The sequence below is a fragment of the Streptomyces sp. NPDC015661 genome, assembly GCF_043077765.1.
In the GTDB taxonomy this organism is placed as follows: Bacteria; Actinomycetota; Actinomycetes; order Streptomycetales; family Streptomycetaceae; genus Streptomyces.
In genome coordinates, this window is sequence record NZ_JBIBST010000016.1 from 57,672 (window position 1) to 169,151 (window position 111,480).

The window sequence follows — 111,480 nt, forward strand, 5'->3', positions numbered from 1 at the left end:
CCGTAGCCGCCGATGCCGGCGACGACACCGGGCAGCACGCGCTTGGTGTCGGGGTGGTCGGCCGCGCCGAAGCGCAGCGGGTCGACGACCGCGACCGGGCGGGCACCCATGGCGAGGATGTCGCGGACGATGCCGCCGACGCCGGTGGCCGCGCCCTGGTAGGGCTCGATGTACGAGGGGTGGTTGTGCGACTCGACCTTGAAGGTGACCGCGTACCCCTGGCCGACGTCGACGACGCCCGCGTTCTCGCCGATGCCGACGAGCATGGCGTCGTTCTCGGGGGTCTTCTCGCCGAACTGCTTCAGGTGGACCTTGCTGCTCTTGTAGGAGCAGTGCTCGGACCACATGACGGAGTACATGGCGAGCTCGGCGCCGGTGGGACGGCGGCCGAGGATCTCGCGGATGCGCGCGTACTCGTCCTCCTTGAGGCCGAGCTCCTTCCAGGGCTGCTCGCTGTCCGGCGTCTCGCTCGCGTGCTTGACGGTGTCGAGGCTCATCAGGCGTTGACCAGCTTCTTGAGGATCGAGGTGAAGAAACCGAGGCCGTCCGTCTTGCCGGTGCCGACCAGCGGCTCGACGGCGTGCTCCGGGTGCGGCATGAGGCCGACCACGTTGCCCGCGGCGTTGGTGATGCCCGCGATGTCGCGCAGCGAGCCGTTGGGGTTCATGTCCAGGTAGCGGAAGGCGACCCGCCCCTCGGCCTCCAGCTCGTCGAGCGTGCGCTCGTCGGCGACGTACCGGCCGTCCATGTTCTTGAGCGGGACCTCGATCTCCTGGCCCTCGGTGTAGTCCGAGGTCCAGGCGGTCTCCGCGTTCTCCACCCGCAGCTTCTGGTCGCGGCAGATGAAGTGGAGGTGGTTGTTGCGGAGCATCGCGCCCGGCAGCAGATGGGCCTCGGTGAGGATCTGGAAGCCGTTGCAGATGCCGAGGACGGGCATGCCCGCCTTCGCCTGCTCGATGATCGTCTCCATCACCGGCGAGAAGCGGGAGATGGCTCCGGCCCGCAGGTAGTCGCCGTAGGAGAAGCCACCGGCCAGGACCACGGCGTCGACCTGCTTGAGGTCCTTGTCGCGGTGCCAGAGCGAGACGGGCTCGGCGCCCGCGAGGCGGGCGGCGCGCAGCGCGTCCTGGTCGTCGAGCGTTCCGGGGAACGTGACGACGCCGATGCGTGCGGTCACGACTCCACCTTCACGACGAAGTCTTCGATCACGGTGTTGGCAAGGAAGGTTTCGGCCATCTCATGGATGCGGGCGAGGGCGGCGTCGTCGACCGGTCCCTCCACCTCCAGCTCGAAGCGCTTCCCCTGACGGACGTCGGCGATTCCGGCGAATCCCAGGCGAGGCAGTGCACGCTGCACCGCCTGCCCCTGAGGGTCGAGGATCTCCGGCTTGAGCATGACGTCGACTACGACGCGTGCCACTGGCACTCCCGGTGGTGTGTTGCGTGGGCGGTTCCCTCAGCGTACCTGCCTCCAAATTCTACGCGGGTAGAGATCTGAAGGATCCTACAAAAGCCCGGTTCAGGACGGCGTGTGCCGCACGAACACCATCCGCGCGCCGGGCACACACTCCGCACAAAATTCGAGTGAAATATTGCGGACCGCATTGCACCGGGACACGCTGAAACAATTGGCAGGGCTTCACAATGCGACGCCTGCCGCTGTACAAAGGAATCCAGAAGAAAGCAGCATTGTCCCGGCACAGCCGTACGGTCGGCATCGTCGCACGTCAGGGGCGCCACAAGCGCTCCGTCGGCCTCGGCGGCCGCAGGAAAGGACCGATATCCGTGGCTCAGCGTGTGGTGGTCACTCTCTCCGACGACATCGACGGCGGAGAAGCGGCTGAAACGGTCGCGTTCGGCCTCGACGGGAAGATGTACGAGATCGACCTGAATGCTGCCAATGCAAAGAAACTCCGCAAGGCCCTCGCGCCCTACCTCGCCGCCGGCCGCAAGCTGCCGGCCAGGGCGGCGGCCCGCCGGAGCGCCCCGGCCGACTCGTACGTCCACACCGCCCTCGCCCCCGATCCGGCGGCGGTCCGCGCCTGGGCCCAGTCCAACAAGATGGACGTCCCGGCCCGCGGCCGGATCCCGAAGCGCGTCTACGAGGCCTTCCGCGCGGCGAGCTGAGCGGGGCCCGAGCGGGGGGGCGAGCCCGGCCGGGGAGGCCCGGCCGGAGCCGATTTGCATTGCACCCCCTGTGATCGGCTAGAGTCTGGATCACGCCGAGGGGCGAGGCCGAAAAAGCCAAGTCCCCAGCAGCGTGCGGGTGTAGTTCAGTAGCAGAACAGCCCCCTTCCAGGGGGAAGGCGCAGTGTGCAATCCCTGTCACCCGCTCTGCGAGAAACGCGTTACCGACCACTCCGGTGGATCAGGTAGAGTGGTGCTCGCACCGAGCAGCGAAAGCTGACCGGTAGCAATGCGGACGTGGCTCAGTTGGTAGAGCATCACCTTGCCAAGGTGAGGGTCGCGAGTTCGAATCTCGTCGTCCGCTCAGGGAGCAAAGGCCCCGGTTCTCAGGAACCGGGGCCTTTGTCGTGTTCCCGGAGAATGTGAAGGGCCCCACACGGCGGTGTGTCACGAGCACCGTCCGGGTTGGGTATAGTTAGCAGCGCGCTACGGCGCATGCGGACGTGGCTCAGTTGGTAGAGCATCACCTTGCCAAGGTGAGGGTCGCGAGTTCGAATCTCGTCGTCCGCTCCATGAAGAAGCCCCCGGTCGAATCGACCGGGGGCTTTCTCGTTGTCTACCAGGCCGTCCCGGTCAGCAGCTCGTACGCCTCGATGTACTTGGCGCGGGTCGCGTCCACGACCTCCTGCGGCAGCGCCGGCGGCGGCTGCTCGCTCTTGCGGTCCCAGCCGGAGGCCGGGGACGTCAGCCAGTCCCGCACGAACTGCTTGTCGTACGAGGGCTGGGCGCGGCCCGGCTGCCACTGGTCGGCCGGCCAGAAGCGGGACGAGTCCGGGGTGAGGACCTCGTCGGCGAGGACCAGGTCGGAGCCCTCGAAACCGAACTCGAACTTGGTGTCGGCGAGGATGATGCCGCGCTCGCGGGCGATGTCCCGGGCCCGGCCGTACACGGCGAGGGTCGTCTGGCGCAGCTGGGCGGCGGTCTCGGAGCCGACCTGGCGGGCGACCTCCTCGTACGACACGTTCTCGTCGTGGTCGCCGACCGCGGCCTTGGTGGCCGGGGTGAAGATCGGGGCGGGCAGCTCGGAGCCGTCGCTCAGGCCCTCGGGGAGCGCGAGGCCGCAGACCGTGCGGGACTCGTTGTACTCGACGAGGCCGGAGCCGGTGAGGTAGCCGCGGGCGACGCACTCGACCGGGACCATGTCCAGCCGCTTGCAGACGGTCGTCCGGCCCTCCCAGTCGGCGGGGGCGCCGGCCGGCAGCTCGGTGGACAGCACGTGGTTCGGGACGATGTCGGCGAGCTGGTCGAACCACCACAGGGAGAGCCGGGTGAGGACGCGGCCCTTGTCGGGGATCTCGGTGGGCAGCACCCAGTCGTACGCGGACATGCGGTCGCTCGCCACCATGACGAGGTCACCGGCCTCGTTCTGGTACAGCTCGCGCACTTTGCCCGTGTGGAGATGGGTCAGGCCCGGGACCTGGACGGGCTCGGGCTTTTCTACGAATCCGGACACGGTTCCTCCGCGTAGGTTGATCCAGGAGCGAGTCCGATTCTCTCGCACATCCGGCCGGATCCCGCCGCCAGGCCCTGTGAGCCCCCGCTCAGTCCCTCCGCACGGTCAGGCCTGCCTCGGTCCCGCCCGCCTCGGTCCGGCCTGCCTCGGTCCCGCCCGCCTCGGTCCCGCCCGCCTCGGTCCCGCCCGCCACGGTCCCGCCCGCCACGGTCCCGCCCGCCACGGTCCCGCCCGCCACGGTCCCGCCCGCCACGGTCCCGCCTGCCTCGGTCCCGCCCGCCTCGGTCCCTTCTGCCTCAGTCCCTTTTGCAGATGCGGTCGAGGAGGTTCGCGGTCGCGCGCTGGATCCGGGCGTCGACGTGGCCGGGCCGGTCGAGCGCCGGCGACCAGGCGAAGGTGCCCGACGCGAAGACCCACGCCCCGGAAGGGGCCCGGTAGAGACTCGTCTCCTGGTGGCGCAGGGCACCTTCGCTGTCCCGGTACGGCGAGTGGGAGAGCAGGATCCGGCCCTGGTGCTCCGGGAGCGCGGTGCGCGGGAAGTAGCGGTCGGCCTCGCCCGCGACCAGGCCCGGGAGCTCGTCGCCGTCTCCCGCTCCGGTGGCCTCCCAGATCCAGTGGTCGGCGTTCCGGACGACCAGCGGGTGCGGTTCGGGCACCCGGCCCGCGTACTGGATGCCGAGGAGCTGCTGCTCGGGCCGGTCGACCTCGCGCCAGAGCGCCGGGCGGCCGGGGCCGCGCCGCTTGCGGCAGGTGAGGAGGCGGTCCGGCACCCCGGACGGCGAAGGGCCCAGCTCCACCTGCCAGTACATGGTGTTGGCGGAGAGGAAGACGAGCGAGGTGCCCTGGTCGCGGGCGAGTTCGACGGTCCGGCGCATCGGCGCCGACCAGTACTCGTCGTGGCCCGGGAAGACCAGACCCCGGTAGCGGCCCGGGTCGACCCGGCCGGCGTGCAGGTCGCGGGTCTCCGCGTACGCCAGGTCGTAGCCGTAGCGCTCGGCCCACCGGATGAAGTCGTAGGCGTGGCCGACGTGCAGGGGCAGCCCCGCGCCCGCGTACGGGCGGTCGAAGGAGACGGTGACGGCCGCCTCCTCCTCGCCGAGCAGCCGGCCCTCCTCGTCCCAGGCGTGGTAGAGGCTGGCGCCGGTGTGGCCGTCCTCCGGGTAGAGGTTGTACGCCTGCCAGGTCACGTCCGGGAGGACGAGGAGCAGATCCGCCGGGTGGTTGTCGCGGACCGTGAAGGGGATGTGCGAGCGGTAGCCGTCGGCGGTGGTGAGGACGGCGACGTACGCGCCGATCGACCAGTACGTGGGGACCTGGAGCCGCCAGGACTGCCACCAGTGGTGGCAGGAGACCGTGCGGTCGGCGGTGAGCGGGGCCGGCTGGACGATCCCGGAGAGGCGCGGACTGGTGGTGATCTTCGCGGCGCCGTCGCCGCCGTAGTGCCCGATCCGGTAGACGTCGACCGAGAACTGCTGCGGCGGGTCCACGGTGATGTGGAAGTCGATCGACTCGCCCGGCGCCACGGCCCCGTCGGACGCGAAGCCCTTGATCTGGCGCCGGACGTCGTCGGCCGTGCGCGGGCCGCCGGTGCCGCCCCGGGCCAGGATCTCGTCCGCGTACCAGGGGACCATCTGACCGGTGTCGTCGAAGTAGTTCTCCGAGCCGCGCAGCCAGGGCAGCGGGCCCTGGCCGAAGGGATCGGAGACGGCGTGCGCCAGCGCACCCGACTCCCACCGTCTGATCTGCTCCGCCCCCATGTGCGCCCCTCCCTCGACTCCCCCGGTCGGCCGGTCAGTGCCTGTGGCTCGTGCCTCTGTCTTCGTGCCCGTGCTGTGTGCCTCTGTCAGTGACGGTCTCCAGCACATCACATAACGCACGCACTCCGTCACCGTTCGTCGTGAATTGGCGAGAGTGGAAGCCCGAGCTCCGGCTTCTGGTGGGTCCGGTGGCTCTCAGACCAGGCGTACGGGCTTCTCCGGGCGCACTCCGGTGAGGGTGAGCCAGGCCCGGAGGGGCTCGGGGTCGCCGTCCTCGACGAGGGCGAGGACCCGGGGACCGAGGTCCGCCGCGCGCTCGCCGCCGACGAGCAGGGCCGGCCCGTCGAGCCAGTCGAGGCCCGCGGCGGCCTCGGCGGTGTCGACGGCCGCGCAGCAGACCATCGCGGTCACGTGGTCGGCGAGCAGGTCGCGGCCGGTGCGGGGCGGCTGGAGCGGGAAAAGCGGCAGGGGCCCGTCGGGGCCGCTGACGGCCACGTGCGGGGCGGCCTTCCGGCCCTTCTCGGCCGTGCGCCCCTTCTCGCCCGTCCGGCCCTTCTCCGCCTTCCGGCTCCGCTCCGCCGTGCGGGCGGTCTCGGCCGCCGCGGCGACGCGGGCCTCGCGGGCCGCCTCCTCCCGCGCGAGCAGCGCGCTGAGCGCTCCGGCGAGCGCCTCGGCGGCGGGATTGACCGGCTCGTCGTCGTCCTCGTCGGGCCCCGCGGTGGCGGTGGGCGCGGGCCGGGAGGTCGTCAGATGGGCCATCACGCGGGTCAGGGTCGGACCGGCCGCGCCGGAGCCCCGGCCGCCGGAGGCCTCCGCCACGCCCAGGCCGTCGAGAACCTGGTGCAGACGGGCCGCGTCGGTGCGCCACTTCCGGTCGACGACCTCCTCCGGGTACTGGCTCCACTCCACCGGGGCCCAGTCGGGACCGGGCTCGGCCGGACCGCCGTGGAAGAGGCGGGCGGCGAGCAGCGAGGTGGCCTCGTCGACGGCGCCGGGCTCCTCCAGGAGATCGCAGGCGGGGCGCTCGCCGAGCCGGGAGGAGAAGCCCTCCGCGAGCCGGTCGCGGCGGGAGAGCTCGGTCAGCGCGGAGACCACGCCCGCGTCGAGCTTGGCGGGCCAGCGGCCCATGCGCCAGGCGGGCAGCGCGACCCGGGTCAGGAGCCGGTCCCAGCCCGCGTAGGCCAGGCCGACCTGCTCCTGGGCGACGATCCGTACGCCGTAGTCCACCGCCTGGGCGCGCTCCGAACCGGCGGCGGCGACCCCGCGCTCCATCTCGGCGGCGTGCCCGCGACACGCGCGCAGCAGCACGCGCGCGACCTGCCCGACACCGTGGGCGCCGAGCCTGCGGAGCGGATCGAGGCCGGGGTCCCGGGGAACGGCGACGGCGGCGTCCAGCCCGCGGACGAAGCGGCGGGCCGCGGCTATGTCGGGATGGGCGGCCGGCCCCGTACCGGCGACGACGGGGGCGAGGACCGCCCGCAGCTCGCCGACGCGCATCCACCACAGGAACGGCGAGCCTATGACCAGGACAGGAGCGCCGTCGCCGCCGGACGTGCGGTGCAGGCGGTGGGCCCGGTGGGTGCGGTCCTCCAGCCAGCTGTCGCAGTCCGGCGTCAGGGCTATCGCGGCGGGCGGCGGGACGTCGAGCCGGTCCGCCAGGTCACGGACGAGGCGGTACAGATCGGGGGCGGCGGTCTCGGCGAGCTCCACCGTCGGCGTGGCCGCGGGACGCGCCCGGGCGACGACGAGGGCGACGGCCGTGGCGGCGAGGAGGACGAGCACGGCGAGGACGGTCACGATCCAGCGGGCCGTGTCCCAGCCCGCTCCCGTGAAGTGGCCGGTGACCCCGCCCGCGTACAGGACGACGGCCACCGCGGCGGGGAGCACCGCGAGGCCCAGCGCCCTGCCGCGGACGCGGAGGACGGCGAGGGCCCGGGAGCGCGCGGCGCGCGCACCCCACTCCTCGCCGACAACGGAACCGGTACCGGACACGCCGTTCATCACCCCCTCCTGTCCTCGACGGGACTGCCTGTGGCGGTGTTGCTCACTCCCCCACTGTGGCACCCGCCACTGACATCGCAATGCCGGTGGGCCAAGTGCCGGAATGCCTTCGCCGCACCCTAGTTGGGGCTGTGGCGGGCGTCATCCGTATGGCCGAGCCGTCACTCGATGGAATGGCTTTGGGTAAAGGTGATGGCGCAGGTGTGGCCGTGTGGTGCACAGGTTCCGCACCGCACGGCCACAAGTGGAATCGCGAGGATTCCGGCGAAATCGAGTGGAATCAGGCCTCGGCGGCCTTCCGCGCGATGTCCGTGCGGTGCTGCGAACCGTCAAGGCGGATGCGGCCGACCGCCGCGTACGCGCGCTCACGGGCCTGCGCCAGGTCCGAACCGGTGGCGGTGACCGAGAGGACGCGCCCGCCGGCGCTCAGGACCGCGCCGTCCTCGCCCCGCTTCGTACCGGCGTGGAGCACGTACGCGTGGGGGGCGTCCTTCTCCGCGACCTCGTCCAGGCCCTCGATCGGGTCGCCCGTGCGCGGGGTGTCCGGGTAGTTGTGCGAGGCGACGACCACGGTGACGGCGGCCTCGTCGCTCCAGCTCAGCGGGGCCTGGTCGTCCAGGGTGCCGTTGGCGGAGTGCAGCAGGACGCCCGCGAGCGGGGTCTTGAGACGGGCCAGGACGACCTGGGTCTCGGGGTCGCCGAAGCGCGCGTTGAACTCGATGACCCGCACCCCGCGGCTGGTGATCGCCAGACCCGCGTAGAGAAGGCCGGAGAACGGGGTGCCGCGGCGGCGCAGCTCGTCGACCGTCGGCTGCAGGACGGTCTCCAGGACCTCCTCGACCAGCTTCGGGTCGGCCCAGGGCAGCGGCGAGTAGGCGCCCATGCCACCGGTGTTCGGGCCCTCGTCGCCGTCGAGCGCGCGCTTGAAGTCCTGCGCGGGCTTCAGCGGGAGGACGGTCGTGCCGTCGGTGATCGCGAAGAGGGAGACCTCGGGACCGTCGAGGTACTCCTCGATGACCACCCGGTCGCAGGCGAGCGCGTGCGCCCGGGCCTTGTCCACGTCCTCGGTGACGACGACGCCCTTGCCGGCCGCGAGGCCGTCGTCCTTCACCACGTACGGAGCGCCGAAGGCGTCGAGCGCCTCGTCGATCTCGGCCGGGGTGGTGCAGACGTAGCTGCGGGCGGTGGGGACCCCGGCGCCGGCCATGACGTCCTTGGCGAACGCCTTGGAGCCCTCCAGCTGCGCCGCCTCCTGGGACGGGCCGAAGACCGGGATGCCGGCCGCGCGGACGGCGTCGGCGACGCCGGCGACGAGCGGGGCCTCCGGGCCGACGACGACCAGCTCGGCGCCGAGCTCGGTGGCGAGCGCGGCTACGGCCGCGCCGTCCAGCTGGTCGACGGGGTGCAGCTCGGCGACCTCCGCGATTCCGGCGTTGCCGGGCGCGCAGTGCAGAGCGGTGACGTCGGGATCGAGGGAGAGAGAGCGGCACAGGGCGTGTTCGCGGGCGCCGCCGCCGATGACGAGGACCTTCACGCCTGCCAGGGTAGCCCGCGGGGCGGCATGCCCCTTGTGCGGGCCACCGAGCGAGACGCCCCTACTCGTTCGTGTATTCCTCCACAACCGTGGCTCCCAGCTCGCGCACGATCAGGTCGTGCCCCGAGAGCGCGGAGTCGACGAGGTCCGGGTCGTCCTCCTCCGGGACGTCGTCCTCGGGCGCCACTGGCTGCGGCGCGGGCGGCGTGTACGCGGGCGCGGGGGCCGACGGCGGGGCCTGCTGGAAAGCGGGCGCCGGGGCGGCCTGAGCCTGTACGGGAGCGGGCGGCGGCGCCTGCTGGAAGGCGGGCGAGGGAGCGGGAGCGGCGGGCCGGCCGCCACCTCCACCGCCGAAGCCGCCGCCCCCGAAGCCGCCGCCGGACCCGCCGCCGAAGCCGGTGGCGGCGGGCGGGGGCGCGGAGCCGCCCGAGGGGTCGATGATCGCCTCGATCTTCCAGTTCACGTTGAACTGCTCGGCGAGGGCCTGCTTGAGGACCTCCTCGCTGCCACTGCTCGCGAAGTTGTCGCGGGCGCCGGCGTTGAGGAAGCCGAGCTGGAGCGTCGTGCCGTCGAACCCGGCCACCTGGGCGTTCTGGCTGAGCAGGATCCAGGTGAAGCGGCGCCGGTTCTTCACGGCGTCGAGGATCTGCGGCCACAGGTTCCGCACCTGGGCCGTGTCCCCGCCGGCGGAAGCCGGAGCGGGAGCCTGCGGCGCGGGCTGCGCCTGTACGGGCGCGGGGGCCGGGGCGGCGGGCGCCGGGGGTGCGGACGCGCCGGGCCAGGCACCGGGGGCACCGCCGCCGGGGGTGGCGGCGCCGGGCCAGGCACCGGGCCGCGCGGCGGCGGGCTGCTCGTGCACGGGAGCCTGTACGGGAGCGGCGGCCTGCACGGGCGCGGGGGCCGGCTGCGGGACGGGCGCGGGGGCGGGCGGCGGCGGGGCCATCGGCGTGTGGGCCTCGGGCCCGGGGACGTACCCCATGGCGGGCGCCGGGGGTCCGGGCGTGAAGACCGGCGCGGGCGCGGCGGCGGCCCCGCGCTCCAGCCGGTCGAGCCGCGCCTGGAGGGAACGCTCGTCGTCGAAGGCGGCGGGCAGCAGCACGCGCGCGCAGATCAGCTCCAGCTGGAGCCGGGGCGAGGTGGCGCCGCGCATCTCGGTCAGTCCGGCGTTCACGAGATCGGCGGCGCGGCTGAGCTCGGCGGCCCCGAACACGGACGCCTGCGCCTGCATGCGCTCGATGACGTCGACGGGGGCGTCGATGAGCCCCTTCTCGGCGGCGTCGGGCACCGCGGCGAGGATCACGAGGTCCCGCAGCCGCTCCAGGAGGTCGGCGACGAACCGCCGGGGGTCGTTGCCGCCCTCGATGACCCGGTCGACGACCTCGAACGCGGCGGCACCGTCCCCGGCCGCGAAGGCGTCGACGACAGCGTCGAGCAGCGACCCGTCGGTGTACCCGAGGAGAGAGGTCGCCATGGCATACGTCACACCGTCGTCGGCGGCACCGGCGAGCAGCTGGTCCATGACGGACATCGAGTCACGCACGGACCCGGCGCCGGCGCGGACGACCAGCGGCAGCACGCCGTCCTCGACGGGAATCCCTTCGCGCCCGCACACCTCGCCGAGGTACTCCCGAAGCGTCCCCGGCGGCACGAGCCGGAAGGGGTAGTGATGGGTCCGGGAACGAATGGTCCCGATGACCTTCTCGGGCTCGGTGGTGGCGAAGATGAACTTGAGGTGCTCCGGCGGCTCCTCGACCACCTTCAGGAGGGCGTTGAAGCCCGCCGAGGTGACCATGTGGGCCTCGTCGATGATGTAGATCTTGTACCGGCTGGAGGCGGGCCCGAAGAAGGCCTTCTCCCGCAGGTCACGGGCGTCGTCCACACCACCGTGCGAGGCGGCGTCGATCTCGATGACGTCGATGGACCCGGGGCCGTTCCGCGCGAGGTCGCGACAGCTCTGACACTCGCCGCACGGAGTGGGCGTGGGCCCCTGCTCACAGTTCAGACAGCGCGCGAGGATCCGCGCACTGGTCGTCTTTCCGCACCCTCGCGGCCCGCTGAACAGGTACGCGTGATTGACCCGGTTGTTCCGCAGGGCCTGCTGCAACGGGTCGGTGACATGCTCCTGCCCGATGACCTCGGCGAAGGACTCGGGGCGATAGCGGCGGTACAGCGCGAGAGACGACACGTATACGAGGTTATAGGCGCCCACCGACAACCCGGGAAAACCGATCGATGCCAGGGGGAACCGATCGATGCCCGGGGGAACCGATCCGCGCCCGGGGGGCCGATCCGCGCCCGGGGGGAGGGGAACCGATCCGCGCCCGGGGGAACTGATCACCATCCCGGGGAACCGATCACCATCCCGGGGAACTGATCACTATCCCGGGGAACCGATCCGCGTCCGTGGGGAACGCAAGCGCCCCCCACGCACCTGCCAGAGCCGACCTACCCTTGCTGCCTTCCGGCCCTGGGGGAGTTCAGTCAGATAGCACCGCGTGAGGGGCTGCGCCCAGCGTACCCGATCCGAGCCCCGCCCCGGCCATCCCCACCGACCTGCACCCTTCTCCGGACCCCCGCCCGGAATCGTGTGCGCGAGCACCCTCTCCGGTCATGTAATGTTCTCCACGGAGGATTCGCCTAGAGGCCTAGGGCGCACGCTTGGAAAGCGTGTTGGGGGCAACCCCTCACGAGTTCGAATCTCGTATCCTCCGCCAGTGCCTCACCGGGCACGTTGTCGAAGGGCCCCACCGTTCGCGGTGGGGCCCTTCGACTTTGCCGCGCGCGCCGTCCGACTACACGGGGCAGGGGCGGCACTCACTCCCACGGGGACGATCCTGCGACGACCACCCCCTCGCTGACCGTTTCATCGAAAGATGCCCAAAGATGCACCTTTCATCCGAACCGCTTTTACTGGGCCATACCTGTTGCCGATCGCCGTAGGGCGAGCTTCTGGAGGCTGGACGTGGCCACGTTGACCGTGTGGAAATTCGATGCGCCCGAGGGCGCGGCAGCCGTGGAGGACACCCTGCTCCAGCTGCAGAAGCAGGAACTGATCAAGGTCCTCGACGCGGCGACGGTCAGCTGGCCGGCGGACGCGGCCAAGCCGAAGACGAAGCAGCTCCACAATCTCACCGGCGCGGGCGCCCTCTCCGGCACCTTCTGGGGCATGCTCTTCGGCATCCTCTTCTTCATGCCGCTGCTGGGCGCGGCGGTCGGAGCGGCGGCGGGCGCGCTGGGCGGAAAGATGGCGGACGTCGGCATCGACGACGACTTCATCGACTCGGTCAAGGCGAAGGTGACACCGGGGACTTCGGCGCTGTTCCTGCTGTCGCAGGACGCGGTGGTGGAACGCGTACGGGAGGCCTTCCCGGGCGGCCACACGGAGCTGATCCACTCGAACCTGGACAGCGAGAAGGAGTCGAAGCTCCGCGAGGTCTTCGCGGGCTGAGCTGCGGGGCGGGGCGACACGGGCGGACGGGTCTGGTGACCGGTCCGCCCGTTGTGCTGCTGGGGGCACGGCAACGTCGCCACCTTCCCGAACTCCCTTACCTGTAAGCACTGTTACCGCACGCGTACGCAATCCCGGGACATGCCCCGCCCCTGAGCAGACATAGCCCGCAGGGCTGAACGCGAGCCCCAGAGGGCCTCGTTCACTGGATCGGGGGGTGATTGGCGGGAGGTACGTTCCTTCGCCATCCGGTCTGTAGTGATGCCGATACTTTCTGTGATGACCAGTCGGCACACTCGACTCGACCAGGGGCGATCAATGAGGAAGTTGGCAACGGCGGCCGCGGCTGCGGGACTTTTCTTCGGGGGGATGGGGGTGGCGGCGGCCGATTCTTGGCACGGAGTAGCGCTCTTCAAGACGACCGGAGCGCGGTTCACGGAAGGAAAGTACAAGTGGGAGCCCGCTGAGGTGCAGCAGGGCGCCTTCCACATCAAGGGCCGGCTGCGTGACGTCGGCGTGGATGACAACCACAACGTGTACTTGCAGGTGAAGGTGCACGGCTACGGGTGGAATCGCTTCGACGGTGTGCAGAAGAAGGACGTCTGGCTCGACAAGCTCGTCCACGACGGCGCCAGCCGGTACACGAACACGGCGGAGGTACGCGTGTGCCAGAACCGCGGTTCCCTGCACCCCGACAACTGCTCTCCGACGAGGTCCTACAAGCGCAAGTAGGGCAGTCGACCTTCGCGGGGGCCACTCACCGGTGGCTCCCGCACCAAAGGAGTGCGCAGCACGATGGACGTCATCCTCCGCGCCGAGGGCGTGGATCTCTTCTACGGCACCCAGCAGGCGGTAACTGGTGCCGATTTCACGCTCAAGCGCGGCGAAGTGGCCGCCATCATGGGCAGCAGCGGGTCGGGGAAGTCGTCCCTGCTGTACTGCCTCGCCGGGGTTCTACCGCCCTCCAACGGCACGGTGACCTTCGACGGAGAACAGCTCTCATCTCTCCCCGACGGGGAGCTCAGCGCCCTGCGTCGCACGCGTCTGGGGTTCGTGTTCCAGTACGGGGAACTACTGCCGGAACTGACCGTCGAGGAGAACGCGGCGCTTCCTCTCCGGCTCGCCGGCATCAGTAAGTCCCATGCCCACGCCATGGCCGGCCAGGTGCTGGGACGGCTTGGGATGGGCGATCTGTTGCGGCGCAGGACGTCAAAACTGTCGGGGGGCCAGAGCCAGCGCGTGGCAGTTGCGCGGGCTCTGGTCCATCGGCCGGACGTGGTGTTCGCGGACGAGCCCACCGGAGCGCTCGACAGCGCCAACGCGGCTGCCGTGCTCGATGAATTCCTTCAGCTGGCGAGAAGGCAGAAGACCGCCGTCGTCATCGTCACGCACGACGCCGATGTCGCTGCGAAGGCCGACACCCAGTACACGATGTCGGATGGTGTGCTGGCCCAACGGGTGGCCGTGTGAACGCGTTCGTCCTCGGGATGCGTCTGCTGTGGGGAAGTGGGCGCAGGTCTCGGGTCCGCTTCCTCCTGATGGCGCTCGGATCTGCGCTCGGGGTTTCCTGCTTGGCCGCCGCACTCACCATTCCGACGATCATCGCCGCCAACGACGCCCGGGTGACGAGTCGCGCCGTTTCCTCGGGTCCGAACAAGAATGCCGTTTACCAGGAATTCCTGGATCCCTACGGCTCGCAACCACTGCGGCGTGTCTTCATCGGCCACAGAGGTGTCGGCCCACTGCCGGTTCCTCCGGGAATCAAGGCACTCCCTCGCACGGGCGAAGCGATCGTGTCGCCGAAGCTGGACGAGATCCTGGCAGCCAATCCCCGCGCCGCAGGACTTGTGCCCGGTCGTGTGATCGGCACCATTGGCCCGGAGGGATTGGGCGGGCCGGACGAGTTGTACGCCTATATCGGCACCGACGCCGATGAACTGAGCGGGGCGGAACCACTCGGCCACTTCGGCACCACGTACACGAAGCATGAGGTCATTGACCCCTCCACCCTGGACATCCTGCGGTTCACTCTCGGCTGCATCGTGTTGCTCCCGCTCGTCATCTTCCTCTCCGTCTGCGCTCGGCTCTCCGGGGAATCCCGTGCGCGCCGGCTCGCCGCACTCCGGCTCGTCGGCCTCAGCATGCGGGACACCCTGCGGGTCAATGCCGCAGAGAGCGTGGTCGCCGCCTTCGTGGGGGCTGTCGTCGGGCTCATCGGCTATCTCGGGATCAATGAAGTCATGGCGTGGATCGGGTTGCCCGGCCTGCGCTGGTACCCGGCCGATGGGCGGCCGGAGGGGACGACCATCGCCGCCTGTCTGCTGGGATGCCCTGTCCTCGCCTGGGTCGTGGGGCAGTCCAGTGCGCGGCGGGCCGCCCAGTCGCCCATCAGCGTGCGCCGGACCGGCGAGCGTAAGCCTCCGAAGAAGTACGGGACGCTGTTGCTGATCCCCGGGTTCGGAATCATCAGCGGATACTGCCTGCTCAGCGCGATGGGACGGGATCCGTCAGGAGGATCGGCCAGCGCCGTACTGGTTCCCGGCGCTGTGCTGATGACCGGGGCAGGGCTGGTGTTCGGTCTGGCGCCGATCACCGCATGGCTCTCGCGACGCCTGGCGAGCATGTCCCGATCGCTGCCCCTGTCGCTGGCCATGCGTCGCACGGAGGTCGATCCGGGGAGCGCCCTGAGGGTGGTCACCGGGCTCGTGCTGCTGGTGTTCGGCGCCTCGCTCACCCAGGGGGTGCTCATCGAATTGGATCAGGTCAGTCGGCGGACGGCCCCGGTCCAGGAGTACAGCCTTCTGGCAGATGAGCTGAGCGACCACCAGCGCACAGAGATGGCGGCGTTGAGTGGAGTACAGGGCCATGGTCTGGTGGTTACGTCATGGGTGGCAACGTTGGAGGAGGACCTACCCAGCATCCAAGGCGTCGTTGCGACGTGCGCTCAACTCGCTTCCTTCACGAAAACAACGCACGGATGCATCGACGACAAGGTCCTGCGGATTGATGATCCGACCTTCTTGTCTGATCGGAATGCCCGCGTCGGCCGCAGCTTCCCGTTCCTCCTCACTGACGGACACAAGCTGAATGTCTCCGTCCCCCGGGACACTGTGACCATTCAGGCCTACGATCCCTCCGAGTTCGCCGGGCCAAGCCTGCTCATCCCTCCCTCCTTCCTCCCCCCAGGCACCCAGCTCGCCGACGCCCACTTCGTTCTCGTCAGTCCTTCCGACCCCGACACCGTCCGCTCCGTTCTCGACGGTATCGGCGCCGTCGCGCCCACCGCCTCCGTCGAGCCCGTCGGGATTGTCATCGACTCGCTCGCTCAGTTGACCGTGATTCGGAGTCTGCTCGTCGTCGGGATGGTGCTCGGGCTGGTGATCGGGGTTGCCGCGTTTGTCGTGTCCGTGGCCGATCGGGCCATGGAGCGGCGGGGGCAGGTGACCGCGCTTGCCTTGTTGGGGGCTCGGGCCGGGACGTTGCGGGTGGTGCAGGTGGTGCAGGTGTTGTTGCCGTTGGTGGTGGGGTTGGGGGCCGCCATCGTCACCGGGTGGCTTGCCGAGTCCAGTTATCTGATCACCGGGGGTGGTGAGGTGCACTGGGACTGGGAGGGGTTGCCCTTGTTGTTCGCCTCCGCCCTGGGCGTCATGCTCGCCGCCGCGGTCGCCTCCGTTCCCATGGTGCGGCGCCACATCGATCCCGAGCACATCCGGCGCGATTAGTTTTCGACGGGCCGGCGGTCTTCTCCTCCGTAGTCCACCAGCTGAGGAGAGCACCGTGTCCGAGAACGCCGTCAAGGGTCCCGCCAGCTACTTCCCCTCCATCGAGAAGAAGTACGGGCGGCCCGTCTCCGAGTGGTTCGAGGTCATCCAGGCCTCGCCGCTCAGCAAGCACATGGAGCTCGTCTCCTGGCTCAAGGCCGAGTACGGGCTGGGCCACGGGCACGCGAACGCGCTCGTGGCCCATGTCCTGGCCGGCGGGAAGTAACCCTCAGCCCTCAGGCCGCCAGGGCGTGGCTGGTGCGGCGTTCGATGCGGGTCTTCAGGGTCAGCGTCGCCGCCGCCGTCGCCGTGCCCGCCACCAGCGCCGTCCACCACAGCGTCGCCGGGCTCAGGCTCGTGTAGGTCGTCACTCCCAGCGTCAGCGCCCCGAAGCGGGCGACGCCCCACGTCCAGCTGAACGCTCCCTGGTAGCGGCCCCGGGCGTGTGCCGGGGCCAGGTTCGCGAAGAGGCCCGCCGCGATGCCCGCGACGACCACCTCGCCCAGCGACCAGACCACCACCGACATTGTGTAGCCGGCGACGCTGTCCGCCAGGCCGGTCAGTGCGACGCCCACCGCGATCAGCGCGCTGCCCGCGCTCTGCACCACGAGCTGCGGCAGTCGGGACAGCCAGGCCGTCGCGAAGGGCTGCAGCGCGACCACCATGATTGCGTTGACCGCCGCCATCGCCCCGTACACCGCCGGCGAGAGCCCGCTGTCGCGGACGGCCAGCGGGAGTGCGACCTCCGTCAGCGAGTACACGAAGAGCTGGACCCCGAAGAGGGGGAGCAGGAGCATCGCCAGGCGGTCGCGGATCACCACGCCGTAGCCGATTCCGTCCTTCGCCTGCCTCTGCGTCCCCTCGCGCTTCGGTTCCTCGATGCGTGCCACCACGACCAGCGCGTAGAGCAGCATCGAGCCCGCGTCGACCGCGAACAGCAGCCAGTACCCCTGCGCCGCCAGATAGCCGCCCAGGACGCCCGCCACCGCGGTGCCGATGTTCACGCCCCAGCCGAAGAGGGCGTACGCGCGCCGGCGCCGTTCGCTGTCGACGGCGTCGGCCAGCAGCGCGTACGCCGCCGGGGAGACCAGGCTGCCCGCCGCGCTGATCAGCAGCGCCGCCGCCGCCATCGTCCACACCCCCGGCGCCAGGAAGAGGGCCCCCTGCGCCGCCGCCGCGCCGACCAGGCCGATCAGCATCGTGGGACGGCGGCCGATCCGGTCCGCGAGGATGCCGCCCACGGCCGGGCCGATCAGGTTGCCCGCGCCGAGCGCGCCGAGCACGTACGTGGATTCCCCGCCGGTCACTCCCCGCGAGGCCAGGAAGAACACCAGGAACGGGGTGACCAGGTAGCCGAGGCGGTTGACGATCGTTCCCGCGAAGATCGTCCAGACCACGGACGGGAGGTCGCGGAAGGCGGAGGGCGACAGGGAGGCAGGGTTTCTGGGCATGCGGGGAGTCTGTTTTCCCGCCCCCCTCCCCCTCCAATGATTAAGGTCAGAGCGAATCCATTCGCCTACTCCAGGACGTGGCACGCATGGAAGCCGGGCTCAGTTTCTCCGCCGCCGACCTCGCCCAGACCCGTTTCGCCGTCTCCCCCATGTGGGAAGTCGTCACCAGCTACCGCATCGTCGCCCACCACCGCGACTCCGCCGCCCACAGCCGCTGGGCCGCCCAGGTCCGGCCCCGGATCGTCCGCGCCGGCCTCGATCGCGGCTGGCTCGCCGCCCTCGTCCCCGCCCACGGCTACCTCGCCGACTTCCTCAACCCCACCCCCGCCGGCCCCTTCCCCACCCTCGACGCCGAGCTCGACGCCCTGCGCCGCTCCCCCGCCGCCGACGTGATCGACGACCTCGACACCCTGGAGCGGAAGGGCGTCGACCCGGCCCGGCTCCGCTCGCTGCGCGAGGACCCCTCGGCCGTCCTCCCCAAGGTCGCCGACGAGATCGAGACGTACTGGGAAATCGCCCTCGCCCCCTACTGGGCCCGCATCCAGAAGGTCCTGGAGGCCGATGTCTTCCACCGGGCGCGGCAGGTCGCCGAGCACGGTTCGGCGCGGGTCCTGAGCGAACTCCACGAGACCGTGCGGTGGGACGACGGCACCCTGCGGCTCGTACGGCGGCACTGCGCGCTCACCCGCGACCAGGCCGGCTCCGGGCTGCTGCTCATCCCCTCGGTCTTCGCCTGGCCGCAGGTCCTCACCCGTTCCGTTCATCCCGATCCGCCGCAACTCGCCTATCCGGCACGGGGTTTCGGGGGCGTCTGGGAGCCTCGCACCAGCGCCGCCACCGATGCCGTCGCCGCCGTCCTCGGCCGCTCCCGCACCCTGCTCCTCACCGAGCTCGACACCCCCGCCTCCACCACCCAGCTCGCCACCCACTGCGGCATGTCCGCCGCCGGCGTCTCCCAGCACCTCGTCGCCCTCCGCAACGCCGGACTCGTCACCGCCCACCGCAGCGGCCGCTCCGTCCTCTACGCCCGCACCGCCGTCGCCGATCAACTCCTCCAGCCTCCGGGGATCATGGCGGGATGAGCTCTTCTTCCTGGACCGAGCGTGTCGTTCTCGTACGTGACGGTGTACGGCTCTCCTGCCGCGACTGGGGCCGGTCGGGCGGCTCCGGGCCCGACACCCTCCTCCTCCACGGACTCGCCGGGCACTGCGGGGAGTGGGACGCCCTCGCGCGGCTGCTCCGGGACGCCGGCCACCGGGTCGTCGCCCTCGACCAGCGCGGGCACGGGAGCAGCGAGCGGCTCCCGGCGGACGTCTCCCGTGCCGCGTACGTCGCCGACGTCCTCGCCGTCGTCGAGGAACTCGGGCTCGTACGGCCCCTGTTGATCGGTCAGTCGCTCGGCGGGCACACCGCGCTCCTCACCGCCGCCGCCCGCCCCGACCTGCCGCGCGCGCTCGTCCTCGTCGAGGCCGGACCCGGCGAGCCCGAGCCCGGCCTGCCGGAGCAGATCGGGGGCTGGCTGCGGGCCTGGCCGGTGCCGTTCCCCTCGCGGGAGGCGGCCGTCGCGTACCTGGGGGACGGCAAGCGGGCCGTCGGCGAAGGGTGGGCCGACGGGCTCGAGGAGCGCGACGGCGGGCTCTGGCCGCGCTTCGACCCCGAGGTCATGGAACGGTCCCTCCACGAGAACGCCCGGCGGGACTTCCGGGAGGAGTGGGCCGCCGTCACCTGCCCCGGTCTCGTCGTGCTCGGGGAGGGCGGGATCATCGGTCGTGACCAGTACGCGGACATGGCCCGGGCACGGCCCGGGCTGCGGGGCGTCAGCCTCCCCGGCGCCGGGCACGATGTGCATCTCGAGCGGCCGGAGCTGCTGGGCGGGCTGATTCTCGATTTCGTACGCCGGCAAGGACTTTGAAGCCCTTGCCTTGGAGTGCACTTCACTCCCTAGAGTGCGCGCATGCGCTATCGGGTACTCGGCGGGACCGGGATCGACGTCAGCACCTACTGCCTCGGCACCATGATGTTCGGGGCGGTCGGCAATCCGGACCATCAGGAGTCCGTACGGATCATTCATGCCGCCCTCGACCAGGGCATCAACTTCGTCGACACGGCCGACATGTACTCGGCCGGCGAGTCCGAGGAGATCGTCGGCAAGGCGCTGCGCGACTCCCGGCGCCGCGAGGCCACCGTCCTCGCCACCAAGGTGTACTTCCCGATGGGCGGCGAAGGACCCAACAAGGGCGGCTCATCCCGGCGTTGGATCACCCTCGCCGTCGAGAACAGCCTCAAGCGGCTCGGTACGGAATGGATCGATCTCTATCAGGTGCACCGGCCCGATCACCGGACCGACATCGAGGAGACCCTCGACGTCCTCGGTGACCTCGTCGGTCAGGGGAAGATCCGGGCCTTCGGCTGCTCCACCTTCCCCGCCGAGGAGATCGTCGAGGCCCACGCCGTCGCCGAGCGGCGCGGGCTGCGCCGGTTCCGCTCCGAGCAGCCGCCGTACTCGCTGCTCGCGCGGGGCGTGGAGGCCTCCGTGCTGCCCACCGCCCAGAAGTACGGGATGGGCGTGCTGACCTGGAGCCCGCTCGCCTCCGGCTTCCTCACCGGCAAGTACCGCAAGGGGCAGCCCATCGACCTCAGCAGCGGGCGGGCCGCGCTCACCCCGCACCGCTTCGACCCCGCACTGCCCGTGAACGCCGCCAAGCTCGACGCCGTCGAGGCCCTCGTCGACGTCGCCGAGTCCATCGGGTGCTCCCTGCCCGAGCTGGCGATCGCCTTCGCCGCCGCGCACCCGGCCGTGACCTCCGTGATCCTGGGGCCCCGGACGATGGAGCAGCTGGAGGGGCTGCTGAAGGGCTCGACCGTCGTCCTCACCGACGAGACCCTCGACCGGATCGACGCGATCGTGCCGCCCGGGACCAACCTCTACCAGCCGGACGGCGCCTGGAAGCCGCCCTTCCTCACCGATCCGGCCCTGCGGCGACGGCCGTTGGGCGAGCGGGCGGCCGGGTGAGTCGGACCGGCTCTAGGAGCTGGGCGTGAACTGTTCCGTGCCCACCACCCGGAGCAGTGCCAGGCGCTCCCCCGCGTCCGTGCCCGGCGGCGGGGTGTGGAGGACGAGGCGCTGTTCGCCCTCCGGGGCGAGCAGCACCTGGCAGTCCAGGTCGACCGTGCCGATCAACGGGTGCGCGACCCGCATCCGGCTGTGCCGGCGGACCGCCACCTCGTGCCGTTCCCACAGCTCCGTGAACTCCTCGCTCGCCCCGTGCAGGCGCTCCACGAGCCGGGTGGCCGCCGGGTCGCCGGAGCGGCGGGCGACGGCCGCGCGCAGGTCGGCGACGTGGAGGCGGCTGTAGTACGCGTGCTCCTCGGCCGGGTACGCCGTACGGGCGGCCGGGTCGGCGAACCAGCGCCACGCCACGTTCCGCCCGTGCTCCGACACCGTGCACACCCCGCCGAGCAGGGACTGGGCCATCGCGTTCTGCGCGAGGACGTCCCCGAGGTCGCTCAGGACCTGCGCGGGGGTCGTGTCCAGCTGGTCGAGCAGGTGCAGCAGGCCGGGGGCGACGTGGTCGCCGGCCGTGGCGCCGGCGGGCGGGCGGTGGCCGGCGAGGAGGTGGAGGTGGTCGCGCTCGTCGGTGTCGAGGCGCAGCGCGCGGGCGAGCGCGGCGAGCATCTGCGGCGAGGGCTGCGGGCCGCGGGCCTGCTCCAGGCGGATGTAGTAGTCGGCGGACATGCCCGCGAGCTGGGCGACCTCCTCGCGGCGCAGTCCGGGGGTACGGCGCCGGGGTCCGGCCGGGAGGCCCGCGTCCTGGGGGCGGACCCGCTCGCGGGAGCGGCGCAGGAAGTCGGCGAGTTCACGGCGGTCGATCGTCATGCGGATCATGGTGCCGGGTGCGGGCGACCGTATCCAGGGACTGACGGTCCCTGGGTCGTGCGACGCCGACGGTGGGGCGGGGCCGTGTCCGGGGACGGGCGGTCCACGGGACGCGACGGTGGGGCGGGGCCGTGTCCGGGGACGGGCGGTCCACGGGACGCGACCGTGGGGCGGGGCCGTGTCCGGGGACGGGCGGGGCGCGCGATCCCGGCAGTGGGGCGGTCCGCGGGGCGCGCGGCCCCGGCAGTGGGGCGGGGCCGTATCCAGGGACTGCCGGTCCCAGGGTCGGGAAGGCTCTCCCGTCGGTTTTCGGGGGTCGGCAGAGTCCTCGGTGTCAGGCAGCGACCGCCTCCGCCGGGGGTGGTCGGGGCACACACCGGGTTTCACCACCCCCTCCACCGGGAGCAGCCATCATGGCCACCGTCACCGTCGGCACCGCCCGCGTCCACTACGACATCGAGGGTTCGGGCGCCGGGCCCGCCCTTCTCCTCGTCCACGGCACCGGTTCCGGTGGTGCCGTCATCAACTGGGGCCAAACCGCGCCCCGTTTCACCGCCGACCGCCGGGTGATCACCCTGGACCTGTCCGGTGCCGACCGGACCGTCGACGACGGGGGCCCGCTGACCGTCGAGACGCTCGCCGCGCAGATCGTCGCGGTCATCGAGGACGCGGGGACCGGCCCGGTCGACCTGCTCGGGTTCTCGATGGGGGCCCCGCTGTCCGCGGCCGTCGCCGCCCTCCGCCCGGACCTGGTCGCACGCCTTGTGCTGGTGGCGGGGTGGGCGTACACCGACGGCGACGAGTACCTGCGGAACCTGTTCACGCTGTGGCAGCGGCTCGGCGCGTACGACCCGGCGGGCTTCGGGCGGAGCGTGACGATGACCGGATTCAGCCGCGGCTTCCTCAACTCGATCGGACGTGAGGGCGTCGAGGCCCTCATCCCGAACATGCCGCCCACCCCGGGCACCCTGCGGCACGTGGCGCTCGACCTCGGGGTCGACATCCGCGGGCTGCTGCCCCGGATCACGGCGGAGACGCTGGTCATCGGGGGTGCGCAGGACGCCACGGTGCCGGTGGAGAACAGCAGGGAGCTGCACGCGGCGATCGCCCGCAGCACGTACGCGGAGATCGACGCCGGCCACGTCATGTTCTTCGAGAAGGAGGACGAGTTCGTGAAGACGGTGGCGGAGTTCCTCCGCCCGGCCGCCTCCTGAAGCCATCCTTGACCGCATGGCTGAGACCAGAATCATCGACGCCGCCGAGCGGCGGGCCCGGCTCGGGGTACGGCACCGGTTGGCCGGGGGCGCGCGGGCGAAGTCCGCGGCGGAGGTCGGGGGCGCGCTCGTGGCGCTGCACGCGACGGATCCGGCGAGCGTGTTCCTCGCGGTGGGGGCGCGGCTGGCGGAGGGCGTCGAGCCGGTGGGGACGGTGGAGAGGGCGCTGTACGAGGACGGGTCCCTGGTCCGTATGCACGGCATGCGGCACACGGTCTTCGTCTTCCCGTCCTCCCTGGCCGCCGACGTCCAGGCCTCGACGACCGAGCCGGCCGCGGTCCGCGAACGGACCACGCTCCTCAAGCACTTGGCGGCCGGCAGCGACTACGGCGGGGACTGGCTCGCGGAGACCGAGCGGCTCGTCCTCGCCGAGCTGGGCGCGCGGGGCGAGGCGACCGGGGCCGAACTCGGCGAGGCCGTACCGAGGTTGAGGTCGACGTACGTGTACGGGCCGGGGACCCGCCAGGAGGGGGTCCAGTCCGTGGCGAGCCGGGTGCTGCGGGTGCTGGGCATGGAGGGCCGGATCGTACGGGGCCGGCCGCAGGGTTCGTGGACGTCGAGCCGCTTCCGCTGGGCGCTGGGCGACGCCCGTCCCGTACAGGATCCGGCCCGGGCGCGGGCCGAGCTGCTGGGGCGGTGGCTCGGGGCGTGCGGGCCCGCGACCGAGGCGGACCTGACGTGGTGGACGGGGTGGAGGGTCACGGACGTCCGCAAGGCGCTTGCGGCGGTGGGGGCGGTGCCGGTGACGGTGGACGAGGGGACGGGTTTCGTCCTGCCGGACGATCTGGGGCCCCTACCGGAGCCGGAGCCGTGGGCGGCGCTGCTGCCCGCGCTGGACCCGACGACGATGGGGTGGCGGGGTCGTGACTGGTACCTGGACCCGGACCACCGGGCGGCGCTGTACGACCGCAGCGGGAACATCGGGCCGACGGTGTGGTGGAACGGCCGGATCGTCGGCGGCTGGGCGCAGCGCCCGGACGGCTCCCTCGCCCGCCGGCTCCTCGCCGACGTGGGCGCGGAGGCGGAGCGGGCGATCGGGGCGGAGGCGGAGCGGCTGGCGCGGTGGCTGGGGGACGTGCGGGTGACGCCCCGCTTCCGGACACCGCTGGAGCGGGAGCTGAGCAGCCCTCAGTGACGTCCTTCCAGGCCCGGGACTCCCAGGTCATAGAGGCCGTCGAGGATGAGGTCGACGCCGACGGCGGCGAGGAGCAGGCCGAGCAGGCGGCCGAGGAGCTCGATCGTGGCGTGGTGGGTGCGGCGCAGGATCCGGGTGAGGAGAAGGACGCAGACGAGGTCGAGGGCGATGACGGACACGTACGCGCCGACGACCGTCGAGCGCCAGGTGAAGGAGTCGCGGGCGGCCGCCTCGATGAGGACGGCGGTCATGGCGAGCGGGCTCACGACGTACGGCATGAGCAGCTCGCGCACCCCGCTGACCAGGTCGGGGGAGTCCTGGTGGGTGCCGTCGGAGCCGAGGTGGAGGCCGAGGACGAGGCCGACGGCGTAGATGAAGAAGATGACGCCGCCGGCGAGCTGGAGGGCGGGCGGGCTGATGTGGAAGAGGTCGAGCAGCCATGGTGCCGTGATGCCGGTGACGAGCCCGACGAGGACGGCCGCGCCGGAGGAGATGAGCGCGATGAGCCGCAGCTGCCGGACCTCGTGGACCTGGGCGAGCCCGGCGAAGGCGAGGAGCACCTTCGGGGGCCCGACGACGGAGAAGAAGGCGATGAAGGCGGCGGAGTAGGTGAGTGCGTTCACACCGGAATCATGGTGCGGTCGAGTGATTTCTCCTCTTTTCCCGGTTTCCGTCCGCGCGGTGTCGAGAACGGCGGACCGGCTCCGACTGTGCTGCGAGAGGCAGTAATCGCAGAGATCGACGAGGAGGACGTCATGAAGTACCTGGTGATGGTCCAGGGAGCGCAGGCCGACTACGAGGCGATGACGGGCCACGGCTCCGCGCGGTACCCCGCCTGGGACAAGACGCAGCTCAAGGCCATGTTCGCCCACATGAACGCGATCAGCGAGGAGGTGTCCGCGCGCGGCGAGATGGTCGACGCCCAGGGCCTCGCCGCCCCGTCCACGACCCGCTTCGTCACGGTGGACGCCCAGGGCGAGCCGGTCGTCACCGACGGCCCGTACGCCGAGACCAAGGAGGTCCTCGCCGGCTACTGGCTCGTCGACTGCGACTCCCTGGACCGGGTCACGGAGATCGCCGCCCAGGTGGCCCGCTGCCCGGTCCCGCCCGGCTCCCCGGACTACCCGGTGGTCATCCGCCCGATCGACGAGACGGGCCCGAGCCAGGACTGATCCGTATCCGGGAGCGAAACCCCGAGCACGCCTTCCGGGGACGTTCGGGGCTTCGGCCCCCGGGTTCGTCCGGCTTTCACATTTCCTCCCCGACCTCCCGTTGCGGACGCTACGGTTCCCTTCTGGGGCGTACATCACATCGCGAGGGTCCGGGGGGACACATGCACGAGATGTCCAAGGGGGCCAACATCGGGCTGGCCACCCTCAGCGAAGACACGGGCGGGGTCGTCGTCGGTCTGAGCTGGAGCAGTGCGACGGGTGACGGCGACGCGGACGTCTCGGTGCTGCTCGTCGACGCCGGCGGCAAGGTGCGCGGCGACACCGACTTCTACTTCTACAACCACCCGGCCGCCGAGGACGGCAGCGTGCAGCTGCTCGGCAAGGTCCCGACGGAGAACGGCAGTGAGGACCGGATCAGCCTGGACCTCACGGCGATCCCCGAGGACGTGGCCACGATCGTGGTGGCGGCGAGCCAGTACGGCGGCGCTCGCTTCGGCGATCTGGACGACCTGCGCATGACGGTCACCGACCGTTCGGGCGAGGCGTTGCTCGGCTTCTCCATCGAGGACGCCACGGTCGAGACGGCCTTCATCTTCGGTGAGCTCTACCGGCGGAACGACGAGTGGAAGTTCCGTGCCGTCGGCCAGGGATACGAGACCGGACTCGCCGGACTCGCCACCGACTTCGGCATCGCCGTCGACGAGGGGGACGAACCCTCCACGGACGACCTCCCCGCAGACGGCCTCTCCGCCGCCGAACCCACCACGGCCGCTCCCTCCTCTGCCGCCCCCTCGCCGGGCGTCGCCGAGGCGGACGGTTCTCCCGCGTCCGGCGCCACCCCCGGTCCGCAGGCCGCCGGCACCGTCCCGATCCCCGCACAGGCCGGCGCGGGAGGCAGCACGCCCGAGCCCGCCCGGCGCCGCGCCACCCGTACGGCCAAGAAGAAGGTCACCCTCCCGAAGGCCGCGAAGAAGTCCCTGGCGGAGAACGACACCTGGAAGCCCGCACGCCTCTTCCCCGTCCCCTCGTACAAGAGCGACCGGGAGCGCGAGGTGCGCGCGACCTCGGTCCTGCTCTCGGTGATGGCGGAGGTCCCCGAGTTCGGCAGGCGCCTCACCGCCGGTTTCGGGGCGCCCGCGGGACGGATGCAGACCTTCACCGAGGTGTCCCTCCCTCACGGAGACAGCCCGAAGCGCCCTGACGGCGTCATCCGGACGGAGCGCGCCGGAAAGCTGTGGACGGCGCTCGTCGAGACGAAGACCAACGGCAACCCGTTGAAGTCGGAGCAGGTCCAGAACTACATGGACATCGCCGCCCGGCGCGGATACGAGGCCGTCATCACCCTGTCCAACGACGTGGCCCTGGAGGGCAGTCCGCTCGTCGAGGTCAAGACGGACGGCAGGCGCAAGCACAAGGTCTCGCTCTGGCACCTCTCGTGGGCCGAGGTGGCCCACCAGGCCCAGATGCTGATCCGGCACGAGGGCGTGGGCAACGCCGCCCACGCCTGGCTCCTCCAGGAGCTGCTCCACTACCTCCAGCACGAGAACTCCGGCTGTCACGGCTTCCAGAACATGGGGCCGTCCTGGGTGCCCGTACGCAACGGGATCGACGCCGAAACCCTGTGCCAGGGCGATCCCCGCGCGGTGGAGGTCGTGGAGAGCTGGGAGCGGCTGATCCGTCAGGTCTGTCTGCGGCTGGGCGGCGAGCTCGGGCAGAAGACGCTGCCCGTGCAGCGGGCCGGGCGCGGCACCGACCCCAAGTCCCGGCGTACGGCACTCGCCGACCGGCTCTGCGAGGAGGGGAAGCTCTCCGCGGAGCTGCGCGTCGACGGAGCACAGAGCATCCTGTCCATCACCGCGGACCTCCGCACCGGGAAGATCCGCACGTCCATCGATGTACCGGCCCCTGACGGTGCCTACCCCCTCTCGGTCGCGAAGCGGCTCCTGCGAGTCCTGGACGAGGCTCCCGCCGACCTGCACGTGGAGACGCTCATCGAGGGCCGGAGCGGTCCTCGGGGGACGCTGGAGCGCCTGCGCCCCGAGCCGGGTGACCTGCTACCCAAGGACAGTGCCGTCATCACCGGCTTCCGGCTGTCGCTCTTCAAGGGCATGGGCAACAGCCGGGGCACCACGGAGTCGGGCTTCATCCGCAGCATCGACGAGGCGGTCGACCGTTTCTACGGCTCGGTGGTCACGCACGTGGGCCAGTTCGAGCAGCGGCGGGCGCCGCGGGCACGGGCCGCCGAGCCGTCCGGGACGGAGTGAGTCCCTCCGCCCTCAGTGCACCCCGTGGGCCCCGCCCGTCGTGCGGGGTCTGCCCGGGGGGATGAGGAGGGGGGCCGTCAGGGCTGCCGTCGTGGCCGTGACGGTGAGGAGGGTGAAGGTGGTCGTGAAGCCTGCCGTGCCCAGGGCGAGGGTGGAGGTCACGGCCACGCCGATGGTGCCGCCGACCTCGTGGAAGGTGTTGACGATGCCCGAGGCGAGGCCGGCCTCGTGCGGGGGGATCAGGCCGAGGGCCGTCGTGGTGGCCGTGACGAAGACCGCGCCCAGGCCGAGGGCCGCCGTCGCCAGGGACGGCAGGAGGGTCGTCCAGGGGTCGGCGGTCGGGGTCAGGAAGGCGAGCGGCAGGCAGCCCGCCGCCGCGAGGGCCATGCCGCCGGTGGCGCAGGCGCGCGGGCCGGCCGTCGTGACCAGGCGGGAGCCGAGGTGTGCGCCGATGGCCGTGGTGAGCGCGACCGGGAGGAAGAGGAGTCCGGTGCGGAAGGCGTCCAGGCCGTGGACGCGCTGGAGCAGCATCGAGCCCAGGAAGAAGAACGAGATCAGGAGCGCCGTCGCGACCAGCATGAGGAGGGAGCCGGCGACGACCGGGCGTCGGGTCAGCATCCGCAGGTCCATGAGCGGGGTGCGGGTCCTTCGTTCCGCTGCCGCGAACGCCGCGTAGAGGGCGGCCGCGCCCAGGAACGGCAGCAGGGTCGCCGGGCTCGTCCAGCCGGAGTCGCCCGCCCTGATCAGGCCGTACACGAGCGCGCCCGTGGCGGTGGTGACCAGGATCGCGCCCGGGATGTCCAGGGGGCCGGTCCCTGCCGTGGGCTTGTCCTTCGGGAGGGCTTTCGGGAGTGCGGCCAGGAGCGCCAGGCCCGTCGGGACGTTCACGTAGAAGATCCAGGGCCAGCCCGGGCCTGCCGTGAGGGCGCCGCCGAGGAGGACTCCGACGGCCGAGCCGGTGCCGCCGATCGCCGCCCAGACGCCGAGGGCCTTGGCCCGTTCCGGGCCGTGGAAGGTGGTGGTGACGAGGGCCAGCGCCGCCGGGGAGAGCAGGGCGGCGCCGATGCCCTGGGCGACGCGGCCGGAGAGGAGGACGGCGGCGTTCGGCGCGAGGCCGCAGGCCAGGGACGCGGCGGTGAAGAGGGCGAGGCCGGTGAGGAGGACGCGGCGGGCGCCCAGGGCGTCGGCGAGCCGGCCGCCGAGGAGCATCAGGCCGCCGAAGCAGAGGGTGTACGCGGTGACCACCCAGGTCAGGGCCGTACGCCCGAGGTCCAGGTCGGCGGCGACGGCGGGCAGGGCGACGTTCACGACGGTGACGTCCAGGATCAGCATGAACTGGGCCGCGCAGATCAGCGCGAGCGCCGTCCAGCGGCGTGCGCGGACGTCGGCGGGGGCGAGGTCGGTCGACATAACTGAACTGTACGGCACAGTACAGTTGAACTCAACAGTACAGTTCGCTTGGTACGCTCCCGGCATGGATCCGAAGCCCGCCCCCACCGGCCCCCGCGCCGCCCGCAAGCGGCAGGCCGTCGTACGGGCCGCCCGCGACCTCTTCCTCCGCGAGGGCTTCGGCGTCGGCATGGACGCCATCGCCGCCGAGGCGGGCGTCTCCAAGGTGACCGTCTACAACCACTTCGGCAGCAAGGAAGCCCTCTTCACCGCCGTCGTCGCCGGCGCCCTCGACGAACCCCTGCACGGGGACACCGACGGCCCCGACCTCTCCCGGCTCGCCGACGCCGACGACCTGCGCGCCGCCCTCACCGAGGCCGGGCGCGCCTGGGCCCTGGCCGTACGCTCCGACGCCGAGGGCCGCGCCCTGCGCACCCTCGTCGCCACCGAGCTCCACCGCTTCCCCGAGCTCGGCCGCGCCTGGGGCGCGCACGGCCCGGCCGGCCACCACCCCGCCGTCGCGGACGCCCTGCGCACCCTCGCCGACCGGGGCCGGCTCGCGATCCCGGACCTGGAGGTAGCGGTCCTCCAGCTGTACTCGCTGCTGGTCTTCCCGCAGATGGTGTTCGAGCAGTACGGGACCGAGCTCACCGAGGAGCTGAGCGAGCGGCTCGTGGTCGACGGGGTGGAGATGTTCCTCCGCCGCTACACGCCCTGACAGGTGTCATCCTTGGACTTCGACGGAACCCCGCGCCGGGGAGTAAATTACCCCCTGGGGTATCTGTTTAGGAGTGGCAGTGGAACTCGATCTCGCGGGCGCCGAACTCAAGGCCGTCCTGAACCGGCTGCGCCGGGCCCAGGGCCAGATCTCCGGCGTGATCCGGATGATCGAGGAGGGGCGTGACTGCGAGGAGGTCGTCACCCAGCTCGCCGCCGCCTCCCGCGCCCTCGACCGGGCCGGGTTCGCGATCATCGCGACCGGCCTCCAGCAGTGCCTGACCGACATCGAGGGCGGCCGCAAGAACGGCGAGGACCCCGAGGCGATGCGGGCCCGACTGGAGAAGCTCTTCCTCTCCCTCGCCTGAGAACGCAAACGGAAGCACCCCCGGGGGGCCTTTTCCCCGGGGGTGCTTCCGTGTCGGACGTCAGTCGTCCGCCAGACCCTTCAGCCGCTTCGCGATGCGCGTCAGGCGCGCGCCCTGGTAGCGGGCGGCCTGGAGGACCTCCTCGCCGGGGGCGCCGTTGGCACCCGGGTGCGCGGTGCCGTACGGGTTGCCGCCGGCCGCGTACACCGCCGGGTCCGTGAAGCCGGGCGAGACGATGACCGAGCCCCAGTGGTGGAAGGTGTTGTAGAGCGCGAGCAGCGTCGACTCGTTGCCGCCGTGGACGTTGTGCGCGCTGGTGAAGGCGGTCGCGGGCTTGTCCGCCATGACGCCGCGCTGCCAGAGCCCGCCCGTCGTGTCCACGTACTGCTTCAGCTGCGCGGCCACGTTGCCGAAGCGGGTCGGCGAGCCGAGCGCGTACGCGTCCGCCCACTCCAGGTCGTCGAGCGTGGCGACCTCCACGTCACCGGTGGCGTCCACGTGGGCGCGCCAGGCCGGGTTCGCGTCGATGGCGGCGTCGGGGGCGAGCTCGGGCACCCGGCGCAGGCGGACCTCGGCGCCGGCCTTCTCGGCGCCCTCGGCGACGGCCTGGGCGAGCTGGTGCACGGATCCCGTGGCCGAGTAGTAGATGACGGCGACCTTGACGGACATGGTGGACTCTCCTCAGCCGAACTCGACGAGCGAAGCGGATTGCTTTCCGGTTCCTGTGGCAGAGGTTAAGCGGATTGTTATCCGCTTTGCAAGGGGAACAGGTATGCTCACCTCAGAACAGCGACCGAGGGGGACGGGGCTCAGCGAACAGGAGTCGGCAGATGAGCACGGAGAACCCCCAGTCCGGAGACCGGTCCGGAGCCAGGGCGGCGGTGCCGGTGCTCAGCCTGCTCCCGACCGTCGACTCCCCCGCCCCCGAGCGCGCCGACGCGGCCCGCAACCGGCGCCGGATCCTCGACGCGGCCGCCCGGATCGTCGCCGAGGAAGGCCCCGACGCCGTCACGATGAACCAGGTCGCCCACGCCAGCGGCATCGGCGTCGGCACCGTCTACCGCCGCTTCGGCGACGTCTCCCAGCTCCTGTGGGCGCTCCTCGACGAGCGCGAGCGCCGCTTCCAGGAGGCGTACATGAGCGGCCCTCCCCCGCTGGGCCCCGGCGCCCCCGCCGCCGAACGGCTCGACGCCTTCCTCGACGCGTTGGTCGACCGCGTCGCCGCACAGCGCGCCCTGCTGCTCGCGGCGCACTCCGCCGCACCCCGCGCCCGCTACCACAGCGGGGCCTACCGGGTGATGCACACGCACATGGCCCTGCTCATCGGGCAGCTCAGGCCGGGCAGCGACAGCACGCTCCTCGCGCACCTGGCGCTCGCGCCGTTCTCGCCCGACGTCATGCACCACCTGACGGTCGAGCAGGCCCTGTCGGCCGACCGGCTCAAGGCCGGGGTGCGGGAGCTGCTCTCCCTCCGGTCCTGAACACCGTCCGACCCGTGGCCGGTGGTGGACCGGCAGGCCCCCGCCGTCGCAAGATCACGCCATGACCACGTACCTGATCCTGCACGGCTTCCAGAACCGCCGCCCGCCCGCGCACTGGCAGCACTGGCTCGCCGGGGAGCTGCGCGAGCGCGGCCACGAGGTCCGCTACCCCCAGCTGCCCGAGCCGGACGCGCCCGGGCTCGACGCGTGGCTCGACGCGCTGGAGAAGCACGGGCAGCGCCCGGCCGAGGGCGAGTTCGTGGTCCTCGCGCACAGCCTCTCGGTGCTGCTGTGGCTGCGCGCCGGGGAGCGCCGCCCGGACGCCGACCGGGTCCTCCTGGTCGCCCCGCCGTCCCCGCAGGTCACCGCCTCGATCCCGGAGATCGCCGCCTTCGCCGACGGCCTCGACCTGACGGAGGCGGGACTCAAGGCGCGGCTCGTGTACGGGGACGGGGACCCGTACTGCCCCGAGGGCGCCGACCTGCACTACGGCATCCCGCTCGGCCTCGACCTGGACCTCGTACCGGACGGCGAGCACCTCAACCCCGACTCGGGGTACGGGGAGTGGCCCTCGCTCCTGGAGTGGTGCGAGGACCCGGCCGTACGGGTGCGGGAAAACGGCGCGCCGTAGCCCGGCCCGGCCGGTAGCGTCGGCCGGATGCATACCGGGACCGCACCGTACGACCAGGGCCTGCTCGACGTGGGCGACGGCAACCGCATCCACTGGGAGGTCTCCGGGAACCCGGACGGCAAGCCCGCGCTCGTCGTGCACGGCGGGCCGGGCTCCGGCTCCTCCCCGCGCAGCCGGCGCTGGTTCGACCCGGAGGCGTACCGGGTCGTCCTCTTCGACCAGAGGGGCTGCGGGCGCTCCACCCCGCACGCGAGCGACCCGGCCGCCGACATGTCCGTGAACACCACCGCGCACCTGGTGGCCGACATGGAGCGGCTGCGCGAGCACCTCGGGATCGACAAGTGGCTGCTGTACGGCGGGTCCTGGGGCTCCACGCTGATCCTGGCCTACGCGGAGGCGTACCCCGAGCGCGTCTCGGAGATCGTGATCGCGGCCGTCACGACCACCCGCCGCTCCGAGACCGCCTGGCTGTACGAGGGCGTCGGCCGCTTCTTCCCCGAGGCCCACGAGCGCTTCCGCGCGGGGGCGAACCACGCGGCGGAGCCCGTCGCCGAGTACGCCGCCCGGATGAACCACCCCGACCGGGCCGTACGGGAGAAGGCGGCGGCCGACTGGTGCGCCTGGGAGGACGCCGTCCTCTCGATGGAGGGCATGGGGACCCCGTACACCGACCGGGTCGACGACACCCGGCTCGGTTTCGTCCGGATCTGCTCGCACTACTTCGCGCACGGCGCCTTCCTGGAGGAGGGCGCCCTGATCCGCGACGCGCACCGGCTCGCCGGCATCCCCGGGGTCCTGATCCACGGCCGGCTCGACATGGGCGGACCGCTCACCACCGCCTGGGAGCTGACCCGCGCCTGGCCGGACGCCGAGCTGCACGTGGTGGAGAAGGCGGGGCACCTCGGCGGCGAGGAGACGGGCGAGCTGATCCGGGCGGCCATCGACCGCTTCGCGAAGGGGTGACCCCCGCGGGGAGCGCCGCTCCGGGGCCGTGACCCGCCGGGAGCGCCGCTTCGCGAAGGGGTGAATCCACCGGGCGGGCGCCACGCGCGCGCGTGATGATCGGTCCATGAGTCCCAAGGCCCCCGAGATCCACCTCGCCCAGCAGCCGGAGGCCGACGCGCTGCTCGGCCGGTCACCGCTCGCCGCGCTCGTCGGCATGCTCCTCGACCAGCAGGTCCCGATGGAGTGGGCGTTCTCCGGCCCGTACACGATCGCGACCCGCATGGGCCACGACGACCTCGACGCGCACGAGATCGCCGCCCGGGACCCGGAGGAGTTCGCCGCGCTGCTCTCCGAGAAGCCGGCCGTGCACCGCTATCCGGGCTCGATGGCCCACCGGATCCAGCAGCTGTGCCAGTTCCTCGTCGAGGAGTACGGGGGCGACGCCGAGGCCGTCTGGGCGGACGCGGCGAGCGGGAAGGAGCTGCTCGCGCGGCTCCAGGCGCTGCCCGGCTTCGGGAAGCAGAAGGCGCAGATCTTCCTGGCCCTGCTCGGCAAGCAGTACGGGGTGCGGCCCGAGGGCTGGCGCGCGGCGGCCGGACTGTACGGCGAGGAGAACTGCCACCGCTCGGCGGCCGACATCACGGGGCCGGAGTCGCTCGCGAAGGTGCGGGCGCACAAGCAGGAGATGAAGGCGGCGGCCAAAGCAGCGAAGGCCGCGAAAATCGCGAACGGCGCCTGAACGGGCGGGAATTGATAATTCCACATTTCATTCCTGCGTGACCTGACAGGAATTGTGACGGATCTGTTCACAGAAGCCCCCGAGATCGCTAGCTTCCCCTCAACCTCGTCCGCACCGGGAAGGACTTCTGTGAACGCATCCCAGCGCCGAGCCGCGGCCATCCTCGCCGCCGCCGCCCTCGCCACCCCGCTGGTCCTCGCCTCCCCCGCCACCGCGGGACAGGACCCGGCGGCCGCGCCCGCCCGCGACGCCGCCCGGCTGGCGAAGAAGCTGGTCCGCGAAACCACCGCCCAGGACGCCTACAAGCACCTGCAGAAGTTCCAGGCGATAGCCGACTCCGCCGGCGGCAACCGCGCGGCCGGCACCCTCGGCCACGACGCCTCGGCCGCCTATGTGTACACACAGCTCAAGAAGGCCGGATACGACGTCCGCTACCAGCAGTTCGACTTCATCTACACCCAGACGCTCGCCGAGAAGGCCTCCGTCGTCGCGCCCGCGCCCCGGGCGCTCGACATCAAGGCCATGACGTACACGAAGTCCACCCCGGTCGGCGGCATCACCGCCGAGCTCGCCGCCGTGCCCGTCGACGCCGACGGCTCCACCGGCTGCGAGCCGGGCGACTTCGCCACCGGCACCTTCACCGGGAAGATCGCGCTGATCAAGCGTGGTGTCTGCTCCTTCGCGATCAAGCAGCAGAACGCCGCCGCGGCCGGCGCCGTCGGCGCGGTCGTCTACAACAACGTCGACGGAGCCCTCTCCGGCACCCTCGGCACCCCGGAGTCCGGTGCGATCCCCACCGGCGGGATCAGCCTGGCCGAGGGCACCCAGCTCGCCGCCGACCTCGCCAAGGGCCCGGTCTCGCTCTCCTTCGAGATCCGCCAGCTCCAGGAGAAGCGCACCACCAACAACGTCATCGCGGAGACCCGCGGCGGCAACGCCGCCAACACCGTGGTCCTCGGCTCCCACCTCGACTCCGTGACCGCCGGCCCCGGCATCAACGACAACGGCTCCGGCTCCGCCGGCCTCCTGCAGACCGCCCTGGAGCTCGCCAAGTCGAAGGACAAGGTCAGCAACAAGGTCCGCTTCGCCTGGTGGTCGGCGGAGGAGGTCGGCCTCCTCGGCTCCGAGCACTACGTCAACAGCCTCACCGCGCTCGACAAGAAGGAGATCAAGCTCTACCTCAACTTCGACATGATCGCCTCGCCGAACTACGGCCTGTTCGTGTACGACGGCGACAACTCGGACGGCGTCGGCGCGGGCGCGGGCCCCGAGGGCTCCGCCCAACTGGAGCGCGACATCACCGACTTCATGGACCGGCGCGGGGTCCCGCACGAGGGCACCGACTTCACCGGCCGCTCCGACTACGGCCCGTTCATCAAGGTCGGCATCCCCTCCGGCGGCACCTTCACCGGCGCCGAGGGCATCAAGACCGCCGCCCAGGCGGCCAGGTTCGGCGGCACGGCGGGCGTCGCGTACGACGTGAACTACCACGCCAAGGGCGACGACCTCAGCAACATCGACATGACGGCCTTCGCCGTGAACATCGACGTCATCGCCAACGCCGTGGGCACCTACGCCCACGACCTCTCGTCCCTGCGCAAGCCGGTCGTCTCCACCCCGACCACCGGCGACGCGGGCAGCGGCGGCGGCCTGCACGGCGACCACGACGAGGTGACCGCCTAGTCAGCGCCTCCGGCGGGCCGTCCCGAAGATCGATCGGCTGATCTCCCGGCCCAGCTGGGTGCCGACCGACCGGGCCAGGGACTTGAAGATCCCGCTGTCCACCACCTGTTCGGCCAGCGAGGGCTCCTCCTTCCGCCGGGGAGCCCTCGCCCCCGCCTTCTCGGCCTTCTCCGCCCTCGCTGCCTCCTTCTCGGCCTCCTTCGCGGCCGCCGCCTCCAGCGCCGCCGCCTCCGCCGCCCGCTGCTCGGCGGTCAGCTTCTCGTACGCCGACTCCCGGTCCACCGCCTCCGCGTACCGCCCGTACAGCGGGGAAGCCTTCACCGCCGCGTCCAGGACCGCCGCGTCGACCGGCCCCATCAACGACTCGGGGGCCCGCAGCCGGGTCGCCGCCACCGGAGTCGGCGCGCCCCGCTCACTCAGTACGGTGATCACCGCCTCGCCCGTACCGAGCCCGGTCAGCACCTCCTCCAGGTCGTACGGCGAGTTCGGGAAGGTCCGCACCGTCGCCTTCAGGGCCTTCGCGTCGTCCGGCGTGAAGGCGCGCAAAGCGTGCTGCACCCGGTTGCCGAGCTGCGCGAGCACGTCCGAGGGGACGTCCTTCGGGGTCTGCGTCACGAAGAAGATCCCGACGCCCTTCGAGCGGATCAGCCGCACCGTCTGCGTGATCGACTCCAGGAACGCCTTCGAGGCGCCCTTGAAGAGCAGATGCGCCTCGTCGAAGAAGAAGACCAGCTTCGGCTTCTCCAGGTCGCCGACCTCGGGCAGGTCGTTGAAGAGGTCCGCCAGCATCCACATCAGGAAGGTCGAGAACAGCTGCGGCTCGTCCTGCACCGCCGGCAGCTCCAGGACCGAGACGATCCCGCGCCCGTCCTCCGCCGTCCGCAGGAACTCGCCCGTGTCGAACTCCGGCTCCCCGAAGAAGCCCCCCGCACCCTGCTGTTCGAAGGCCGTGATCGACCGCAGGATCACCCCGGCCGTCACCGTCGACAGCCCGCCGATCCCCTTGAGCTCGGCCTTCCCGGTGTCCGAGACCAGGAAGGCCACCACCGCCCGCAGGTCCTTGAGGTCGACCAGCTCCAGACCCTTGGAGTCGGCGTAGTGGAAGATCAGCCCGAGCGACTGCTCCTGCGTCTGGTTCAGCTGGAGCACCTTGGAGAGCAGTACGGGACCGAAACTGGTCACCGTGGCGCGGACCGGGATGCCGGGGCCGGTGCCCCCGAGCCCGTAGAACTCGCAGGGGAAGCCACGCGCCCGCCACTCCTGGCCGACCTGCCCGGCCCGCTCCCGGACCTTCTCGCCGTCCTGGCCGGGCGCCGAGATGCCGGAGACGTCGCCCTTGATGTCGGCGAGGAAGACCGGCACTCCGTTCGCCGAGAGCTGCTCGGCGATCAGCTGGAGCGTCTTCGTCTTGCCGGTGCCGGTGGCTCCGGCGACCAGACCGTGCCGGTTGAGCACGGGCAGCGGGAGGCGGATGCCCGCTTCCGGGTGACAGACGCCGTCCCAGAGCAGCGCCCCCAGATCGAGTGCGGGTCCGTCGAAGGCGTACCCGGCGGCGATCCCGGCGGCGGGCGCCGCCGGGGAGACGGGGGCCGTCCCGGTCCCTTCGGTCTCCGGCGGCTGCTCGCTGACGCTCATGACGGCACCCCAATTCCGGTTTTGTCACGGTTCGCACCAGCATCCCACTGCCCTCGCGTGGCTGCGCCGGTAGCCGCTCGCCCGGTAGGCTTTCCGTGTGATCTTCAAGCGCATCGGAAACGGAAAGCCGTATCCCGACCACGGCCGGGAAAGCACCCGGCAGTGGGCGGACGTCGCCCCGCGCCCGGTCCGCCTCGACCAGCTGGTGACGACCAAGGGCCAGCTGGACCTGGAGACCCTGCTCGCCGAGGACTCCACCTTCTACGGCGACCTCTTCGCGCACGTCGTGAAGTGGCAGGGCGACCTCTACCTCGAGGACGGACTGCACCGCGCCGTCCGCGCGGCGCTCCAGCAGCGCCAGGTGCTGCACGCCCGCGTCCTGGAACTCGACTGAGCCGACGGCACGGCCGAACCGACGGCCCGGCTGACCCTTTCGGGGTCAGTTCGCCCCCATCCGGACGCGATCACATGATCATCAAGTAGGCATCGCCGACGGGCGGCATTACGCTGCGTTCATGAGCATGCTCACTCCCCCCGGCATGGGCGGTAAGTACCGCATCACGGGGGATGTCTACCCCCGCATGCGCCGCCCCCACCGCCGGCGCAGGATCGTCCTCGCGTCCGCCGCCGCCGTGGTCGTGCTCGGCGCGGCCGGCTGGGGGACGCTGCAGCTCGTCGACGTCTTCTCCGGCGACGGGGGAACGAAGACGACGGCCGGAAAGCAGGCCGACTGCAAACCCGCGCCCAAGCCGACCCCCGCGGCCGCCGCCTTCCCCAAGCCCGCCCAGATCACGGTCAACGTCTACAACGCGACCCCGCGCAGCGGACTCGCGAAGACGACCGCGGACGAGCTGAAGAAGCGCGGCTTCAAGATCGGCAAGGTGGGGAACGCGCCCACCGCCTACGACAAGAAGGTCCCGGGCGCCGGCCTGCTGCTCGGCGCGCCCGCGGCGACCAAGGGCGTCCTCCCGGTCCTCGGAACCCAGCTCGCGGGCGCCACGACCAAGACGGACACCCGGGGCACGGCGGACGTGGACCTGATCATCGGGACCGCGTTCAAGACGCTGTCCCCGAAGGCGACGGCGGACGCGGCCCTGGTCGCGCTGACCAAGCCCGCGCCCGTACCGACCGGGAAGTGCTGAGTAGGTACCGCTCGGCGGAGCCGGCTGTGTCCTACTCGGCGGAGCCGGCAGTGCCCTGCTCCGCGGAGCCGGCTGTGTCCTACTCGGCGGAGCCGTACATGCGGTCGCCCGCGTCGCCCAGGCCCGGGACGATGTAGCCGTTCTCGTTGAGCCGCTCGTCGACCGAGGCCGTCACGACGGTCACCGGCGTGCCCGCGAGCTCGCGCTCCATGACCTCGACGCCCTCCGGGGCGGCGAGGAGCACGACCGCGGTCACGTCGTCGGCGCCGCGCTTGATGAGCTCCTGGATCGCCGCGACCAGCGTGCCGCCGGTCGCCAGCATCGGGTCCAGGACGTACACCTGGCGGCCCGAGAGGTCCTCCGGCATCCGCGTCGCGTAGGTCGACGCCTCGAGCGTCTCCTCGTTGCGGATCATGCCGAGGAAGCCGACCTCGGCCGTCGGGAGCAGCCGGACCATGCCGTCGAGCATGCCGAGTCCGGCGCGCAGGATCGGGACCACCAGCGGACGCGGGTGCGACAGCTTCACGCCGGTCGTGGGCGTGACGGGGGTCTCGATGTCGACCTGCTCGGTCCGCACGTCCCTGGTGGCCTCGTAGGCGAGCAGGGTGACCAGCTCGTCGGCGAGACGGCGGAAGGTCGCGGAGTCCGTGCGCTTGTCGCGCAGAGTGGTGAGCTTGTGGGCGACCAGGGGGTGGTCGACGACGTGGAGACGCATGACTCAACAGTAGCCCGCCGCGCACTGGCGTCGACCCACGGCGCTGAGGGAAAGTGGGGGCACAGGGACCCAGCGATGGGGTGGTGTGGCCCATGCCCGACCTGGAAGAACCGGCCGAGGAAGCCGCCGAGGGGGCGGCCCGGGCGCCGGCACCGGAGACCGACGCGGAGCGCCGCAGGCGCCGCGCCCAGTTCCTCCGCGAGCTGAACGAGGCCAAGGCGCTGCGCGAGCGGGTGCAGCCGCGACGCGCCCGGGCCGCCCGGATGCGCCAGGCGATGCGCATGCGCACCTTCCGCTGGTGAGGTCCCGGACGGATCATCCGTTGTGCGCCCCCTTCGTGCGCCGGGGTCGCACGCCCGCCCGATAGCGGGGTCGTTCAGACTGATGCACGACGCAAGAGCCGAAGACCTCTCCTGACGGCGTCGCATCTGTCACGATGCCGATTGGGCGGGGCATCAGGCTCGCGCCGCCGGAACGTCACACCTCTGATCAGTGGGAGAGAGTCAGGTGTACTTCGCCGCACTGCTCGCGCGCACCGAAGACGGGTGGGAAGCGAGCGACACGGAGCTCGACGACGTGGAGACCCTGTCGGATCTGGCCGAGCTGGCCCGTGAGGCCTCGGACGACGACACGGTGATCGTCTTCATCGAGCAGGAGGACGCGTGGTTCGGGATCGTCCGGATCGAGGGTGAGGAAGACCCTCGTATCTACGTCTCGGACGGGGCCGCCGCCGCCCGTTCCTCGTACGGGGAGATGCTCACCCGGGAGATCCTCGGGGACGATCTGGACGACCTGGTCGACGACCTGGAGACGCTGGACCTCGACGGCACCGAGGACGGGGAGCCGCTGGACGCCGACACGGACGAGGACGAGGCGGGCTCCGTCGCCGCCGAGGCCGTCCCGGCCGCTCCGGTGGGCGACCGGCTGATCCTCGCGGACCTCGGCATGTCGGCGGAGGACCTGCTGGCCCTCGACACCGACGCGCTCGCGGAGATCGCGGACGCGCTGGGCGCCGCCGACGTCCTGGAGGCCGTCCGCTAGTGGCACCCGCGGTACCTGTCCCCGACGCGACGGGCGAGGCGACGGGCCACGCCACGGCGAAGGCCGCGGCGAAGGCCATGACCGACCCCGTAGGGGACCCCGACCCCGTACGGGAGCCCGACCCCGTACCGGACCCCGACCCCGTACCGGACCCCGACCCCGTACGGGAGCCCGACCCCGTACGGGACCCCTGGCGGGACGCCATGCGGCTCGCGATCGCCGAGGCCGAGGCGGCCGGGCCGGCCGGTGACGTACCGGTCGGCGCGGTCGTGCTCGGGCCGGACGGCGCCGTGCTCGCCCGCGCGCACAACGAGCGGGAGGCCACCGGCGACCCCACCGCGCACGCCGAGGTGCTCGCCCTGCGGCGGGCGGCCGCGGCGACCGGCGAGTGGCGGCTGACGGGCTGCACGCTCGTCGTGACCCTGGAGCCGTGCGTGATGTGCGCCGGCGCACTCGTCCAGTCGCGGGTCGAGCGGGTGGTGTTCGGGGCGCTCGACGAGAAGGCGGGCGCGACCGGTTCGCTCTGGGACCTCGTCCGGGACCGCCGGCTGAACCACCGTCCCGAGGTGATCCAGGGCGTCCTCGGCGAGGAGTGCGCCGAGCAGTTGACGGCCTTCTTCCGGACCCGCTGACCCCCGCTCCGACCTGGTCTTCGATACGGATTTCATCGCAGGGCCAAGTTGGGCTAAGCTCTCTCTCGGTAGCGTGTCCGAGCGGCCGAAGGAGCTCGCCTCGAAAGCGAGTGTGGCGCAAGTCACCGAGGGTTCAAATCCCTCCGCTACCGCTTCGATCGAAGGGCCCGGTGCATCAGCACCGGGCCCTTCGGCGTATCTCCGGTGCGGGCGCGGGTCCGTACGCGGAAGGCCCCGGTGCGCGCTGGTGACGCGTACCGGGGCCTTCCCAAGTAGGACGGGGGGAGCGGCATCGGGGGGACAAGCCACTCCCCCCGATGAGAACCGGACCTGCAAGCCCTCGCCGCAGTCAGGGGGGAAGCTCACGGCGTGGACCCCGCAGTGCGGGCCGGTTCCAGGAGCCCCGTGGATTCCTGCCAGATCCGCCGGGCTCGACATCCATACTGCTCGCCCGTCACCCTTCCGGGGGGCGGCGAAAGGCCCCGATCGTCGGGCCCTTGGTCCATAAAGCCTCGGTTAGAGTGGCGCGGTCGTACGGCGGGGGAACAGGGGAGGGCTGGGCAGATGGCGCAAGCGAAGAAGGTCGCGCTCTACGCGGTCGTGGTCTTTGTGCTGTACACGATCGTCACCTCCCCGGCCAGGGCGGCCGATCTGGTGCAGGTAGGGTTCGAGGGCATTTCCAGCGCCGCCCAGGGAGTCGGTCAGTTCATGACCGAACTCGTCAACTAGGAGCTTTCCGTGATCCGCCATCTGGTCCTCTTCAAGCTCAACGACGGTGTCGACCGCGACGAGCCGCGCGTGGTCGCCGGTGTCGAGGCGTTCCGCGCGCTCGGCGAGCAGATCCCGGAGCTGCGCTTCTGGGAGTGCGACTGGAACATCACGGACCGGCCGATCGCGTACGACTTCGCCATCAACTCGGCCGTCGAGGACAAGGACGCCCTCCAGCGCTACCTCGACCACCCCGCGCACCAGGCGGGCGTCGCCCAGTGGCGCGAGTTCGCTACCTGGGTGATCGCGGACTACGCCTTCTAGTCCCCCGCTTCACCCCTGGGCCCCCTGCCGTCGCGGCGGGGGGCCTTTTCCGTGCGTGACCTCCCCTTTTTCCGCCAACATGCCCTCAACACGTGGCTATGCGGTGCTTGCACACAGTGGACATGTCTTGTGATGCTATGACCGCTTTTGACGGATGAGTTGACCGTAGTTGACCCAGTCGACCAGCAAGACCAGCCAAAGGGGTGGCGTGAACGTGCCGGCCAGTACAGCACCTCAGGTCCCGCCCCAGCACGAGGCGGGCGGGGCCGCGGACACCCCGCGGCCCCGGCCGCAGAGCAGCCGGGGCGCCGACACCCGGGCGCTCACCCAGGTGCTCTTCGGGCAGCTCAAGAACCTGGAGCCCGGGACCCCCGAGCACCACCGGGTCCGCGGGGCCCTCATCGAGGCGAACCTGCCGCTCGTGCGGTACGCGGCGGCCCGCTTCCGGTCCCGCAACGAGCCGATGGAGGACGTCGTCCAGGTCGGCACCATCGGCCTGATCAACGCCATCGACCGCTTCGACCCGGACCGGGGCGTGCAGTTCCCCACCTTCGCGATGCCCACGGTCGTCGGCGAGATCAAGCGGTACTTCCGCGACAACGTCCGGACCGTGCACGTGCCGCGCCGGCTGCACGAGCTCTGGGTCCAGGTGAACGGCGCCACCGAGGACCTGACGACCGCCCACGGCCGCTCCCCCACGACCGCCGAGATCGCCGAGCGGCTGCGGATCGGCGAGGACGAGGTGCTCGCCTGCATCGAGGCCGGCCGCTCGTACCACGCCACCTCCCTGGAGGCCGCCCAGGAGGGCGACGGGCTCCCCGGACTGCTCGACCGGCTCGGCTACGAGGACCCCGCCCTCGCCGGCGTCGAGCACCGCGACCTCGTCCGCCACCTGCTCGTCCAGCTGCCCGAGCGGGAGCAGCGGATCCTGATGCTGCGCTACTACAGCAACTTGACCCAGTCTCAGATCAGTCAGGAGCTCGGCGTCTCCCAGATGCACGTGTCAAGGCTCCTCGCCCGCAGCTTCGCCCGCTTGAGATCCGCAAACAGGATCGAGGCGTAACCGAAACGGGTAGACCGGTTCGGAGCAGTTCTCCGGCACCCCAAATGCCGTACACCCCTTGTTTCCTGCGGAAATGTCAGCTCTCCGTGTCGACAAGTCACTACAGCGTGTTGCCGACATGTGACATTCTGCTGGAACCGAGTTTGCCGCAGCCCCGCCGCCGGTATTCAGGTGGAGGCTGCGTTCCTCAGATGGTCGCGGCCACCGCGACCGTCCGCGACCTCAAGGGGGTGGCATGTCCACAGAACTGGGCAGCTCGAAGGTGCTCACGCTCACGCCCGTTCCCGTGCCCACGCAGACGACGGCGCCGACCGCGACCGACAGCGCGGAGGCCACGCCGCCGCCGATGACGGTCACGCCCGGAGCCCTCGACACCCGCACCCTCTCGCGCTCGCTCTTCCTGCGGCTGCGCGCCCTCGACGCCGAGGGCACCGCCGCGGACAGCCCGGAGCGGACCTACGTCCGGGACACCCTCATCGAGCTCAACCTCCCGCTCGTGCGGTACGCGGCGGCCCGCTTCCGCTCCCGCAACGAGCCGATGGAGGACATCGTCCAGGTCGGCACGATCGGCCTGATCAAGGCGATCGACCGCTTCGACTGCGAACGGGGCGTGGAGTTCCCGACGTTCGCCATGCCGACCGTCGTCGGCGAGATCAAGCGCTTCTTCCGCGACACCTCCTGGTCGGTGCGCGTCCCGCGCCGGCTCCAGGAGCTGCGCCTCGCCCTCACCAAGGCCAGCGACGAGCTCGCCCAGAAGCTCGACCGCTCCCCCACCGTCCCCGAACTCGCGGCCGTGCTCGGGGTGTCGGAGGAGGACGTCGTCGACGGCCTCGCCGTCGGCAACGCGTACACGGCCTCCTCGCTCGACTCCCCCTCGCCCGAGGACGACGGCGGCGAGGGCTCGCTCGCGGACCGCCTCGGCTACGAGGACACGGCCCTCGAAGGCGTCGAGTACCGCGAGTCGCTCAAGCCGCTACTCGCCAAACTGCCGCCCCGGGAGCGGCAGATCATCATGCTCCGCTTCTTCGCCAACATGACGCAGTCGCAGATCGGCGAGGAGGTCGGCATCTCGCAGATGCACGTCTCGCGGCTCCTCACCCGCACCCTCGCCCAGCTGCGCGAAGGCCTCATCTCCGACTGACTTCCCCAAAAGCCCGCCTTGTTGACGGCCCGTCAGCCAGACTGGGGCGCATGAGGCGAAGGAAGCCGGGACTCGCGGCGGTGGCGCTCTGCCTCGGCGGGGCGCTGACCGCGTGCGGCGGCGGAGGAGACGGCGAGGGGTACGCGGCGGTCGGCGCCGGCCCCTCCCCGAAGGGCGCGGTCGCCCCTTCGGGCGTGGTCACCCTGGTCCCCCTGGAGCCCTCGGAGAGCGGGACGACGTCCAGCACGTCGTCCCCGTCACCCGCGGCCCCCGGGGCCCCCGGGGCGTCTTCCGGGGGCGGCAGCGGGGCCTCTCCGGGCCCTTCGGGGGCCCCTGGGACCCCTGGAGCCCCCGGACCTTCCGGGACCCCCGGGCCTTCCCGTACGGGATCGGGTACGGGATCGGGTACGGGATCCGGTACGGCTCCGACGACCGCGCCCGGCAGCGGCGGCGCCGGCACCCCGCCCCGTACCCCCTCCGCCACGCCCTCGCCCACCCCGCCCGACACCGGCGGCACGTCCCCGTCCTCGCCCGTGCCGACCACCGCGCCCGGGCCCGCCGTGCTGACCGTCTCCGCACCGAGCCTCGCGGACGGCGACCGGCGCTGGTGCCAGCGGGTCACCGTGACCTTCCGCAACACCGGTGGCACCGCGGCGACTTCGGGCACGGTCGGCTTCGCGACGCACATCATCGGGCTGCTCGGCACCGACTGGGGGACGGTCGACTCCCGTCAGCCGCTGCCCGCGCCGATCGCCGCCGGGACCGCGCGGACGCAGACGTACACGGTGTGCGTGGAGTCCTGGCGGGTGCCGCTCGGCATGCGGATCGACACCCGGGAGGTCACCGCCGCATGGCGCTGACCAGCACCTCCGCGAACTCCGCCGGGTGCTCCACGCAGCCCACGTGCCCACCGGGGAACGCGATGGTCTCCGCCCCGGTCAGCTCCGCGATCCGTCGGGACGGCCCGACCAGGGCCTCCTGATCCGCCGACTCCCGCCCGACGCCCAGGACCAGCTTCCCGGCTGCGGCGCGCAGCCCGTCCAGGTCCGGGGCGGAGGAGGAGAAGGGGCACAGGACGTGCTCCAGGAAGACCGGCATGTTGGCCGCCATGCGGGAGGCCATCGGCCGGATGGAGGCGGGGAGTTCGCCGTGCTGCCGCTCCGGCTTCCGGCCGTCCGGCGTCTCGGAGAACCGGGCCATGGCCGGGCCGAGGCCCCGCGTGCGGTGCAGCTCGCGCACCTCGGCGAAGTGGTCGCGGTACGGGGCGGGGTCGTCGAGCAGCTCCACCAGGGGCGGCTCGTGGGCGACGAGCCGGCGCACCCGGTCCGGGCGGGCGGCGAGCAGGGCGAGGGCGACGATGCCGCCGGAGCTGCTGCCGAAGACGTACGCGGGCCCGTCGGGCGAGACCGCGTCCAGGACGGCGAGCGCGTCCTCGCGCCACTCGGCCACCCGCTGGTCGCCGAGGGGCCCGTCGAGCGGGCTGCGGGACAGGCCGCGCTGGTCGTACGAGACCACCGTGTGCCCGGCGTCCGCGAGGAGGTCCGCCATCCCCTCGAACAGTCCGGCGTCCCCCGCACCGCCGGGGATCAGGAGCAGGACGGGGCCGCTGCCGCGCGTCTCGTACCTCAGGGTGGCGCCGGCCACCTTCAGCGTTCCGGCCTTCACGAGCTGTTCCCCCAGTTCTCCAGGACGTGGTGGAGCGCGTCGAGCGAGCGCGCCCAGGACTCGGCGACGGGGCGGGAGTGCGCGAAGCCGCCGCTCAGTTCGAGGTGGATGTAGCCGTGGAAGGCGCTGCGGAGCAGGCGGGCCGCGTCGGTGAGGTCGGGCTCCCGGAGGCCGTAGCCGCGCAGCATCCCGTGCGTGAGCTCGACGGCGCGCAGGAAGACGGCGGTGTCGGCGACCTCGGCCGGTTCGATCCGCTGCTGCGTGGCCGCGTACCGCCCGGGGTGGGCGAGGGCGTAGTCGCGGTAGGCGTCGGCGAAGGCGACGAACGCCTCCTTGCCGGAGCGGCCCGCGACGGCGACGCCGATGGCGTCGTTCATCTCGCCCGAGGCGAGGAGCGCGAGCCGCACCCGCAGGTCCCGCAGGCTCCTGATGTGCGAGTAGAGGCTCGCGTCCTTGACGCCGAAGCGGCGGGCGAGGGCCGAGACGCCGACCTTGTCGAGTCCGCTCTCGTCGGCCATCTCGGCGGCGGCCCGCACGAGGCCGTCGACGGTGATTCCGGCGCGCACCACAGGCACTTCCCCGTTCCCAGAACTCCGGGAGCTCCTTCCTAGAGCCCCTAGGAAGAAAGCTAGCACCCCTAGGCACGGTCAGGGGCCGAGAAAACGCACTCCGGTCAGGCGCTCCGACTCCTCCCACAGCCGGCGGCCCGTCCCGGGGTCGCCGGCCGCGCCGGAGAGCCGTACGCGGGTCGGGGCGCCGCGCAGTTCGCCCATGCCGTCCGGGCCGATGAACTCGCCGCCCACGACGGACGGATCGGTCGCCGCGTACAGCTGGGGCAGCGCACCCCGCTCCGGGCGCTGGGCGAGCAGCGGATTGCCGATGCGCCCGAAGAACAGCTTCGCCAGGCCGGAGGTGTCCTTCATCTGGAGGCTGGTCGCGGTTTGACTCCCTCGCCCGCCTGAAGGAGGGCGATGCCCGTCTGACGCGCCATTGCCAGGAGCGACTCCGGGTGGGTTCCTGCTTCTCCGCGCTGTGCCGGTACGAGTACCGGTCTTACCTGCGCTCCACAGGCTGACACCGCCAGTCCGGCGGCCTTGGCGATGTTGATCGCCGCGTTGATGTCCCGGTCGAGGACGACTCCACAGGTCCCGCACTGCCAAATACGGACGTGCAGGGGCTTGGGGCCACCGTTGGTACCGCAAACGCAGCAGAGCTGACTGGTGGGCTCGAAGCGTCCGATGCGGATAAAGGTCCGGCCGTACAGGGCGGCCTTGTACTCCAGCATCGCGACGAACGCGGCCCAGCCCGCGTCATGGACGGACTTGGCCAGACGCGTACGGGCGAGTGCCTTGACCGCCAAGTCCTCCACCGCCACCGCTTGGTTCTCGCGGATGATCTTCGTGGAGAGCTGATGGTGGAACTCACGCCGAGCGTCGGCCACCCGCGCATGAGCGCGGGCGACCTTGATGCGGGCCTTGTCTCGGTTGTTCGACCCTTTCGCCTTACGGCCCAGATTCCGCTGGGCCTGCTTCAACTCCTTCTCCGCCCGGCGCAGGAACCGCGGAGCGTCGATCTTCGTACCGTCCGAGAGGACCACGAAGTGCCCCAGACCCAGGTCGATACCGACGACCGGCTGCACCTCGGGATGCGGGACGGGATCGGTCTCGACGACGAACGAGGCGAAGTACCGCCCGGCCGCATCCCTGATCACCGTCACGGTCAACGGCACGGACGGCAGGGCTCGCGACCACTTGACCCGCACATCCCCGATCTTCGGCAGACGCAGCTTCCCGCCCGACGTGATTTTCCACTTCGCGTTCGCGGTGAACCGGATCGCCTGCTTGCTGTCCTTCCGCGACTTGAACCGGGGTGCGCCCGCCCTCGCGCGCTTCCCCTTCAGTCCGTCGAAGAAGTTCCGGTACGCCGCGTCCAGATCCCGCAGGGACTGTTGGAGCACCACTGCCGACACCTCGCCCAGCCACGCCCGTTCCTCGGTCCGTTTGGACACCGTGAGCAGTTTGGACAGCTCCCCGGAGGAGACGAACGGCAGCCCGGCGGCACGAGCGTCCTCACGGACGCGAAGCGCGTCGTTGAAGACGACACGCGCACACCCGAACGCCCTTCCCAGCGCCGAACGCTGCGGACCGTCCGGATACACGCGGAACGAGTACCGGAGCTGCATGCGGATTACCGTACGATCGCCGATCCGGTGCCCGATACAGGAACATTCGAGCGAGACGTCACCGTACGTCCGCTGCCACCCCGGCAAAGAAAAGTGGGCCGGGTCCGCGCGATGCGGATCCGGCCCACCTCCACGGGGGTACCGAGCGGTCAGCCCAGCGCCAGCCAGGCGACGGCCGCCAGGACGACGATCACGGCGACGACGCCCACGATCAGGCCGACCCGGGGGCCGCCCGACGCGGCCGCGGCCTGCGGCTGCTGCCGCTGCGGGGTGCCCTCGTCGACGAAGGCGCGGAACATCTGCGTGCTGCCGGCGGGGTCGTAGCCCTCGGGACCCTGAGGGGGCTGGCCCTGGCCGTACGGTGCTTGGGGGTTGTGTGCCATGGGCCAGGACCCTAGCGAAGTCGGGGTGGGGGGCCCAAGCCCCGGCACCGACCATCCGCCTTTGCCGATTCTTTAGCGCCGTTTGACCGATTTAGTTTGCCTGAAGCAACCAACCATCTCTATGGTTGCCCTAAGCAACAAGATGGACGGGGGTGCCCGATGGCGACACGGAACAGATACGAGGAACTCGCCCGCTCGGTGAGCGCGATCGGAGCCGTGAAGCGAGGGCTCGCCCGCGCCCTTCCCGTCGACTGCCCGGGCGGCTCGGCGGCCGCGCTCGCCCTGGTCAACCATCACGGCGACATGCGGATGAGCCGACTCGCCGAACTCATGGCCGTCGACATGTCCGTGTGCAGCCGCCACGTGGCCCACACCGTGGAGCGCGGCTGGATCGAGCGTCTGCCCGACCCGGACGACAAGCGCTCCCGCATCCTGCGGCTCACGGAATCGGGCCACGCGATGCTCGGCGAGCTCGACCGCCGCATGACCGAGGCCTTCTCCCGCCACCTCACGGAGTGGTCCGACGACGACGTCGAACTCCTCACCCACCTGCTGGCCCGCCTCCGCGACTCCTTCGGGGACTGCCGGGCCCAGGCCCACCACGCTTGAGAAAAAAGGAAGTTCATGGCTACGACCACGCCCGACACCGGTGCGCGGGACGGTGTCACCGGTACCGGCGGTGGCGGCGACTCCGCCCCGATGACGCACCGGCAGATCATGGAGGCGCTGTCCGGGCTGCTGCTCGGCATGTTCGTCGCCATCCTGTCCTCGACGATCGTCTCCAACGCCCTCCCCCAGATCATCACCGACCTGGGCGGCGGCCAGTCCGCCTACACCTGGGTGGTGACCGCCGCCCTCCTGGCGATGACCGCGACCACCCCGCTCTGGGGCAAGCTCGCCGACCTCTTCTCCAAGAAGCTCCTCGTCCAGATAGCCCTGGTCATCTACGTCGCGGGCTCGATCGTCGCCGGTCTCTCGCAGAGCACCGGCATGCTCATCGCCTGCCGTGTCGTCCAGGGCATCGGCGTCGGCGGTCTCACCGCCCTCTCCCAGATCATCCTGGCCGCGATGATCGCCCCGCGTGAGCGCGGCCGCTACAGCGGCTACCTCGGCGCGACCTTCGCCGTCGCCACCGTCGGCGGCCCGCTGCTCGGCGGCGTCATCACCGACACCGACTGGCTCGGCTGGCGCTGGTGCTTCTACGTCGGCGTGCCCTTCGCGATCATCGCCCTGATCGTCCTGCAGAAGACCCTGAAGCTCCCCGTCGTGAAGCGTCAGGTCAAGGTCGACTGGGCCGGCGCCTTCTTCATCAGCGCCGCCGTCTCCCTGCTCCTCATCTGGGTCACCTTCGCGGGCGACAAGTACGACTGGATGTCCTGGCAGACGGCCGCCATGGTCGGCGGCTCGGTCCTCCTCGGCGCGGGCTTCGTGCTCGTCGAGTCCAGGGCGAGCGAGCCGATCATCCCGCTCCGCCTCTTCCGCAACCGGACGATCACCCTCGCCTCGCTGGCCTCGCTCTTCGTGGGTGTCGCGATGTTCGCCGGCACGGTCTTCTTCAGCCAGTACTTCCAGCTGGCGCGGAACGAGTCGCCGACGATGTCCGGCGTCCTCACCATTCCGATGATCGGCGGCCTGTTCATCTCCTCCACGGTCTCCGGCCTGATCATCACCAAGACCGGACGCTGGAAGGCGTGGCTGGTCAGCGGTGGCGCCCTGGCCGCCGGCGGCCTCGGCCTGCTCGGCACGATCCGCTACGACACGGCGTACTGGCACATCGCGATCTTCATGGCGGTCCTCGGCCTCGGCCTCGGCATGATGATGCAGAACCTGGTCCTCTGCACCCAGAACCAGGTGGCCCCCGCCGACCTCGGCGCCGCCTCCTCCGTCGTCACCTTCTTCCGCTCCCTGGGCGGTGCGGTCGGTGTCTCGGCGCTCGGCGCGGTCATGGCCCACCGGGTCACGAACTACGTCAAGGAAGGCCTGGCCGAGCTCGGCCCGAAGGCCGCGGCCGCCCTGGGCAAGGGCGGCTCGGGCGGCGGCATCCCCGACATGGACAAGCTGCCGGCCCCGATCCGCACGGTCATGGAGGACGCGTACGGCCACGGTGTCGCCGACGTCTTCCTCTACTCGGCGCCGTTCGCGCTGCTCGCCTTCGTGGTGACGCTGTTCATCAAGGAAGTCGCGCTGAAGAGCAACACGGTGAAGGCGGAAGCCGAATAACAGAGCTCCCGGGCGCGCTTCGAGCGGAGGCGCGGCCGGGTCCGGTACGGAGCGGCGGGCAGGGGACGGCCCGCCGCTCCGTCATTTCTCCGTACGGCCCGCCGCTCCGTCACTTCTCCGTACGGCCCGCCGCCCCGTCACTTCTCCGTACGGCCCGCCGCCCCGTCACTTCTCCGTACGGCCCGCCTCTTCGGCCTCGCGCGCGACCATGACCTCGATGCCGGCGATCAGGACGTCCAGGGCGTAGCCGAAGTCCCGGTCCCAGACGACGCTCAGGCTGTCGTGCGAGGTCCGCTCGTCGAGGATCTCCTTCAGCCCCTCCACCTGCTCCGTGAGGTCCGGGTCGTCGCGGAAGGCGTTCACCGAGTCCACGTAGAACTCGTCCTGCGACATCCCGGCCGCCGCCGCGCGCCGGCCGAACTGGGACTCGATCGTCCCGTAGCCGTACACGAACTGGAACACCGCCGACATCGCGCTCGGCCGCCGGTCCAGCGAGAGGCCGGTCTCCGCGACCGTGTCGTGGATCTTCTGGCCGACGGCGATCGCGTTCGGGCCGATGTTCAGGTACTGGCCGGCGCTCGGCGACATCCACCCGTGGCGGACCAGCATCCGCCGGTAGTCCAGGGCGAGCAGGCGGATCCGCTCCTGCCAGTCCGCGGCGGCGTCGACCGCCGCGAGGTCGATCTCCCCGTAGACGCTGTCCATGGCGTACTCGAGGATGTCGTCCTTGGTGTCCACGTACCAGTACAGGGACATCGCGGTGACGTTCAGCTCGGTCGCGAGCTTGCGCATCGACAGCTTGGCCAGGCCCTCCTCGTCGAGCATCCGGATCGAGGCGGCGACGATCCGGTCCCGGTCGAGCCCGGCCGGGCCGCCGCCGCCGCGGGCGGCCCTCTGCTCCAGCCAGACGCTGGAACGCGCCGGGTTCTTGGCCCGATCGGCTGCCTTGACCATCGCGTTCCTCCGTCTTCAGCGGTCCGTCACCATGCTAGGCAGCGACCGGCTGCTCGGTGGCCACGGCCTTCTCCGCGCGCTCGGCGCGCTGGAGCAGGGCCGCCGCGAGGAGACCGCCCGCGAAGACGGCGATCGCGCCGACCAGCTGGCTGGTCTGGAGGCCGGAGGCGAAGGCGTCCGAGATCTGCCGGCGCTCGGCCTCGCCGCCCGCGGCGGCCAGGGCGGCGGGCAGGGAGGTGGCGGTGACGGCGACGAGGGCGGCGAAGCGGGCGTTGAGCACGGCTCCGAGGACGGCGACGCCCAGGCCGTTGCCGAACTCGGCCAGCGTGCCGTTGATCCCGGCGCCCACGCCCGCCTTCTCCGGCGGGATCGCGCTCATCACCGCGTTGGCCATGGCCGGGGAGGAGACGGCGATGCCGACGCCCATCAGGACCAGGCCGAGCAGCATGCCCCAGTAGCTGCCGTCCGTGCCGCCGCCGAGCAGCGCGATCGAGGTGAGGCCGGCGGCGACCAGGGTCATGCCGACGACGACGGTGGGCGGGGTGCCGAGCTTCATGACGATCCGCGGGCCGACGCCGGTCAGGTTGAGGCCGACGATCGTCAGGGCGAGCGGCGCCATCCGCAGACCGGCTTCGAGCGGCTCGTACCCGAGGACGAACTGCAGGTGCTGGGTGAGCAGGAAGAGCGAGCCGCCCATGCCGAAGACGACCAGGATCGAGCCGCCGATGGCGCCGATGAACTTCTGGTTCCGGAAGAAGTGCATGTCGAGCATCGGGTACGGGGTGCGCAGCTCCCACAGCGCGAAGGCGCCCAGACCGGCGACACCGATCGCGGCCGGGACGAGGACCTGCGCGGAGAGCCAGCCGTGCTCGGGGCCGCTGATGATCGCGTACACGACGGCGGTCATGCCGATGGTGGAGAGCAGCGCGCCGAGCAGGTCGGGGCGCTCGCCCTGCGGGTTCTTGGACTCGGGGACCAGCTTGAGGACGGCGACGAGGCCGAGGGCCGCGACCGGGATGTTGATCAGGAAGATCATTCCCCACCAGAAGTGGTTCAGGATCACTCCGCCGATCAGCGGGCCGGCGGCGAAGCCGAGCGAGGCGACCGTGGACCAGATCGCGATGGCCTTGACCCGCTCCGCGTCGCCGAAGATCTGCATGACGACGGCGAGGGTGGTGGTCATCAGGAGCGCGCCGCCGACGCCCATGCCCGCGCGGGCGGCGATCAGCTGCCCGGTGGAGTCGGCGAGTCCCGCGGCGAGCGAGCCGAGGCCGAAGAGCGCGAGACCGGCGGCGAGGAGCTTCTTGCGGCCGTAGCGGTCGGCGGCGTTGCCGGCGGTGAGCAGCAGGCCGGACTGGACGAGCGAGTAGGCGTTGATCATCCACTGGATGTCGGTGGTGGAGGCGTGGAGCTCGGAGGTCAGCGAGGGGATGGCGACGCCGAGCACGGTGTTGTCGAGCAGCACGGTGAGCTGGGCGAGACAGATGACGCCGAGGATCAGCCAGCGCTGGGGATGGCCGCCGGTGGGCGTGGTCGACGCCGTCATGGCAGGACTCCTTATACGGTGTACGAGAGCAGGTCTCGTACACCGTACAAGGAGTCTCGTACGCTGTATAGGAATTACTTTCCGGTGGCTACTTCCCGCTGGTCAGGTCGTAGAAGGTGGCACCGTCCACGGTGGTCTTCTCGAAGGTGGACTCCACCCAGGAGGTGATCTCGCCGCTACCGCCCCCGCCCGGGCCGCCCATGCCGCCGCCGGACGCGATGAAGTAGTGGATCTTCCCCTCGGCCACGTACTGCTTGAACTGCGCGAGGGTCGGCGACGGGTCGCTGCCGTTGAAACCGCCGATCGCCATCACGGGCTCCTCGGTGGCGAGCTGGTAGCTGGCCGCGTTCTGCGCGCCGACGGCGGCGGCGACCCAGGTGTAGGAATCGGCGTCGGCCAGCAGCTTGCTCTTGGCCGCGCTGCGGACGTTCGCGCCGTTGAGGAGACCGCCGACGGTGCCGGGGCGCACGCCCTCGGCGGACCGGGCGGGACCGCCGGCGGCCTGACCGCCGCCCGTGCCGCCGCCGGGGGCCTGACCCTGACCGGGCGCCTGACCCTGACCCTGGCCCTGGCCACCTCCCGGACCACCCTGGCCCTGACCACCGCCGGGTCCCTGACCCTGACCCTGGCCCTGACCACCGCCGGGCCCCTGGCCCTGGCCCTGGCCGCCGCCCGGGCCCGGCCCGTACAGCACGAACATCGGCGTACCGCCGCCGCGCATGCCCGGCCCGCGGCCGCCCGCGGCCGCGCCCGCCGGGCCCGCCGTCACGATCGAGCCCTGGTGGCCGTCGGCCAGCGTGGCCAGGGTGTACGCGAACGGCCCCGCGAGCCCCGCCGCCAGGCCGAGGCCCGCCACCGCGAGCCCGAGCCGCCGGTCGACCCGGCCCGCGAGAAGGAGACCCAGCGCGGCGACCGCGCCCGCCACCAGGACCGTCCAGCGCAGCCACGGCAGCCAGTCCGGCGTACGGCCCAGCAGCGTCCACGCCCACCAGGCCGTCACCGCCACCGTCACGGCGAGCGCCGCCGAGGCGAGCCACCGGGTGCGCTCCTCCCACAGCACGGCCGCGCCCATGCCGATCAGCGCCGCGACGTACGGGGCCAGGGCCACCGTGTAGTACTCGTGGAAGATGCCGGCCATGAAGCTGAACACGGCGAGCGTCATGAGCAGCGAGCCGCCCCACACCAGGAACGCGGAACGCGCCGTGTCCGTCCGGCAGGCCCGCCAGGTGACGACGAGCCCCGCGACGAGCAGGAGCAGCGCGGCCGGCAGCAGCCAGGAGATCTGACCGCCGACCTGGTCGTTGAACATGCGGCCGATGCCGGTCTCGCCCCAGCCGCCGCCACCACGGCCGCCGAGCTCCATGCCTGCGGGCAGATCCGTCCCGGCGGGCAGGTCCACGCCCATGCCGCCGCCGCGGCCCCCGCCGCCGACGCTGCCGGTCTCGTTGCCGTTGATCCGGCCGAGGCCGTTGTAGCCGAAGGTCAGCTCCAGGAAGCTGTTGTTCTGCGAGCCTCCGACGTACGGACGGGAGGACTTCGGCCACAGCTCGACCGCGGCCACCCACCAGCCCGCCGAGACGATCATCGCGAGCCCGCCCAGGGCGATCCGGCCGAGCCGCCGCACGAAGCCGCCCGGCGCGCACGCCACGTACACGAGGGCGAGCGCCGGCAGGATCAGGAAGGCCTGGAGGGTCTTCGCGAGGAAGGCGAAGCCGAGGGCCACGCCCGCCCACACGAGCCACTTCGCCGCGCCCTCGTCCAGCTCCAGGGCGCGCAGCACGCAGTACACCGCGACCGTCATGAGCAGCGCGAGCAGCGCGTCCGGGTTGTTGAAGCGGAACATCAGGGCGGCCACCGGCGTCAGCGCGAGGACCGTACCCGCGATCAGGCCCGCGCCCGCCCCGAACCGGCGCCGGACGGCCGCGTACAGCACGGCGACCGTGCCCACGCCCATGAGCACCTCGGGCACGAGGATCTGCCAGGAGCCGAGCCCGAAGAGGCGGACGGACAGGGCCATCGGCCAGAGCGCGGCCGGCGGCTTGTCGACGGTGATGGCGTTGGCCGCGTCGAGGGAGCCGAAGAAGAAGGCCTTCCAGCTCTCGCCGCCCGCCTGGACGGCGGCGGAGTAGAAGGAGTTGGCGTAGCCGGAGGAGCTCAGGTTCCACAGGTAGAGCAGCGTGGTGGCGGCGAGCAGGCCGAGGAGGGCGGGCCGGACCCAGGGGGCGTCCTCGGCGCGGCCGCGCCACAGCCGGGCGAGCCGGCCGCTGCGGGGCGCCGCATGGACGGCGGTGGGCGGAGTGGTCATCGTTCGTTCCTTGCTGAGGCGCGGTCCGGGAAGACCCAGAGCCGGAAGAGGAGGAAGCGCAGGACGGTCGCGGCGAGGTTGGCGACGACCAGGACGGCGAGCTCGGTGGAGTGCGCCGGGTCGCCGGTCGCCGCACCGAGGGCGGCGAGCGAACCGCTCGTCAGGGCGAGGCCGATGGCGAAGACCACGAGCCCCTGCGCCTGGTGGCGGACGGCCCGGTCCCGGCCCCGTACGCCGAAGGTGAGGCGCCGGTTGGCCGCCGTGTTGGCGACGGCGGAGACGAGGAGGGCGGCGGCGTTGGCGAGCTGCGGGCCGACGCCGAGGCGGAAGGCCGAGTACAGCGCCAGGTAGAAGAGCGTGGACAGGACCCCGACCACGCAGAAGCCGACGAGCTGGCGGGCGAGGCCGCCCGGCACACCGTTCAGTTCACGGTCCCGGGGGTCGTCGCCGAAGGGCCGGGCGAGCCGGTCGAGGGGCAGCGAACCGGTCGCGAGGGCCCGCCCCACCCGCCAGACTCCCTTGAGGTCGTCGGTGGCGGTCTTCACGATGTGGACGGTCGAGTCGGGGTCGTCGACCCAGTCGACCGGTACCTCGTGGATGCGAAGCCCGGCCCGCTCGGCGAGGACCAGCATCTCGGTGTCGAAGAACCAGCCGGTGTCCTCCACCATCGGCAGCAGCCGCTCGGCGACCTCCCGCCGTATGGCCTTGAAGCCGCACTGCGCGTCGGAGAACCGGGCGGCGAGCGAGGAGCGCAGGATCAGGTTGTAGGCGCGCGAGATGAACTCCCGCTTCGGGCCGCGCACCACCCGCGAGGAGCGGGCGAGCCGGGAGCCGATCGCCAGGTCCGAGTGGCCGGAGATGAGCGGCGCGACCAGCGGGAGCAGCGCGTTGAGGTCGGTGGACAGGTCCACGTCCATGTAGGCGAGGACGGGCGCGTCCGAGGCCGACCACACGGTCCGCAGCGCCCGGCCGCGGCCTTTCTGTTCGAGCCGTACGGAGCGCACCTCGGGCAGCTCGGCGGCGAGGGCGGCGGCGACGTCGGGGGTGGTGTCGGTGGAGGCGTTGTCGGCGACGGTGATGCGGAAGCCGTACGGGAAGGTCCGGAGGAGGTGCTCGTGGAGCCGGCGGACGCACGGCTCCAGGTCCTTCTCCTCGTTGTAGACGGGGACGACCACGTCCAGGACGGGCCGTCCGGCCACGTTCACCGGCAGGTGATCCCGGGCGGGAAGGGCTTCCCCGAGGGTTTGGGTTCGCATGACAGGGACCCTCCCGGGCCCCGCTGTCACGGCTGTGTGATGAGCCTGTGGCCTGCCTGTGAGTCCTGGTCGGCGGGCAGGCGCACGGTGAAGACGGTCCGGCCGGGGACGCTCTCGACGGCCACCTCTCCGCCGTGGGCGAGCACGACCGCGCGGACGATGGCGAGGCCGAGGCCGGTGGATCCGGCATGCCGGGAGCGGGAGGCGTCGCCCCGCGCGAAGCGTTCGAAGACCGCGGGAAGCAGTTCGGGCGGGATGCCGGGGCCGTCGTCCTCGATCTCGACGAGCGTCGCCGCGGAGTCGCCACGGACGCGTGCCGTGACCTTGGTGTCGGGCGGGGTGTGGGTGCGGGCGTTGGCGAGGAGGTTCACCAGGACCTGGTGGAGCCGGGCGGCGTCGGCCCGTACGAGCGCGCCGGTCGTGGGCAGTTCGAGACGCCAGTGATGGTCGGGTCCGGCGGCGCGGGCGTCGCTGACGGCGTCCACGACGAGCGGGACGAGGTCGAGGGTCTCGTACGAGAGGGGGCGGCCGGCGTCGAGCCGGGCGAGCAGCAGGAGGTCCTCGACGAGGCCCGTCATCCGGGCGGCCTCGGACTCGATGCGGTAGAGCGCGTGCCGGGTGTCGGGGCCGCACTCCTCGTCACCGCGCCGGGTGAGCTCCGCGTACCCCCGGATCGAGGCGAGCGGGGTGCGCAGCTCGTGGCTGGCGTCCGCGACGAACTGCCGCACCCGGGTCTCGCTCTGCTGACGGGCGTCGAGGGCCGAGTGGACGTGGTCGAGCATCCGGTTGAGGGCCGCGCCGACCTGACCGACCTCGGTGCGCGGGTCGGCCTCGGCCTCCGGGACGCGTTGATGGAGCGCCACTTCCCCGCTGTGCAGCGGGAGTCGGGCGACCTGACGGGCGGTGATGGCCACGCGCCGCAGCGGGCGGAGGGCGACCCGGACGAGCAGGGTCCCGGCGAGCGAGGCCGCGACGAGCCCGGCGCCGGTGACGCTCAGCTCGACGAGGACGAGCGTGGAGAGGGCGTCCTCGACCTCGGTCAGGGGGATGCCGGTGAGGAAAGCGCCGTGCGCCCCGGCGGCGTACTCGACCCGGTACGAGCCGAGCCCGCCGGGCAGGTCGACGGTGTGCGGCAGGCCGTCCCGGGGGACGGCGGCGAGGGCGGCCCGCTGGGCCGCGTCGAGTGCCTTGACCCGGAACTGCACACCGTACGAGCCGCTGTTCTCGGTCTCCGCCTGGTATCCGGCGGAGGAGACGCCGTCGTCCGTGACGACGGCCCCGAGTGTGCCGTTCGGCACGCCCGGTCCGACGACGAAGCCGAGCGGGTCCCGGCCCAGTGCCGGATCGGGCCCGGCCAGGGCGGCCGGCGGCCCTGCGGCCCGGTTCGAGACGGCCCGCACCTGCTCGTCGGCCTGGTCGTACAGGTACGAGCGGAACGCGATCGTCGTCACCGTGCCGATCACCGCCGCGACGACCGCGATCAGCGCCACCGCGGAGACGACGAGCCGCGTCCGCAGCGACCACGGCCGCCCTCGTCGTACGCGCACGGGTCCTACTCCCCCGGCTTGATCAGATAGCCGGCCCCGCGCCGGGTGTGGATCATCGGCGGGCGGCCCGCGTCGATCTTCCGACGCAGATAGGAGATGTAGAGCTCGACGACATTGGCCTGGCCGCCGAAGTCGTACGACCAGACGCGGTCGAGGATCTGCGCCTTGCTGAGCACCCGGCGCGGATTGCGCATGAGGTAGCGCAGCAGCTCGAACTCGGTCGCGGTGAGGTGGATCGAGTCACCGCCCCGGGTGACCTCGTGGCTGTCCTCGTCGAGGGTCAGGTCCCCCACGGCGAGCAGGGACTCGCTGCGCGTCTGCGCGGCCCCGGACCTGCGGATGAGGCCGCGCAGCCGGGCCACGACCTCCTCCAGGCTGAAGGGCTTGGTGACGTAGTCGTCGCCGCCGGCGGTGAGCCCGGCGATGCGGTCCTCGACGGCGTCCTTCGCGGTCAGGAACAGCACGGGCACGTCGGGCAGCTCGCGGCGGATCGAACCCAGCAGGCTCAGTCCGTCGACGTCCGGGAGCATGATGTCGAGGATGACGACGTCGGGCCGGAACTCGCGCGCGGAGCGGAGCGCCGCGGCCCCGTCCCCGGCGCTGCGGACCTGCCAGCCCTCGTAGCGCAGGGCCATGGAGAGCAGCTCGGCGAGCGAGGCCTCGTCGTCGACGACGAGCACCCGGACGGCGGTTCCGTCGGCGCGGAGCATGTCGGCGTGGGTGCCGGTGCGGCGTGTGGTGACGGTCATGGCACCACGGTGTCGGCCGCCGCTGAGAGCCCTCTTTCCCTTTCCTGTGAATTCCCTGAGAAAGGGATCCGGAGCCTCGGGTCCTCGGGTCCTCAGGCCCTTGGGGCCTCGGGGCTTCGCGGCCTCGGGGCCTCGGGGCCTCGGGGTCAGGGCCTCCGGGGGCGGCCGATCACCGTTTCACGTGAAACAGCGCGGCGCCGTTCTCGTACAGGACCCGCCGGAGCCAGTCGTCCCCGAGCCCGAGGCGTTCGAGGGCGTGGAGCTGGTGGACGTACGGATACGGGATGTTCGGGAAGTCCGAGCCGAGGAGGATCCGGTCGCCGAGGTCGAGGAGCCGCTTGCGGTCGCCCTCCGGGAAGGGTGCGAGCCGCTCGCTGAAGTCGGTGAAGGCCATGGTGGTGTCGAGGTGGACGTCCTCGTACCGCTCGGCGAGGTCGAGGAACTCGCCGTACTCCGGCATCCCCATGTGGGCGACGATCACCCGCAGCCGGGGGTGGCGGGCGAGCAGCCTCCCCATGGGCCCGGGGCCGGTGAAGTTCCCCGGGGTGGGGCCGGAGCCGCAGTGCACGACGACGGGCGTACGGCTGTCGGCGAGCGTCCCCCAGACGGAGTCGAGCCGCGGGTCGCCCGGGTCGAATCCGCCGACCTGGAGGTGCACCTTGAAGACCCGGGCGCCGGCGTCGAGCGCCTGCTGGACGTACGCGTCGACGCCCGGCTCGGGGAAGAAGGTCGCCGTGTGCAGGCAGTCGGGGGTGCGGGCGGCGAAGTCGGCGGCCCAGGAGTTCAGCCAGGCCGCCATGCCGGGCTTGTGCGGGTAGAGCATCGCGGTGAAGGCGACCGCGCCGAAGCCGCGCAGGAGGGCGAGCCGGCGCTCCTCCTCCTCGCGGTAGGTGATGGGCCACTCGACGCCGGTCAGGGGCCCGACGGCGTCGAAGTACGCCCAGACCTTGTCGAGGACGTTCTGCGGCATGAAGTGCGTGTGCACATCGACGAGCCCGGGGAGCCCGAGCCGCGTGAGCAGCCCTTTGGGGTCACTCGCGCTCATAGCCGTAACTCCGCTCGACCTTGCCGATGTGGACGCTGTAGCTCTCGTACCAGTGCTTCCGCCCGTGCGCCTTGGCGGCCTGGTGCTCGGTGTGGAGGCGCCAGGAGTCGAGGGACTCCAGGTCGCGGAAGTAGGCGACGGTGATGCCGATGCCGCCGGGGGTGCGCGCGGACTCGTAGCCGAGGAAGCCGGGGATCTCCCGGACGATCTCCTGCATCCGGGCGCTGGTCTCGGCGTAGCCCTCGGGGGCGTCGGGACGGACGGAGGTGAAGACAGCGGTGTAGTAAGGCGGTTCGATGCCCGCCACCAGCTTCGGGGTCATGTGATCACCCTCGCCGGGCAGGCCAGGGCGTGTCCACGCCCCCCGGCCAAAGGGATCCAAGACTTTACGAAGCCCCGTGCACGGCCTCAGAACCTCAGAACAGCCCCTCCTGCGCGGCGGCATCGACCGCACGGGGGACGACGACCGGCACGGTGAAGGCGCTCCCCTCCCCGGCCCGCTCCAGCGCCCATCCCCCCATGAGCCGGGTGTCGAGGGCGAGACAGCGCCCGTCGGGGGCGAGGAGGTGCAGATCGGGACCTGCGGCGGCGAGCAGCCGCCCGGTGACGACGCCGCCGCCGACGAGCTCGGCGACCGTGCCGTCGAGCGGCGGCAGTCCGTCGAGGTGGAAGGCCTCCACGTGATCGCGCGCGGCGAACTCCAGCGGCTCCAGGGTCTCCGTCCAGCCGCCGACCTCCCGGGCGCGCCGGTACAGCTCCTCGACCTCGCGGGCCCGGTCCACGGCGGACGGCAGGGCGTGCCGGGCGGCCCGCTTCCGCTCGTACGCCACCCGGTCGGGCACGCCGAGGGCCTGCCGCAGGACCTCCTCGGTGCGGCGGGCGGCCATCAGCGGGCCCCGGCCGAGCCAGCTGAACGCGACGGCCCCCTGCTCCAGGAGCCGGGCCTCGCCGCGGGCCTCGGCGGTGATCCCGACCTTGGTCATCCCGGGCCCGAACCAGGCCAGGTAGACGCGGTACGGCTGCGGGTCGTCCAGGAAGGTGTCGGCCGCGACGGAGTGGGCCCGGTCGAGCCGTGCGCACTCCGGGCACCGCCCGCCGGTGGTCCGCCCGGGGACGACGGCCTCCAGGGGGCAGGGATTGCCGCGGGCCCCGGGACACCGCCGGACGCCGACGGCCCGGAAGGCGAGCCGCTGCCCGTACGTGAGCGAACTGACGCGCCCTCCCCGCCACCGCAGCCCGGGCACGCCGGAGCCCCAGCTGATCCCCCGGCACCACCACTCCACGCCGCTCTCCTCCTAAGCTCCCGGGATGCCCAGTCTCCGCCACATCCGCTTCCAGTCTCCGACCCGAGGCCCGCGGGGCCACCACCCCGGCGTGTTCGGCCTGACCAACGCGCTGGCCAGGGACGGAAGGCTGTCCCCCGAGGAATGGGGGATCTGGCGCGCGTCGAACGACTGGTACGACGCGCACTTCCCGAACCCGACGACGGTGGACCCGACGGTCTACGACCCGGCGGTGAACCCGGGGGCCGCCGCCTGGTTCCGGCCGACGGCGACCGAGGCGCTGGCCCGGGTCGCCCCGTACCTGCGGATCCTGCGGGACCACGGCGTGCCCTGCGTGCGCCTGGAGTCGGCGGACCCGGGGCGGATCGTGTACGAGGACGCGTACCAGGTGGTGGCGGTGGGTCCGTACGGTCACGGCGGACGGTAAGGACGGGTACGGGCCGGGTCCGGACGGTCACGGCAGCACGTAGATGCGGGTCCCGTCCGGGACCGGTCTCTCACGGCAGCACGTAGATGCGGGTCCCGTCCGGGGCCGGTCTCTCACGGCAGCACGTAGATGCGGGTCCCGTCCGGGGCCGGTCCGCCCACCTCGCGCATGCAGCCGCGTTCGAGGAGGAGCCGGACGCAGTCACGGACGCGTTCGCGGGAGAGGCCGGTGCGGCGGGTGACGTCCTGGGGCCGGTAGCGCACCCCGCCCCGCACGAGCGCGGGCGCCAGGCAGGAGGCGACCGTCCGCATGTCCCCGGTGATGGCCCAGGACTCGACGAGCTCCTGCGGGGTGAGCGCGACGGCGGCGCGGGTGCGCTGGCGGGGCACGGCGAGCCGCTCCAGGGAGTCGGCGACCCTGGAGAGGTTCCGCCGGGTCTCGCGGAGCAGCTCCGCGTACTCGACGTGCTCCGCGTACGGGGCGGCCAGCTCGTCGAGCCGCCCCTCGAGGCGGACGAGGACGTCGACGAGCTCCGGCGGCAGCAGGTAACCGGCGTGCACCGGCGAGGGTTCGAGCCCGTATCCGCCGTATCGCTGGACCGCCGCCACCACCCCCGCCGTCCATGCCCGGAACGGCCCGGCCTCGGGTCTGCGGCAGGCCCCGACGAGCTGGACGAGCCCCTCCAGGCTCACCATCCGTGTCGATGCCCGGATCCCGGTGGACCGGCCGGGGACGCCCGCGCCCCCGTCGAGGTCCCGCGCGGCCGCCAGGCACTCCTCGGGCAGCGTCACGGTCCGCAGCGCCTCCCGTGTCCCCGCGTACCCCAGCCGTTTCGCCACGTCCACCACCGGGAACCAGTGGGTCCCGTCCGCCGCGGTCAGCCGCCGCAGGCGCGCTCCGGTGGCGACGTGCGCCAGGTCATCGATGTCGATCGCGTCCATCGATCATCACCTCCGCCACGCAAGCTAGGCCGAGGGCATATTCAACTGACATGCAAATCAGACAGGTTCACCCAAAAGGGGAGGGTTTTCGGGGATTCCCCCACAAACCCTCCCCTCTGCGCGCTCACTTGGCGACGAAGTGCCTACCCGGCGACGACGCGCTCAGCTGGCGACGTCGCGTCTACTTGGCGACGAACTGCGTGAGGATCGCCTGCACCTCGTAGATGTCGACACCCTTGGTGAAGGTCTTCTGGACCGGCAGCTGGCTGCCCGAGATCCAGATCTTCAGCTCGGCGTCCAGGTCGAACGTGCCGGCCGTCTCGACGGCGAAGTGCGTGATGCTCCGGTACGGGATCGAGTGGTACTCGACCTTCTTGCCGGTGATCCCCTGCTTGTCGACGAGCACGAGCCGCCGGTCGGTGAAGAAGATCGTGTCGCGGATCAGCAGGTACGCGGCGTGCACCTGCTCCCCCTGGCCGAGCAGCCGCGCGAAGTCCTGCTGCGCCTGCGCCGGATCGATCGCGTGCGCGTTCCCGAAGAGCGCCATGCCCCAAACCCCCACATCGGACGAGAAAGAAAGATCATCCGACCCTAACTCCCGTCCCACAATGCCCGCTACGGCCTTGTACGGCCTGCCGTCGCGCACCCCACCCGGACTAGGATCCGGAGCATGCCTCTGACCATGAACGACGTGGACCGGTTCGAGGCCTCCCGGCCCCGCCTGGAGGCGATCGCCTACCGCCTCCTCGGCTCGGCGAGCGAGGCCGAGGACGCCGTGCAGGACACGTTCCTGCGCTGGCAGGCCGCCGACGTCGGCCGCGTCGAGGTCCCCGAGGCCTGGCTGACGAAGGTCCTCACCAACCTGTGCCTCAACCAGCTCACCTCGGCCCGCGCCCGCCGCGAGACCTACGTGGGCGAGTGGCTGCCCGAACCCCTGCTCGCCGGCGACCCGATGCTCGGCCCCGCCGACACCGCCGAGCAGCGCGAATCGGTCTCGTACGCGGTCCTGGCCGTCATGGAGCGCCTCTCCCCCAACGAGCGTGCGGTGTACGTCCTCCGGGAGGCCTTCGACTACCCGCACCGGGAGATCGCCGAGATCCTCGACATCAGCGAGGCCGCCAGCCAGCAGATCTTCCACCGCGCCAAGAAGCACGTCGCCGACGGCAAGGCCCGCACCGAGATCGACGAGGCCGAGGCCCGGCGGATCGTCGAGGAGTTCCTCGCGGCGGCCACCAGCGGCCACACCGAGCCGCTCGTACGGCTGCTCACGGGCGACGCCGTCGCGATCGGCGACGGCGGCGGCAAGGTCCCGGCGCGCGCGAAGGCGTTCGAGGGCGCGCTCGCGGTGGCGACGTTCATGCGGGGCCTGTTCAAGCCCGGCATCGCCAAGCGCAAGGTGATCGGCGGTTCGCCCGACGTCTACGCCACGACCGCGAACGGCGTCCCCGCGGTGGTGGCGGTGCTCGACGGCCGGGTCGTCGGCATCATGTGCCTGCAGGTCACGGCCGAGGGCATCACGGCCTTCCGGAACCAGGTGAACCCGGACAAGCTCGAGCGCGCGACGAGGCATTGGGCGACGACGGACCACGGCGCGCCCCTCCTGGAAGCGGCCTTCTGACCCAGAGAAAGCACATGTGACCCAGGTCACATTCGAATCCTGTCAGGAATCGTCGGGCTGCCCGGTTCAAGGGGCGAAACCGCGTGAGACAGGAGCAGGCACATGCAGCAGCACCGGATCATCGTCCTCGGGGCCGGCTACACCGGAGCCATCGCCGCCGGACGCCTCGCCAAGCAGCTCCACAGCGAGGACGTCGCCATCACCCTCGTCAACGCCGAGCCCGACTTCGTCGAGCGCGTCCGGCTGCACCAGCTGGCGGTCGGCCAGGAGCTCACGCCCCGGCCGTTCAGCGAGATGTTCGCGGGAACGGGCGTCGAACTGAAGCTGGCGACCGTGACGTCCGTCGACGCCGACCGGAAGACGGTCTCCGTCGTGGCGGCAGACGGCGCGGAGGAACTGCACTACGACACCCTCGTGTACGCCCTCGGCAGCGGCTGGGACACCCAGGGAGTCCCCGGCACGGCCGAGCACGCCCACGAGGTCTCCAGCCGCCCCGGAGCGCTCCGGCTGCGCGAGCGCCTGGCCGCCCTGGAGGCCGGGCAGTCCGTGGTCGTCGTCGGCGGCGGCCTCACCGGCCTGGAGGCGGCGACCGAGATCGCCGAGGCCCGCCCGGATCTCGACGTCGCGCTGGCGGCCCGCGGCGGACTGGGCGACTGGCTCTCGGAGAAGGGCCGCGCGCACGTACGGAAGGTCTTCACCGGCCTCGGCATCACCGCCCACGAGCACACCGCGGTCACGGCGGTCGAAGCGGACCGGGTCACCACGCCCCACGGCTCGGTCCCGGCCGCGGTCACCGTCTGGACCACGGGCTTCGCGGTGCACCCGATCGCGCGGGCCACCACCCTGGAGGTCACCGACACCGGCCGGATCGTGGTGGACGAGACGATGCGCTCGGTCTCCCACCCGGACGTGTACGCCGTCGGCGACGCGGCCCTGGCCATGGGCCCCGGCGACAAGCCGCTCCGGATGTCGTGCGCCTCGGGCACCCCGATGGCCTGGCAGGCGGCCGACGCCATCGCGGCCCGCCTGACGGGCGGAAAGCTCCCGAAGACCCAGCCGCGCTACTTCAACCAGTGCATCTCGCTGGGCCGCAGGGAAGGCCTGATCCAGTACGTCACCGCCGACGACCGCTCGGTCCGCGCGGCCCTGACCGGCCGGTTGGCCGCCGGCTACAAGGAACTGATCTGCAAGGGCGCGGCCTGGGGCGTGGCCAACCCGATGCTCGGCATGCCGACCCGCCGCCGCCGCGTCCTCCGCACCCCGGTCACCCCGACCACGCCGGCCCGGGCCACGGCCTGACCCCCGTGAGGCGAAGTCCCCGAGGGCATCCAGGGAAAACTCTGGAGGCACCTCGGGGTCTTCGCCCTACGACCTCCCTACGGCCTCCGTACGACCTCCGTACGGCCGGAGCGGCCCGCGCGGTCGCCGCACTTCGCCTCCGTACACCCGACAACGCAAGAGGCCCGGACTCTCGTCCGGGCCTCTTGTCTGTGTGCACTCGGCAGGATTCGAACCTGCAACCTTCTGATCCGTAGTCAGATGCTCTATCCGTTAAGCTACGAGTGCTTGTTTTTAGTTCTTGTCTCCGTTCCCCCGGCCCTTTCGGCCCGCTGCCCCGGCGACAGGAAGAACATTACATGAGTCCCGCCGTCATGTGAAATCCATTCCCCTCACCCCTTGTGACCTGCGAAAACGTCGAGGTCGGGGGCGAGCGAGGGCCGGCGGGCGGGTGGGCGCGGGCGGGGCTCGCGGGGGGAAAATCCGCGGAAAGAGACCGGGGTCACACCGTCGGGGCTCGAAGGCGGAACTGGACCGCGGCACTCGCAGGTGGCACTCGCGGGCGGACGGTGGAGCGGTCCCGGAACGGCCGAAGCCCCGGCCTTGGGGGCCGGGGCTTCGGTAGGGGCGGAGGCGGAGGGATTTGAACCCTCGATGGGCTTTAAGACCCAAACCGCATTAGCAGTGCGGCGCCATAGACCGGACTAGGCGACGCCTCCATGCACCTCGCGCATACGCGGGTGGTGCGTGCAGATGATGACACAGGCGAACCGGCTGTCACCAATCGATTCTCACCGTACTAGTCCTTCGGGGTCCAGGGCAAAGCCCGGCCCGCCCGAGTCGAGCCCCGCCCGGCGCACTCCGGTTGCGCAACGCCGGGGCGCCCGGAGCGTTAGAGGGGGCGGGCGCGCCGTGCACCCGCGCCCGCCGTACTCCCCGTGCTTCTGGAGATCCGCATGCTGCGCAGTCTCGTCCTCTCGACCCTCGCCACCGCCGCCCTCGGGACCGCCGGCCTCGGCCCGCTTCCGCCGCTGACCTTGTTCTCCTCGCCCGAGTCGCTGACCGTCACGGTGGAGAAGAGCGGCCACCCGGACGCCGACGGCACCTTCGAGCTGACCTGTACCGACCGCGCCAAGAGCAACCACCCGGCCGCCGAGAACGCCTGCAAGCGCCTGGACCAGCTGGCGAAGGAGGGCGGCGACCCGTTCCGGCCCGTCGCCCCGGACCAGATGTGCACCCAGGTGTACGGCGGGCCCGCGCTCGCCCACGTCAGCGGCACCTGGCAGGGCCGCAAGGTCGACGCCCACTTCTCCCGCGCGAACGGCTGCGAGATCGACCGCTGGGAGAATCTGGAGCCTCTGCTTCCCCTCGTCCGGGGGTGACCCCCGGAGGCTCCCTTAGACTCCCCTCAGTGACAGGCTGCGGCCCGAGGGGCAAGATGGGGCCGGCCGGCCGATAGGCAAGCACGTGCAGTGCGTCAGGGAGGAAGCGTCGTCGTGAGCAGCAGGCCATCCCGAGGCGCTGCTCGCCTCGCAGCCATACTCGACGCCCTCCCCGACGGCCTCGTGCTCGTCAACTGCAACGGCACGGTCGTCAACGCCAACACGATCGCCCTCGGCATGTTCGAGACGCCCGGCACCGCGCTCGTCGGGCGCGGCCTGCTGGATCTCCTGCCCGCGTTCGACTCGCGCCTCATCCCCGGCTCCATGCGCCGCCCCGAAGGCGCCGACGAGCGCGGCCGCACCAAGCCGGCCCGGATGATCGCCCGCCGCACGGACGGCTCCGAGTTCCCCGTCGAGGTGACCAGCGCCAGCCTGGAGGACGGCCGCGAGGCCTACGACTCGTACGGCGGCTACACCGGCGACGAGCTGCTCATGCTCGTCGTGCGGGACCTCACCGGCACCCTCGACACCGAGGCCGAACTCGCCCGCTCGCAGCGCCAGACCGAGATGATCCTGCGCGCCGCGGCCGAGGGCGTCGTCGGCACCGACACGGACGGCCGGGTCGTCCTCGTGAACCCCGCCGCCGCGCAGATCCTCGGCTACCGCGCCGGCGAGCTCGGCGGCCAGGAGCTCCACCCGCTGATCCTCGCCAAGCGCTCCGACGGCGAGCCCTTCCCGTACGAGGAGTCCCCGCTCGCCGACACCCTCAAGTCCGGGCGCAAGCACCGGGTCCGCGGGCAGGTCCTGTGGGCCAAGAAGGGCGACCGGGTCCCGGTCGACCTGACGACCGCTCCGGTACGGGACGGGGACCAGCTCGTCGGCGCGGTGATGACCTTCACCGACCGCAGGCCGTACGAGCAGCTCGTCGAGGAACACGCCGCCGAACTCGCCGAACGCGCCGAGCGGCACGCGGCGGAGCTCGCGGACCGGGCCGAGCGGCACGCCGCCGAGCGCGAGACGCAGGCGGAGCGGTACGCCTCCCTCGCCGGCCGCCACGAGCAGCTGACCGCGGTCCTCGCCGAGTCGCTGCGCGGGCCCCTGGAGGAACTCCGCACCCAGCTGGGCACCCTCGCCGCCGACGACGCCGGGCAGCTGTGGCCCGAGGCCAACCAGGTCCTGCACCACCTGGCCGCCGGGTACGCCCGGATGACGGCCCTCGTCGACAACGTCCTCGGCTACCAGCGGCTCGACGCCGGAGCCGAGGAGCTCGACAAGGCCGTGGTGCTGCTCGACGGGATCGTGGCCGGCGGCATCGACGGGGCCGTGGAGCTCATCGGGCCCGGCCGCGCCCAATTCGCCGTGCACGCGCCGCCGATCGAGGCCGAGGTCGACGCGGCCCGGCTGACGACCGCGCTCGCCCATCTCGTGGCGGACGTCGCCGGCGTCGACGCGACCGGCAAGAGCAAGGCCGAGCGGACCCCGAGCGACTCCACGATCGTCGTCGCGGCCGCACAGCGCGGTGACGTCGTACGGATCGAGGTCCGCGGCCCGTACGCGGGCGGCGACCCGGTGCACGGGCCGGTCGTGCGCGGCATCGTGGCGGCGCACGGCGGTGTCGTGCAGACCCATGAGGTGCCGGGCACGAGCGGTGGCGCGTACGTCCTGGAGGTGCCGCTCGGCGCGGGCCGGGGCACGGTCCCCTCGCCGCCGCGCGACGACGCGCCCTCGGGCGGCCGCGAGGCCCTCGCCCTGCCCGCCCAGGCCTCGGGCCCGGACTCGGGGACGGCCGCGGGGCCGAACTCGGGGACCGCCGCGGGCCATGGCCTCGCCACCGGCCCTGTTCCGGCCTCCGCCTCCGGTCCGGTGCCTGTCTCCGCCTCCGGTCCGGTGCCTGTCTCCGCCTCCGGTCCGGTGCCTGGTGCTGTGCCCGCCCCCGGCGGCGGTACGGCTCCGGGCGCGGCTCCCGGTGCCGTCATGGCCGTCGACCCCGCCCCCGAGGGCTCCGGCAGTGGACGCCGCCGGGCCCGGCGGGCATCCACCGACGCCTTCCTGGAGAGCGCGGTCGCGCCCGAGGGCGAGGCGCCGGGCGGTGCCGAGCCGAGTGGGCGTCGCCGCGCCCGTACGGGAGCGCCCGCCGAGCTGATCCCCGCCCAGCAGAACGCCCCTGCCGACTCCCCCGTCGAGCCCACCGGGCGCCGTCGTGGCCGGCCCGCCGAGGGCTCCGTCGTGACGGCCGCCGAGGGCGCGCAGGGGCGTGCCGCGCTCGGCGCGGCCGTGCCGCCGCAGGGCGTCGCCGTCGAGCCGGCCGGGGCTCCCGCCCTGGCCCGTGCCCTGCCCGCCATCGCCTCCGAAGAGGCTCCGGCGCAGCCCAGCGGCCGCCGTCGGCGCGCGCTGGCCGCCGCGCAGGAGCGGGCCGCCGCGGCCGAGGCCGGGCCCCGTACGCCGTTCGCGCTGCCGCCCGCCGATGCCGACCGTGACGCCGAGACGGCCGTTCCCGTCCCCGTGGCCCGTGCGCTGCCCGTCTCCGACGAGGGGCAGCACGAGGCCGTACGGGGTGTCCCGGGCGACGGCCACACTCCGCCGCAGCCGCATCCGCAGGCCCATCCGCAGGCCGGGGCCCCGGTCGAGCCGACCGGGCGGCGCCGGGCCGTGGCTCTCCCGCAGCCGGAGGCCGCGCCGCTGCCCGCGCCGCAGAACGGCACGGGTTCCGGGACCGGCACCGGCTCCGTACCGCTGCCTCCCGAGCTGCCGATGCCGGCGACCATGTCGAAGGACTCGACCCAGGGGCGGGCGTTCAGCGTCCGTACCCTCGGGCAGGGCGTTCCCTTCGTCCCGCCGGCCCCGACGGCCGCACCGGCCGCTCCCGCCACACCGGCCGCTCCTGCCACACCCGCCGCGCCCGCCGCGCCTTCCAACGGCTCCGGGCGACGGCGCAGGCTCGCCACTCCGCCCGAGCTCGACCCGCCGGCCGCGGCGGCCGAGGCCAGGCCGCACCAGCAGCCGACCGCCCCGGCCCCCTCGCCGCACGACACCCCGGCCGAGGGCCGCGCGTACGCCATAGGAGCGCCCGCCGAGGGCTCCGCCGAGGGGCCCGAGCCGCTCGACGGTCCCGGTGGCGCGGTCGAGGTCGCCAACCGGCCCGCCCCGCGTCCCGTCGACGACGAGCTGCCCCCGGAGCCGCTCGACAACCCGCGTCGGCTGCTCGTCTGGCCCGCGCCCGACGTCTCCACCCAGCAGGCGCTGAGCGACCGCGGCTACCGGCCGGTGATCGTGCACTCCCGCGAGGAGGTCGACGCGCAGATCGCCGCCTTCCCGGCCGCGCTCTTCGTCGACCCGCTGACCGGTCCCATCACCCGTACGGCCCTCCAGTCGCTGCGTCAGGCGGCGGTCGCCGCCGAGGTGCCGGTGCTGCTCGCGGCCGGGCTCGGACAGGCGACCCGGGAGGCGGCGTACGGCGCCGATCCCGCCGTACTCCTCAAGGCGCTCGCGCCCCGCGACAGCGAGCAGCACCCCTCGCGGGTCCTGCTGATCGAGGAGAACGAGACCATCGCGGAGGCGCTCGCGGCCACGCTGGAGCGGCGCGGGATGCAGGTCGCGCAGGCGGAGACGGACACCGAGGCGGTCATGCTGGCCACCCAGACCCGGCCGAACCTGGTGGTGATGGACCTGATGCAGGTGCGCCGCCGCCGGGCCGGGATCATCGACTGGCTGCGGGCGAACGGCCAGTTGAACCGCACTCCGCTCGTCGTCTACACCTCGGCCGACCTCGTCGAGGAGGAGCTGCCGAAGCTCGACTCCGGCGAGACGGTCCTGTTCCTCGCCGAGCGGTCGAACAGCGCCGAGGTCCAGGCGCGGATCGTCGACCTGCTCGCGAAGATCGGCACGAACTAGGAGGGGGAGGGCCGTGGCCCTCCCCCTCCCGGTGTCTACAGCTGGGTGACGTCCAGCTCGCCCTCCGCGTACTGCTTGCGGATGACCTTCTTGTCGAACTTGCCGACGCTCGTCTTCGGCACCGCCGGCACGATCGCCCACCGCTCCGGCAGCTGCCACTTGGCGATGCCGCCCTCGTCGGCGAGGAAGGCCTTCAGCGTCTCGTAGTCCGCCGTCGCGCCCTCCTTGAGGACGACGGTCGCCAGCGGACGCTCGCCCCACTTCTCGTCCGGCACCGCGACGACGGCGGCCTCGGCGACCTCCGGGTGGGCCATGAGCGCGTTCTCCAGCTCGACGCTGGAGATCCACTCGCCGCCCGACTTGATGACGTCCTTGGCGCGGTCGGTGAGGGTGAGGAAGCCGTCCGGGCTGATCACGCCGACGTCGCCGGTCTTCAGCCAGCCGTCCTCGCTGAACTTGTCGGCGGGGCGGAGCTCCTCGGCGCCGACACCGCCGAAGTACGAGCCCGCGATCCAGGTGCCGCGCACCTCCAGCTCGCCCGCCGACTCGCCGTCCCAGGCGAGGTGCTCGCCGCCGGGGCCGACGAGGCGCGCCTCGACACCGGCGGGGAACCGGCCCTGCGTGACCCGGTACGGCCACTCCTCCTCGGCGGTGAGGCCGTGCGGCGGGTGGGCCATCGTGCCGAGCGGGGAGGTCTCGGTCATGCCCCAGGCGTGGCAGAGGCGGACGCCGAGCCGGTCGTAGGCCTCCATGAGGGAGGGCGGACAGGCGGCGCCGCCGATGGTGACCTGCTTCATGGAGGTGAGGTCGCGCGGGTTGGCGGTGACCTCGGCGAGCAGGCCCTGCCAGATGGTGGGGACGGCGGCCGCGTGGGTCGGCTTCTCGCGCTCGATCATGTCGGCGAGCGGGGCCGGCTGGAGGAAGCGGTCCGGCATGAGCATGTTGATGCCGGTCATGAAGGTGGCGTGCGGCAGGCCCCAGGCGTTGACGTGGAACTGCGGGACGACGACCAGGGTCGTGTCCTTGTCGGTGAGGCCCATCGACTCGGTCATGTTCACCTGCATGGAGTGCAGGTAGATCGAGCGGTGCGAGTAGACGACGCCCTTCGGGTCGCCGGTGGTGCCGGAGGTGTAGCACATGGCCGCGGCCGAGCGCTCGTCCAGCTCGGGCCAGTCGTACCGGGTCGGACGCCCGGCGATCAGCTCCTCGTACTCGTGGACGCGCGGAGCCGCGCCGTCGAGGAGGGAACGGTCGCCCGGGCCCGCGACGACGACGTGCTCGACCGTCGGCAGGTGCGGGAGCAGCGGGGCGAGGAGCGGCAGCAGGGAACCGTTGACGAGCACGACCCGGTCGGCGGCGTGGTTGACGATCCACACCAGCTGCTCGGGGGGCAGGCGGAGGTTGAGGGTGTGGAGGACCGCGCCCATGGACGGGATCGCGAAGTACGCCTCGACGTGCTCCGAGTTGTTCCACATGAGGGTGGCGACGCGCTGGTCGCCGGTGACTCCGAGTTCGTCGCGCAGGGCGTGGGCCAGCTGGTGCGCGCGTGTTCCGGCCTCCGCGAACGTGCGGCGCTGCGGCTCCGGCTCGCCCGTCCAGGTGGTGATGGTGGACTTTCCGTGGATGGTCATCCCGTGCTGGAGGATGCGGCTCACGGTCAGTTGTACGTCCTGCATGGTGCTGTACACGGGGCGTCCTCCCGGTGGGCGCTACGTGGCAGAAGGGGTGTGGAGATTCTGCGCACGTACCGCGCGGTATGTCACTACCCGAGAGTACGTAAATTGCCAGTGATTACTGGCGGGAGTCGCCGGGCGAGGGCGTGGCTCACCGTACGGGCGTCAGCTCCGGGTCCTCGCGGAGCTTGCCGAGCGCGCGGGACACCGCGCTCTTCACCGTGCCGACCGACACCCCGAGCACCTCGGCCGTCTGGGCCTCGCTCAGGTCCTCGTAGTACCGCAGCACCACCATCTGACGCTGCCGCTCCGGCAGCTTCAGGACCGCGCGCCACATCGCGTCGTGCAGCACCTGCCGCTCGGCCGGGTCCGGCTCCGGGAGACCGGCGGGCTCGGGCAGCTCCTCGCAGGCGAACTCGTCGACCTTGCGCTTGCGCCACTGCGAGGTACGCGTGTTCAGCAGCGCGCGGCGGACGTAGCCGTCCAAGGCACGGTGGTCCTCGATGCGCTCCCAGGCCATGAAGGTCTTGGCGAGCGCGGTCTGGAGGAGGTCCTCCGCGTCCGAGGGGTTGGCGGTGAGGGAGCGCGCGGTGCGCAGCAGCACGGGTCCACGCGCCCGTACGTACGAGGTGAAGGTCGGGTACGACGCGTACTGCGAGGCACCGGCGCAGACGGGGCCAGAGGGTGGCGGAGTCATGACTCCACGCTAGGAGTCACCGGTACCCTGCGGATCGGCCCCAGGTCCCGAACCGGCGTCCGCCTCAGGTTGTAGGGGTGGGGATGCCTCCACCTCCTCTGGGTGGAGGCACGGGGTCACCCGGCTCAGGGTCAGGGGCGCCCGGAGTCGACGAACGACAGGGGGACGGGGACCCGGGCGGTGAACCGGGCGGAGGCGGAGACCCGGGCGACCGGCGCGTCCATCGCGTTGCGGTCGATCGCGAGTGTGCGCCCGCCGTACGTCTCGGTGACGTTCCCCGCGTACTGGTGGATCCTGGCGTGCGGGGTCCAGGCCTCCGGGTGCAGCACCGACTCGGTGAGCAGCGCCGGCTGCCCCCGCCAGCGCGCGAACCACATCACGTCCGGCAGGTCCTTCGTCCCCGCCTTCCGCTGCGTCTCCATGTCCCGCACCCCCGTGTCGGCGCTGCTGTAGAAGCCGGGGAGGTAGCCGAGGCGCCGCACCTCCCGGTTCCAGGCGCGGACGAAGGCGAGGGTGGTCGCGGCGCAGCTCGTGTCCCCCCGCCGGTAGGCCTCGATGTCGAGGTAGAGCGGGCTGCTCGTACCGATCCCGAGGGCCTTCGCCGCCCGTACCGCGTCGCCTCCCTCCTTGGTCCCCTGGGTCGCGGGCGCGCTGCCGATGGCGAAGCGGCGCTTGGCGAGGGAGTCCACGCACGGCGCCTGGGAGCCGACGAAGAGCGGCAGCAGCCGCCAGCCCATGGCGTGGGCGGAGGCGACCCAGGCGGGGGTGAGCTCCTTCTGGACGGGGCAGCCCCGCCCCCGCCCGCCGAAGTAGATCCCGACGGCCCCGTACGGCGACCCCCGCCAGGCCCTCATCACGGCGAGGGACGGCGCCTCACAGGTGTCGAAGGCCTTGCCCGCGAAGTGCACGGGCGCGGCGGCCAGGGCGGCGGGAGCGCCGTGCGCGTCCGGAGCGCCGGGAGCGCCGGGGGCACCGGGAGCGCCCTGGGCGGCGCTGGCGCCCTGGGCGGCGCTGGCGCCCTGGGCGGCGCTGGTGCCCTGGGCGGCGAGGGTGCGCGGCGTGGTGGCGGCGCCGGGGCCCGGGGCGGAGGCGATCGTCGTGGCGGAGGCGATCGTCGTGGTGTCGGGTGTCGTCGTTGCGGGAGGGCGCTCCGCTCTCGCGGTGGCCGGGGGCGGGGTGTTGAGGAGGGTCGTCCCGGCCAGCGCCACCAGCACCGCGGCGACCACGGTCCGCGCCCCGGGAGGCGGCGTGGAGCGTGGGCGGGCCGGTGCCGGCGGCGTGGCCGGGACGTGCGCGGTGGCGGCTTCGGATACGGGCGGCGTACGAGTGCTCATGGCGCGAGTGAAGATCCACCCGCCCCGCCCGGCCACCGCTCAGGCCGTCGCCTCAGCCGTCCGTGCCCAGGATCAACCCGGACGTGGGAACCCCCGTGCCCGCCGTGACCAAGGTCCGGGCGGCGCCGGGTATCTGGTTCACGGAGGTGCCGCGGATCTGCCGCACCGCCTCCGCTATGCCGTTCATGCCGTGGAGGTAGGCCTCGCCGAGCTGCCCCCCGTGGGTGTTCAGCGGGAGCGCGTCGGCCGCGACGAAGTCCGCCGCCTCCCCCGGCCCGCAGAAGCCGAACTCCTCCAACTGCATCAGCACGAACGGGGTGAAGTGGTCGTAGAGGATGCCCACGTCGATGTCGGAGGGCGCAAGACCGGACGTCCGCCAGAGCTGGCGGGCCACCACGCCCATCTCCGGCAGCCCGGTGAGCCCGTCCCGGTAGAAGCTGGTCATGGCCTCCTGCTTCCGGCCGGCGCCCTGGGCCGCCGCGAGGATCACGGCGGGCGGGCGCGGCAGGTCGCGGGCGCGCTCGACGGAGGTGACGACGATCGCCTGGCCTCCGTCGGTCTCCTGGCAGCAGTCGAGGAGCCGGAGCGGCTCGACGATCCACCGCGAGGCGGCGTGGTCGGCGAGCGTGATCGGCTTCCCGTGGAAGTACGCGGCGGGGTTGCGGGCCGCGTACCGCCGGTCGGTGACGGCGACATGGCCGAAGGCGTCCGGGGTCAGCCCATAGGTGTGCAGATACCGCTGGGCGGCCATGGCGACCCAGGAGGCCGGGGTGAGCAGCCCGAACGGCAGCTGCCAGCCGAGCGCGGCGCCCTCGGCGGAGGGCTCGCGCTGCTGGACGCCGGAACCGAAGCGGCGCCCCGAGCGCTCGTTGAACGCCCGGTAGCAGACGACGACCTCGGCGACCCCGGCGGCGACGGCCAGCGCGGCCTGCTGCACGGTGGCGCATGCGGCGCCGCCTCCGTAGTGCACGCGGGAGAAGAACGACAGCTCGCCGATGCCCGACGCCTGGGCGACGGTGATCTCGGGGTTGGTGTCCATGGTGAAGGTGACCAGGCCGTCGACGTCGGCGGGGGTGAGCCCGGCGTCGTCGAGGGCCGCGCGCACGGCCTCGACGGCGAGCGAGAGTTCGCTGCGGCCCGAGTCCTTGGAGAACTCGGTCGCCCCGATGCCCACGACGGCGGCCCGCCCGCCGAGCGTGTCCCTGCCGCGGACGCTCATCGCGTCACCTCCACGGTGACCGTCCCGGTGACGTGGTGTCCGAGCCCGTTGGCGCCGACGACCCGGACGCTCGCCGTGTCCCCGTCCACCTCGGTGACCGTCCCGGTCAGGACCATGGTGTCCCCGGGGTAGTTGGGGGCGCCGAGCCGGATGGCGACCTTGCGGAGGACGGCCCGGGGGCCGAAGTGGTCGGTGATGTACCGGCCGACGAGCCCGTTGGTCGTGAGGATGTTCATGAAGATGTCCGGAGAGCCCTTCTCCCGGGCCAGCTCGGCGTCGTGGTGCACGTCCTGGTAGTCGCGGGAGGCGAGGGCCCCGGCGACGATCAGGGTGCGGGTGACCGGGATCCGCAGCGGTGGCAGCTCGTCACCGGGCTTCATGACAGGTCCTCCTCTGCGAGCAGGTCGCCGAGTTCGGCGAGGAGTTCGGTGCCGCAGCCCAGGTACGCGTCGAGCTGCCGGCCCCACAGGAAGTGCCGGTGGACGGGGTGGTCGAGGTCCGCGCCCATGCCGCCGTGCAGATGCTGTCCGGCGTGCACGACCCGCTTGCCCGCCTCGGAGGCCCACCAGGCCGCGGTGAGCGCCGCCCCGGTGGCGTCGAGGCCCTCGTCGAAGCGCCAGGCGGCCTCGTAGGCGGTGACCCGGATGGCCTCGGTGTCCATATGGGCGTCGGCGGCCCGCAGTTGCACCGCCTGGTGGGTCGAGAGCGGCCGCCCGAACTGCTCCCGTACGGACGTGTACTCCACGGCCCTGGCGAGGGACCCGGCGCACACCCCGGCCTGGAGCCCGGCGAAGGCGGTCCGGGCGGCGGCGAGCACGTCGTCGTGGGCCCCGGCGCCGCCGAGACGCTCCCCCGGGGTCCCGTCGAGGACGAGCCGGGCGGCGGCCCAGGGAGCGGTGAGCTCGACGGCCTCGACGGCGGCCGCGTCCTCGGTGCGGACCAGCCACAGGGCGCGGTCCTCGTCCGGCACGAGGACGTGGCCGGCGTCCCTGAGCCACGGCACCCACTCCACGACCCCGCTGAGCCGGCCGCCCCCACCGGGGGCCACGGGGCCGCCGAGCCGGCCCCCGTCGGCGCCTCGCGACGTGACCGTGCCCGGTGCCGGGAACGCGCCCGTCACCACCGTCGTACCGTCGCGGAGGCCGGGCAGGAGCCGGGCGCGCTGCTCCTCCGTACCGTGCCGGGCGACGGCGAGGATCCCGTACACACAGCTCGCGGCGAACGGCACCTGCGCCGTCCTGCGGCCCTGCTCCTCCAGGAGCAGGACCAGGCCGAGCAGACCGGTCTCCTCGACGGCGCCGGGCAGTCCGGCCGCGCAGAGCGCCTTCCAGAGCTCGGCGTCCGTGCCGGTCCCGGCGGCCCTGAGCCGCTCGTGGGTCGCGAGGTCGGCGAAGATCCGCCCGGCGAGCTCCCGGGCGGCCTCCTGCTCCTCGGTGGGGGTGAAGTCCATGTCAGTCCTCCCCTCCCGCGCGGAAGACGGGAAGCTCGAGCTCCTCGTCGACCCGCTGGAACTCCAGCCGCACCGGCATCCCGATCCGCACCTTGTCGTACGGCACGCCCACCACGTTGCTGATCATCCGCACGCCCTCGGCGAGTTCGATCAGCCCGACGGCGTAGGGGGGATCGAAAGCGGGGAAGGACGGGTGGTGCATCACCACGTACGAGAAGACCGTCCCGGCCCCGCTCGCCTCGACCGTGTCCCACTCCCGCGAGCCGCAGTCGGCACACCCCGGCAGCCAGGGGAAGCGCAGGGTCGCGCAGGCGCCGCAGCGCTGGATCAGCAGCCGGTGCGCGGCCACGCCCTCCCAGAATCCGGCGTTGTCCCGGTTGACGACGGGCCGGGGGCGCCGGGGGACGGGCTTCGGCTCGGGCTCCGGCTTCCGCGGCCGCCTCGCCGCAGGCGCGTACTTGAGGATGCGGAAGCGGTGCGTTCCGGCGAGTTCGCCGCCCGCCCGGACGTCCGTCCGGGTCGTCACGAAGTGGCCGGTGCCGAGCTTGGTGGTCTTGCGCGGCGAGACGGACTCGATGACCGTGTCGAAGCCGATCTCGTCGCCGGGGCGGAGCGGCCGCAGGTACTCCTGCTCGCAGTCGGTCGCGACGACCGAGGTGTAGCCGGCGCCGTCGAGGAGGACGAACAGCTCCTCGTACGCCGAGGACCGGTCGGTGTGCCCGGAGAGGCCGCCCATCGTCCACGCCTGGAGCATGGTCGGCGGTGCGACGGCGTCCGGCCCCCGGTAGGCGGGATGCTCGTCCCCCATCGCCTCGCACCAGTGCCTGATCATGGGCAGGTTGACCGGGTCCTTGCCGGTCCCTGCGGTGGCGGCGGGCCGCCCGACGAAGGCCTGGAGCCGCTCGTACAGCACGTCGTCCGTACCGCTCATCGCCTGCCCCTCCCCTTCATGCCGAGCCGCATCCTCGCGACGATCTCGCGCTGCACCTCGCTCACCCCTCCCCCGAAGGTGTTGATCTGCGCGGCCCGGTTCATGCGCTCCAGCTCACCGCCGTCGAACTCCCCCGGCGATCCCGCTCGCACCGTCCCCGGCCCACCCGCGATCTCCTGACATATTCGATACACCTCCACCGCCGATTCGGTTCCCGCGAACTTCACGCCGCTCGCGTCCCCCGGGGCCAGCCGGCCGGCCCCCACATCACCCACCAAACGCCAGTTCAGAAGGCGTGTCGCGGCCAGCCGGGCATGCGCTTCGGCGGCCCGGATCCGAATCCACGGCTCGTCAATGCGACGCCTGCCCGTCACCGGATCGGGGGTACGCGCCCGGTCGAGGACGGCCGCGAAGAAGTCCTCGGCCTGCATGCCGATCGCGGCCAGCGCGACCCGTTCGTGGTTGAGCTGGCTGGTGATGAGGCCCCAGCCGCCGTGCTCGGGCCCGACGAGGTTGCCGGCGGGGACCCGTATCCCGTCGTAGTACGTGGCGGTCGTCGTCAACCCGCCCACCGTCTCGATCGGGGTCCAGGAGAAGCCGGGGGCGTCGGTGGGGACCAGGACGATGGAGATGCCGCGGTGCGGGGGCGCGTCGGGGTCGGTGCGGCAGGCGAGCCAGATCCAGTCGGCGTTCTGGGCGTTGGAGGTGAAGATCTTCTGCCCGTCGACGAGCCAGGAGTCCCCGTCGCGGACGGCCCGGGTGCGGAGCGAGGCGAGGTCGGTCCCTGCCTCTGGCTCGCTGTAGCCGATGGCGAAGACCGCCTCGCCGCGCAGGATCCGGGGCAGGAAGAGGGCCTTCTGCTCCTCGGTCCCGTACGCCATGAGCGTGGGTCCGACGGTGTTGAGGGTGACCATCGAGACGGGGGCGCCCGCGCGGTACGCCTCGTCGAAGAAGACGAACTGCTCGTCGGGACCGCGGCCCTGCCCCCCGTACTCCTCGGGCCAGCCGAGACCGAGGAGCCCGTCGGCGCCGATCCGCCGCAGGAGCCGGCGCTGGGCGTCCGTGTCGGTCGCGGGCGGCGGGCCGTCGGGCATCAGGTCCCGGAAATACGCGCGGAGTTCGGCGCGCAGCCGCAGCTGCCGCTCGGTCGGGGCGAGGTGCACGGCGACGGCCTCCCGTGGGACGACTGAGGTTTCTGACTGTCCGTCAGATTCCATCCGCCTGTCAAGGTCGGGGACCCCCGGAGACCGCACGCGCGCCCTCACCGGCACCCGCTCACGGAAACGTTCACGGAAACGTGACGGCTCGCACGCCGGTACCGAAGTACCGGCGTACGAGCCGTCGTTCACACCACGGTCACGCCCCCCGTCGGGCCGGAGTCCGTGCTGTCGGTCACCACCAGGGGTGGAAGTTCACGACGTTGTTGGACTGGTCGATGTGGGTGAAGGCGGAGCCGTTCACGCTCGCGGTGTTGTTCTGGTTGGAGGCACCGGAACCGGTCGCGACCTGCTGCGTCGTGGTCGAGTTGCCGAAGTTGTCCCCGCCGACGCCGCTGCCGATGATCGTGGCGACGCTGGTGTTCGATCCGTCGTCCGCGAATCCACCGTTGTCGGCCTGGGCCACCCCGGTGAAGAGCGCTGCCGCGAGGGGCAGGGCGGCCGCGGCGGCGAGGATGCGGGCGGTACGGATGCTTGCCATGTCTGTTCCTCCGGGAACTGAAAGCTGCTGCTGGTGCACGGAACTGCTCTGCGGAACTGCTCTGGAACTCTGAAGTACGGCCATGTCCAAGGCAGTTGGCCGACCGCCTCGGTCGTTGTGCTCGACGTCGCGAATCCAGAGTTGCCCACCGAATCCCCGGCGAACCACCCCGGAGCGGCCGATTCCCCCGCAAGCGTGAGGACAAGCCGATAAACCCCGGCAGTACGAGGAAAGCCCCAGCTCACACGGGTGGCGGGGTCCGAGCGGGGCGCGGGGACGGCACGGCCGGTGCACCGCAAGGGAGGAAGCGTTCCGGCAGATTTTCCGCCAATCTTTCTCTCGGAAGGACGCCACGGCGAGTCTCCGCCCCGGGGAAATCGAATAGGAAATCCCATGGGAGCATGGCGTTCGATCGTTACGAGGCTTCTCGCACGGCCGCCTCGAACACCCCGTACGCCGCCGCGTCGAAGAGGACGAAGCGGACCTCCTCGACCTCCGTACGGGCCGCCCGCACGGTCTCCACGGCGATCCGGGCACCGTCCGCCATCGGCCAGCCGTAGATCCCGGTGGAGATGGCCGGGAACGCGACCGTACGGTCCCCCAACTCGTCGGCGACCCGCAGCGATTCGCGGTAGCAGGAGGCCAGCAGCTCCGAGCGGTCCTCGTCCCGCGACCAGACCGGCCCGACCGTGTGGATCACATGCCGGGCCGGCAACCGCCCCGCCGTGGTCGCCACGGCCCGCCCGGTCGGCAGACCCTTGCCGTACTGCGAGCGGCGCAGCTCCTGGCACGCGGCGAGGATCTCCGGGCCGCCCTTGCGGTGGATGGCCCCGTCGACCCCGCCGCCCCCGAGCAGCGAGGAGTTCGCGGCGTTGACCACCGCGTCCGCCGCCTCGGCGGTGATGTCCCCCTGGACGAGCACGATGCGCACCACGAGAAGAGCCTTTCCCTCAGCCGTCGGCCGAAAGTAAAAAAGGAGAGGGGTGCCCCGGGAAACCCGGGACACCCCTCCTGACGTCTGCTGCCTCTACTGCGGCGGAGTGTCCTGCCCCTGACCGCCGAGTTGCTCCTTGAGCTTCTCCTGGGCCGTGTCGACGTGGCTCGCGTACTTGCCCTGCGTCTTCTCGTCGACGAAGTCGCCGGCCTTGTCGATGCCCTGGGAAGCCTTGTCCTCGTGGCCCTTGAGCATCCCCTTGAGCTTGTCCATTACAGACATCCTGGCCCTCCTAGCCGCTGTTCCAGCCACTCCAGCATCACCGCGCACCACCGGAACCGCATCCGCAGAAGACCCCCGGACATGCGAAAAGGGGCGCTCCTTGTCAGAAGCACCCCTTGTGACCAGCGCACATGCCGATCCGCTGCGGTGGGTGTGGGATTTGAACCCACGGTGACTCGCGCCACGACGGTTTTCAAGACCGTTCCCTTAGGCCGCTCGGGCAACCCACCCTCGCCCCGCCTCACCTGGCGCGGAGCGGCTACAGCCTACCGGCTGACCACCCCGGGCACGGAAGCCCCGACCGCAGGCGCGACGCGCAGCCCCCGACGCCGGGCCGCGACAGCGCCGCGCCCGGGCCGGACGACATGCGGACGACAGGTCTCAGCTGTCGCCGGTGCGTTCGCCGAGGACGACCGTGGCCGTCGCGGTCTTGCCGTCGCGCTCGTAGGTGATCTTCACCGAGTCGCCCGGCTTGTGCGTCCAGATCTCGCTGATCAGGGTCGGTCCGCTGTCGATCGGGTGGTCGCCGAAGCCCGTGATCACGTCGCCGGCCTTCAGACCCGCCTTCGCCGCCGGGCCGTCGGGCGTGACCGAGGCCGTGCCGCCCGAGCCCTGGGAGGCGATGGTCGCGCCCTGGCCCTTCTCGTTCATGTTCACGGTCGCGCCGATCACCGGGTACACCGGCTTGCCCGTCCGGATCAGCTGCTGGGCCACGTTCTTCGCCTGGTTGACCGGGATCGCGAAGCCGAGCCCGATCGAACCGGCCTGGGACTGGCCGAAGCCGCCGCTGGTCGACTGGATGGCCGAGTTGATGCCGATCACGGCGCCGCTCGCGTCGAGCAGCGGTCCGCCGGAGTTGCCCGGGTTGATCGAGGCGTCCGTCTGCAGCGCGCTCATGTACGAGCTGCTGCCGCCGGAGCCGTCGCCCGAGGCGACCGGGCGGTTCTTGGCGCTGACGATGCCCGTCGTCACCGTGTTCGACAGGCCGAAGGGCGCGCCGATCGCGATCGTCGAGTCGCCGACCGCCACCTTGTCGGAGTCCCCGAGCGGCAGCGGCGTCAGGCCCTTCGGGGCGTCCTTCAGCTTGATGACCGCCACGTCGTAGCCCTCGGCCCGGCCGACGACCTCGGCGTCGTACGTCTTGCCGTCCGAGAAGGTCACGGACAGCGTGCCGCCGTCCGCCGCCGACGCCACCACGTGGTTGTTGGTGACGATGTGGCCTTCCTGGTCGTAGACGAAGCCCGTGCCCGTGCCGCCCTCGCCCTCCTGGGCGCCGGACTTGGCCTGGATGGTGACCACGCTCGGCAGGGCCTTCGCCGCGACCGCCGCGACCGTCCCCGGGTCGCGCTTGAAGGAGGCCGGGGCCTGGCCGGAGGAGACCGTGGTCGAGCTGAAGCCGTTGTCGCCCCGCTCGGCCGCCCAGTAGCCGATGCCGCCGCCGATGCCGCCCGCGACGAGCGACGCGACGAGCACGGCCGCCACGAGACCGCCGGTCCGCCTGCGCGGCGCCTCGGGTACGGGGGGATGCGGGGTGCCCCAGGCCGGGACGGCCGGCGGGGGCGGCGGCCAGCCACCGGCGGGGGCGGCGGCCGCGACGGTGGCCGGCTCCGGGGCGGGGGCGTGCTCCGGGGCGGGGGCCTGCTCCGGGGAGGGGGCCGGGGCGGGGGCCGCGGCCGGGACCGTGGGCTGGATCATCGTCGGCTCGTCCGCCTGCGGGGCCGGCTGGGGTGCGGGCGACTGCGGCTGCGCCGCAGCCTGAGGCGCTTCCTTCGGGGGTACGGGAGGCGTCGGAGGGACGGACGGGGCAGCCTGCTCCGCCGGGTCCGGCGTGCCCTCGTTCTCGGTGCTCACAGCTCGCTCTCCTCGTCGACGGCGCGGTTACCTAGGTGGCTCCAGGGTGCTGCACCAGCTTTTCCCACAGGACGTCAGGCCGCTGTAAGGCGGAGCTGTGCGTTCGCACCCCATCCTTTATATACGGACAGAACGGACACGCTCCGGGGTGCCCGCGCCACCCCGCCAATGGCACCATGACGCGGTGACTCACGCACGGCAGCACCCGAACCGCGTCCCCCTCCAGGTCGTCGCCCACCGCGGAGCGTCCGAGGACGCACCGGAACACACCCTGGCCGCCTATGTGAAGGCCATCGAGGACGGCGCCGACGCCCTGGAGTGCGACGTCCGGCTCACCGCCGACGGCCACCTCGTCTGCGTCCACGACCGGCGCGTCGACCGCACCTCGAACGGCCGCGGCGCCGTGTCCGCGCTCGAACTGGCCGATCTCGCCGCCCTCGACTTCGGCACCTGGAAGGGCCGGGACGACTCCGGCGAGATCCCCGACTGGGGAGACCCCGGATCCACCTCCGTCCTCACCCTGGAGCGGCTCCTGGAGCTGGTCTCCGACGCCGGGCGCCGGGTCGAGCTGGCCATCGAGACCAAGCACCCGACCCGCTGGGCGGGCCAGGTCGAGGAGCGGCTGCTCCAGCTCCTCAAGCGTTTCGGCCTGGACGCGCCCGCGTCCCCCGCCGATTCCCCGGTACGCGTCATGAGTTTCTCGGCCCGTTCCCTGCACCGGATCGCCGCCGCCGCGCCGACGCTGCCCACGGTCTCGCTCGCCCAGTTCGTCTCGCCCCGGCTGCGCGACGGGCGGCTCCCCGCGGGCGCGCGCATCGCGGGTCCGTCGATCCGGATCGTCCGGCACCATCCCGCGGTGATCCTGCGGCTCCAGAAGGCCGGGCACCAGGTCCACGTCTGGACGGTGGACGAGGCCGAGGACGTCGAGCTCTGCGAGCGCCTGGGCGTGGACGCGATCATCACCAACCGCCCCAAGCAGGTACTCGCCCAGCTGGGCCGCATCGGAGAGGCCTGAGAGGCCTCTCCCGTCCCACTTTTCCCGTCCGTCACGGGGGATAACAGGCCTTACAGGGTGTGCCCCGGCGCGTTCCGTGCGTACGCGATCGTCACGAGTGCCTCATCACACGTGGATTGGCCGGTTTCCGGTCCAGGCCATTGGGGCATCCACACGGTGGCGTGGGGCAAAGGAGGTCTCGGGGGTGGCGTTGGTGGTGGCACAGGAGGTGCCCACGTCGTCGAGCATGGCCGTACCCCATGGCCCTGCGGGCGTGGGTGAGGCGCGACACCGGATGCGGGACGAGCTGTACCGCAGCGGGGTGGCCGAATCGGTCGTCGACGACGCGGTACTGATCCTTTCGGAGCTGCTCAGCAATGCCTGCCGCTACGGCAGGCCGCTGGGCCACGCGGAGCGGGGCGAAGGCGATGTGCGGGCGGCCTGGCGGGTCGACCCGGCGGGCGGCCTGCGGGTCGAGGTGACCGACGGAGGTGGTCCGACACGGCCCGTCCCGTCGACGCCCTCGGTCACCGCACGGGGCGGCCGCGGGCTGAACATCATCGGGGCGCTCGCCCAGGACTGGGGCGTACGGGACAGCGCGACCGGCGAGGTCACCGTCTGGGTGGTGGTCACCGAGGGACACCGCCGCGAGGACTTCGCGGCACGCGTCGGCGGCGGCCCGGGCCTCGACTTCCTGGACGCGTACGACGATCTGGACTGAGGAACCGGTCCGGGAGCGCGGTGGCGGGCGCGGCCCCGGCGCGGTGCCCGCCCGGGCTGCCGCGCCGCCCCGCCTGAGCGGCCCCGGCGCCCGGTGCGGCTAGGCTCGCGCCCGGTACAGCACCGCACACAGAGCACAGCCGCGATCGGGAGAAAGCCACACCATGGCCAAGAAGCGCCCCCAGACGAAGGCCGGCAAGGCCGGCCAGGCACAGGTCACGAGCGGGGAGATCCCGGTCGTCGGCGCGCGCGAGCCGTGCCCGTGCGGTTCGGGCCGCCGCTACAAGGCGTGTCACGGCCGGGCCGCCGCGCACGCCGTGACCGAGCTCGTCCAGCGCCCCTTCGAGGGTCTTCCCGGCGAGTGCGACTGGGTCGCGCTGCGCGAGCTGGTGCCGGCCGCGACCGTGCCGCTCACGCTGAAGGGCGGGCTGCCCGAGGGCGTGCCGTCCGTGACGCTCGCGACCGTGCTGCCGATGGCGTGGCCGGCGCTGCGCCGCGACGACGGCTCCGTCCTGCTCGCCCTGCAGAACGACTCCACCTCCGGCGACCTGGCCCGCGACCTCGCCGACACCCTCCAGCGCGCCCTGGAGGCGGAGCCGGGCACCCCGGTCCCCGCGCGCCGCGTGCCGGCCGAGGGCCCGCGCCTGCAGGAGCTCCTCGACGCGGACGCCCCGTTCGTGCCCGAGGTCCACACGGGCTTCGAGTTCTGGATCCCGCAGTCCACGGACGGCGCGGACCCGGAGGTCGCCGCCTCCCTGGAGCGGGCCAACGCGGCCGCGATCCCGACGGTGAAGCTCGCGAGCGTCGACTCCGCGTACTGGTGCGAGGTTCCGGACAAGAACCACCTGCGCTGGGTCATGCCGCACGAAGAGGAGAAGCTCCTCGACGCGCTGGCCCGTCTCCAGGCCGGCGAGGGCACCTCGCTCGGCGCCGACACCCGGCTCGTCGGCTCCTTCCGGGCCCACGGTCTGATGGTGCCGGTGTGGGACCTGCCGTCCTCCATGACCGCCGAGGACTGCGAGAAGCCGGCGGCCGAGTTCGCCGAGCGGCTGGCCGCGGCGCTCGCCTCGGACGCCCCGCTGACGGCGGAGGAGCGCCGGGCGCGCGGCGGTCTCACGAACCGTCAGGTGACTCTCAGCTGATACCCCAGGTGGTATCGGTGACTGACAGACCGACCAGTCGGTGACTTCCGCCACAAGGCGGGTCTTCGGACGGACAAATCCCTGTCCGAATAACCGAGATCGAATTTGCGAACAGCAGATCTCTTGTTACCGTTCTTGAAGCCCGGTCGCTGGTGCATCCCCCGTCGCCAGCGACCGGGCCTTTCCATGTCCGCTCCCGGCAGGGCCGGGACATGCGGCATTCAACTTCCTTCGCCGTCCGCCGTGTTGCTTCCCGCGCGGAGCAGCAGCGGAGTGGAGCCGCCCTCGCCGGATCCGGCGAATTCCGAGACCGCCGTATAGGCCGTGACCGCGCCCCGTGCGTGCTCCCTGGGTGTTTCACAGGTTCCCGGTTCGTCCTGTGCCGGGACCGGGCAGTCCACTTGCACGGTCCGTCCGCCGGGGCCCATGAGGGTCAGAAACGCGTCGAGCTGTCGACCGGTGGCGTTCCGGTAGTACGTACGCGCCCAGACGTCGGGCCCCTCGCCCAGGACGCAGGTCTGCGCCTCGGCGCCCTCGGGAGAGGCGAGTTCCGGCCCACAATGCGTGACGCGCTCGGGCGACACGGGGGCCGCCTGGGCCGGAGAGGCGGTTGCGGGGGCGGCGGACGCGGGTGTACGGGGTCCCAGGCCGAGCCCCCTGAGCAGCTCTCCGGGCTTCGCGTCGCCCTCGGCGCTCGCTCCGGCGGGCCGTACGGGCTCCCCCGTCGGCCGTGCGTTCGCGACGAGGGGCAGCAGGACGGCGACCGTGACGGCGGTCCCGAGTCCGACCACGCGGAGGTTCACCGGGCTCATGGGACCCACCTGCTCCTGCTCGGCTGGAGATCTTGAACGGTGGAGTGAACATAGCGGCGGGATCCGGGCGCCCGGTCGGTCGCGCGCCCGTTTCCCGTACAAGTCGGACCAGGACACACCCGTTCGGGTGAACGGCGCGCTCCTTGGAACACGCCCCCGGAACACGCCCCTCGGAACGCGCCCCCGGAACACGCCCCTCGGAACGCGCTCCCGGAACGCGCCCCCCGGAGCACGCCTCTCGGAACGTGCCCTCCGGAAGGTCAGTACGCCAGCCGGCTCCCGCCGCCCGGCGCGCTCGTGCTCGCCTCGACCAGGGCGTCGACCACCGCCTCGACGTCGGGGAGCCACGGCCGGGCCGAGCCGGCGAGCGGGGCCCGCTCCCAGCGGACCTGCCCGGTCCCCGCGACCGAGGGCGGAAGGAGCAGGTAGCCGCCCTCGCCGTGGAACCGCAGCGAGCTGGGCACGCCGTCCTTCGCGTACAGCAGCTCGCCGAGCCGTTCGAGGTCGTACGGGGCGACGAGGATCGACCACCGGGTCGGGGTGGCCACCACCGGGCCGAGCCGCATGCCCGTCGCGTCGAGCACGGCGAGGGCCCGCGCACCCGCCACCGCGGGGAGGCTGACCGCGCAGGGCGCGCGGCCGCCCGTGGCGAGGACCACGGGGGCGTCCGGGCGCCGGGTCCACCACCAGCGGACCATGCGCTCGTCCGTGGTGGCCGCGAGCAGTCCGGGGTCGTAGGGGTGCGCGCCGGGCACCACGCAGTCGGGGTCGGGACAGGAGCAGGCCGCTCGGGCGGCCGTGCGGGTCGTGACTCTCAGGCCCGTGGACGTACGGGGCGTCGTTCTCAGGCCCGCGCCCGGCAGGACGGGCCAGTTCCACTCGACCGCGAAGGTGACCGCCGCTTCGAGCCGCGCGGTCCTCTCCTTGCGCCGGAACCGGAGCCTGCGTCGCCTTCCGAGGATCTCGCGCATGAGCGCTCGTTCCTTTCCGTTGAACGCCGAATCCACATCACACCATGTGCAGAACACTTCACCGTGCGTATCAGCGCGTGCCGGGTCGGCGGGGTGCCGGACCGCCGGAGGGCGGTGCGGACCGGGCCGGTGCCGGGTGGATCCCGGGGGGACCGGGTGGAGCCAGGTCAGAGCCGGAGCGGGTCAGAACACGTTCCCCGCCACTCGGTGGCGGGTTGCGGCCTGCGGCGGGAAAGACGCCGGGGTTCCGCGTCACGTTCCGGGGCGGTGTCAACTGCCCCTGCCTGTCACCGATTACGTACCCAGCACGCTTGGAATGACGCGCTTTCAAACGACGCCAGTCGACCGCAAAAGGTGCACACCGGGGGCAATTTTCAGCCAACTTCCCGCGCACTTCAACCCTTGCGCACGACCTCACGGACACCACAAGTCCCGCGCGGACAATGCTGGACATCGTTCCTCTGGTGCGTGTACATGTGGATGCATCGAGCGGCTCAGGATGACATGGGGGTTTGCGATGCTATGGCGTCAAACGCACCGGTCGGGAAGCCGACTGACATGAGCGTCCCGCACATGCCGAAAGTGGCCGGAATCGATTCCACTGTTCCCGGGCCACCGCACACTACGTCGCCCCTTCCCGAGGTCCCCGCGGCTGCGGGTCCCGCCGACGCGGCCCTCCCACCGGGAGCCCTGATCCAGGACCGGCTGGCCTCCTGGGTCTCCGACCTCACCACCCTCCACGAACTCACCGAGCGCCTCATCAGGACCGCCTCCGTCGACGAGGCCCTGCGCGAGGTGCTCGGCGCCGGCGCCGCGCTCGTCGGCGCCCGTCGCGGCATGGCCGTCCTCGAACCGGCCGACGGCCACGGCCCCACCAGCACCATCGGCCTCGGCCTCGCCCACTCCGACCTCGGCACCATCGAGACCGTCCCGCGCGGCGCCACCAGCTACGGCCGCCTCCTCGACGGCCTCCCCGATCCCGGGCACCCGGAGCGCGTCCCCGATCCGATCGCCATCCGCGACGTCCGTACGGAGGAGGGCCTCGACCCGCGCCACCGCGAGGTCGCCGCCCGCCTCGGCTACGCCGCCAGCTACGCCCTCCCGCTCGCCACCGAGGAGGCCGGCCGGCTCGGCGCGGTCGTCTGGCTCTACGACGAGCCCGCCGAACCCTCCGACCGGCAGCGCCACCTGATCGGGCTCTACGGCCGCTTCGCCACCGAGCACCTCGCCCGGCTCCTCCAGGTCGAGCGCGCCCGCGTCCAGGTCTCCACCGTCGCCGAGGAACTGCTCCCCAGCCGCCTCCCCCGCGTCCCCGGCGTCCAGCTCGCCGCCCGGCACCGCACCGGCCCGACGGGCGGCGGCGACTGGTACGACGCCCTGCCGCTCCCCGACGGCGCCCTCGGTCTGGCTGTCGGCTCCGTCTCCGGCACCGGACCCAGCGCGCTGGCCGCCATGGGCCGGCTGCGCGCCTCCCTCCGGGCGTACGCGGTGATGGAGGGCGAGGACCCCGTCGCCGTCCTCTCCGACCTGGAGCTCCTGCTCCGGCTCACCGAGCCCGCCCGCTCGGCGACCGCCCTCTTCGCGTACGCCGAGCCCGCGCAGCGCCGGATCGTCCTCGCCGGCGCCGGGCACGCCCCGCCGCTGGTCGTCGGCGAGCGCCGCACCGAGTTCGTCGAGACCTCGCTCTCGGCCCCGCTCGGGATGCTCTCCTGCTGGGAGGCGCCGAGCGTGGAGCTGTCCCCCGCGCCCGGAGAAACGGTGCTTCTCTACACGGACGGGCTGCTGCGCCGTACCGGCGACGCCATGGACCGGGCCTTCGCGCGGCTCCACGCGGCCGCCGCGAGCGTGCCGAGGGCGGACCGGGGCGACCCGGGCGCCATCGCCGACCACGTCCTGCGGACCCTGCTCCCCGAGGGCCTGGACCGGGCCGTGGACGGGGAGGACGTGGTCCTGCTGGCCGCCCGCTTCGAGTGAGTTGCGTGTAAGCGGAACGTGACTCTTCGGTAATGGGTCTTCCGGCCCTGTGCCCCCTTCCGCACGACCGTACGATGGTGGGGGTTCAGTGTCGTACCAAGAGGAGGCAGACCCGTGGCCGAGGAGCTCACCCCGGAGACCCCGGAAGAGACCGAGACCGAAGAGCAGGCGATCAAGCAGCGGAAGAACGGCCTGTACCCGGGCGTGTCCGACGAGCTCGCCGAGAACATGAAGTCCGGCTGGGCCGACACCGAGCTGCACGACCTCGCGCCGATCGCGCAGGCCGACAAGACCGCCGCCCGCCGCGCCGCGCTCTCCGCCCGCTTCCCGGGCGAGCGCCTGGTGATCCCCGCCGGGAACCTGAAGACCCGGTCGAACGACACCGAGTACGCCTTCCGCGCCTCCACCGAGTACGCGTACCTCACCGGCGACCAGACCCAGGACGGCGTCCTCGTCCTCGAGCCCACCGCCGACGGCCACGAGGCCACGATCTACCTGCTGCCGCGCTCCAACCGCGAGAACGGCGAGTTCTGGCTCGACGGCCAGGGCGAGCTGTGGGTCGGCCGCCGCCACTCCCTCGCCGAGGCCGAGCAGCTCCTCGGCGTCCCGGCCAAGGACGTCCGCGAGCTCGCCGACGCCCTCAAGGAGGCCACCGGCCCCGTCCGCGCCGTCCGCGGCCACGACGCCGGCATCCAGGCCGCGCTGACCGACAAGGTCACCGCCGAGCGCGACGAGGAGCTTCGGGTCTACCTCTCCGAGGCCCGCCTCGTGAAGGACGCCTTCGAGATCGCCGAGCTGGAGAAGGCCTGCGCCTCCACCGCCCGCGGCTTCGAGGACGTCGTCAAGGTCCTCGACAAGGCCGAGGCCACCAGCGAGCGCTACATCGAGGGCACCTTCTTCCTGCGCGCCCGCGTCGAGGGCAACGACATCGGCTACGGCTCCATCTGCGCCGCCGGCCCGCACGCAACCACCCTGCACTGGGTCCGCAACGACGGCGACGTCCGCTCCGGCGACCTGCTGCTGCTCGACGCCGGCGTGGAGACCACCGAGCTCTACACCGCCGACATCACCCGGACCCTGCCGATCAACGGCCGGTACACCGAGATCCAGCGCAAGATCTACGACGCCGTGTACGAGGCGCAGGAGGCCGGCATCGCCGCGGTGAAGCCCGGCGCCGCCTACCGCGACTTCCACGACGCCGCCCAGCGCGTCCTCGCCGAGAAGCTCGTCGAGTGGGGCCTCGTCGAGGGCCCGGTCGAGCGCGTCCTGGAGCTCGGCCTGCAGCGCCGCTGGACCCTGCACGGCACCGGCCACATGCTCGGCATGGACGTCCACGACTGCGCCGCCGCGCGCACCGAGAAGTACGTGGACACCACGCTGGAGCCGGGCATGTGCCTGACCGTCGAGCCCGGCCTCTACTTCCAGGCCGACGACCTGACCGTGCCGGAGGAGTACCGCGGCATCGGCGTCCGGATCGAGGACGACATCCTCGTCACCGAGGACGGCAACAGGAACCTCTCGGACGCGCTGCCGCGGCGCGCCGAAGAGGTCGAGGCGTGGATGGCCGCGCTGAAGGGCTGATCCCCGCGTACGTTGGAACCGAAGGGCCCCCGCCGACCGACCGGCGGGGGCCCTTCCCCGTACGTCACGCCATGAGGAGCGACGGGCTGTCCCGCCACTTCAGGATCTTGTCGAAGCTGACCACGGCCCCGCCCCGGCCCGAGCGGTTCCCGAACTGCACGTGATCGGCCAGCTCCTCGATCAGGCGCAGCCCCCGGCCGTGCTCGGCCTCGTCGGACGGGACGGCCGGGACGGCGCTTCCCGGGAAGCCCGGCCCCGAGTCGGCGACCTCGATACGGCAGGTCTCGCCGTCCAGGTACGCCGTCACCCGGTACGCCCCGCCCCGTTCACGGGCGCCCTGCGCGCCACCGTGCTCGACCGCGTTGGCACACGCCTCGGTCAGCGCGACCGACAACTCGTACGACACGTCGGGATCGACACCCGCCGTCTCCATCGTGCCCAGCAGAAGCCTCCGCGCGAGCGGCACGCTCGCGGCCTCGCGCCGCAGATGGAGTGACCACCAGATGCTCATGCTCCAGCCTCCCGGCAGCGGCTCGACATACCGATACCTATTGCCGGAGCGGACGCTCCGTAAGCACCCGGAGGCGTCAAGAGCGCTCGTTCGGCGGATGCAGAGGGCGGGTGCGCCGGTGTATGTCCGGGCGAAGAGGCCCAGAAGAGACCCAAGGGTGACCTTCCGGACCTGCCTCATGTCGGTGCGGAACGTGGTGCGATGATGGGCCCGCCATGACTGCCCCCGCGCTCGCTCCACGGCTGCTGAGGGCCGCGGTGTTCACCGCGGTCTGCGTCGTGCTGTCCGCGTTGGGACACGCCCTCGCCGCCTGCGCGGGCATCGCCCTGTGGACCGTCGTCGCCGGTTTCCTCGGCGTCTTCGGGGTCACCGTGCTCTTCACCGGCCGGGAGCGCTCCCTCGGTCTCGTCGTCGGCGCCCTCGCCGGCGGGCAGCTCGGCCTGCACGTCCTCTTCGGGCTCGGACAGCGGCAGCTCGCCCTGAGCGGCCAGGCCGACGACGCCCTCGTCCGGATGGCCGCCCGACTGGTCTGCGGAGCAGGGACGGCGTCCCTCAGCCCCAGCGACGCCACCCGGATCCTCACCGACGCCGGACTCGACCCGGCCGCCGTCGCGCACGCCCACATGGGACACACCGCCGCGATGGCGACCGCGCCCACCGGCGAACTGCTGCCCGGTCTGCCCATGCTCCTCGGCCACCTCCTGGCCGCCCTGGCCACGGGCTGGCTGCTGCGCCGCGGCGACCACGCCCTCGGCCGGCTCGTGGAGCTCTCCGAGCAGGGCGCGACGGAGCTCGCCGAGTGCGCCCTCGTGCGCTCCCTGCGGGCCGCGCTCCGTCTCGTACGGGCCCTGCTCGCCGGACTGCCGGCGGCGCCCCGCACCGGACCGCGGCGCACCCTCCGGGCACCCTCCGACTCCTCGCCGCCGCCGGTGGCCGAGGCCCTTCAGCACACGGTGATCAGGCGCGGCCCTCCAGCGGCCGACTGCGTCCTCGCAGCCTGACGCGGACCCCTCCACCGGAGCGGGCCGCGCCGTCCGCACGCCCGTGCGGGACCTCGTCCCCGGGCGCGCCGGACACCCTCGCCCTTTTCGAGCTTTTTCGAGCTTTTCGAGCTTTTCGAGCTGGAGTGTCTTCTGCCATGAGCATGTCCCGTGTCTCCGCCACCCGCGCCGCCCTCGCCGGCGGTATCGCCCTCTCCTCCGTGGTGCTGCTGTCCGGCACCGCCTTCGCGCACGTCAGCGTGCAGCCGCAGGGCGAGGCGGCCAAGGGCGGCTACGCGACCGTCAACATCAAGGTCCCGAACGAGCGCGACAACGCCTCCACCGTGAAGCTCGAGGTCAACTTCCCGCTCGACCACCCCCTGGCCTCCGTCATGCCGCAGCCCATCCCCGGCTGGAAGGCCGAGGTCACCAAGAGCAAGCTCAGCAAGCCGCTGGAGCTGCACGGCAAGAAGATCAACGAGGCCGTCTCCAAGGTCACCTGGACCGCCGACGGCTCGAAGATCGGCCCCGGCCAGTTCCAGCAGTTCCCGCTCTCCCTCGGCCAGCTGCCGGAGGACACCGACGAGCTGGTCCTGAAGGCGATCCAGACGTACGACAACAAGGAGGTCGTGCGCTGGATCGAGGAGCAGAAGGAGGGCGCCGAGGAGCCCGAGAACCCGGCCCCCGTCCTCAAGCTCTCCGCCGCCTCCGCCGACCACCACGGCGGCGCGGCCGCCCCGTCCGCCTCCGCCGAGACGGACGAGAAGGCCGGTCACGACCACGAGACGGCCGACCACCAGGAGACGGCCGCCTCCTCGTCCACCGACACCACGGCCCGTGTCCTCGGCGTCGTCGGCATCCTCGTCGGTGTCGCCGGCGTCGCCTTCGGCGTCCTCGCCGGCCGCCGCCGCTCGGCCTGACGGCCGGCCCCTCACCCTCGCTCGTCATTCGAAAGAAGCACCATGTCTGAAGAGAAGACGCCCGGGGCGGCAACGGCCCGTCCCGGGCGGCGCACGCCGCTGGTCATCGCGACCGCCGCGATCGTCGCCGCGATCGGCATCACCGCCGCCGTCGGCCTCGGCGGCAACGACGACAAGCCCTCGGGCTCCGGCTCCTCGGTCGCCGTCGTCTCCGGCGGCTCCGACTCCACGAAGGCCGCCACCGTCCTCGACCGGCCGTTCACCAAGCCCGCGCTCGTCCTCACCGACACCAAGGGCCAGAAGTACGACCTGCGGGAACGCACCAAGGGCAAGCCGACCCTCATCTACTTCGGCTACACGCACTGCCCCGACGTCTGCCCCCTGACGATGAGCAACATCGCCATCGCCAAGAAGCAGCTCCCCAAGGCCGACCAGGACAAGCTCCAGGTCGTCTTCGTCACCACCGACCCCGAGCGGGACACCTCCGCCGAGCTCGCCAAGTGGCTGCCCGCCGCCGGCGACCCCTCCTTCACCGGCCTCACCGGCGACTTCTCCGCCATCCAGGCGGGGGCCCGGCAGATCGGCATCGGCATCGACCCGCCGACGAAGGACAAGGACGGCAACGTCGTCTCCATGCACGGCGCCCAGGTGATCGCCTTCTCGCCCACCACCGACCAGGGCTACGTCCTGTACGGCGAGGACGCGAGCGTCGACGACTACGCCAAGGACCTGCCGAAGATCATCAAGGGGGAGAACCCGTGACCCGCCGCACCACCGCCCTGTCCGCCGCCGTGGCGCTCGCCGCCGCCCTCGCGCTGACCGGGTGCTCGTCCTCCGACGGCAAGCCCGACCTGAAGGTCTCCGGCGCGTACATGCCGCAGCCGGTGATGGACATGGCCGGCGGCTTCCTGACGATCAAGAACGACAGCGACACGGCGGACAGGCTGACCTCCGTCACCAGCACGCTCTCGGACGACGTCACCATCCACGAGTCGAAGAACCAGAAGATGCAGGAGGTGAAGTCCTTCGACATCCCCGCGAACGGCGAGCTGAAGCTCGAACGCGGCGGCAGCCACATCATGTTCATGGAGCTGAAGAAGACGCCCAAGAAGGGCGACACGGTCAGCATCGAGCTGCACTTCGAGAAGTCCGACCCCATCAAGGTCGACGTCCCCGTCGAAGCAGCCAACCACAACCCGCAGCAGCACTGAGCTCGTTGACGGAGTGACACACAGATGACAACCACCGCCCCGCGCCTCGGCAACGCCCTGGCCCGGCTGCTGATCCTCGCGGCCGCGCTGCTCGGCACGCTGCTCGCCGGCGCCGCCCCCGCCTCCGCGCACGCGGCGCTCACCGGCAGCGACCCGAAGGACGGGGCGGTGGTCGCCACCGCCCCCAAGGAGGTCAACCTGACCTTCTCGGAACAGGTCGCCATGAGCGCCGACGCCATCCGCGTCCTCGACCCGGCGGGCCGCCGGGCCGACACCGGCGAGATACGCGATCTGTGCAGCGGTTCCGTCGTCCGGTACGGGGTGGGGCTCCGGGCCGGACTTCCCGACGGCACGTACACCGTGGCCTGGCAGGCCGTCTCGTCCGACAGCCACCCCGTCGCCGGCGCCTTCACCTTCTCCATCGGAGCCCCCTCCCAGACCTCCGTCGCCCTGCCCGACAAGGCGCCCGGCGGAGGCCTCGTCGGCACCCTCTACGGCATCGCCCGCTACCTCTCCTACGCCGGATTCGCCGTCCTGGTCGGCGGCGGCGCCTTCGTCCTGGCCTGCTGGCCGCGCGGCGCGAGCGTCCGCCCCGTCCAGCAGACGGTCGTCCGGGGCTGGCTGACCCTCACCGGCGCCACCCTGGCGATGCTGCTCCTGCGCAACCCGTACACCGGCTCCGGGGAGCTCTCCGACGCCTTCGACCTGGCCGGTCTGAAGACCGTCCTGGAGACGAAGACCGGCGCCGCGCTCACCTCCCGGCTGCTGCTGCTCGGCGCGGCCGCGCTCTTCGTGGCCGTCCTCTTCGGCGCCTACGCCCGCCGCACCGACCCGAAGGAGAAGAAGGACCTCGCCTTCGGACTCGGCCTCGGCGGCACCGTCGTGGCCGCCGGCATCGCCGGCACCTGGGCCCTGGCCGAGCACGCCTCGACCGGTCTCCAGCCCGGTGTGGCCATGCCCGTCGACATCCTGCACCTCCTCGCCGTCGCCGCCTGGCTCGGCGGCCTCACCGTTCTGCTCGTCGCCCTCTACCGGGCGCCGTCCGTCGAGCGCTCCGCGATCGAGCGCTTCTCCAAGGTGGCCTTCGGCTCCGTCGCCGTCCTCGCGGCCACCGGGCTCTACCAGTCCTGGCGCCAGGTCGGCTCCTGGTCCGCGCTGACCGGGACCCGGTACGGCCAGCTGCTCCTGGTCAAGATCGGTCTCATGGCGGTCCTCATCGGCATCGCCTGGGTCTCCCGCCGCTGGACCCAGCGCCTCGCGGACCCGGCGACGCCGGAAGCGGCCGAGGGCGCGGAAGGGGACGCGGAAGCGGCCGAGGGCGCGGAAGGGGACGTGGAAGGGGCCGAGGGCGCGGAAGCGGAAGAGGCCGAGGACGTGGAAGAGGCCGAGGGCGCGCCGGGGTGGGAGGAACCTGCCGAAGCGATCGACCCCGAGCGGGCCGCGCAGCTCGCCCGGCAGCGGGCCGCCGTCGCCACCGCCCGGCGCAAGCGGGAACGGGACGCCGACCCCGAGCGGGCCGGGCTGCGCCGCTCGGTGCTGACCGAGGCCGCCGTCGCCGTCGTCCTCCTCGCCGTGACGACCGTCCTCACCTCGACCGAGCCCGGCCGCACCGAGGAAGAGGCCGGCCGTGCCACCTCCGCCTCCGGCCCGGCCGCCGTGCCCGACCGGCCCGTCGACATCCGGCTGCCCTTCGACACCGGCGGCGTCGACGGCAAGGGCGTCGTCCGTCTCAGCCTCGACCCCGGCCGCACCGGCGCCAACGCGCTCCACATCTTCGTCGAGCGCCCCAACGGCAAGCCTCTGGACGTCCCCGAGATCAAGATCGCCCTCACCCTGGAGGCGAAGGGCGTGGGGCCGCTGGCCGTCGCCCCCGACCGGATCCAGACCGGACACTGGAGCGCGAGCGGCGTCCAGATCCCCATGCCGGGCGAATGGAAGATCCAGGTGACCGTCCGTACCTCCGAGATCGACCAGACCACCATCGACAAGAACGTGAAGATCGGCTGACCCCAGTGACCGACAGCGACAACCTCGATCTCTCCCGGCGGCGCCTGCTCGGCACCGTCGGCGCGGCAGGAGCCGCCGGCCTCGTCGTCGGCGCGGCCGGTGGCGCCGGGATCTCCGCGGCCCTGTCCGGCGACGACACCGCCGGTGCCGGAGCCGGCGGCGCCCCCGCCCTGACCACCGTCGGTTCGACCGCGGTGATGTTTCACGGGAAACATCAGGCGGGCATCACCACCCCCCTCCAGTCCCGCGGTCATCTGGTCGCCTTCGACCTCGCCCCCGGCGCCGGCCGCAAGGAGGCGGCCGCCCTGCTGCGCCGCTGGTCGGCGACGGCCAAGGTGCTGATGGCGGGCGAGGCCCCTGCCGAGGACACCGGCGTCGCGCTCGACGCGGGCCCCTCCTCCCTCACGGTCACCTTCGGCTTCGGCCGTACCTTCTTCGACCGCACCGGGCTGACCTCGCGCCGCCCCGCCGGTCTCGACCCGCTGCCCGCGTTCTCCTCCGACGCCCTCGACCCCCGCCGCTCGGAGGGTGATCTGTGGGTGCAGATCGGCGCCGACGACGCGCTCGTCGCCTTCCACGCGCTGCGCGCCCTCCAGAAGGACGCGGGGGACGCGGCCCGGGTGCGCTGGCAGATGAACGGCTTCAACCGCTCGGCCGGTGCCACCGCGAAGCCGATGACCGCCCGCAATCTGATGGGTCAGGTCGACGGCACGGGCAACCCGAAGCCCACCGACCCGGACTTCGACCGGCGGATCTTCGTCCCGGCCGGGGCCGGCGGCGCGCAGGAGTGGATGGCCGGCGGCTCGTACGCGGTGGTGCGCCGGATCCGGATGCTGCTCGACGACTGGGAGAAGCTGCCGCTGGACCGGCAGGAGAAGGTGATCGGGCGGCGGAAGTCCGACGGGGCCCCGCTGACCGGCGGCTCCGAGACCACCGAGCTCGACCTGAACAAGATCGGCCCCGACGGCAGGACGGTGATCCCGGACAACGCCCACTCCCGGATCTCCGCCCCCGAACAGAACGGCGGGGCGGCGATGCTGCGCAGGCCGTTCTCCTTCCACGACGGGATCGGCCCGGACGGGACCCCGGACGCGGGCCTGCTCTTCGTCTGCTGGCAGGCGGACCCGCTCAGGGGCTTCGTCCCGGTGCAGCGGAAGCTCGACCGGGGCGACGCGCTGTCCGCGTTCATCCGGCACGAGGCGAGCGGGCTCTTCGCGGTCCCGGGCGGCCCCGCCGAGGGCGAGTACGTGGGCCAGCGCCTCCTGGAGGCCTGACCCGCGGGGATCGGAGCGAGCCCCGCTCGGACGGAGACCCGGGCGGGGACTCGGGCGGGGACTCGGACGGAGACTCGGGCGGCGGCTTGCTCCCGTGGTGACCATTAGGGTGACGGTATGTCCGCCACCCGGTACACCTATCTCGGCCCCGAGGGCACCTTCACCGAAGCGGCGCTGCGCACGCTGCCCGAGGCCGCGACGCGGGAGCTGGTCCCGATGGTCTCGGTCCCGGCCGCCCTCGACGCCGTAAGGAACGGGGAGGCCGCCGCCGCGCTCGTACCGATCGAGAACTCCGTCGAGGGCGGGGTGACCGCGACCCTGGACGAGCTGGCCTCCGGCGAGCCGCTGATGATCTACCGCGAGGTGCTCCTCCCGATCGCCTTCGCGCTGCTCGTCCGGCCCGGGACCAGGCTCTCGGAGATCAAGACGGTGACGGGCCACCCGGTGGCCCAGCCGCAGGTGCGGAACTGGCTGCGGGCGCATCTGCCCGAGGCGGTGTGGGAGTCGGCGGCCTCCAACGCCGACGGGGCCCGGCTGGTGCAGGAGGGCCGCTTCGACGCCGCCTTCGCGGGGGAGTTCGCGGCGGCGACGTACGGCCTCGAGGCGCTGGTCACCGAGATCCACGACGCGGAGAACGCCGAGACCCGGTTCGTGCTCGTGGGCCGGCCGGCCCGGCCTGCGGCTCCGACGGGCGCGGACAAGACCTCGGTGGTGCTGTGGCTGGGTGACGATCATCCGGGTGCCCTCCTCGAACTGCTCCAGGAATTCGCGGTGCGCGGGGTGAACCTGATGCTGATCCAGTCCCGACCCACGGGAGCGGGGATCGGGAACTACTGCTTCGCCGTGGACGCCGAGGGCCATATCGCGGACCGGCGGGTGGGCGAGGCGCTGATGGGCCTCAAGCGGATCTGCCCCAACGTGCGGTTCCTCGGCTCGTACCCGCGGGCGGGTGTCGCGGTCGAGGACGTGCGGGCGCTGCGGCGCGGGACTTCGGACGTGGAGTTCACGGAGGCCTCCGACTGGCTGGCGAGGGCCCAGGACGGTCGGGCCTGATCCGATGGTGACCGAACGCTCCCGACGGTGGGAGCGTTCGTCCACAGGTACGAACCACTAGTCCTACCTGCATACTTTTCAGTTACCCACAGAGGTTATCCACAGGTTCTGGCGAGGCCTGGGGACAAGTCGACTCCGCACCGAGACAAGGTCGACAAATCGGCCCACTCACCCCCCGCCACTCCGTGCGCCGTCCACAGCGCCCCGCTGACGCCCTCGTCAGCGCCCCTCTGGGGACCCACTCGTTGGAGCGAGCAATTCCCACCCAAATGAGTGCCTGAATGGTGTTTGATCACGGAATTCCCAGGGACGATGAGGGAAATCCCCGTGATCTTCTCCGTAGTCCACAGATCTTCCGCACAGCCTGTGGATAAGTGAATCCCGGCAGCCGGTCGTCCACATTTCCGCGCGTCTCAATTCGGGCGAATCAACACGCACGCCCTTATCCGGTGGGGGCAGGCGAACGCGCACCGGTAGCCTGGTGGGGTGATTGACCTTCGCCTGCTCCGTGAGGACCCCGACCGTGTTCGCGCCTCCCAGCGCGCCCGTGGAGAGGACGTCGCGCTCGTCGACGCCCTGCTCTCCGCCGATGAGCGGCGCAGGTCGTCCGGCGTCCGCTTCGACGAGCTCCGATCCGAGCAGAAGGCGCTCGGCAAGCTGATCCCCAAGGCCTCCCCCGAGGAGCGCGCCCAGCTCCTGCAGAAGGCGGAGCAGCTCAAGACCGACGTCAAGGCCGCCGAGGCCGAGCAGAACGAGGCCGACGAGACGGCCAGGCAGCTGCTGCTCCAGCTCGGGAACATCGTCCACACGGACGTCCCGGTCGGCGGCGAGGAGGACTTCGTCGTCCTGGAGACGCACGGCACCATCCGCGACTTCGCGGCCGAGGGCTTCGAGCCCAAGGACCACCTGGAGCTGGGCGAGGCGCTCGGCGCCATCGACGTCGAGCGGGGCGCCAAGGTCTCCGGCTCGCGCTTCTACTACCTGACCGGTGTCGGCGCGCTCCTGGAGCTCGCCCTGGTCAACGCCGCGATCGCCCAGGCCACCGAGGCCGGCTTCATCCCCATGCTGACCCCGGCGCTGGTCCGTCCGCGCGCCATGGAGGGCACCGGCTTCCTCGGCCAGGCCGCGGAGAACGTGTACCACCTGGAGAAGGACGACTACTACCTCGTCGGCACGTCCGAGGTGCCCCTCGCCGCGTACCACATGGACGAGATCATCGAGGCCGACAAGCTGCCGCTGCGGTACGCGGGCTTCTCGCCCTGCTTCCGCCGCGAGGCCGGCACGTACGGCAAGGACACCCGGGGCATCTTCCGCGTCCACCAGTTCGACAAGGTCGAGATGTTCTCGTACGTCGCGCCCGAGGACGCGGAGAACGAGCACAAGCGGCTCCTGGACTGGGAGAAGCAGTGGCTGACCTCCCTGGAGCTGCCGTTCCAGGTCATCGACGTCGCCACCGGTGACCTCGGCGCCTCCGCCTCCCGCAAGTTCGACTGCGAGGCGTGGATCCCGACGCAGGGCAAGTACCGCGAGCTGACCTCCGCGTCGAACTGCGACAGCTTCCAGGCCCGTCGTCTCTCCGTCCGCATGCGCGACGAGCAGGGCGGCAAGAAGACCGTGCAGCCGCTGGCCACCCTGAACGGCACGCTGTGCGCCGTACCGCGCACGATCGTGGCGATCCTCGAGAACCACCAGCTCGCCGACGGTTCGGTGCGCGTGCCCGAGGTCCTCCGCCCGTACCTCGGCGGCCGTGAGGTCCTGGAGCCGATCGCCAAGTGAGCCCCTTCCCCTACCGCCTGGTCGCGACGGACCTCGACGGCACGCTGCTGCGGGCCGACGAGTCCGTCTCGGACCGTACGCGGGACGCGCTCGCCGCCGTGACGGCGGCGGGTGCCGCGCACATCGTGGTCACCGGCCGGGCGGTGCCCTGGACTCGGCACATCCTCGACGACCTCGGCTACCAGGGGATCGCGGTGTGCGGGCAGGGCGCGCAGGTCTACCACGCCGGTGAGCACCGGCTGCTGACCTCGCTGACCCTGGACCGGCAGCTCGCGGGGCTCGCCCTCTCCAAGATCGAGGCGGAGGTGGGCCCGCTGGCGCTGGCCGCCAGCCGCGACGGCCTGGACGGCGAGGTCCTGATGGGCCCCGGTTACCGGGCCCAGGAGGGGCCGCTGCCGTACGTGCCGTACGAGGACCCGGCGGAGCTGTGGTCGGCGCCGCTCACCAAGCTGTACGTCCAGCATCCGACGCTCACCGACGACGAGCTGACCCGGATCGCGCGGGAGACGGTCGGCGGGCTCGTGGACGTCGTCATGGCGGGGCCCGGCATCGTGGAGATCCTTCCGCTCGGCCTGAGCAAGGCGACCGGTCTGTCGCTCGCGGCGCGCCGGCTCGGTGTGAAGGCCGCGGAGACGATCGCCTTCGGCGACATGCCCAACGACATCCCGATGTTCGGCTGGGCGGCGCACGGCGTGGCCATGGGCAACGCGCACGAGGAGCTGCGGGCGGTGGCCGACGAGGTGACGGCCTCGAACGAGGAGGACGGCATCGCGCTCGTCCTGGAGCGCCTGCTGGCGTCCTGACCTCCGGAAGACCCGTACGAAGGCCCGCTCCCCTCGGGGGAGCGGGCCTTCGTGGGTTCGCGGCCCGCGCGGACCGGGGTCCGCGCGCTCGAAGCGGCCGCACCCGGGAGATCCCCCGTGTCCCCCGTACAACTAGTGTGCGACGGGCGGCCGTTCGGGGGCGACCGGTTTTTCTCCCCGGGTCAGCGGATAGCAGGCCAGGCCGATCGCCAGCGAGATCGCGTGGCCGAGGTCGGTGTAGGTGCGGTCGGTGACGAGCGGTACGAGGAAGAAGGCGAGCAGTCCGGCGAGGTAGAGCAGGCGCCAGGGGTTCGCCAGCCGGTAGGTGAGGATCCCGGCGGAGGCGGCGAGGCCGTAGCTGACCCCGATGTCGACGACATGCGCCATGCTGCGCGGCACGTCGTGGAGCCGGATGGCCACGAGGACGACCTGCTGGCTGATGAGCGTGGCCGCGATGTGGGCGGTGGCGACGGTGAAGAGCCATTTCGGGGTGCCCAGCCAGCGTTCCACGGGGGCGTGGAAGACCTCGAAGAGCACCGCGTACAGGAGGAGGTCGGCCGGGTTCTCGATCCAGAACGCGCTGCCGAGCAGGGCCCGCATGGGGTGGCGGGCGAGCTGGTGGAGATTGCTGCTGTTGCGGTGGAGGAGATAGGTCTCCAGACCGTGGGGGGCGAGCGCGATGACGAGGCTGGTGATCGCGATGACCGCCAGCCACACATGCGTACCGGGTGACGAACGCACCCACGACCTGATCGGCCGGGACGGTTCGCCACCCGGGGAGGTTTTGCTCGGCACCTTTCAGTGCCTATCACCCGAAGCCGGGAGAAACCTCAGAAATTGATCATGTGTCCCGCAATACCGTGGATCGCTTCCTTCACGGCCTCGCCCAGCGTCGGGTGCGCGTGCACGTTCCGGGCGACCTCGTTGACCGTGAGGTCCCACTGCTGGGCCAGCGTCAGCTCGGGCAGCAGCTCGGTGACGTCGGGGCCGATCAGGTGGGCGCCGACGATCTCGCCGTACTTGGCGTCGGCGACGATCTTCACGAAGCCGGTCGAGTCGCCGAGGCCGTGCGCCTTGCCGTTCGCCATGAACGGGAACTTGGCGACCTTGACGTCGTAGCCCTTCTCGCGGGCCTGGGCCTCGGTGTAGCCGAAGCTCGCGATCTGCGGCTGGCAGTAGGTGGCGCGCGGGATCATCGCGTAGTCGAGCTCCATCGTCTCGGCGTCCGCGATGGTCTCGGCGGCGATGACGCCCATGGCCTCGGCGGTGTGCGCGAGCATGAGCTTCATGGTCACGTCACCGATGGCGTAGATGTGCGGCACGGAGGTGCGGCAGCGGCCGTCGACGTCGATGGCGCCCCGCTCGGTGAGGGCGACACCGGTGTTCTCCAGGCCGAAGCCGGAGACGTTCGGCGCGAAGCCGATGGCCTGCAGGACCTTGTCGGCCTCCAGGACCTTCTGGGCGCCGTCCTTGCCGGTGACGGTGACGCGGACCTGCGGGCCGGACTCGTCGATGGCGTCGACGCGGGTCGAGGTGAGGACGTCGATGCCGAGCTTGCGGTACTGCTTCGCGAGCTCCTTGGACACCTCCTCGTCCTCCAGCGGGGCCATCCGGTCGAGGAACTCGACGATGGTGACCTTGGTGCCGTAGTTGTTCAGCACGTACGCGAACTCGATGCCGATGGCGCCGGCGCCGGCGATGACGATCGACTTCGGGGCGTCCTCGGCCAGGATCTGCTGCTCGTAGGAGACGACGCGGTCGCTGAGGGCCGTGCCGGGGAGCAGGCGCGGGGTGGCGCCGGTGGCGATGATGCAGCTGTCGAAAGTGATCGTCTGCGTGGTGCCGTCGCCCTTGGCCACCTGGAGGGTGTTCGCGTCGAGGAACGTGCCCCGGCCGTCGAACTCGGTGATCCCGTTCTTCTTCATCAGGAAGTGGACGCCCTTGACGCGGCCGTCCGCCACCGTGCGGCTGCGGTTGAACGCCTCGCGGTAGTCGAAGGAGACCGTGCCGTCGACCTTGATGCCGAAGGTCTTCGCCTCGTGGTTGAAGATGTGGGCGAGCTCGGCGTTGCGCAGCAGCGCCTTGGTGGGGATGCAGCCGACGTTCAGGCAGACACCGCCCCAGTACTTCTCCTCGACGACCGCGACCCGCTTGCCCAGCTGGGCGGCGCGGATGGCGGCGACGTAGCCGCCGGGGCCAGCTCCGAGTACGACGACGTCGAAGCGGTCTGACATGACTGACTCCCGAGGGTGGTGAGGGTGTTCGGTCCGCGTACGGCCCCACAGTAGTCCGCCGTCCCCGAGCCGGTCAGTTGTAGGATGACTGGGCAACCGGGCGAATGGAGAGGTACGGAACGGCATGGCGGCACTCAAGGCGGCGGGGCGGACCTCACTGGTGGACTCCGTGGTGGAACAGCTGCGCACACAGCTCACCGACGGGGAGTGGGCGGTCGGCGACCGCATCCCGACCGAGCACGAACTCGCGCAGCAGCTCGGCGTGGGCCGCAACACCGTCCGCGAGGCGATCCGGGTCCTCGTCCACGCCGGCCTCCTGGAGTCCCGCCAGGGCAACGGCACCTTCGTCAGGTCGACCGCCGACCCGGCCGCCGTGCTCCACGGGGTCCGGCATGCGGGCGCGGCCGACGTCCTCGAACTGCGGGTCGCCCTGGAGGCCGAGGCCGCCCGGCTCGCGGCCGCCCGGCGCGACGCCCACGACCTGCAGCGGCTCCGGGCCGCCCTGAGCACACTGCGGGAGGAGGGCGACCGGGACGCGGACGCCGACCTCGCCTTCCACCTCGCGGTCGTCGGCGCCACCCACAACGCCGCCTTCGTCGAGGTGTACCGCTTCTTCTCCGCGCAGGTGCACGAGGTCCTGGTGGAGGCCCTCGGCGACCGGGAGATGCCCCCGGTGGACATCGCCGCCCACGAGGCCCTCGTGGCGGCCGTCGAGGCCGGCGACCCGGAGGCTGCGGAGCGGCAGGCCCGCGAGCTGCTGCGGGTGCCGATGGACGCGGTCGCGGCCCTGACGGAGCAGAACAAGTGACCGCCGGGACCCGGCAGGGAGAAGAAGCCCGCGTGCTCGTCGACGCCGAGGCCGGGGTACGCCCCTCGGCCGAGGGGGCGGCGGCCCGGCGCGCCCTGCTCGCGCACCCGGCGGTGCTCCTCGTCGGCATCGTGCTGGCCTCGCTCAACATGCGGGTCGCGCTCGCGAGCGTGGCGCCGCTGGTCGGCGAGATATCCGCCGCCTTCGGCCTCTCGGCGACCGCGAGTTCGCTGGTGACCTCGGTGCCCGTGCTGTTCCTCGGCCTGGGCGCGCTGGTGGCGCCGTGGCTCGGCCGCCGCTTCGGCGCGGAGCGCGTGCTGTTCGCGGCGCTCCTGCTGCTCGGCGTCGGCATCCTCGCGCGCGTACTGCCGTCCGTGTACGCGCTGTACGCCGGCGGGGTCCTCGTCGGGACCGCGATCGCCCTGCTCAACGTGCTGATGCCGGGTCTGATCAAGCGTGACTTCCCGGACCGGGCCGCCTCGATGACCTCGGTCTACACGGGCGCGATGATCGCCGGTGCGACCGTCGCGGCGGCGGCCGCGGTCCCGCTGGAGAAGGCCCTCGGCGGGGGCTGGGAGGCCTCGCTGGGCTTCTGGTCGCTGCTCGCCGCGGTCGCGGCCCTCGCCTGGCTTCCCCAGGTACTGATCGCCCGCGGACGCACGGGGCACGAGGTACGGGCCGTCCCGGCCGCCGGCACCCGCCCGGTGAGCGTCTGGCGCTCGGCTCTCGCCTGGCAGGTCACCCTCTTCATGGGCCTGCAGTCCCTCTGGTCGTACGTGCTGATCGCCTGGATGCCGACGATCTTCACCGACCACGGGATGAGCCGCTCCGCGGCCGGCGTGATCTTCGCCTTCAACAACCTGATCCAGGTCGCCGGCGCCTTCGCGGTGCCTCTGCTCGCCGGCCGGATGCGCAGCCAGCGCCCGCTGATCGCACTGGTCACGACGCTGGTCGCGGCCGGTTACGCCGGACTGATGGTGGCGCCCGTGGAGGGTGCCTGGCTCTGGTCGGCGGTCCTCGGCGTCGGTCAGGGCGGTGCCGTCGGCCTCGCCCTGACCCTGATCGTGCTGCGCTCCGGGGACGCGGTGACCGCGGCCAGGCTGTCCGGGATGGCCCAGACGGTCGGCTATCTGATGGCCGCCGCCGGGCCGCTGGCGGCCGGCGCGCTCCACCAGGCCACCGGCTCCTGGACCCTGCCGATCTGTGTGGTCCTCGGCGTCTGCGCGGCGGCCCTCGCCGTCGGCCTGCTCGCGGCCCGGGACCGCACGGTCTGAGGTGGTCTGAGGGTCTCCTACTCCTCGCCGGCCAGGGTCAGTTTGCGCAGCTTCTGGCCGGCGAACCAGGTCGCCACGACCGTGACCGACACCAGGAGCGTCACCGCGGTCGTGAGCCCGACCTCGGAGGTGACCAGGCCGTCGCCGGTGACCTTCTGCGCGAGGGCCAGCGCCCACTGCTGGACGCTCAGGGTCCTGGCGCCCGAGATCAGGGAGCCGAAGAGGGCCTCCCACACGAGCGCGTAGACCAGGCCGATCACCACGGCGTGCCGGCTGACCGTGCCGAGCAGCAGGAACAGGGCGCTGTAGGCGATGGAGGCGACGAGCGCCGCCACCGTGTACGCGACGGCCACCTGCTGGCCGTTGCCGTTGAGCACGAAGCCGGCGATCAGCGTCGGGACGGCCGAGAAGACCATGGTGACGGCGATGGCGACGATCAGCTTGGTGGTGATGATCGTCGACCGCTTCACGGGCTTGGAGAGCAGATAGACGATGGAGCCGTCGTCGATCTCCGGGCCGATCGCGCCCGTGCCGGCGATGACGCCGATCAGCGGGACCATCGTGGCGAGCGCGAAGCCGCCGAGGAGGTCGGCCGCGACCTGGTCGTCCGCGCCGTTGAGCACGCGGACGGCCGCGGCGATGAGCACGAGCAGGGCGGGCAGGAGGAAGAGGATCAGCGCCCGGCGGCGGCCGAGGAGGGCCCGGTAGGTGAGCCGGGCGACTGTGGGGTTGTACATCGGTCAGGCTCCTTTCAGGCCGCGACGAGGTACGAGAAGACCGATTCGAGGGACTCGTCGGAGGGCGAGACCGTCAGCAGACGGATCCCGCGCTCCTTCGCGACCTTCGGCAGCAGCTCGGTGAACCGTCCGAAGTCGACGGCCTGGATCCGCAGTCCGCCGTCGACCGCGTCGACCTCCAGGCCGGACGTGGACGGGTCGGCGATCAGCGCGGCGGCGAGCGCGCGGTCGTCGCTGGAGCGGATCAGATAGCGGTGCGGCCGGTCGGTCATCAGGCGGCGGATCCGGCGGAAGTCGCCGGAGGCCGCGTGCCGTCCGGCGACGATCACCTCGATGTGGGAGGCGAGCTGCTCGACCTCCTCCAGGATGTGCGAGGAGAACAGGACCGTCCGGCCGTCGGCGCCCATCCGCCGCAGCAACTCCATGAGCTGCATGCGCTGGCGCGGGTCCATGCCGTTGAACGGCTCGTCGAGCAGGAGCACGGACGGCTCGTGGACGAGGGCCGAGGCCATCTTCACGCGCTGCCGCATGCCCTTGCTGTACGTGGAGATCTTCCGGTCCTGCGCGTACTCCATCTCGACGGTCGCCAGGGCCCGCTGGGCCTCCGCCGCGCCGAGGCCGTGGAGCTCCGCGTTGGCCACGACGAACTCGCGGCCGGTGAGGAAGTCGTACATCGCCTCCCGCTCGGGGACGACGCCGATGGACCGGTAGACCGACTCGTTGCGCCAGACCGGCTCGCCGTCGAGGGTCACGCTGCCGGTGGACGGGTCGAGGAAGCCGCCCATCATGTTGATGAGGGTGGACTTCCCGGCGCCGTTGGGGCCGAGGAGACCGGTGACGCCGGGTCCGATCGACATCGTGACGTCGTTGACCGCAACGACGTTCCCGAACCAGCGCGAGACGTGGTCGATGTGCAGGGTGCTCACAGTCCGACCTTTCGGTAGCGGCGCATCAGGATGCCGTAGCAGGCGGCGACGAGGCCGAGGACGACCAGCAGGTAGATCACGCCCAGGCCGGCGCCGACCTCCGCCTCGCCGGGGAAGGAGGCGCGGGCGCCGAGGAAGGCGTTCTGCAGGCCGATGATGAGGGTGAGGGGGGAGAAGAGGCCGAGCCAGGCGATGGCGTCGGTGTTCTCCGTGGCGTAGGAGATGCCCTGGAGGGTGGAGACCGCGCCGTAGGTGACGATGAGGACGGCGATCACGGCGGCGACTCCGAAGCCGCGGCGCGGGGTGAGCGCGGCCATGACCAGGCCGATGCCCGCGAAGAGCACCGACAGGATCGCGACGGAGACGAGGCCCTGGCCGAACATCTTCGCCTGCTCGGCGAAGTCCATCTTGGCCAGCATCGAGCCGATCCACAGGATCAGCAGCGGGGACGCGGTGAGGATGAAGAGGGCCGAGGCCATCGCCCCGTACTTGGCGAGCACGTAGTCGACCCGCTCGATGGGGCGGGAGAAGTACAGCGGGACCGTCCGGAACCTCAGGTCGCGGGAGACCGACTGGGGGGCCTGGGAGGCCAGATAGACGGCGATGACGAGCTGGAGGAGGACCGCGTACTGGGTGTACTCGACGAACAGCTTGTCGGCCTTGGTGTACACCGAGATGGCGACGATGATCAGCGCCGGGACGCACATGACCCCGAAGAGCAGCATCGGCAGCACCTTGGACTTGGCGCTGCGGCCCAGGCCGTACGCGCCGCGCAGCGACTGCGAGAACAGCGACCTCCGCGCGTACGCCCGGCCGAGGCGCGGGCCGTCGTAGGACCGGTAGCCGATGTTGTGGATCTGGGTGGTGTCGGGGATCTGGGTGGTGTCGGGGGTCTGGGTGGTGTCGGGGGTCTGGTTGCTCATCGAGCCGCCACCTCCTCCTGGTCCGTCGCCTTGAAGACCTCGGCGATGTGGTGACGGCGCTGTTCCATGCGGACGAGACCGAGGCCGAGCTCGGCGACGGTGTCCCGCACGAGGTCGTACGTCTCCTCGCCGGCCGCCTCCAGGAGCAGGATGTGGCCGGCGCCCGGCAGGCCGTCCTCCACGCCCGGGTGGAGCGTCACACCGGCGGCGGCCAGGGCGTCGCGGAGCGCACCCGTGCCGTCGGGGTGGGCGTCGGAGTCGGTGACCTCGACCGCGAGCGTCGTGGTGCTCCGGGTGAAGTCGCTGGTGGAGCTGGAGCGGAGCAGTCGGCCGCCGTCGATGACGACGACGTGGTCGCAGGTGCGCTCCAGCTCGCCCAGGAGGTGCGAGGTGACGAGGACGGAGATGCCGAAGTCGGTCCAGACCCGGCGGATCAGTCCGAGCATCTCGTCCCGGCCGACCGGGTCGAGGCCGTTGGTCGGCTCGTCGAGGAGGACCAGCTTCGGGTCGTGGACCAGCGCCTGGGCCAGCTTCACCCGCTGCTTCATGCCCGTCGAGTAGCCGCCGATCGGGCGGTAGCGCTCCTCGTACAGGCCGACGTGGCGCAGGGTGTCGGCGGTCCGCTCGCGGGCGGCGGTCGCGGGCAGCCCGGACATCCGCGCCATGTGGACGACGAACTCGGTGGCCGAGACGTCGGGCGGGAGGCAGTCGTGCTCGGGCATGTACCCGACGCGCTCACGGATCTCGGGCCCGTGGGTCCGGACGTCGAGGCCCAGGACCTGGGCGCTGCCCTCCGTGGCGGGCGAGAGCCCGAGCAGGATTTTGATCATCGTGGACTTGCCGGCTCCGTTGGCACCCACCAGTCCGGTCACACCGGGCCCGATGTCCAGGGAGAGCCGGTCGAGAGCGGTCACCCGGGGGAACCGCTTGCTGAGGCTTTCGGTGGCGATCACAGTCACGCTTCGACGGTAGTGGTGTGCGCCACAGCAGTCGTCAGCCCAACGGCTCGATCCTTCTCCGACTACAGGAGTACAAGCCCGTACGGGCGTCGAGACGAAAGTCTTTTTCCACAGGCCGTCGGTCGGTCTTTTCCACAGGGTCGCCGTCCGACCCCTTGACGCAGCCGCCGGGCATTGTCACATTCATCGGTGTCAAGTTACGGACGCGTAGCGCAGCCGGGCGCTCACACGGGACGGCGGGTGGCATGGCCTCAGCAGTGACAGGCGAACTCTCCGCGGAGCTGCGGGGGTTCAGGGAAGTACAGCGGCTCTCCTACGAGTGCGCGGAAGCCGTCGCGGCCCAGCTCAAGCCGGGCGTGACCGAGCGCGAGGCCGCCCGGATGCAGCGGGACTGGCTGTACGAGCGGGGGGTGCGGGACTGGTTCCACCGGCCCTTCGCCTGGTTCGGGGACCGCACGGCCTTCGTGGACTTCAAGATCCCCTTGCAGTTCTTCCCCACGAACCGGCGCCTGGAGGCGGGGATGCCGTTCATCCTCGACATGGCCCCGGTCTACAAGGGATACACGGCCGACATCGGCTACAGCGGCTGCCTGGGCCTCAACCCCCTGCACGACAAGCTGCTCGCCGACCTGGAGGCCCACCGCGAGCTGATCCTGCGCGAGGTCCGCGAGCGCCGCACGCTGCGCGAGATATACGAGGACGTGGACCGGCTCATGGTCCGCCAGGGGTACGCGAACCGGCACCGGGCCTATCCCTTCGGCGTCATCGCCCACAAGATCGACCGGGTGAAGGAGCGCCGCTGGACGCCGACGCTCTTCGGCTTCGGCACCCAGTCGCTCAAGGGCCTCGCGAGCGACGCGCTGCACGGGCACCGGGACGGCTGGTCGCCGCTCTGGTCGCCGTACAAGTTCTCCGACCACCCGCCCAGGCCCGGGCTGTGGGCGGTCGAACCGCACCTCGGATTCCGGGGGACGGGCGCGAAGTTCGAGGAGATCCTGGTCGTCACCGACTCCCGGGACCCCGAGCAGAGCGCTTTCTGGCTGGACGACGATCTGCCGCACGTGCGGCGCTGGAACGAAGGGGCGGTCTGATGGCGGGGCTCAACGGAGCGCGGGAGCGCTGGGTCCGGACGGGCGGGATCGAGCTGTGCGTCGCCGAGCTCGGCGACGCGGACCGGCCGACCGTCCTCCTGGTGCACGGCTACCCGGACTCCAAGGAGGTGTGGTCGGAGGTCGCGACCAGGCTGGCCGGGGACTTCCACGTCGTGCTGTACGACATCCGGGGCCACGGCCGGTCGACGGCGCCGGCCCCGCTGCGCGGCGGCTTCACCCTGGAGAAGCTGACGGACGACTTCCTCGCGGTCGCCGACGCCGTCAGCCCCGACCGGCCGGTGCACGTCGTCGGGCACGACTGGGGCTCGGTCCAGTCCTGGGAGTTCGTGACGGTGGCCCGCACCGAGGGCCGGATCGCCTCCTTCACCTCGATGTCGGGGCCCTCCCTCGACCACTTCGGGCACTGGATCAAGCAGCGGATGACCCGGCCCACCCCGCGCCGGGTCGGCCAGCTCCTCGGCCAGGGCGCCAAGTCCTGGTACGTGTACATGCTGCACACGCCCGTGCTGCCGGAGCTCGCCTGGCGCGGGCCGCTCGGCAGGCGCTGGCCGAAGGTCCTGGAGCGGATGGAGAAGGTCCCGGCCGGCGACTACCCGACGCCCTCTCTGCCGAACGACGCGGCGCACGGCGCCTGGCTCTACCGGGACAACGTCCGGGCCCGGCTCGGCAGGCCGAGGCCCGACGCGTACGCCCACGCGCCCGTGCAGCTGATCACGCCGACCGGTGACGCCTTCCTCTCCGAGCGGCTCTACGACGACCTGGCCACCTGGGTGCCGGACCTGACCCGGCGCACCCTGCCCGCCAAGCACTGGGTGCCGCGGACCCGGCCGGACCAGCTGTGCGCGTGGATCACCGAGTTCGTCCGGGGCAACGAGGACGCGGCGACCAGGGCGCCGAAGCCCGTCGCGGCGACGACGGCGAAGAGCGGTGTGAAGCCGCAGTACGCGGAGCGGTTCGGCGGGCAGCTCGTGCTGGTCACCGGGGCGGCCAGCGGCATCGGCCGGGCCACCGCCTTCGCGTTCGCGGAGGCGGGCGCCCGGGTGGTGGCCGTGGACCGGGACGCCGAGGGCGCGGCCCGCACGGCCGAGATGGCGCGGCTGATCGGTGCCCCGGAGGCCTGGGGCGAGACGGTGGACGTCGCCGACGAGCAGGCGATGGAGAAGCTGGCCGCGAAGGTGGCGAGCGAGTACGGCGTCGTCGACGTCCTGGTCAACAACGCGGGCATCGGGCTCACGGGCTCCTTCTTCGAGACCTCGGCCGAGGAGTGGAAGCGGGTCCTGGACGTCAATCTGTGGGGCGTCATCCACGGCTGCCGCTTCTTCGGCGCGCAGATGACCGCGCGCGGCCAGGGCGGCCACATCGTCAACACC

General features: G+C 72.0%; 106 protein-coding genes, 8 tRNA genes, 1 other RNA gene and 1 pseudogene (2 of these 116 running past the window's edge). 60 read left to right on the forward strand and 56 right to left on the reverse strand.

The window, feature by feature from the left end:
- The 3 genes in view from purL to purS are tightly spaced (each overlapping or abutting the next) and all read right to left on the reverse strand, a layout consistent with a single transcriptional unit that may run on beyond the window.
- Positions 1–497, reverse strand: the 5' end (the start) of a protein-coding gene (purL, locus tag ACF07V_RS33770) for a phosphoribosylformylglycinamidine synthase subunit PurL (RefSeq protein WP_392159498.1). 1,753 nt of this gene lie to the left of the window's left edge; only the first 497 of its 2,250 coding nucleotides appear in the window; its start codon is at positions 495–497; its stop codon lies beyond the left edge, outside the window.
- Positions 497–1,177 carry a phosphoribosylformylglycinamidine synthase subunit PurQ gene (gene purQ / locus ACF07V_RS33775; protein ID WP_225804323.1) on the reverse strand — a complete coding sequence of 227 codons (681 nt, stop codon included), beginning with the start codon at positions 1,175–1,177 and terminating at the stop codon, positions 497–499. Before purQ ends, purL begins: the two co-directional genes overlap by 1 nt.
- Positions 1,174–1,419 carry a phosphoribosylformylglycinamidine synthase subunit PurS gene (purS, locus tag ACF07V_RS33780; protein WP_015035032.1) on the reverse strand — a complete coding sequence of 82 codons (246 nt, stop codon included), beginning with the start codon at positions 1,417–1,419 and terminating at the stop codon, positions 1,174–1,176. The genes purQ and purS overlap by 4 nt, the downstream gene beginning before the upstream one ends.
- A gap of 365 nt (positions 1,420–1,784) precedes the next feature.
- Between purS and ACF07V_RS33785 the strand changes: the two genes are divergently transcribed.
- From ACF07V_RS33785 to ACF07V_RS33800, 4 genes are all read left to right on the forward strand, one after another.
- The gene (locus tag ACF07V_RS33785) at positions 1,785–2,126 is read left to right on the forward strand and encodes an Lsr2 family protein (protein WP_392159499.1); all 342 of its coding nucleotides are present in this window, start codon (positions 1,785–1,787) and stop codon (positions 2,124–2,126) included.
- 135 nt (positions 2,127–2,261) lie between these two features.
- Positions 2,262–2,333, forward strand: a tRNA-Gly gene (locus tag ACF07V_RS33790).
- Between the two features lie 84 nt (positions 2,334–2,417).
- Positions 2,418–2,490: transfer RNA gene (locus ACF07V_RS33795), tRNA-Gly, on the forward strand.
- A 133-nt stretch (positions 2,491–2,623) separates the two neighbouring features.
- Positions 2,624–2,699, forward strand: a tRNA-Gly gene (locus ACF07V_RS33800).
- A 43-nt stretch (positions 2,700–2,742) separates the two neighbouring features.
- Here the strand turns inward: ACF07V_RS33800 and ACF07V_RS33805 are convergent.
- The 6 genes from ACF07V_RS33805 to ffs form a co-directional block, all read right to left on the reverse strand.
- Positions 2,743–3,639 carry a phosphoribosylaminoimidazolesuccinocarboxamide synthase gene (locus ACF07V_RS33805; RefSeq protein WP_392159500.1) on the reverse strand — a complete coding sequence of 299 codons (897 nt, stop codon included), beginning with the start codon at positions 3,637–3,639 and terminating at the stop codon, positions 2,743–2,745.
- Between the two features lie 296 nt (positions 3,640–3,935).
- On the reverse strand, positions 3,936–5,396 hold the full coding sequence (locus ACF07V_RS33810; RefSeq protein ID WP_392159501.1) for a N,N-dimethylformamidase beta subunit family domain-containing protein: 1,461 nt from the start codon (positions 5,394–5,396) through the stop codon (positions 3,936–3,938).
- Positions 5,397–5,591: 195 nt separating this feature from the next.
- The gene (locus tag ACF07V_RS33815; RefSeq protein ID WP_392159502.1) at positions 5,592–7,397 is read right to left on the reverse strand and encodes a hypothetical protein; all 1,806 of its coding nucleotides are present in this window, start codon (positions 7,395–7,397) and stop codon (positions 5,592–5,594) included.
- A 280-nt stretch (positions 7,398–7,677) separates the two neighbouring features.
- A complete protein-coding gene (gene purD, locus ACF07V_RS33820; protein ID WP_392159503.1) occupies positions 7,678–8,931 on the reverse strand; it encodes a phosphoribosylamine--glycine ligase in 1,254 nt (417 codons plus the stop codon).
- A gap of 61 nt (positions 8,932–8,992) precedes the next feature.
- Positions 8,993–11,116: a DNA polymerase III subunit gamma and tau gene (locus ACF07V_RS33825; protein WP_392159504.1), complete on the reverse strand. Its 2,124-nt coding sequence runs from the start codon at positions 11,114–11,116 to the stop codon at positions 8,993–8,995.
- A gap of 224 nt (positions 11,117–11,340) precedes the next feature.
- Positions 11,341–11,439, reverse strand: an RNA gene (gene ffs / locus ACF07V_RS33830) — signal recognition particle sRNA small type.
- Between the two features lie 118 nt (positions 11,440–11,557).
- On the opposite strand from ffs, the gene ACF07V_RS33835 reads away from it, so the two are divergent.
- The 6 genes from ACF07V_RS33835 (at position 11,558) to ACF07V_RS33860 (ending at position 16,366) form a co-directional block, all read left to right on the forward strand.
- A tRNA-Ser gene (locus ACF07V_RS33835) sits at positions 11,558–11,645 on the forward strand.
- Positions 11,646–11,893: 248 nt separating this feature from the next.
- Positions 11,894–12,379 carry a DUF1269 domain-containing protein gene (locus ACF07V_RS33840; protein ID WP_392159505.1) on the forward strand — a complete coding sequence of 162 codons (486 nt, stop codon included), beginning with the start codon at positions 11,894–11,896 and terminating at the stop codon, positions 12,377–12,379.
- 318 nt (positions 12,380–12,697) lie between these two features.
- On the forward strand, positions 12,698–13,111 hold the full coding sequence (locus ACF07V_RS33845; RefSeq protein ID WP_392159506.1) for a hypothetical protein: 414 nt from the start codon (positions 12,698–12,700) through the stop codon (positions 13,109–13,111).
- 63 nt (positions 13,112–13,174) lie between these two features.
- On the forward strand, positions 13,175–13,849 hold the full coding sequence (locus ACF07V_RS33850; protein ID WP_392159507.1) for an ABC transporter ATP-binding protein: 675 nt from the start codon (positions 13,175–13,177) through the stop codon (positions 13,847–13,849).
- A complete protein-coding gene (locus tag ACF07V_RS33855) occupies positions 13,846–16,101 on the forward strand; it encodes an FtsX-like permease family protein (protein WP_392159508.1) in 2,256 nt (751 codons plus the stop codon). Before ACF07V_RS33850 ends, ACF07V_RS33855 begins: the two co-directional genes overlap by 4 nt.
- Positions 16,102–16,156: 55 nt before the next feature.
- Entirely contained in the window at positions 16,157–16,366 is a 210-nt protein-coding gene (locus ACF07V_RS33860) for a DUF4287 domain-containing protein (RefSeq protein WP_392159509.1), read from the forward strand.
- A gap of 10 nt (positions 16,367–16,376) precedes the next feature.
- On the opposite strand, the gene ACF07V_RS33865 is transcribed toward ACF07V_RS33860, so the two are convergent.
- A complete protein-coding gene (locus ACF07V_RS33865; protein ID WP_392159510.1) occupies positions 16,377–17,591 on the reverse strand; it encodes an MFS transporter in 1,215 nt (404 codons plus the stop codon).
- 86 nt (positions 17,592–17,677) lie between these two features.
- Between ACF07V_RS33865 and ACF07V_RS33870 the strand changes: the two genes are divergently transcribed.
- From ACF07V_RS33870 to ACF07V_RS33880, 3 genes are read left to right on the forward strand one after another with little or no spacing between them, the layout of a single operon-like run.
- On the forward strand, positions 17,678–18,673 hold the full coding sequence (locus tag ACF07V_RS33870) for a DUF5937 family protein (protein WP_392159607.1): 996 nt from the start codon (positions 17,678–17,680) through the stop codon (positions 18,671–18,673).
- Positions 18,670–19,503: an alpha/beta fold hydrolase gene (locus ACF07V_RS33875; RefSeq protein WP_392159511.1), complete on the forward strand. Its 834-nt coding sequence runs from the start codon at positions 18,670–18,672 to the stop codon at positions 19,501–19,503. Before ACF07V_RS33870 ends, ACF07V_RS33875 begins: the two co-directional genes overlap by 4 nt.
- A 42-nt stretch (positions 19,504–19,545) precedes the next feature.
- Positions 19,546–20,604 (forward strand): aldo/keto reductase, encoded by a 1,059-nt coding sequence (locus ACF07V_RS33880; protein ID WP_392159512.1) that lies wholly within the window; start codon positions 19,546–19,548, stop codon positions 20,602–20,604.
- 12 nt (positions 20,605–20,616) lie between these two features.
- Here the strand turns inward: ACF07V_RS33880 and ACF07V_RS33885 are convergent, their stop codons facing one another.
- Positions 20,617–21,477, reverse strand: a complete 861-nt coding sequence (locus tag ACF07V_RS33885; RefSeq protein WP_392159513.1) for a helix-turn-helix transcriptional regulator — start codon at positions 21,475–21,477, stop codon at positions 20,617–20,619.
- Between the two features lie 404 nt (positions 21,478–21,881).
- On the opposite strand from ACF07V_RS33885, the gene ACF07V_RS33890 reads away from it, so the two are divergent.
- Both ACF07V_RS33890 and ACF07V_RS33895 read left to right on the forward strand, forming a co-directional pair.
- On the forward strand, positions 21,882–22,682 hold the full coding sequence (locus ACF07V_RS33890) for an alpha/beta fold hydrolase (protein WP_392159514.1): 801 nt from the start codon (positions 21,882–21,884) through the stop codon (positions 22,680–22,682).
- A 16-nt stretch (positions 22,683–22,698) separates the two neighbouring features.
- On the forward strand, positions 22,699–23,877 hold the full coding sequence (locus ACF07V_RS33895; protein ID WP_392159515.1) for a winged helix DNA-binding domain-containing protein: 1,179 nt from the start codon (positions 22,699–22,701) through the stop codon (positions 23,875–23,877).
- Here the strand turns inward: ACF07V_RS33895 and ACF07V_RS33900 are convergent.
- On the reverse strand, positions 23,871–24,500 hold the full coding sequence (locus ACF07V_RS33900) for a MarC family protein (RefSeq protein WP_392159516.1): 630 nt from the start codon (positions 24,498–24,500) through the stop codon (positions 23,871–23,873). The genes ACF07V_RS33895 and ACF07V_RS33900 overlap by 7 nt on opposite strands.
- A 132-nt stretch (positions 24,501–24,632) precedes the next feature.
- Between ACF07V_RS33900 and ACF07V_RS33905 the strand changes: the two genes are divergently transcribed.
- The gene (locus ACF07V_RS33905) at positions 24,633–25,049 is read left to right on the forward strand and encodes a YciI family protein (RefSeq protein WP_392159517.1); all 417 of its coding nucleotides are present in this window, start codon (positions 24,633–24,635) and stop codon (positions 25,047–25,049) included.
- Positions 25,050–25,210: 161 nt separating this feature from the next.
- The gene (locus ACF07V_RS33910) at positions 25,211–27,313 is read left to right on the forward strand and encodes a TerD family protein (RefSeq protein ID WP_392159518.1); all 2,103 of its coding nucleotides are present in this window, start codon (positions 25,211–25,213) and stop codon (positions 27,311–27,313) included.
- A 12-nt stretch (positions 27,314–27,325) separates the two neighbouring features.
- Here ACF07V_RS33910 and ACF07V_RS33915 read toward each other — a convergent pair whose 3' ends face one another.
- Positions 27,326–28,723 carry a DHA2 family efflux MFS transporter permease subunit gene (locus ACF07V_RS33915; RefSeq protein ID WP_392159519.1) on the reverse strand — a complete coding sequence of 466 codons (1,398 nt, stop codon included), beginning with the start codon at positions 28,721–28,723 and terminating at the stop codon, positions 27,326–27,328.
- 64 nt (positions 28,724–28,787) lie between these two features.
- Between ACF07V_RS33915 and ACF07V_RS33920 the strand changes: the two genes are divergently transcribed.
- Positions 28,788–29,420: a TetR/AcrR family transcriptional regulator gene (locus ACF07V_RS33920; protein ID WP_392159520.1), complete on the forward strand. Its 633-nt coding sequence runs from the start codon at positions 28,788–28,790 to the stop codon at positions 29,418–29,420.
- A 79-nt stretch (positions 29,421–29,499) separates the two neighbouring features.
- Positions 29,500–29,787, forward strand: a complete 288-nt coding sequence (locus tag ACF07V_RS33925; protein WP_030685455.1) for a metal-sensitive transcriptional regulator — start codon at positions 29,500–29,502, stop codon at positions 29,785–29,787.
- A 60-nt stretch (positions 29,788–29,847) separates the two neighbouring features.
- On the opposite strand, the gene wrbA is transcribed toward ACF07V_RS33925, so the two are convergent.
- Positions 29,848–30,456 (reverse strand): NAD(P)H:quinone oxidoreductase, encoded by a 609-nt coding sequence (gene wrbA, locus ACF07V_RS33930; RefSeq protein ID WP_392159521.1) that lies wholly within the window; start codon positions 30,454–30,456, stop codon positions 29,848–29,850.
- A 161-nt stretch (positions 30,457–30,617) separates the two neighbouring features.
- Between wrbA and ACF07V_RS33935 the strand changes: the two genes are divergently transcribed.
- The 5 genes from ACF07V_RS33935 to ACF07V_RS33955 all read left to right on the forward strand — a co-directional run bounded on the left by ACF07V_RS33935 (position 30,618) and on the right by ACF07V_RS33955 (position 35,266).
- Entirely contained in the window at positions 30,618–31,268 is a 651-nt protein-coding gene (locus ACF07V_RS33935) for a TetR/AcrR family transcriptional regulator (RefSeq protein WP_392159522.1), read from the forward strand.
- 61 nt (positions 31,269–31,329) lie between these two features.
- A complete protein-coding gene (locus ACF07V_RS33940; RefSeq protein WP_392159523.1) occupies positions 31,330–31,899 on the forward strand; it encodes an RBBP9/YdeN family alpha/beta hydrolase in 570 nt (189 codons plus the stop codon).
- 27 nt (positions 31,900–31,926) lie between these two features.
- Positions 31,927–32,862, forward strand: coding sequence for a prolyl aminopeptidase (gene pip, locus ACF07V_RS33945; RefSeq protein ID WP_392159524.1), 936 nt, complete (start codon positions 31,927–31,929; stop codon positions 32,860–32,862).
- Between the two features lie 106 nt (positions 32,863–32,968).
- The gene (locus ACF07V_RS33950) at positions 32,969–33,583 is read left to right on the forward strand and encodes an HhH-GPD-type base excision DNA repair protein (RefSeq protein WP_392159525.1); all 615 of its coding nucleotides are present in this window, start codon (positions 32,969–32,971) and stop codon (positions 33,581–33,583) included.
- A 129-nt stretch (positions 33,584–33,712) separates the two neighbouring features.
- Positions 33,713–35,266 carry a M28 family metallopeptidase gene (locus ACF07V_RS33955; RefSeq protein ID WP_392159526.1) on the forward strand — a complete coding sequence of 518 codons (1,554 nt, stop codon included), beginning with the start codon at positions 33,713–33,715 and terminating at the stop codon, positions 35,264–35,266.
- On the opposite strand, the gene ACF07V_RS33960 is transcribed toward ACF07V_RS33955, so the two are convergent.
- On the reverse strand, positions 35,267–36,901 hold the full coding sequence (locus ACF07V_RS33960; protein WP_392159527.1) for a helicase HerA-like domain-containing protein: 1,635 nt from the start codon (positions 36,899–36,901) through the stop codon (positions 35,267–35,269).
- 97 nt (positions 36,902–36,998) lie between these two features.
- On the opposite strand from ACF07V_RS33960, the gene ACF07V_RS33965 reads away from it, so the two are divergent.
- Together ACF07V_RS33965 and ACF07V_RS33970 are read left to right on the forward strand one after the other, a co-directional pair.
- On the forward strand, positions 36,999–37,295 hold the full coding sequence (locus ACF07V_RS33965) for a type II toxin-antitoxin system VapB family antitoxin (protein WP_030209440.1): 297 nt from the start codon (positions 36,999–37,001) through the stop codon (positions 37,293–37,295).
- A 121-nt stretch (positions 37,296–37,416) separates the two neighbouring features.
- Positions 37,417–38,043 (forward strand): LytR C-terminal domain-containing protein, encoded by a 627-nt coding sequence (locus ACF07V_RS33970; RefSeq protein ID WP_392159528.1) that lies wholly within the window; start codon positions 37,417–37,419, stop codon positions 38,041–38,043.
- Between the two features lie 79 nt (positions 38,044–38,122).
- Here ACF07V_RS33970 and upp read toward each other — a convergent pair whose 3' ends face one another.
- Positions 38,123–38,758: a uracil phosphoribosyltransferase gene (gene upp, locus ACF07V_RS33975; RefSeq protein WP_017240523.1), complete on the reverse strand. Its 636-nt coding sequence runs from the start codon at positions 38,756–38,758 to the stop codon at positions 38,123–38,125.
- 92 nt (positions 38,759–38,850) lie between these two features.
- Here upp and ACF07V_RS33980 point away from each other — a divergent pair, with 92 nt between their 5' ends.
- The 9 genes from ACF07V_RS33980 to ACF07V_RS34020 all read left to right on the forward strand — a co-directional run bounded on the left by ACF07V_RS33980 (position 38,851) and on the right by ACF07V_RS34020 (position 44,527).
- Positions 38,851–39,060 carry a hypothetical protein gene (locus ACF07V_RS33980; protein WP_392159529.1) on the forward strand — a complete coding sequence of 70 codons (210 nt, stop codon included), beginning with the start codon at positions 38,851–38,853 and terminating at the stop codon, positions 39,058–39,060.
- 205 nt (positions 39,061–39,265) lie between these two features.
- Positions 39,266–39,799 carry a hypothetical protein gene (locus ACF07V_RS33985; protein WP_392159608.1) on the forward strand — a complete coding sequence of 178 codons (534 nt, stop codon included), beginning with the start codon at positions 39,266–39,268 and terminating at the stop codon, positions 39,797–39,799.
- Positions 39,800–40,002: 203 nt separating this feature from the next.
- The gene (gene tadA / locus ACF07V_RS33990) at positions 40,003–40,431 is read left to right on the forward strand and encodes a tRNA adenosine(34) deaminase TadA (RefSeq protein ID WP_392159609.1); all 429 of its coding nucleotides are present in this window, start codon (positions 40,003–40,005) and stop codon (positions 40,429–40,431) included.
- A 67-nt stretch (positions 40,432–40,498) separates the two neighbouring features.
- Positions 40,499–40,583: transfer RNA gene (locus tag ACF07V_RS33995), tRNA-Ser, on the forward strand.
- A gap of 412 nt (positions 40,584–40,995) precedes the next feature.
- A complete protein-coding gene (locus tag ACF07V_RS34000; RefSeq protein WP_177181689.1) occupies positions 40,996–41,160 on the forward strand; it encodes a hypothetical protein in 165 nt (54 codons plus the stop codon).
- A 9-nt stretch (positions 41,161–41,169) separates the two neighbouring features.
- Positions 41,170–41,463 carry a Dabb family protein gene (locus ACF07V_RS34005; protein WP_369145438.1) on the forward strand — a complete coding sequence of 98 codons (294 nt, stop codon included), beginning with the start codon at positions 41,170–41,172 and terminating at the stop codon, positions 41,461–41,463.
- A gap of 214 nt (positions 41,464–41,677) precedes the next feature.
- Positions 41,678–42,526, forward strand: coding sequence for an RNA polymerase sigma factor SigF (locus tag ACF07V_RS34010; RefSeq protein WP_369145437.1), 849 nt, complete (start codon positions 41,678–41,680; stop codon positions 42,524–42,526).
- Positions 42,527–42,761: 235 nt separating this feature from the next.
- Positions 42,762–43,667: an RNA polymerase sigma factor SigF gene (locus ACF07V_RS34015; RefSeq protein WP_392159530.1), complete on the forward strand. Its 906-nt coding sequence runs from the start codon at positions 42,762–42,764 to the stop codon at positions 43,665–43,667.
- Positions 43,668–43,717: 50 nt separating this feature from the next.
- Complete coding sequence (locus ACF07V_RS34020; RefSeq protein WP_392159531.1) at positions 43,718–44,527, forward strand: hypothetical protein; 810 nt, start codon at positions 43,718–43,720, stop codon at positions 44,525–44,527.
- Here ACF07V_RS34020 and ACF07V_RS34025 read toward each other — a convergent pair.
- The 5 genes and pseudogenes from ACF07V_RS34025 to ACF07V_RS34045 form a co-directional block, all read right to left on the reverse strand.
- Positions 44,508–45,332: an alpha/beta fold hydrolase gene (locus ACF07V_RS34025; RefSeq protein WP_392159532.1), complete on the reverse strand. Its 825-nt coding sequence runs from the start codon at positions 45,330–45,332 to the stop codon at positions 44,508–44,510. The genes ACF07V_RS34020 and ACF07V_RS34025 overlap by 20 nt on opposite strands.
- On the reverse strand, positions 45,329–45,901 hold the full coding sequence (locus ACF07V_RS34030) for a TetR/AcrR family transcriptional regulator (RefSeq protein WP_392159533.1): 573 nt from the start codon (positions 45,899–45,901) through the stop codon (positions 45,329–45,331). Before ACF07V_RS34030 ends, ACF07V_RS34025 begins: the two co-directional genes overlap by 4 nt.
- Positions 45,902–45,979: 78 nt before the next feature.
- Positions 45,980–46,273 (reverse strand): annotated as a pseudogene (locus ACF07V_RS34035) (short-chain dehydrogenase); the annotation flags it as partial.
- The gene (locus tag ACF07V_RS34040; RefSeq protein WP_392159534.1) at positions 46,252–47,514 is read right to left on the reverse strand and encodes an RNA-guided endonuclease InsQ/TnpB family protein; all 1,263 of its coding nucleotides are present in this window, start codon (positions 47,512–47,514) and stop codon (positions 46,252–46,254) included. The gene ACF07V_RS34040 and the pseudogene ACF07V_RS34035, both read right to left, overlap by 22 nt.
- Positions 47,515–47,663: 149 nt before the next feature.
- Positions 47,664–47,897 (reverse strand): hypothetical protein, encoded by a 234-nt coding sequence (locus tag ACF07V_RS34045; RefSeq protein ID WP_030685489.1) that lies wholly within the window; start codon positions 47,895–47,897, stop codon positions 47,664–47,666.
- Positions 47,898–48,056: 159 nt separating this feature from the next.
- Here ACF07V_RS34045 and ACF07V_RS34050 point away from each other — a divergent pair, with 159 nt between their 5' ends.
- Both ACF07V_RS34050 and ACF07V_RS34055 read left to right on the forward strand, forming a co-directional pair.
- Positions 48,057–48,506, forward strand: coding sequence for a MarR family winged helix-turn-helix transcriptional regulator (locus ACF07V_RS34050; protein ID WP_392159535.1), 450 nt, complete (start codon positions 48,057–48,059; stop codon positions 48,504–48,506).
- 15 nt (positions 48,507–48,521) lie between these two features.
- A complete protein-coding gene (locus ACF07V_RS34055) occupies positions 48,522–50,117 on the forward strand; it encodes an MDR family MFS transporter (RefSeq protein WP_392159536.1) in 1,596 nt (531 codons plus the stop codon).
- A gap of 165 nt (positions 50,118–50,282) precedes the next feature.
- Here the strand turns inward: ACF07V_RS34055 and ACF07V_RS34060 are convergent, their stop codons facing one another.
- The 9 genes from ACF07V_RS34060 to ACF07V_RS34100 all read right to left on the reverse strand — a co-directional run bounded on the left by ACF07V_RS34060 (position 50,283) and on the right by ACF07V_RS34100 (position 60,802).
- Positions 50,283–51,071: a TetR/AcrR family transcriptional regulator gene (locus ACF07V_RS34060; RefSeq protein WP_392159537.1), complete on the reverse strand. Its 789-nt coding sequence runs from the start codon at positions 51,069–51,071 to the stop codon at positions 50,283–50,285.
- 34 nt (positions 51,072–51,105) lie between these two features.
- Positions 51,106–52,617, reverse strand: coding sequence for an MFS transporter (locus tag ACF07V_RS34065; protein WP_392159538.1), 1,512 nt, complete (start codon positions 52,615–52,617; stop codon positions 51,106–51,108).
- An 88-nt stretch (positions 52,618–52,705) separates the two neighbouring features.
- Positions 52,706–54,922: an ArnT family glycosyltransferase gene (locus tag ACF07V_RS34070; protein WP_392159539.1), complete on the reverse strand. Its 2,217-nt coding sequence runs from the start codon at positions 54,920–54,922 to the stop codon at positions 52,706–52,708.
- Positions 54,919–56,178 (reverse strand): glycosyltransferase, encoded by a 1,260-nt coding sequence (locus ACF07V_RS34075; protein ID WP_392159540.1) that lies wholly within the window; start codon positions 56,176–56,178, stop codon positions 54,919–54,921. The genes ACF07V_RS34070 and ACF07V_RS34075 overlap by 4 nt, the downstream gene beginning before the upstream one ends.
- A 26-nt stretch (positions 56,179–56,204) precedes the next feature.
- On the reverse strand, positions 56,205–57,725 hold the full coding sequence (locus tag ACF07V_RS34080; RefSeq protein WP_392159541.1) for a sensor histidine kinase: 1,521 nt from the start codon (positions 57,723–57,725) through the stop codon (positions 56,205–56,207).
- Positions 57,726–57,730: 5 nt separating this feature from the next.
- Positions 57,731–58,474 (reverse strand): response regulator transcription factor, encoded by a 744-nt coding sequence (locus ACF07V_RS34085; RefSeq protein WP_392159542.1) that lies wholly within the window; start codon positions 58,472–58,474, stop codon positions 57,731–57,733.
- 169 nt (positions 58,475–58,643) lie between these two features.
- Positions 58,644–59,519, reverse strand: coding sequence for an amidohydrolase family protein (locus ACF07V_RS34090; RefSeq protein ID WP_392159543.1), 876 nt, complete (start codon positions 59,517–59,519; stop codon positions 58,644–58,646).
- Positions 59,506–59,841, reverse strand: coding sequence for an antibiotic biosynthesis monooxygenase family protein (locus ACF07V_RS34095; protein WP_392159544.1), 336 nt, complete (start codon positions 59,839–59,841; stop codon positions 59,506–59,508). The genes ACF07V_RS34090 and ACF07V_RS34095 overlap by 14 nt, the downstream gene beginning before the upstream one ends.
- Positions 59,842–59,935: 94 nt before the next feature.
- Positions 59,936–60,802, reverse strand: coding sequence for a DUF2797 domain-containing protein (locus tag ACF07V_RS34100; RefSeq protein WP_392159545.1), 867 nt, complete (start codon positions 60,800–60,802; stop codon positions 59,936–59,938).
- A 25-nt stretch (positions 60,803–60,827) separates the two neighbouring features.
- On the opposite strand from ACF07V_RS34100, the gene ACF07V_RS34105 reads away from it, so the two are divergent.
- Positions 60,828–61,229, forward strand: coding sequence for a hypothetical protein (locus tag ACF07V_RS34105; protein WP_392159546.1), 402 nt, complete (start codon positions 60,828–60,830; stop codon positions 61,227–61,229).
- Positions 61,230–61,342: 113 nt separating this feature from the next.
- On the opposite strand, the gene ACF07V_RS34110 is transcribed toward ACF07V_RS34105, so the two are convergent.
- Both ACF07V_RS34110 and ACF07V_RS34115 read right to left on the reverse strand, forming a co-directional pair.
- Positions 61,343–62,170 carry a BRO family protein gene (locus ACF07V_RS34110; protein WP_392159547.1) on the reverse strand — a complete coding sequence of 276 codons (828 nt, stop codon included), beginning with the start codon at positions 62,168–62,170 and terminating at the stop codon, positions 61,343–61,345.
- A 181-nt stretch (positions 62,171–62,351) separates the two neighbouring features.
- Positions 62,352–62,717, reverse strand: a complete 366-nt coding sequence (locus tag ACF07V_RS34115) for a PH domain-containing protein (protein ID WP_017240499.1) — start codon at positions 62,715–62,717, stop codon at positions 62,352–62,354.
- Between the two features lie 123 nt (positions 62,718–62,840).
- Here ACF07V_RS34115 and ACF07V_RS34120 point away from each other — a divergent pair, with 123 nt between their 5' ends.
- The gene (locus ACF07V_RS34120) at positions 62,841–63,788 is read left to right on the forward strand and encodes an RNA polymerase sigma-70 factor (RefSeq protein ID WP_392159548.1); all 948 of its coding nucleotides are present in this window, start codon (positions 62,841–62,843) and stop codon (positions 63,786–63,788) included.
- A gap of 102 nt (positions 63,789–63,890) precedes the next feature.
- Positions 63,891–65,087, forward strand: coding sequence for an NAD(P)/FAD-dependent oxidoreductase (locus ACF07V_RS34125; RefSeq protein ID WP_392159549.1), 1,197 nt, complete (start codon positions 63,891–63,893; stop codon positions 65,085–65,087).
- Positions 65,088–65,281: 194 nt separating this feature from the next.
- On the opposite strand, the gene ACF07V_RS34130 is transcribed toward ACF07V_RS34125, so the two are convergent.
- Positions 65,282–65,354, reverse strand: a tRNA-Arg gene (locus tag ACF07V_RS34130).
- 340 nt (positions 65,355–65,694) lie between these two features.
- Positions 65,695–65,785: transfer RNA gene (locus tag ACF07V_RS34135), tRNA-Ser, on the reverse strand.
- Positions 65,786–66,022: 237 nt separating this feature from the next.
- Between ACF07V_RS34135 and ACF07V_RS34140 the strand changes: the two genes are divergently transcribed.
- Together ACF07V_RS34140 and ACF07V_RS34145 are read left to right on the forward strand one after the other, a co-directional pair.
- Positions 66,023–66,448, forward strand: a complete 426-nt coding sequence (locus tag ACF07V_RS34140) for an SSI family serine proteinase inhibitor (protein WP_392159550.1) — start codon at positions 66,023–66,025, stop codon at positions 66,446–66,448.
- Between the two features lie 114 nt (positions 66,449–66,562).
- The gene (locus ACF07V_RS34145) at positions 66,563–70,339 is read left to right on the forward strand and encodes a PAS domain-containing protein (protein WP_392159551.1); all 3,777 of its coding nucleotides are present in this window, start codon (positions 66,563–66,565) and stop codon (positions 70,337–70,339) included.
- Positions 70,340–70,374: 35 nt separating this feature from the next.
- Here the strand turns inward: ACF07V_RS34145 and ACF07V_RS34150 are convergent, their stop codons facing one another.
- From ACF07V_RS34150 to ACF07V_RS34210, 13 genes are all read right to left on the reverse strand, one after another.
- A complete protein-coding gene (locus ACF07V_RS34150; protein ID WP_392159552.1) occupies positions 70,375–72,027 on the reverse strand; it encodes a long-chain fatty acid--CoA ligase in 1,653 nt (550 codons plus the stop codon).
- A 136-nt stretch (positions 72,028–72,163) separates the two neighbouring features.
- Positions 72,164–72,709: a SigE family RNA polymerase sigma factor gene (locus ACF07V_RS34155; protein WP_392159553.1), complete on the reverse strand. Its 546-nt coding sequence runs from the start codon at positions 72,707–72,709 to the stop codon at positions 72,164–72,166.
- 131 nt (positions 72,710–72,840) lie between these two features.
- On the reverse strand, positions 72,841–74,043 hold the full coding sequence (locus ACF07V_RS34160; protein ID WP_392159554.1) for a DUF1906 domain-containing protein: 1,203 nt from the start codon (positions 74,041–74,043) through the stop codon (positions 72,841–72,843).
- Positions 74,044–74,095: 52 nt separating this feature from the next.
- Positions 74,096–75,262: a lipid-transfer protein gene (locus tag ACF07V_RS34165; protein WP_392159555.1), complete on the reverse strand. Its 1,167-nt coding sequence runs from the start codon at positions 75,260–75,262 to the stop codon at positions 74,096–74,098.
- Positions 75,259–75,642, reverse strand: coding sequence for a MaoC family dehydratase (locus ACF07V_RS34170; RefSeq protein WP_392159556.1), 384 nt, complete (start codon positions 75,640–75,642; stop codon positions 75,259–75,261). Before ACF07V_RS34170 ends, ACF07V_RS34165 begins: the two co-directional genes overlap by 4 nt.
- On the reverse strand, positions 75,639–76,712 hold the full coding sequence (locus ACF07V_RS34175) for an acyl-CoA dehydrogenase family protein (RefSeq protein ID WP_392159557.1): 1,074 nt from the start codon (positions 76,710–76,712) through the stop codon (positions 75,639–75,641). The genes ACF07V_RS34170 and ACF07V_RS34175 overlap by 4 nt, the downstream gene beginning before the upstream one ends.
- 1 nt (position 76,713) lies before the next feature.
- Positions 76,714–77,643: a bifunctional MaoC family dehydratase N-terminal/OB-fold nucleic acid binding domain-containing protein gene (locus tag ACF07V_RS34180; protein WP_392159558.1), complete on the reverse strand. Its 930-nt coding sequence runs from the start codon at positions 77,641–77,643 to the stop codon at positions 76,714–76,716.
- Positions 77,640–78,806 (reverse strand): acyl-CoA dehydrogenase family protein, encoded by a 1,167-nt coding sequence (locus tag ACF07V_RS34185; RefSeq protein ID WP_392159559.1) that lies wholly within the window; start codon positions 78,804–78,806, stop codon positions 77,640–77,642. Before ACF07V_RS34185 ends, ACF07V_RS34180 begins: the two co-directional genes overlap by 4 nt.
- A 229-nt stretch (positions 78,807–79,035) precedes the next feature.
- Complete coding sequence (locus ACF07V_RS34190) at positions 79,036–79,341, reverse strand: hypothetical protein (RefSeq protein ID WP_389222415.1); 306 nt, start codon at positions 79,339–79,341, stop codon at positions 79,036–79,038.
- A gap of 415 nt (positions 79,342–79,756) precedes the next feature.
- A complete protein-coding gene (locus tag ACF07V_RS34195) occupies positions 79,757–80,275 on the reverse strand; it encodes an O-acetyl-ADP-ribose deacetylase (RefSeq protein WP_392159560.1) in 519 nt (172 codons plus the stop codon).
- Between the two features lie 93 nt (positions 80,276–80,368).
- The gene (locus tag ACF07V_RS34200; protein WP_392159561.1) at positions 80,369–80,557 is read right to left on the reverse strand and encodes an antitoxin; all 189 of its coding nucleotides are present in this window, start codon (positions 80,555–80,557) and stop codon (positions 80,369–80,371) included.
- A gap of 145 nt (positions 80,558–80,702) precedes the next feature.
- Positions 80,703–80,787: transfer RNA gene (locus tag ACF07V_RS34205), tRNA-Ser, on the reverse strand.
- 151 nt (positions 80,788–80,938) lie between these two features.
- Positions 80,939–82,408, reverse strand: a complete 1,470-nt coding sequence (locus tag ACF07V_RS34210) for a S1C family serine protease (protein WP_392159562.1) — start codon at positions 82,406–82,408, stop codon at positions 80,939–80,941.
- 184 nt (positions 82,409–82,592) lie between these two features.
- Here ACF07V_RS34210 and ACF07V_RS34215 point away from each other — a divergent pair, with 184 nt between their 5' ends.
- From ACF07V_RS34215 to ACF07V_RS34225, 3 genes are all read left to right on the forward strand, one after another.
- Positions 82,593–83,423 (forward strand): glycerophosphodiester phosphodiesterase, encoded by an 831-nt coding sequence (locus ACF07V_RS34215; protein ID WP_392159563.1) that lies wholly within the window; start codon positions 82,593–82,595, stop codon positions 83,421–83,423.
- Positions 83,424–83,520: 97 nt separating this feature from the next.
- Positions 83,521–84,123, forward strand: coding sequence for an ATP-binding protein (locus ACF07V_RS34220; protein WP_392159564.1), 603 nt, complete (start codon positions 83,521–83,523; stop codon positions 84,121–84,123).
- A 163-nt stretch (positions 84,124–84,286) separates the two neighbouring features.
- Positions 84,287–85,264 (forward strand): DUF5926 family protein, encoded by a 978-nt coding sequence (locus ACF07V_RS34225; protein WP_392159565.1) that lies wholly within the window; start codon positions 84,287–84,289, stop codon positions 85,262–85,264.
- Positions 85,265–85,485: 221 nt separating this feature from the next.
- On the opposite strand, the gene ACF07V_RS34230 is transcribed toward ACF07V_RS34225, so the two are convergent.
- Positions 85,486–86,076 carry a hypothetical protein gene (locus tag ACF07V_RS34230; RefSeq protein ID WP_392159566.1) on the reverse strand — a complete coding sequence of 197 codons (591 nt, stop codon included), beginning with the start codon at positions 86,074–86,076 and terminating at the stop codon, positions 85,486–85,488.
- Between the two features lie 260 nt (positions 86,077–86,336).
- Entirely contained in the window at positions 86,337–87,047 is a 711-nt protein-coding gene (locus ACF07V_RS34235; protein ID WP_392159567.1) for a bifunctional DNA primase/polymerase, read from the reverse strand.
- Between the two features lie 522 nt (positions 87,048–87,569).
- Here ACF07V_RS34235 and ACF07V_RS34240 point away from each other — a divergent pair.
- Positions 87,570–89,021, forward strand: a complete 1,452-nt coding sequence (locus ACF07V_RS34240; protein ID WP_392159568.1) for a PP2C family protein-serine/threonine phosphatase — start codon at positions 87,570–87,572, stop codon at positions 89,019–89,021.
- 114 nt (positions 89,022–89,135) lie between these two features.
- On the forward strand, positions 89,136–90,602 hold the full coding sequence (locus ACF07V_RS34245; RefSeq protein WP_392159569.1) for an aminopeptidase P family protein: 1,467 nt from the start codon (positions 89,136–89,138) through the stop codon (positions 90,600–90,602).
- A gap of 64 nt (positions 90,603–90,666) precedes the next feature.
- On the opposite strand, the gene ACF07V_RS34250 is transcribed toward ACF07V_RS34245, so the two are convergent.
- Positions 90,667–91,113, reverse strand: coding sequence for an ATP-binding protein (locus ACF07V_RS34250; protein WP_392159570.1), 447 nt, complete (start codon positions 91,111–91,113; stop codon positions 90,667–90,669).
- Positions 91,114–91,328: 215 nt separating this feature from the next.
- Here ACF07V_RS34250 and ACF07V_RS34255 point away from each other — a divergent pair, with 215 nt between their 5' ends.
- From ACF07V_RS34255 to ACF07V_RS34295, 9 genes are all read left to right on the forward strand, one after another.
- Positions 91,329–92,114 (forward strand): hypothetical protein, encoded by a 786-nt coding sequence (locus ACF07V_RS34255; RefSeq protein WP_392159571.1) that lies wholly within the window; start codon positions 91,329–91,331, stop codon positions 92,112–92,114.
- Between the two features lie 137 nt (positions 92,115–92,251).
- Positions 92,252–93,013: a YcnI family protein gene (locus ACF07V_RS34260; RefSeq protein ID WP_392159572.1), complete on the forward strand. Its 762-nt coding sequence runs from the start codon at positions 92,252–92,254 to the stop codon at positions 93,011–93,013.
- Positions 93,014–93,055: 42 nt separating this feature from the next.
- Positions 93,056–93,775 (forward strand): SCO family protein, encoded by a 720-nt coding sequence (locus ACF07V_RS34265; protein WP_392159573.1) that lies wholly within the window; start codon positions 93,056–93,058, stop codon positions 93,773–93,775.
- The gene (locus tag ACF07V_RS34270) at positions 93,772–94,224 is read left to right on the forward strand and encodes a copper chaperone PCu(A)C (RefSeq protein ID WP_392159574.1); all 453 of its coding nucleotides are present in this window, start codon (positions 93,772–93,774) and stop codon (positions 94,222–94,224) included. The genes ACF07V_RS34265 and ACF07V_RS34270 overlap by 4 nt, the downstream gene beginning before the upstream one ends.
- A gap of 24 nt (positions 94,225–94,248) precedes the next feature.
- Positions 94,249–96,231: a copper resistance protein CopC gene (locus tag ACF07V_RS34275; RefSeq protein ID WP_392159575.1), complete on the forward strand. Its 1,983-nt coding sequence runs from the start codon at positions 94,249–94,251 to the stop codon at positions 96,229–96,231.
- 5 nt (positions 96,232–96,236) lie between these two features.
- A complete protein-coding gene (gene efeB, locus ACF07V_RS34280) occupies positions 96,237–97,505 on the forward strand; it encodes an iron uptake transporter deferrochelatase/peroxidase subunit (protein ID WP_392159576.1) in 1,269 nt (422 codons plus the stop codon).
- 117 nt (positions 97,506–97,622) lie between these two features.
- The gene (gene pheA, locus ACF07V_RS34285) at positions 97,623–98,558 is read left to right on the forward strand and encodes a prephenate dehydratase (RefSeq protein ID WP_392159577.1); all 936 of its coding nucleotides are present in this window, start codon (positions 97,623–97,625) and stop codon (positions 98,556–98,558) included.
- 486 nt (positions 98,559–99,044) lie between these two features.
- Entirely contained in the window at positions 99,045–100,334 is a 1,290-nt protein-coding gene (gene serS, locus ACF07V_RS34290) for a serine--tRNA ligase (RefSeq protein WP_392159578.1), read from the forward strand.
- Positions 100,331–101,137: an HAD family hydrolase gene (locus tag ACF07V_RS34295; protein ID WP_392159579.1), complete on the forward strand. Its 807-nt coding sequence runs from the start codon at positions 100,331–100,333 to the stop codon at positions 101,135–101,137. Before serS ends, ACF07V_RS34295 begins: the two co-directional genes overlap by 4 nt.
- A gap of 132 nt (positions 101,138–101,269) precedes the next feature.
- Here the strand turns inward: ACF07V_RS34295 and ACF07V_RS34300 are convergent, their stop codons facing one another.
- Both ACF07V_RS34300 and lpdA read right to left on the reverse strand, forming a co-directional pair.
- Positions 101,270–101,878 carry a rhomboid-like protein gene (locus tag ACF07V_RS34300; protein ID WP_392159580.1) on the reverse strand — a complete coding sequence of 203 codons (609 nt, stop codon included), beginning with the start codon at positions 101,876–101,878 and terminating at the stop codon, positions 101,270–101,272.
- A gap of 89 nt (positions 101,879–101,967) precedes the next feature.
- The gene (lpdA, locus tag ACF07V_RS34305) at positions 101,968–103,371 is read right to left on the reverse strand and encodes a dihydrolipoyl dehydrogenase (protein ID WP_392159581.1); all 1,404 of its coding nucleotides are present in this window, start codon (positions 103,369–103,371) and stop codon (positions 101,968–101,970) included.
- A gap of 124 nt (positions 103,372–103,495) precedes the next feature.
- On the opposite strand from lpdA, the gene ACF07V_RS34310 reads away from it, so the two are divergent.
- Together ACF07V_RS34310 and ACF07V_RS34315 are read left to right on the forward strand one after the other, a co-directional pair.
- The gene (locus tag ACF07V_RS34310) at positions 103,496–104,179 is read left to right on the forward strand and encodes a FadR/GntR family transcriptional regulator (protein WP_392159582.1); all 684 of its coding nucleotides are present in this window, start codon (positions 103,496–103,498) and stop codon (positions 104,177–104,179) included.
- Positions 104,176–105,453, forward strand: coding sequence for a CynX/NimT family MFS transporter (locus tag ACF07V_RS34315; protein WP_392159583.1), 1,278 nt, complete (start codon positions 104,176–104,178; stop codon positions 105,451–105,453). Before ACF07V_RS34310 ends, ACF07V_RS34315 begins: the two co-directional genes overlap by 4 nt.
- 17 nt (positions 105,454–105,470) lie before the next feature.
- On the opposite strand, the gene ACF07V_RS34320 is transcribed toward ACF07V_RS34315, so the two are convergent.
- Genes ACF07V_RS34320 through ACF07V_RS34335 form a run of 4 tightly spaced genes read right to left on the reverse strand, consistent with a single transcriptional unit; the run spans position 105,471 to position 108,992 of the window.
- Positions 105,471–106,190 carry an ABC transporter permease gene (locus ACF07V_RS34320; RefSeq protein ID WP_392159584.1) on the reverse strand — a complete coding sequence of 240 codons (720 nt, stop codon included), beginning with the start codon at positions 106,188–106,190 and terminating at the stop codon, positions 105,471–105,473.
- A 14-nt stretch (positions 106,191–106,204) separates the two neighbouring features.
- Positions 106,205–107,116, reverse strand: a complete 912-nt coding sequence (locus ACF07V_RS34325) for an ABC transporter ATP-binding protein (protein ID WP_392159585.1) — start codon at positions 107,114–107,116, stop codon at positions 106,205–106,207.
- Positions 107,113–108,039 (reverse strand): ABC transporter permease, encoded by a 927-nt coding sequence (locus ACF07V_RS34330; RefSeq protein ID WP_392159586.1) that lies wholly within the window; start codon positions 108,037–108,039, stop codon positions 107,113–107,115. Before ACF07V_RS34330 ends, ACF07V_RS34325 begins: the two co-directional genes overlap by 4 nt.
- On the reverse strand, positions 108,036–108,992 hold the full coding sequence (locus ACF07V_RS34335) for an ABC transporter ATP-binding protein (protein ID WP_392159610.1): 957 nt from the start codon (positions 108,990–108,992) through the stop codon (positions 108,036–108,038). The genes ACF07V_RS34330 and ACF07V_RS34335 overlap by 4 nt, the downstream gene beginning before the upstream one ends.
- A gap of 251 nt (positions 108,993–109,243) precedes the next feature.
- Between ACF07V_RS34335 and ACF07V_RS34340 the strand changes: the two genes are divergently transcribed.
- Positions 109,244–110,089: a M24 family metallopeptidase gene (locus ACF07V_RS34340; RefSeq protein WP_392159587.1), complete on the forward strand. Its 846-nt coding sequence runs from the start codon at positions 109,244–109,246 to the stop codon at positions 110,087–110,089.
- Positions 110,089–111,480, forward strand: the 5' portion of a protein-coding gene (locus ACF07V_RS34345; protein ID WP_392159588.1) for an SDR family oxidoreductase. 402 nt of this gene lie beyond the right edge of the window; the window shows 1,392 of its 1,794 coding nt (coding positions 1–1,392); the start codon lies at positions 110,089–110,091; the stop codon falls past the right edge of the window. The genes ACF07V_RS34340 and ACF07V_RS34345 overlap by 1 nt, the downstream gene beginning before the upstream one ends.

What these genes read in the sequence shown, in the direction of transcription:
- ACF07V_RS34120 (WP_392159548.1), top strand. Translation starts at nt 62,841, where the DNA reads ATGCCTCTGACCATGAACGACGTGGACCGGTTCGAGGCCTCCCGGCCC.
- ACF07V_RS33915 (WP_392159519.1), bottom strand. Translation starts at nt 28,723, where the DNA reads ATGTCGACCGACCTCGCCCCCGCCGACGTCCGCGCACGCCGCTGGACG.
- ACF07V_RS34340 (WP_392159587.1), top strand. Translation starts at nt 109,244, where the DNA reads ATGGCCTCAGCAGTGACAGGCGAACTCTCCGCGGAGCTGCGGGGGTTC.
- ACF07V_RS33970 (WP_392159528.1), top strand. Translation starts at nt 37,417, where the DNA reads ATGAGCATGCTCACTCCCCCCGGCATGGGCGGTAAGTACCGCATCACG.
- ACF07V_RS33920 (WP_392159520.1), top strand. Translation starts at nt 28,788, where the DNA reads ATGGATCCGAAGCCCGCCCCCACCGGCCCCCGCGCCGCCCGCAAGCGG.
- ACF07V_RS34180 (WP_392159558.1), bottom strand. Translation starts at nt 77,643, where the DNA reads ATGAGCGGTACGGACGACGTGCTGTACGAGCGGCTCCAGGCCTTCGTC.
- ACF07V_RS33890 (WP_392159514.1), top strand. Translation starts at nt 21,882, where the DNA reads ATGGCCACCGTCACCGTCGGCACCGCCCGCGTCCACTACGACATCGAG.
- ACF07V_RS34020 (WP_392159531.1), top strand. Translation starts at nt 43,718, where the DNA reads ATGAGGCGAAGGAAGCCGGGACTCGCGGCGGTGGCGCTCTGCCTCGGC.
- ACF07V_RS34235 (WP_392159567.1), bottom strand. Translation starts at nt 87,047, where the DNA reads ATGCGCGAGATCCTCGGAAGGCGACGCAGGCTCCGGTTCCGGCGCAAG.
- ACF07V_RS33815 (WP_392159502.1), bottom strand. Translation starts at nt 7,397, where the DNA reads ATGAACGGCGTGTCCGGTACCGGTTCCGTTGTCGGCGAGGAGTGGGGT.
- ACF07V_RS34275 (WP_392159575.1), top strand. Translation starts at nt 94,249, where the DNA reads ATGACAACCACCGCCCCGCGCCTCGGCAACGCCCTGGCCCGGCTGCTG.
- ACF07V_RS34125 (WP_392159549.1), top strand. Translation starts at nt 63,891, where the DNA reads ATGCAGCAGCACCGGATCATCGTCCTCGGGGCCGGCTACACCGGAGCC.
- ACF07V_RS34260 (WP_392159572.1), top strand. Translation starts at nt 92,252, where the DNA reads ATGAGCATGTCCCGTGTCTCCGCCACCCGCGCCGCCCTCGCCGGCGGT.
- ACF07V_RS34190 (WP_389222415.1), bottom strand. Translation starts at nt 79,341, where the DNA reads ATGGCAAGCATCCGTACCGCCCGCATCCTCGCCGCCGCGGCCGCCCTG.
- ACF07V_RS34310 (WP_392159582.1), top strand. Translation starts at nt 103,496, where the DNA reads ATGGCGGCACTCAAGGCGGCGGGGCGGACCTCACTGGTGGACTCCGTG.
- ACF07V_RS34155 (WP_392159553.1), bottom strand. Translation starts at nt 72,709, where the DNA reads ATGACTCCGCCACCCTCTGGCCCCGTCTGCGCCGGTGCCTCGCAGTAC.
- ACF07V_RS33935 (WP_392159522.1), top strand. Translation starts at nt 30,618, where the DNA reads ATGAGCACGGAGAACCCCCAGTCCGGAGACCGGTCCGGAGCCAGGGCG.
- ACF07V_RS34050 (WP_392159535.1), top strand. Translation starts at nt 48,057, where the DNA reads ATGGCGACACGGAACAGATACGAGGAACTCGCCCGCTCGGTGAGCGCG.
- ACF07V_RS34175 (WP_392159557.1), bottom strand. Translation starts at nt 76,712, where the DNA reads ATGGACTTCACCCCCACCGAGGAGCAGGAGGCCGCCCGGGAGCTCGCC.
- ACF07V_RS34170 (WP_392159556.1), bottom strand. Translation starts at nt 75,642, where the DNA reads ATGAAGCCCGGTGACGAGCTGCCACCGCTGCGGATCCCGGTCACCCGC.
- ACF07V_RS34000 (WP_177181689.1), top strand. Translation starts at nt 40,996, where the DNA reads ATGGCGCAAGCGAAGAAGGTCGCGCTCTACGCGGTCGTGGTCTTTGTG.
- ACF07V_RS33810 (WP_392159501.1), bottom strand. Translation starts at nt 5,396, where the DNA reads ATGGGGGCGGAGCAGATCAGACGGTGGGAGTCGGGTGCGCTGGCGCAC.
- ACF07V_RS33850 (WP_392159507.1), top strand. Translation starts at nt 13,175, where the DNA reads ATGGACGTCATCCTCCGCGCCGAGGGCGTGGATCTCTTCTACGGCACC.
- ACF07V_RS34250 (WP_392159570.1), bottom strand. Translation starts at nt 91,113, where the DNA reads ATGAGCATCTGGTGGTCACTCCATCTGCGGCGCGAGGCCGCGAGCGTG.
- lpdA (WP_392159581.1), bottom strand. Translation starts at nt 103,371, where the DNA reads ATGTCAGACCGCTTCGACGTCGTCGTACTCGGAGCTGGCCCCGGCGGC.
- ACF07V_RS34105 (WP_392159546.1), top strand. Translation starts at nt 60,828, where the DNA reads ATGCCCAGTCTCCGCCACATCCGCTTCCAGTCTCCGACCCGAGGCCCG.
- ACF07V_RS34115 (WP_017240499.1), bottom strand. Translation starts at nt 62,717, where the DNA reads ATGGCGCTCTTCGGGAACGCGCACGCGATCGATCCGGCGCAGGCGCAG.
- ACF07V_RS34095 (WP_392159544.1), bottom strand. Translation starts at nt 59,841, where the DNA reads ATGACCCCGAAGCTGGTGGCGGGCATCGAACCGCCTTACTACACCGCT.
- ACF07V_RS34040 (WP_392159534.1), bottom strand. Translation starts at nt 47,514, where the DNA reads ATGCAGCTCCGGTACTCGTTCCGCGTGTATCCGGACGGTCCGCAGCGT.
- tadA (WP_392159609.1), top strand. Translation starts at nt 40,003, where the DNA reads ATGCGGCTCGCGATCGCCGAGGCCGAGGCGGCCGGGCCGGCCGGTGAC.
- ACF07V_RS34065 (WP_392159538.1), bottom strand. Translation starts at nt 52,617, where the DNA reads ATGACGGCGTCGACCACGCCCACCGGCGGCCATCCCCAGCGCTGGCTG.
- ACF07V_RS34060 (WP_392159537.1), bottom strand. Translation starts at nt 51,071, where the DNA reads ATGGTCAAGGCAGCCGATCGGGCCAAGAACCCGGCGCGTTCCAGCGTC.
- ACF07V_RS34255 (WP_392159571.1), top strand. Translation starts at nt 91,329, where the DNA reads ATGACTGCCCCCGCGCTCGCTCCACGGCTGCTGAGGGCCGCGGTGTTC.
- ACF07V_RS33950 (WP_392159525.1), top strand. Translation starts at nt 32,969, where the DNA reads ATGAGTCCCAAGGCCCCCGAGATCCACCTCGCCCAGCAGCCGGAGGCC.
- ACF07V_RS33905 (WP_392159517.1), top strand. Translation starts at nt 24,633, where the DNA reads ATGAAGTACCTGGTGATGGTCCAGGGAGCGCAGGCCGACTACGAGGCG.
- ACF07V_RS33940 (WP_392159523.1), top strand. Translation starts at nt 31,330, where the DNA reads ATGACCACGTACCTGATCCTGCACGGCTTCCAGAACCGCCGCCCGCCC.
- ACF07V_RS33910 (WP_392159518.1), top strand. Translation starts at nt 25,211, where the DNA reads ATGCACGAGATGTCCAAGGGGGCCAACATCGGGCTGGCCACCCTCAGC.
- ACF07V_RS34240 (WP_392159568.1), top strand. Translation starts at nt 87,570, where the DNA reads ATGGCGTCAAACGCACCGGTCGGGAAGCCGACTGACATGAGCGTCCCG.
- ACF07V_RS33875 (WP_392159511.1), top strand. Translation starts at nt 18,670, where the DNA reads ATGAGCTCTTCTTCCTGGACCGAGCGTGTCGTTCTCGTACGTGACGGT.
- wrbA (WP_392159521.1), bottom strand. Translation starts at nt 30,456, where the DNA reads ATGTCCGTCAAGGTCGCCGTCATCTACTACTCGGCCACGGGATCCGTG.
- pip (WP_392159524.1), top strand. Translation starts at nt 31,927, where the DNA reads ATGCATACCGGGACCGCACCGTACGACCAGGGCCTGCTCGACGTGGGC.
- ACF07V_RS33895 (WP_392159515.1), top strand. Translation starts at nt 22,699, where the DNA reads ATGGCTGAGACCAGAATCATCGACGCCGCCGAGCGGCGGGCCCGGCTC.
- ACF07V_RS34140 (WP_392159550.1), top strand. Translation starts at nt 66,023, where the DNA reads ATGCTGCGCAGTCTCGTCCTCTCGACCCTCGCCACCGCCGCCCTCGGG.
- ACF07V_RS34075 (WP_392159540.1), bottom strand. Translation starts at nt 56,178, where the DNA reads ATGCGAACCCAAACCCTCGGGGAAGCCCTTCCCGCCCGGGATCACCTG.
- ACF07V_RS33880 (WP_392159512.1), top strand. Translation starts at nt 19,546, where the DNA reads ATGCGCTATCGGGTACTCGGCGGGACCGGGATCGACGTCAGCACCTAC.
- ACF07V_RS34110 (WP_392159547.1), bottom strand. Translation starts at nt 62,170, where the DNA reads ATGGACGCGATCGACATCGATGACCTGGCGCACGTCGCCACCGGAGCG.
- pheA (WP_392159577.1), top strand. Translation starts at nt 97,623, where the DNA reads ATGTCCGCCACCCGGTACACCTATCTCGGCCCCGAGGGCACCTTCACC.
- ACF07V_RS34265 (WP_392159573.1), top strand. Translation starts at nt 93,056, where the DNA reads ATGTCTGAAGAGAAGACGCCCGGGGCGGCAACGGCCCGTCCCGGGCGG.
- ACF07V_RS33845 (WP_392159506.1), top strand. Translation starts at nt 12,698, where the DNA reads ATGAGGAAGTTGGCAACGGCGGCCGCGGCTGCGGGACTTTTCTTCGGG.
- ACF07V_RS34070 (WP_392159539.1), bottom strand. Translation starts at nt 54,922, where the DNA reads ATGACCACTCCGCCCACCGCCGTCCATGCGGCGCCCCGCAGCGGCCGG.
- ACF07V_RS34055 (WP_392159536.1), top strand. Translation starts at nt 48,522, where the DNA reads ATGGCTACGACCACGCCCGACACCGGTGCGCGGGACGGTGTCACCGGT.
- upp (WP_017240523.1), bottom strand. Translation starts at nt 38,758, where the DNA reads ATGCGTCTCCACGTCGTCGACCACCCCCTGGTCGCCCACAAGCTCACC.
- ACF07V_RS34160 (WP_392159554.1), bottom strand. Translation starts at nt 74,043, where the DNA reads ATGAGCACTCGTACGCCGCCCGTATCCGAAGCCGCCACCGCGCACGTC.
- ACF07V_RS34200 (WP_392159561.1), bottom strand. Translation starts at nt 80,557, where the DNA reads ATGTCTGTAATGGACAAGCTCAAGGGGATGCTCAAGGGCCACGAGGAC.
- ACF07V_RS34320 (WP_392159584.1), bottom strand. Translation starts at nt 106,190, where the DNA reads ATGTACAACCCCACAGTCGCCCGGCTCACCTACCGGGCCCTCCTCGGC.
- ACF07V_RS34230 (WP_392159566.1), bottom strand. Translation starts at nt 86,076, where the DNA reads ATGAGCCCGGTGAACCTCCGCGTGGTCGGACTCGGGACCGCCGTCACG.
- ACF07V_RS33865 (WP_392159510.1), bottom strand. Translation starts at nt 17,591, where the DNA reads ATGCCCAGAAACCCTGCCTCCCTGTCGCCCTCCGCCTTCCGCGACCTC.
- ACF07V_RS34045 (WP_030685489.1), bottom strand. Translation starts at nt 47,897, where the DNA reads ATGGCACACAACCCCCAAGCACCGTACGGCCAGGGCCAGCCCCCTCAG.
- ACF07V_RS33870 (WP_392159607.1), top strand. Translation starts at nt 17,678, where the DNA reads ATGGAAGCCGGGCTCAGTTTCTCCGCCGCCGACCTCGCCCAGACCCGT.
- ACF07V_RS34085 (WP_392159542.1), bottom strand. Translation starts at nt 58,474, where the DNA reads ATGACCGTCACCACACGCCGCACCGGCACCCACGCCGACATGCTCCGC.
- ACF07V_RS34330 (WP_392159586.1), bottom strand. Translation starts at nt 108,039, where the DNA reads ATGAGCAACCAGACCCCCGACACCACCCAGACCCCCGACACCACCCAG.
- ACF07V_RS34015 (WP_392159530.1), top strand. Translation starts at nt 42,762, where the DNA reads ATGTCCACAGAACTGGGCAGCTCGAAGGTGCTCACGCTCACGCCCGTT.
- ACF07V_RS33885 (WP_392159513.1), bottom strand. Translation starts at nt 21,477, where the DNA reads ATGATCCGCATGACGATCGACCGCCGTGAACTCGCCGACTTCCTGCGC.
- ACF07V_RS34090 (WP_392159543.1), bottom strand. Translation starts at nt 59,519, where the DNA reads ATGAGCGCGAGTGACCCCAAAGGGCTGCTCACGCGGCTCGGGCTCCCC.
- ACF07V_RS34165 (WP_392159555.1), bottom strand. Translation starts at nt 75,262, where the DNA reads ATGAGCGTCCGCGGCAGGGACACGCTCGGCGGGCGGGCCGCCGTCGTG.
- ACF07V_RS33980 (WP_392159529.1), top strand. Translation starts at nt 38,851, where the DNA reads ATGCCCGACCTGGAAGAACCGGCCGAGGAAGCCGCCGAGGGGGCGGCC.
- ACF07V_RS34225 (WP_392159565.1), top strand. Translation starts at nt 84,287, where the DNA reads ATGGCCAAGAAGCGCCCCCAGACGAAGGCCGGCAAGGCCGGCCAGGCA.
- ACF07V_RS33960 (WP_392159527.1), bottom strand. Translation starts at nt 36,901, where the DNA reads ATGAGCGTCAGCGAGCAGCCGCCGGAGACCGAAGGGACCGGGACGGCC.